General features: G+C 70.2%; 80 protein-coding genes and 2 pseudogenes. 41 read left to right on the top strand and 41 right to left on the bottom strand.

What is annotated here, in order from left to right; genetic code table 11:
• A partial coding sequence (locus tag ADL29_RS23650) for a condensation domain-containing protein (RefSeq protein ID WP_053925599.1) occupies positions 1–226 on the bottom strand: 226 nt, incomplete at its 3' end.
• A 567-nt stretch (positions 227–793) separates the two neighbouring features.
• On the opposite strand from ADL29_RS23650, the gene ADL29_RS23645 reads away from it, so the two are divergent.
• Genes ADL29_RS23645 through ADL29_RS23610 form a run of 8 tightly spaced genes read left to right on the top strand, consistent with a single transcriptional unit; the run spans position 794 to position 14,766 of the window.
• Complete coding sequence (locus ADL29_RS23645) at positions 794–2,110, top strand: MFS transporter (protein ID WP_053925598.1); 1,317 nt, start codon at positions 794–796, stop codon at positions 2,108–2,110.
• Positions 2,111–2,701 (top strand): DUF6817 domain-containing protein, encoded by a 591-nt coding sequence (locus tag ADL29_RS23640; protein ID WP_053925597.1) that lies wholly within the window; start codon positions 2,111–2,113, stop codon positions 2,699–2,701.
• On the top strand, positions 2,677–5,820 hold the full coding sequence (locus ADL29_RS23635; RefSeq protein WP_053925596.1) for a non-ribosomal peptide synthetase: 3,144 nt from the start codon (positions 2,677–2,679) through the stop codon (positions 5,818–5,820). The genes ADL29_RS23640 and ADL29_RS23635 overlap by 25 nt, the downstream gene beginning before the upstream one ends.
• Positions 5,820–6,836 (top strand): TauD/TfdA family dioxygenase, encoded by a 1,017-nt coding sequence (locus tag ADL29_RS23630; RefSeq protein ID WP_211274376.1) that lies wholly within the window; start codon positions 5,820–5,822, stop codon positions 6,834–6,836. The genes ADL29_RS23635 and ADL29_RS23630 overlap by 1 nt, the downstream gene beginning before the upstream one ends.
• Entirely contained in the window at positions 6,833–8,116 is a 1,284-nt protein-coding gene (locus tag ADL29_RS23625) for a phenylacetate--CoA ligase family protein (RefSeq protein ID WP_053925594.1), read from the top strand. The genes ADL29_RS23630 and ADL29_RS23625 overlap by 4 nt, the downstream gene beginning before the upstream one ends.
• Positions 8,116–9,345, top strand: a complete 1,230-nt coding sequence (locus ADL29_RS23620; protein WP_053925593.1) for an aminotransferase class V-fold PLP-dependent enzyme — start codon at positions 8,116–8,118, stop codon at positions 9,343–9,345. Before ADL29_RS23625 ends, ADL29_RS23620 begins: the two co-directional genes overlap by 1 nt.
• 34 nt (positions 9,346–9,379) lie before the next feature.
• A complete protein-coding gene (locus ADL29_RS23615) occupies positions 9,380–9,598 on the top strand; it encodes an MbtH family protein (RefSeq protein WP_053925592.1) in 219 nt (72 codons plus the stop codon).
• Between the two features lie 32 nt (positions 9,599–9,630).
• Positions 9,631–14,766 carry a non-ribosomal peptide synthetase gene (locus tag ADL29_RS23610; RefSeq protein ID WP_169795257.1) on the top strand — a complete coding sequence of 1,712 codons (5,136 nt, stop codon included), beginning with the start codon at positions 9,631–9,633 and terminating at the stop codon, positions 14,764–14,766.
• Between the two features lie 212 nt (positions 14,767–14,978).
• Here ADL29_RS23610 and ADL29_RS23605 read toward each other — a convergent pair whose 3' ends face one another.
• Positions 14,979–15,713 carry an alpha/beta fold hydrolase gene (locus ADL29_RS23605; RefSeq protein ID WP_063788519.1) on the bottom strand — a complete coding sequence of 245 codons (735 nt, stop codon included), beginning with the start codon at positions 15,711–15,713 and terminating at the stop codon, positions 14,979–14,981.
• Positions 15,714–15,853: 140 nt separating this feature from the next.
• The gene (locus ADL29_RS23600; protein WP_053925589.1) at positions 15,854–16,450 is read right to left on the bottom strand and encodes an ArsR/SmtB family transcription factor; all 597 of its coding nucleotides are present in this window, start codon (positions 16,448–16,450) and stop codon (positions 15,854–15,856) included.
• Positions 16,451–16,577: 127 nt separating this feature from the next.
• Between ADL29_RS23600 and def the strand changes: the two genes are divergently transcribed.
• Together def and ADL29_RS23585 are read left to right on the top strand one after the other, a co-directional pair.
• A complete protein-coding gene (gene def, locus ADL29_RS23595; protein WP_053925588.1) occupies positions 16,578–17,240 on the top strand; it encodes a peptide deformylase in 663 nt (220 codons plus the stop codon).
• Between the two features lie 767 nt (positions 17,241–18,007).
• Entirely contained in the window at positions 18,008–18,616 is a 609-nt protein-coding gene (locus tag ADL29_RS23585; RefSeq protein ID WP_053925586.1) for a hypothetical protein, read from the top strand.
• Positions 18,617–18,644: 28 nt separating this feature from the next.
• Here the strand turns inward: ADL29_RS23585 and ADL29_RS23580 are convergent, their stop codons facing one another.
• The 5 genes and pseudogenes from ADL29_RS23580 to ADL29_RS23560 all read right to left on the bottom strand — a co-directional run bounded on the left by ADL29_RS23580 (position 18,645) and on the right by ADL29_RS23560 (position 22,300).
• Positions 18,645–18,902 (bottom strand): DUF6221 family protein, encoded by a 258-nt coding sequence (locus ADL29_RS23580; RefSeq protein WP_053925585.1) that lies wholly within the window; start codon positions 18,900–18,902, stop codon positions 18,645–18,647.
• Positions 18,903–18,935: 33 nt separating this feature from the next.
• A pseudogene (locus tag ADL29_RS41410) lies at positions 18,936–19,489 on the bottom strand (IS5 family transposase); the annotation flags it as partial.
• A gap of 76 nt (positions 19,490–19,565) precedes the next feature.
• Complete coding sequence (locus tag ADL29_RS23570; RefSeq protein ID WP_053925584.1) at positions 19,566–20,402, bottom strand: alpha/beta fold hydrolase; 837 nt, start codon at positions 20,400–20,402, stop codon at positions 19,566–19,568.
• The gene (locus ADL29_RS23565; RefSeq protein WP_053925583.1) at positions 20,399–20,992 is read right to left on the bottom strand and encodes a TetR/AcrR family transcriptional regulator; all 594 of its coding nucleotides are present in this window, start codon (positions 20,990–20,992) and stop codon (positions 20,399–20,401) included. The genes ADL29_RS23570 and ADL29_RS23565 overlap by 4 nt, the downstream gene beginning before the upstream one ends.
• 429 nt (positions 20,993–21,421) lie before the next feature.
• On the bottom strand, positions 21,422–22,300 hold the full coding sequence (locus ADL29_RS23560) for a sigma-70 family RNA polymerase sigma factor (RefSeq protein WP_053925582.1): 879 nt from the start codon (positions 22,298–22,300) through the stop codon (positions 21,422–21,424).
• A gap of 85 nt (positions 22,301–22,385) precedes the next feature.
• On the opposite strand from ADL29_RS23560, the pseudogene ADL29_RS23555 reads away from it, so the two are divergent.
• The 4 genes and pseudogenes from ADL29_RS23555 to ADL29_RS23540 all read left to right on the top strand — a co-directional run.
• A pseudogene (locus tag ADL29_RS23555) lies at positions 22,386–22,667 on the top strand (carboxymuconolactone decarboxylase family protein); the annotation flags it as partial.
• Between the two features lie 143 nt (positions 22,668–22,810).
• Entirely contained in the window at positions 22,811–23,131 is a 321-nt protein-coding gene (locus ADL29_RS23550; protein WP_046929726.1) for a DMT family transporter, read from the top strand.
• Positions 23,131–23,670: a TetR/AcrR family transcriptional regulator gene (locus tag ADL29_RS23545; protein ID WP_053925580.1), complete on the top strand. Its 540-nt coding sequence runs from the start codon at positions 23,131–23,133 to the stop codon at positions 23,668–23,670. Before ADL29_RS23550 ends, ADL29_RS23545 begins: the two co-directional genes overlap by 1 nt.
• Before the next feature lie 115 nt (positions 23,671–23,785).
• A complete protein-coding gene (locus ADL29_RS23540) occupies positions 23,786–24,745 on the top strand; it encodes a serine hydrolase (RefSeq protein WP_053925579.1) in 960 nt (319 codons plus the stop codon).
• Positions 24,746–24,820: 75 nt separating this feature from the next.
• Here ADL29_RS23540 and ADL29_RS23535 read toward each other — a convergent pair whose 3' ends face one another.
• Positions 24,821–25,810, bottom strand: a complete 990-nt coding sequence (locus tag ADL29_RS23535) for an alpha/beta hydrolase family protein (RefSeq protein WP_053925578.1) — start codon at positions 25,808–25,810, stop codon at positions 24,821–24,823.
• Positions 25,807–26,727, bottom strand: a complete 921-nt coding sequence (locus tag ADL29_RS23530; protein ID WP_053925577.1) for a zinc-binding dehydrogenase — start codon at positions 26,725–26,727, stop codon at positions 25,807–25,809. Before ADL29_RS23530 ends, ADL29_RS23535 begins: the two co-directional genes overlap by 4 nt.
• Positions 26,728–26,816: 89 nt before the next feature.
• Between ADL29_RS23530 and ADL29_RS23525 the strand changes: the two genes are divergently transcribed.
• The 6 genes from ADL29_RS23525 to ADL29_RS46085 all read left to right on the top strand — a co-directional run bounded on the left by ADL29_RS23525 (position 26,817) and on the right by ADL29_RS46085 (position 33,329).
• Entirely contained in the window at positions 26,817–27,767 is a 951-nt protein-coding gene (locus ADL29_RS23525) for a LysR family transcriptional regulator (RefSeq protein ID WP_053925612.1), read from the top strand.
• 109 nt (positions 27,768–27,876) lie between these two features.
• Entirely contained in the window at positions 27,877–28,284 is a 408-nt protein-coding gene (locus ADL29_RS44610; RefSeq protein ID WP_053925576.1) for a hypothetical protein, read from the top strand.
• Between the two features lie 164 nt (positions 28,285–28,448).
• Complete coding sequence (locus tag ADL29_RS23515) at positions 28,449–28,796, top strand: hypothetical protein (RefSeq protein WP_425424269.1); 348 nt, start codon at positions 28,449–28,451, stop codon at positions 28,794–28,796.
• A 151-nt stretch (positions 28,797–28,947) separates the two neighbouring features.
• Positions 28,948–29,310 carry an ArsR/SmtB family transcription factor gene (locus ADL29_RS23510; RefSeq protein WP_053925611.1) on the top strand — a complete coding sequence of 121 codons (363 nt, stop codon included), beginning with the start codon at positions 28,948–28,950 and terminating at the stop codon, positions 29,308–29,310.
• Positions 29,303–31,975, top strand: a complete 2,673-nt coding sequence (gene mgtA / locus ADL29_RS23505) for a magnesium-translocating P-type ATPase (RefSeq protein WP_425424268.1) — start codon at positions 29,303–29,305, stop codon at positions 31,973–31,975. Before ADL29_RS23510 ends, mgtA begins: the two co-directional genes overlap by 8 nt.
• Before the next feature lie 271 nt (positions 31,976–32,246).
• Positions 32,247–33,329: a TerD family protein gene (locus tag ADL29_RS46085; protein WP_053925574.1), complete on the top strand. Its 1,083-nt coding sequence runs from the start codon at positions 32,247–32,249 to the stop codon at positions 33,327–33,329.
• Positions 33,330–33,412: 83 nt separating this feature from the next.
• On the opposite strand, the gene ADL29_RS23495 is transcribed toward ADL29_RS46085, so the two are convergent.
• Positions 33,413–34,954, bottom strand: coding sequence for an LCP family protein (locus ADL29_RS23495; RefSeq protein WP_470621679.1), 1,542 nt, complete (start codon positions 34,952–34,954; stop codon positions 33,413–33,415).
• A gap of 143 nt (positions 34,955–35,097) precedes the next feature.
• Here ADL29_RS23495 and tatA point away from each other — a divergent pair, with 143 nt between their 5' ends.
• The 3 genes from tatA (at position 35,098) to ADL29_RS23480 (ending at position 36,988) form a co-directional block, all read left to right on the top strand.
• Positions 35,098–35,412, top strand: a complete 315-nt coding sequence (gene tatA, locus ADL29_RS23490) for a Sec-independent protein translocase subunit TatA (protein WP_053925573.1) — start codon at positions 35,098–35,100, stop codon at positions 35,410–35,412.
• 99 nt (positions 35,413–35,511) lie between these two features.
• Positions 35,512–36,231 (top strand): hypothetical protein, encoded by a 720-nt coding sequence (locus ADL29_RS23485; protein ID WP_245689599.1) that lies wholly within the window; start codon positions 35,512–35,514, stop codon positions 36,229–36,231.
• 76 nt (positions 36,232–36,307) lie between these two features.
• Complete coding sequence (locus ADL29_RS23480; RefSeq protein WP_157878554.1) at positions 36,308–36,988, top strand: hypothetical protein; 681 nt, start codon at positions 36,308–36,310, stop codon at positions 36,986–36,988.
• Between the two features lie 15 nt (positions 36,989–37,003).
• On the opposite strand, the gene ADL29_RS23475 is transcribed toward ADL29_RS23480, so the two are convergent.
• Positions 37,004–37,585 carry a TerD family protein gene (locus ADL29_RS23475; protein ID WP_053925570.1) on the bottom strand — a complete coding sequence of 194 codons (582 nt, stop codon included), beginning with the start codon at positions 37,583–37,585 and terminating at the stop codon, positions 37,004–37,006.
• A 234-nt stretch (positions 37,586–37,819) separates the two neighbouring features.
• On the opposite strand from ADL29_RS23475, the gene ADL29_RS23470 reads away from it, so the two are divergent.
• Positions 37,820–38,701: an ATP-grasp domain-containing protein gene (locus ADL29_RS23470; RefSeq protein ID WP_053925569.1), complete on the top strand. Its 882-nt coding sequence runs from the start codon at positions 37,820–37,822 to the stop codon at positions 38,699–38,701.
• Positions 38,702–38,733: 32 nt separating this feature from the next.
• On the opposite strand, the gene ADL29_RS23465 is transcribed toward ADL29_RS23470, so the two are convergent.
• Entirely contained in the window at positions 38,734–41,298 is a 2,565-nt protein-coding gene (locus ADL29_RS23465; protein ID WP_078971222.1) for a nucleic acid/nucleotide deaminase domain-containing protein, read from the bottom strand.
• Positions 41,299–41,447: 149 nt separating this feature from the next.
• Positions 41,448–42,023 carry a TetR/AcrR family transcriptional regulator gene (locus ADL29_RS23460; protein ID WP_053925567.1) on the bottom strand — a complete coding sequence of 192 codons (576 nt, stop codon included), beginning with the start codon at positions 42,021–42,023 and terminating at the stop codon, positions 41,448–41,450.
• Between the two features lie 114 nt (positions 42,024–42,137).
• Between ADL29_RS23460 and ADL29_RS23455 the strand changes: the two genes are divergently transcribed.
• Positions 42,138–42,584 (top strand): anthrone oxygenase family protein, encoded by a 447-nt coding sequence (locus ADL29_RS23455; protein ID WP_053925609.1) that lies wholly within the window; start codon positions 42,138–42,140, stop codon positions 42,582–42,584.
• Positions 42,585–42,686: 102 nt separating this feature from the next.
• Here ADL29_RS23455 and ADL29_RS23450 read toward each other — a convergent pair whose 3' ends face one another.
• The 11 genes from ADL29_RS23450 to ADL29_RS23400 all read right to left on the bottom strand — a co-directional run bounded on the left by ADL29_RS23450 (position 42,687) and on the right by ADL29_RS23400 (position 54,214).
• On the bottom strand, positions 42,687–43,808 hold the full coding sequence (locus ADL29_RS23450) for an acyl-CoA dehydrogenase family protein (protein ID WP_053925566.1): 1,122 nt from the start codon (positions 43,806–43,808) through the stop codon (positions 42,687–42,689).
• Positions 43,809–43,876: 68 nt separating this feature from the next.
• A complete protein-coding gene (locus ADL29_RS23445; protein WP_245689598.1) occupies positions 43,877–45,172 on the bottom strand; it encodes an acyl-CoA dehydrogenase family protein in 1,296 nt (431 codons plus the stop codon).
• A 14-nt stretch (positions 45,173–45,186) separates the two neighbouring features.
• Positions 45,187–46,740, bottom strand: a complete 1,554-nt coding sequence (locus tag ADL29_RS23440) for an AMP-binding protein (RefSeq protein ID WP_053925565.1) — start codon at positions 46,738–46,740, stop codon at positions 45,187–45,189.
• Positions 46,733–47,263 (bottom strand): winged helix-turn-helix domain-containing protein, encoded by a 531-nt coding sequence (locus ADL29_RS23435; RefSeq protein ID WP_078971221.1) that lies wholly within the window; start codon positions 47,261–47,263, stop codon positions 46,733–46,735. Before ADL29_RS23435 ends, ADL29_RS23440 begins: the two co-directional genes overlap by 8 nt.
• 105 nt (positions 47,264–47,368) lie before the next feature.
• A complete protein-coding gene (locus ADL29_RS23430; protein WP_053925564.1) occupies positions 47,369–47,890 on the bottom strand; it encodes a gamma carbonic anhydrase family protein in 522 nt (173 codons plus the stop codon).
• Positions 47,891–48,013: 123 nt separating this feature from the next.
• Complete coding sequence (locus ADL29_RS23425) at positions 48,014–48,472, bottom strand: MaoC/PaaZ C-terminal domain-containing protein (RefSeq protein WP_053925563.1); 459 nt, start codon at positions 48,470–48,472, stop codon at positions 48,014–48,016.
• Positions 48,469–49,710, bottom strand: a complete 1,242-nt coding sequence (locus tag ADL29_RS23420) for an MFS transporter (RefSeq protein ID WP_063788518.1) — start codon at positions 49,708–49,710, stop codon at positions 48,469–48,471. Before ADL29_RS23420 ends, ADL29_RS23425 begins: the two co-directional genes overlap by 4 nt.
• 50 nt (positions 49,711–49,760) lie before the next feature.
• The gene (locus ADL29_RS23415) at positions 49,761–50,966 is read right to left on the bottom strand and encodes an amidohydrolase family protein (protein ID WP_053925562.1); all 1,206 of its coding nucleotides are present in this window, start codon (positions 50,964–50,966) and stop codon (positions 49,761–49,763) included.
• On the bottom strand, positions 50,960–52,216 hold the full coding sequence (locus ADL29_RS23410) for a MalY/PatB family protein (RefSeq protein WP_078971220.1): 1,257 nt from the start codon (positions 52,214–52,216) through the stop codon (positions 50,960–50,962). Before ADL29_RS23410 ends, ADL29_RS23415 begins: the two co-directional genes overlap by 7 nt.
• Positions 52,217–52,834: 618 nt before the next feature.
• The gene (locus ADL29_RS23405) at positions 52,835–53,545 is read right to left on the bottom strand and encodes an MOSC domain-containing protein (protein WP_053925561.1); all 711 of its coding nucleotides are present in this window, start codon (positions 53,543–53,545) and stop codon (positions 52,835–52,837) included.
• Positions 53,546–53,638: 93 nt separating this feature from the next.
• Positions 53,639–54,214, bottom strand: a complete 576-nt coding sequence (locus ADL29_RS23400; protein WP_053925606.1) for a MepB family protein — start codon at positions 54,212–54,214, stop codon at positions 53,639–53,641.
• 195 nt (positions 54,215–54,409) lie between these two features.
• Between ADL29_RS23400 and ADL29_RS23395 the strand changes: the two genes are divergently transcribed.
• Together ADL29_RS23395 and ADL29_RS23390 are read left to right on the top strand one after the other, a co-directional pair.
• Positions 54,410–55,618 (top strand): MFS transporter, encoded by a 1,209-nt coding sequence (locus ADL29_RS23395; RefSeq protein ID WP_053925560.1) that lies wholly within the window; start codon positions 54,410–54,412, stop codon positions 55,616–55,618.
• A gap of 36 nt (positions 55,619–55,654) precedes the next feature.
• Positions 55,655–56,737 carry a DUF5937 family protein gene (locus tag ADL29_RS23390; protein WP_053925559.1) on the top strand — a complete coding sequence of 361 codons (1,083 nt, stop codon included), beginning with the start codon at positions 55,655–55,657 and terminating at the stop codon, positions 56,735–56,737.
• 15 nt (positions 56,738–56,752) lie between these two features.
• On the opposite strand, the gene ADL29_RS23385 is transcribed toward ADL29_RS23390, so the two are convergent.
• Positions 56,753–57,211, bottom strand: a complete 459-nt coding sequence (locus ADL29_RS23385) for a GNAT family N-acetyltransferase (RefSeq protein ID WP_053925558.1) — start codon at positions 57,209–57,211, stop codon at positions 56,753–56,755.
• Between the two features lie 268 nt (positions 57,212–57,479).
• Here ADL29_RS23385 and ADL29_RS23380 point away from each other — a divergent pair, with 268 nt between their 5' ends.
• The gene (locus ADL29_RS23380; RefSeq protein WP_053925557.1) at positions 57,480–58,505 is read left to right on the top strand and encodes an alcohol dehydrogenase; all 1,026 of its coding nucleotides are present in this window, start codon (positions 57,480–57,482) and stop codon (positions 58,503–58,505) included.
• 34 nt (positions 58,506–58,539) lie between these two features.
• On the opposite strand, the gene ADL29_RS23375 is transcribed toward ADL29_RS23380, so the two are convergent.
• The 7 genes from ADL29_RS23375 to ADL29_RS23345 form a co-directional block, all read right to left on the bottom strand.
• Positions 58,540–59,028: an SRPBCC family protein gene (locus ADL29_RS23375; protein WP_053925556.1), complete on the bottom strand. Its 489-nt coding sequence runs from the start codon at positions 59,026–59,028 to the stop codon at positions 58,540–58,542.
• On the bottom strand, positions 59,016–59,912 hold the full coding sequence (locus ADL29_RS23370) for an RNA polymerase sigma-70 factor (protein ID WP_053925555.1): 897 nt from the start codon (positions 59,910–59,912) through the stop codon (positions 59,016–59,018). The genes ADL29_RS23375 and ADL29_RS23370 overlap by 13 nt, the downstream gene beginning before the upstream one ends.
• Positions 59,913–60,089: 177 nt before the next feature.
• Positions 60,090–60,998 carry a peptidase gene (locus ADL29_RS23365; protein WP_053925605.1) on the bottom strand — a complete coding sequence of 303 codons (909 nt, stop codon included), beginning with the start codon at positions 60,996–60,998 and terminating at the stop codon, positions 60,090–60,092.
• 104 nt (positions 60,999–61,102) lie between these two features.
• Positions 61,103–61,717: a GTP-binding protein gene (locus ADL29_RS23360; protein ID WP_053925554.1), complete on the bottom strand. Its 615-nt coding sequence runs from the start codon at positions 61,715–61,717 to the stop codon at positions 61,103–61,105.
• On the bottom strand, positions 61,665–62,108 hold the full coding sequence (locus tag ADL29_RS23355; protein WP_046929752.1) for a DUF742 domain-containing protein: 444 nt from the start codon (positions 62,106–62,108) through the stop codon (positions 61,665–61,667). Before ADL29_RS23355 ends, ADL29_RS23360 begins: the two co-directional genes overlap by 53 nt.
• 50 nt (positions 62,109–62,158) lie before the next feature.
• The gene (locus ADL29_RS23350; RefSeq protein ID WP_053925553.1) at positions 62,159–62,635 is read right to left on the bottom strand and encodes a roadblock/LC7 domain-containing protein; all 477 of its coding nucleotides are present in this window, start codon (positions 62,633–62,635) and stop codon (positions 62,159–62,161) included.
• Complete coding sequence (locus tag ADL29_RS23345) at positions 62,616–65,174, bottom strand: sensor histidine kinase (protein ID WP_169795256.1); 2,559 nt, start codon at positions 65,172–65,174, stop codon at positions 62,616–62,618. The genes ADL29_RS23350 and ADL29_RS23345 overlap by 20 nt, the downstream gene beginning before the upstream one ends.
• A gap of 381 nt (positions 65,175–65,555) precedes the next feature.
• On the opposite strand from ADL29_RS23345, the gene ADL29_RS23340 reads away from it, so the two are divergent.
• The 3 genes from ADL29_RS23340 (at position 65,556) to ADL29_RS23330 (ending at position 68,320) form a co-directional block, all read left to right on the top strand.
• Positions 65,556–66,692 (top strand): substrate-binding domain-containing protein, encoded by a 1,137-nt coding sequence (locus ADL29_RS23340; RefSeq protein ID WP_053925552.1) that lies wholly within the window; start codon positions 65,556–65,558, stop codon positions 66,690–66,692.
• A 94-nt stretch (positions 66,693–66,786) separates the two neighbouring features.
• Entirely contained in the window at positions 66,787–67,218 is a 432-nt protein-coding gene (locus ADL29_RS23335; RefSeq protein ID WP_053925551.1) for a GNAT family N-acetyltransferase, read from the top strand.
• Positions 67,219–67,282: 64 nt separating this feature from the next.
• Positions 67,283–68,320 (top strand): D-alanine--D-alanine ligase family protein, encoded by a 1,038-nt coding sequence (locus ADL29_RS23330; protein ID WP_063788517.1) that lies wholly within the window; start codon positions 67,283–67,285, stop codon positions 68,318–68,320.
• Between the two features lie 48 nt (positions 68,321–68,368).
• On the opposite strand, the gene ADL29_RS23325 is transcribed toward ADL29_RS23330, so the two are convergent.
• The 7 genes from ADL29_RS23325 to ADL29_RS23295 all read right to left on the bottom strand — a co-directional run bounded on the left by ADL29_RS23325 (position 68,369) and on the right by ADL29_RS23295 (position 77,055).
• A complete protein-coding gene (locus ADL29_RS23325) occupies positions 68,369–69,664 on the bottom strand; it encodes an MFS transporter (RefSeq protein ID WP_053925550.1) in 1,296 nt (431 codons plus the stop codon).
• Positions 69,665–69,799: 135 nt separating this feature from the next.
• On the bottom strand, positions 69,800–71,005 hold the full coding sequence (locus ADL29_RS23320) for an acyl-CoA dehydrogenase family protein (protein WP_078971218.1): 1,206 nt from the start codon (positions 71,003–71,005) through the stop codon (positions 69,800–69,802).
• Positions 71,002–71,829 (bottom strand): hypothetical protein, encoded by an 828-nt coding sequence (locus ADL29_RS23315; RefSeq protein ID WP_053925549.1) that lies wholly within the window; start codon positions 71,827–71,829, stop codon positions 71,002–71,004. Before ADL29_RS23315 ends, ADL29_RS23320 begins: the two co-directional genes overlap by 4 nt.
• The gene (locus ADL29_RS23310) at positions 71,826–73,394 is read right to left on the bottom strand and encodes a shikimate dehydrogenase family protein (protein WP_053925548.1); all 1,569 of its coding nucleotides are present in this window, start codon (positions 73,392–73,394) and stop codon (positions 71,826–71,828) included. The genes ADL29_RS23315 and ADL29_RS23310 overlap by 4 nt, the downstream gene beginning before the upstream one ends.
• The gene (locus ADL29_RS23305) at positions 73,382–74,029 is read right to left on the bottom strand and encodes a nitroreductase (protein ID WP_245689600.1); all 648 of its coding nucleotides are present in this window, start codon (positions 74,027–74,029) and stop codon (positions 73,382–73,384) included. Before ADL29_RS23305 ends, ADL29_RS23310 begins: the two co-directional genes overlap by 13 nt.
• Positions 74,030–74,054: 25 nt before the next feature.
• Positions 74,055–75,518 carry an arsenate reductase/protein-tyrosine-phosphatase family protein gene (locus tag ADL29_RS23300; RefSeq protein WP_053925546.1) on the bottom strand — a complete coding sequence of 488 codons (1,464 nt, stop codon included), beginning with the start codon at positions 75,516–75,518 and terminating at the stop codon, positions 74,055–74,057.
• 124 nt (positions 75,519–75,642) lie between these two features.
• Complete coding sequence (locus ADL29_RS23295; protein WP_053925545.1) at positions 75,643–77,055, bottom strand: MFS transporter; 1,413 nt, start codon at positions 77,053–77,055, stop codon at positions 75,643–75,645.
• Between the two features lie 540 nt (positions 77,056–77,595).
• Here ADL29_RS23295 and ADL29_RS23290 point away from each other — a divergent pair.
• The 8 genes from ADL29_RS23290 to ADL29_RS23255 all read left to right on the top strand — a co-directional run bounded on the left by ADL29_RS23290 (position 77,596) and on the right by ADL29_RS23255 (position 84,935).
• A complete protein-coding gene (locus ADL29_RS23290) occupies positions 77,596–78,582 on the top strand; it encodes an LLM class flavin-dependent oxidoreductase (RefSeq protein ID WP_053925544.1) in 987 nt (328 codons plus the stop codon).
• 402 nt (positions 78,583–78,984) lie between these two features.
• Positions 78,985–79,716, top strand: a complete 732-nt coding sequence (locus ADL29_RS23285; protein WP_053925601.1) for a class I SAM-dependent methyltransferase — start codon at positions 78,985–78,987, stop codon at positions 79,714–79,716.
• Positions 79,717–79,961: 245 nt separating this feature from the next.
• Positions 79,962–80,597 (top strand): hypothetical protein, encoded by a 636-nt coding sequence (locus tag ADL29_RS23280; RefSeq protein ID WP_107095057.1) that lies wholly within the window; start codon positions 79,962–79,964, stop codon positions 80,595–80,597.
• A 182-nt stretch (positions 80,598–80,779) separates the two neighbouring features.
• The gene (locus tag ADL29_RS23275; RefSeq protein WP_078971216.1) at positions 80,780–81,238 is read left to right on the top strand and encodes a GntR family transcriptional regulator; all 459 of its coding nucleotides are present in this window, start codon (positions 80,780–80,782) and stop codon (positions 81,236–81,238) included.
• The gene (locus ADL29_RS23270) at positions 81,235–82,335 is read left to right on the top strand and encodes a DUF1648 domain-containing protein (protein WP_053925542.1); all 1,101 of its coding nucleotides are present in this window, start codon (positions 81,235–81,237) and stop codon (positions 82,333–82,335) included. The genes ADL29_RS23275 and ADL29_RS23270 overlap by 4 nt, the downstream gene beginning before the upstream one ends.
• 70 nt (positions 82,336–82,405) lie before the next feature.
• A complete protein-coding gene (locus tag ADL29_RS23265) occupies positions 82,406–83,509 on the top strand; it encodes a serine aminopeptidase domain-containing protein (protein ID WP_245689597.1) in 1,104 nt (367 codons plus the stop codon).
• Positions 83,510–83,617: 108 nt separating this feature from the next.
• Positions 83,618–84,274, top strand: coding sequence for a maleylpyruvate isomerase N-terminal domain-containing protein (locus tag ADL29_RS23260; protein WP_053925600.1), 657 nt, complete (start codon positions 83,618–83,620; stop codon positions 84,272–84,274).
• A 112-nt stretch (positions 84,275–84,386) separates the two neighbouring features.
• On the top strand, positions 84,387–84,935 hold the full coding sequence (locus tag ADL29_RS23255; protein WP_053925540.1) for a nitrobindin family protein: 549 nt from the start codon (positions 84,387–84,389) through the stop codon (positions 84,933–84,935).
• A gap of 58 nt (positions 84,936–84,993) precedes the next feature.
• On the opposite strand, the gene ADL29_RS23250 is transcribed toward ADL29_RS23255, so the two are convergent.
• Positions 84,994–85,428, bottom strand: coding sequence for a MarR family winged helix-turn-helix transcriptional regulator (locus ADL29_RS23250; protein ID WP_078971224.1), 435 nt, complete (start codon positions 85,426–85,428; stop codon positions 84,994–84,996).
• Between the two features lie 347 nt (positions 85,429–85,775).
• On the opposite strand from ADL29_RS23250, the gene ADL29_RS23245 reads away from it, so the two are divergent.
• Positions 85,776–87,749 (top strand): MFS transporter, encoded by a 1,974-nt coding sequence (locus ADL29_RS23245; RefSeq protein ID WP_107095059.1) that lies wholly within the window; start codon positions 85,776–85,778, stop codon positions 87,747–87,749.
• 145 nt (positions 87,750–87,894) lie between these two features.
• Positions 87,895–88,133, top strand: a 239-nt coding sequence (locus ADL29_RS23240; protein WP_483855167.1) for an oxidoreductase, incomplete at its 3' end; no start/stop codon positions are given.

Below are 88,133 nucleotides of genomic sequence, written 5' to 3'. Positions count from 1 at the left end.
CCTCTTCCGGCTCCAGAACCCGCTGCCAGGGGATGCCGCCCTCGTCGACGAAGACGGTCCGCAGGCTTTCCTGCCGCATCACCGTGTCCCGCAGCGCCGAACCCAACGCATCCCGATCCACCACCCCACGCAACCGCAGGACAAACGGCAGGTTGTACGTGGCACTGGCATTTTCGAGCTGATTAAGGAACCACAACCGCTGCTGCGCTAGAGATGACTGGATCATGCAGGTTCTCCCAACCGGTGGGCCTGAAGAGATCAATACGAGGGAAACCGAACCCGGTAGCTGTTTCCGGAGATCACGTCGGATGCCGACGACGGCATCCGATTCCTCGGGCCCGAGTCGCCAATCGGCCCGGTAATCAGCCCCAATGGCCTTGACCGACTGCCCCTTGTCATTGGTTCAACGCCATGCAAGCGGGGTCACAGTAGGCGGGCCGAGTTTTGGTTCGGTTACGAAAGCCGGTCGGTGGCCGTGGATATCCAGGCGGCACCGGCGGCACCGAGGCCCCACGAAGAACGCCTCTGAGCTGCGGGAACGGGGTTCTTCGGACGTGGGGTGCAGCAGCGCGCAGGGCAACGCCGGGACCGTCGCCGGGCGCGGCGCGTACGGCTACCCGCAGGTCGCACCGGGACCGTGCAGTTCCCCCGTCGCGCGAGAAGGGCCGCATTGACGTCGCCCGTGCACATAACCGCCGTGTAACCAATACCGGCTACCTTCACGGCTGCTACGGCGCAGGAGGGTAATCACCGTGTTCGGCGAGTTCCCTCGTATTTCTACCGGCGAGGGTCAATGGACGATGTGGTGTCCGCACGGCCGAGGTGGTGGTCGTTCGCTGTCGAGCGACCGAACTTCCGTAGGCTCTGGTGCGCTCAGTCTGTTTCGGTTTTCGGCTCCCAGGTCAGCCTTATCGCGTTCCCTCTCATAGCGATCTCGCTGCTTGACGCCAGCGTGTCGGAAGTGGGTATGCTGGCGTCGTTGGAAAGGGCGCCATTTCTGCTGTTCGGCCTGATTGCCGGCGTACTGGTCGACCGCTGGCGGCCACGGCTCGTACTGCTCATCACGGACTGGATCCGTGCGGCGGTATTGGGTCTGATTCCGGCAGCGGCTTTCTTCGACGTCCTGAGCATTGAATGGCTGTTCGTCATCACCTTTGCGGTGGGGTCCTGTACCGTCTTCTTCGATATCGCCTACCAGAGCGTCCTCACCTCCGTTGTGGAGTCCGGCGACCTGTTGATGGCCAACCGCTGGCTCGAAACCAGCCGGTCGGTGGCGGAAATGTCCGGCCCAGGTGTCGCGGCAGGGCTCCTGAGGGTGGTGTCGGTACCGGTTTCCATTGCGGTGGACGCCCTTTCGTTTGCCTTCTCGGCCCTGTTCGTGCATTCGATACGTCCCGCCGGACCGGTCTCCTCGGCGCCGCGCGATCCGTCCACACGTGATGCATCGATCTGGTCAGAATTCAAGGCCGGCCTGCGCTACATTCGGGAAACCAGCTTTCTGCGCTGGAATGCCGCCATCGGCGCGTCATGGAACCTGCTGTACCAGGCACTTCTTGCGGTCTTCTTCGTCTACCTCGCGCGTGATCTGGACCTGAGCGCCACCACCATCGCCATCGTCGTGCTCGCGGGAAGCTTCGGTGCCGTCCTCGGAGTCCTGGCAATGGGCCGCATCAACAAGTGGTGCGGCCTGGGGTGGGGGATCGTGCTCTCGATGTGCATGACCAGCGCCGGCGGCATCCTCTTGGCCACGGCCGACGGGTCATCGCTCCCGGCGATCGCCATCGTCGGGTTCGGATTCCTGCTCATCAACGCCAGCCAGCCGATTTTCAACGTCAATGTCATCAGTATCCGCCAGATGATCACCCCCGATCATCTGATGGGGCGCACGACGGCCGCCATTCGCTTCCTCGTATGGGGAGCGCTGCCCATCGGGGCGCTGATCGGCGGCTTCCTGGGTGAGGCGTTCGGAACCCGGCCCACGATCGTCGTGATCGGCGCCGGGTTCCTGATTCCGGCGGTCATGACGCTGATCTCGCCCATCCGACGGATTCGGGACATCTCCGATGTCGGCATCAAGAAGAGCGAACCAACGACCAGCAAGGAGGGTTAGATGATCGACGCTCAGGAATATCGAAGCGAACTCATGCGGTTGGGCATGCATAAGGTCGCACATCAGGACGTGACCCTGATGGATCACATGTTTCGGGCCTGCGCCATCCTCCAGGACATGAAGGCGAAGGAACATATCTGCCTCGCCGGGCTGTTCCACGGCGCCTATGGGACGGAGGGGCTCCACAACGACGATGTCGAGTCCATTCCCGACTGGAAGCGGGCCAAGGTCCGGTCGGCCGTCGGGCCCGAAGTGGAACAGATCATCTTTAATTTCTCCGTCATGAGCTACGCGTCCTTGGGGAAGAGTTTCCGCAAGGTGATGCGGCCGAACGGGAAACCGGAGATCAAGGACCGCAGGACCGGCGCGGACATCCCGATGGACCGGGAGGAATTCCTGGACCTCCTGCGCATGAAGCTGGGCGATGTCCTGGCGCATCTGCCACCGCAGGTCGGTCATTCCCTGGTCGATGTGACGACGGAGTATTCGGGTTTCTGGAAGATGGCCGCCGAATACCTCGGGCCTGACGCAATCCGCACATGGAACACATTCACGGGAGGCGAACTATGTATCGACACGGAACAGAGCTGACTCCCCAGACATGGGACGGCTTTCGCCTGTCCAAGCAACAGGAGCACGTCCTCGGTCTCCTGTCCGGCGGAATGGCGAGCAGGACGGTGGCCGGGGTGCGCCTGGCGGCCTCCTTCGACCGTGCGGTGCTGGAGCACGCGGTCCGCGATGTGGCGCTCGTGCACGAAAGCCTCCGCACCGCCTACCGCAAGGTGCTCGGCGAGAACAGCACCGTGCTGATGGTGATCGAGGACGAGCCGCGGATCCGGGTGTCGGAGAGCTTCGGTGACGACGCGGCGCTGACCGCCCTCGTCCACGAGGAACTGCATGCACACCTCGATGAGGGCGAGGAGCGCGAGCTGCGCCTGACCCTCTTCACCCACGCCGACCAGCGCCGGTCACTCGTCCTTTCGGCACCGCGGATGAGCATGGACGCAGCCTCCGTCGAGGTCTTCTTCCGGGATCTGCAGCTGGCGTACGCCTCGCGGCTGAACGGCACTCCGTGGCACCGCGAGGACGTCGTCCAGTACGCCGACTACGCCCAGTGGCAGGTCGAAGAGGGGACGCCGAGCACGCCGCAGAAGGAGATCGCGGCCGCCCGCGAAGCAAAGCTGTCGAGTCTGCCTCCTCTGCACCTGCCGCTGGAGCTCCGCTCCGACGAGGCGGGTCACGACGAGGTGGAGTGGACGGTCCCGGCGCCCTTGGCGCAGGAGCTGCGGCGCCTCGGCGGCGAGTTCGACGGCGGTCTGCGCAGCGTCCTGCTGACCGGCTGGATCGCCGCCCTCTGGCACGCCACCGGACGGCCGGAGAGCCTGGCGGTCGACACGATGCTCACCCGGCGTCCGTTCGGCGAGATGGCCACGTCGATCGGGTATTTCGAAACCCCGATGCCGGTCTTCGCCGCGATATCCGACGAGACGACGCTGAGCGGCCTGCTGCGGTCGGTGGACCTGGACGTCGGCTCCTTCGAGCGCGCGGACGAGAGTTCCATGGAGCCGGCCAGGCAACACGCCGGCGGCATACCGGGCTTCAGGTTCAGCGACGCCCCGAAGATCACCTCGCCCGACGCGCCGGGCTTCCGCGACCTGTGGCTCGAACCGGCCGACGACGCCCGCAAGGTCGGCCTCTGGGTGCAGGGCACGGACGAGGGGATCCGCCTCAGGCTGCGCCACCAGGCCCTGTGCATGGCCGAGGGGGGCGCCGAGGCGCTGCTCGCCTGCCTGCGGGCCGTGCTGTCGGCACTGGGCGGCGACCTCTCGGCCGCGGTGCACTCGCCGGCCATGCTCGACGCGGACGCCGCGCGAGAGCTCGTGGCGGCCACGAACGCCGCGGAGCCGCCGGCCCACCCCGTGGCGCACTGGCACCGGCAGGTCGAACAGACCGCGCAGCGTACGCCCGACGCCGCGGCGCTCAGGTCGGACACGCGCACCTGGAGCTACCGCGAGCTCGACCGGACCGCCAACCGCCTGGCCCACGAGCTGGCCGCGCGCGGCGTGCGCACCGGGGACCTGGTCGGTCTCTGCCTCGAACGCTCCGACGTGGCCATCGTCTCGATGCTGGCGATCGCCAAGGCCGGCGCCGGCTACGTTCCCGTCGACCCGAACCTGCCCCCGAAGCGCCGGTCCGCCATCATCGACGCGGTCGGCTTCACCCACGTGGTGGCGACCGCGGAGACGGCCTCGGACCTCCCCGCGCACTGCGACGTCGTCCTCCTCGACGCGGACCTGACGGTCTGCGCACAGCGCAGCAGCGAGCGCCCTGACGTGGTGACGGCCGACGACGACCCCGCCTACGTGCTGTTCACCTCGGGCTCCACCGGCACGCCGAAGGGGGTGCTGGTCGGTCACGGGCAGCTCGCGGCCTACCTGGACGGCGTACTCGACCGGCTGGGCCTCACCGGCGAGATCGACTCGGTCGCCCTGAGCACCCTGGGCACCGACCTGGGCAACACCGCGCTGTTCCCGCCGCTGATGACCGGGGGAGAGCTCCGGGTCGTCGCCGCGGACGACTCGGCGGACGCGCAGGCACTCGCGGAGCTGCTGGCTCAGGAGAGCTACGACCTCCTGAAGATCACCCCGTCGCATCTGGAGGCCGTCTTCGCCGTGGCCGAGGCCCCGGAGGAGCTGATGCCCCGTCAGGCGCTGGTGGTGGGCGGCGAGCCGATCGGCTGGGGCACGTACGACCTGTTCCGGAACTTCCTCGGCGACTGCAGGCTCTTCAACCACTACGGCCCGTCCGAGACGACCGTCGGTGTGCTCTGCGGGCAGACCACATCCAACGCACTGGCCGATCTGGCCTCCACGGTGCCGCTCGGCAAGCCCATGCGCCACGCGCGCGCCTACGTCCTGGACCCCGAGCGCAGGCCGCTGCCCGTCGGCATCCCGGGAGAACTCTGGATCGGCGGATCCTCGGTGTCCCAGGGGTACCTGGCCGGTACGGCCGGCCAGGAGGAGCGCTTCGTCGCCGACCCCTTCAGCCCGGCCCCGTCCGCGCGGATGTACCGCTCCGGCGACAAGGCGCGCCTGCTCCCCGACCACAGCATCGAGTTCCTCGGCCGCATCGACCGGCAGATCAAGGTGCGCGGATTCCGGGTGGAGCTGGGGGAGATCGAGGCGGTCATGCGCCGGCACCCGAGGGTGACGGGCAGCGTGGCCGTGGTGGCCGGCGAGAGCACGGCCGCACACATCGTGGGCTATGTGACCGATGCCGAGGGCAGTCGCGGATCCGCGGAGTGGCTCCGCGAGTTCCTGGCGGAGCATCTTCCGGAATTCATGATTCCCGCCCACTTCGTGGCCCTGGACGCCTTCCCGCTGACCAGCACCGGGAAGATCGACGCCAAGATGCTCCCCGCGCCCGGCTCCTACAGCGAGCCCGCCACGTCGTACGTCGAGCCCCGGACCCCGACCGAGAAGAAGGTCGCCGACGTCATGGCGGAACTCCTCCTGCTGAAGACCGCGGGAGCCGACGACGACTTCTTCGAGATCGGCGGTCATTCGCTGCTCGCTACCCAGCTGATCGCCAAGCTGCGCGACGAGTTCAAGGTGAACCTCAAGCTGCGCAGTCTCTTCGAGCGGCCCGTCGTGTCGGAGCTCGCCGAGTTCATCGACGAGCTCCTCGAGAAGAAGTCGGGAGGGGAATGATGTCCCAGGAGACGCAGGCGAGCCCGAAGGGCCGCTTCGGCAGCTCGCGGAAGTCCATCTCGGTCAGCAGCGAGGCACTGGTCAGCGTGGCTCCGCTGCTCGACGGAACGCGGGCCGTGTCCTGCACCCCGGCCGTCGCCGGGCTCGACGCGCGGGAGTGGCTGGCCGGCTCGGGGAAGACACTGGCACGGCTGCGCGACGCGCACGGAGCCGTCCTGCTGCGCGGTTTCAGCCCGCTCGACGCCGACGGCCTCGGCGAGCTCGCCACGGCGCTCTCCGGAGAGCTGCGCGACTACGACAACCGCTCCACTCCGCGGACGCGCGTGAACAACAGGGTCTTCACCTCGACGGAATACCCGCCCGAGCAGACCATCCCCCTGCACAACGAGATGTCGTACACGGCCTCATGGCCGGACACGCTGTACCTCGCCTGCATGGTCCCGGCGGCCGAGGGCGGTCAGACGCCGCTGGCCGACAGCGCTCGCGTCCACGACCGGGTGCCGGCCTCGACACGCGAACGCTTCGAGCGGGACGGCGTGATGTACGTGCGCAACTTCGGCCATGGTCTGGACCTGAGCTGGCAGGAGGCGTTCCAGACCCAGGACCGCGACCAGGTCACCGCCTACTGCGAGAAGAACGGCATCCAGACGGAGTGGCTGGGAGGCGAGCGGCTCCGCACCCGGCACGTGGTGCAGGCGACCGTGGAGTCGCGGGCGTCCGGCAAGAAGGTCTGGTTCAACCAGGCGCATCTGTTCCACGTCAGCTCGCTCCCCGAGAGCGTCGAACGCGAACTGCGCGAGAGCTTCTCCGAGGACGAGTTGCCGCGCAACGCGCTGTACGGCGACGGCACCCCGCTGGAACCGGCCGACCTGGCCCACGTCCGGGCCGCCTACGCGGCGGAGGAGATCGCCTTCCCCTGGCAGACGGGCGACGTCGTGATCGTCGACAACGAGCAGTTCGCACACGGCAGAAGGCCCTATTCCGGGGCCCGTTCAGTGCTGGTGGCCATGGCATGACCGACTCGATCATGTTCGACGCCGTGCGGGAAGAGATCGCCTACGCATTCGACCGCACCGTCTTCTTCCGCGAGCACATGGAAGCCAACGGCCTCCGGCCGGACGACATCCGGGACGCGGCGGACTTCCGGCGGATTCCGCCGACCTCGAAGGTGCACTACCGGCGCAACTTCCCGGCCGGCGTGCTGGCCAAGGGGTACACCCTCAACTCGCCGAACGTCATGCGCTTCCAGAGCTCCGGCACCTCCGGAGACCGTCTCAACAGCGCCATTCTCTCCTTCGACCTGGCGCGGCGCCAGGCGACCGCGATCGGGGTCAACCGCCGCTTCGACGAGCTCTGGCGTCCCGGCAGCCGGCCCAGGATCTGCCGGTTCGCGCCGCCGAACTGCTCCGACGTGGAATGCGCGACGGGATTCTCCACCCTGGCGGACCGGACGCTTCCGGACGGCACCCTGGTGCTGACCGTCGCCCACGACCTGCTGGCGACGCCGGAGTGGCAGATCGTCAAGGCTCTCGACGAGATCGAGGTCTACCAGCCCGACATGCTGGTGGTCGACCCGACGCATTTCGCCTTCCTGACCAGGTGGGCACGCCGACTGGGACGCCGGATCACCTCACCTCGCACCCTGCACATGGTGTGCGGATACACCCTCATGACCCGCGTCGCACGGCGCCAGATCGAGGCCTTCATGGGCGCCGACCTGCCGATCGGCGACATGATCGGCATGTCCGAGCTGGGCTATCTGGGATTCGAATGCCACCACGGGCAACGCCACATCAACAACCGGGACTTCTACGTGGAGTTCGTCCGGGACGGTACACCCGTCGAGGACGGCGAGACGGGCGAGTTGTACGTCACCACCGTGGACGACGGTCTGGTCCCCCGCATCCGCTACGCCACCGGGGACTACTTCACCCCGCTGACGAGTGCGTGCGCCTGTGGCAGCGATCTGCCGCTGGTACGGATCGAGGGCCGGGCCACCCACATGATCCGGCTGGCGGACGGCCGCACCGTCACGCCGGGCGCGGTGGACGCCGTGATCGGTGACGCACCCTGGATCGATGTCTACAAGCTGGAGCAGGACCGCTCCGGTGCCTGCACCTTCCGGTACGTCGCCAACGACACGGCACAAGCCGCTGACGCCACCGCGCTCGAACTCCGCCTGACCGAAGCCCTGGCGCCGAACCGCGTTCACCTCGAGGCCGTGGACTACATCGCCACCGAACGCAGCGGGAAGTTCCAGCCGTGCATCTCCCACATCTCCGCAGAAGGCGCGTGATGACCATGCGGAACACCTGCCGGGACGACTTCCCGGCGCTGCGGCGAGAGATCGACGGACAGCCGATCTCCTACCTGGACAACGGGGCCACGACCCTGAAGCCCCGCTCGGTCATCCAGGCCGTCACCGACTACTACGAGACCAACGGCGCGAACATCCACCGCGGGAAGCACCGGCTGTCCGAAGAGGCCTCCGACGCGTACGAGGCCTCCCGGACGGTGATCGCCCGGCACATCAGCGCCGCGGCGAACGAAGTGGTCCTGCTCCGGAACACGAGCGAGGCGCTGAACCTGGTCGCCGGCGGTCTGGGCCTGGACCCGGACGCCTCCATCGTGGGCTGTCTGGACGCGCACCATTCCCAGATGCTGCCCTGGCGGAGGGTCGGACGCCTCGACCTGACGCGGGTGGACTCCCACGGCCGCCTCGACCGCGACCACTTCCGCGAGCTCCTCCGCGGCCGCCCGAAGGTGGTCGCGCTCACCCACTGCTCCAACGTCACCGGCGTCATCCACCCGGTGGCGGACCTGATAGCCGAGGTCCGCGCCGCCTGCGACGCGACGATCGTGCTCGACGCCGCGCAGTCCCTGCCGCACCAGCGCATCAACGTGCGAGAGCTCGACGTCGACTTCATGGCCTTCTCGATGCACAAGATGCTGGGCCCCACCGGCGTCGGCTGCCTCTTCGGCCGGAGCGAACTCCTCGCCGAACTGCGCCCGCTGTCGGTCGGCGGAGGCATGGTCGACTGGGTCGACCTCGACGGCAGTGTCGACCGGCGCATCCCCTTCAAGTTCGAAACGGGGACACCGGCCATCGCCTCCATCATCGGATCCGCCGCGGCGATCCGGTATCTCGAGGCGCTGGACGGCCCCCAGACCCATCAGCACGCCCAGGACCTCTGCGCGGCCCTGGTCGACGGGGCGCTCGCCCGTCCCAGGGTGAACCTGATCGGGCCCCCGGACCAGACCGACCGGATCGCCCTCGCCACCTTGCGCCTGGAGAGCGCCGTGCCCGCCGGCGAGGTCGCCCGTCTGTTGAGCGACTCCTACGGCTACATGGTGCGCAGCGGCCACATGTGCGCGCAGCCCCTGGTCACCGAGCTGGCCGGCGGCGAAACCCTCCGCGTCTCGGCGTACCTGTACAACGAGGTCTCCGAGATCGAGGGCTTCTACCAGGCGCTGGACGAACTGCTGAGCTGGATGGCCCCGGTTGCGGTCGCAGCGCGCCGCTGATGATGAGGTCCTCGACCGAGATGGGAACGGAACCATGACCACCAACCCCTTCGACGACGCCGAAGGCGAGTTCTCCGTGCTGGCCAACGACGAGGAGCAGCACTCCTTGTGGCCCGCCCGTTCCGAGGTGCCCGCCGGCTGGCGGGTCGTCTTCGGCCCCGGTGAACGAAAGGCCGCCCTGGAGTACGTAGAGGCCAACTGGACCGATCTCCGGCCGAAGAGCCTCCGCGACCTCATGGCCAACGGCTCATGAGCGTCGTCCCGTCCCAGCCCGGGACCACGTCCGTGAGCACGCCCTCCTCCCCCCGCGCCTGCCCCCGCATCCCGGAGGCATGGCAGGGCGACGTCGTGCCGGCACCGTCCGCCACCCTGCCGGAGCTGTTTGCGCGGCAGGCCGCCCGGACCCCGGACCGGGTGGCGGTGGTCGCCGGCCGGGCGGAGATCTCCTACGGGGATCTCGACGCCCGGGCCAACCGCCTCGCGCGCCTCCTGCTGGAGCGAGGCGTCCGCCCGGGAGACCGCGTCGCACTCGTCCTGCAGCGCTCCGTGGACCTGCCGGCCTGTCTGCTGGCGGTGCTCAAGTGCGGTGCGGCCTACGTTCCGGTGGATCCGGCCTATCCGGCCGAGCGCATCGCCGGGGTGATCCGCGACGCCGTTCCGGCACTGGTGGTGGCCGACACCACGACACAGGACCGGCTGCCCACGACCGAAGCCGGCTGCCTGCTGCTCGACGGCCCGGACAGCGCCCACGCGCTCGCCGGGTTCGACGGCACCGCGCTGACCGACGCCGAGCGCGGCATGCCGCTGTGCCCCGCCTCGGCCGCCTACGTGATCTACACCTCCGGTTCGACCGGCCGCCCGAAGGGGGTGGTGGTCACCCATGCGAACCTGGCCAACTTCCTGGCCGACATGAGCGTCCGCTTCCCCCTCGACGGAGACGACGGGTGGCTTGCCGTCACCACGATCGCCTTCGACATCGCCGCACTCGAGCTGTACCTGCCGCTGATCAGCGGCGCCCGGGTGATCCTCGCCGAGCGGGCCGCCGTGCTGGACCCGGCCCAACTGATCGCACTGCTCCGCCGCCAGAAGGCCACGATCATGCAGGCGACACCCTCGCTGTGGCGCGTGCTGTCGGCCGAGCTGTCGGACCGCGGTGAAGCGCTGCCGGCGCTCCGCGTACTGGTCGGCGGCGAGGCCCTGCCCCTGCGTCTCGCCGACGCCCTGCGGTCACTCGGTGAGACGACCAACCTCTACGGCCCGACCGAGACCACCATCTGGTCCACCGCCGCGCGGATCCCCGCACACCACCAGGGCGGCACGCCGCCCATCGGCCGTCCGATCGCCAACACCCGGGCCTACGTCCTCGACAGCCTGCTGCGGCCGGTGCCGCCCGGAGTCACCGCGGACCTCTACCTCGCCGGAGAGGGCGTCGCCCGCGGATACCACGGGCAACCGGGCCTCACCGCGGAGCGCTTCACGGCGGACCCCTTCGGGCAGCCGGGCAGCCGGATGTACCGCACGGGGGACCGGGTCCAGTGGTCGCAAGACGGCCAACTGACCTTCGTCGGCCGTGCGGACGGCCAGGTCAAGGTCCGGGGGTACCGGATCGAACCGAGCGATGTCGAGGCAGGACTGGCCCGCCACCCGGACGTGGACCAGGCCGTCGTGATCGCCCGCGCGGACACCGCCGGCGACCAGCGCCTGGTCGCCTATGTCACCTCACCGGCCGCGAGCCCCGACCACTTGCCCGCCTTGCCCGCCTCCGTCCGCGCCTTCGCGGCGGAGCAGCTGCCCGAGTACATGGTGCCGGCGCTGGTGGTGGTCCTGGACGCGCTGCCGCTCACCGCCAACGGAAAGGTGGACCGCAAGGCCCTGCCCGACGCCGACTTCGCCACTGCCGCCGACGTCGGCCGGTTGCCCACCACCGACCGCGAGAAGATCCTCTGCGGATTGTTCGCCGAGGTTCTCGACCTGCCACGCGTGGGGGTCGACGACGACTTCTTCGCACTCGGCGGGCATTCGCTGTCGGCATCCCGCCTGGCCGGCCGGACCCGGGCGGTGCTCGGTGCGGAGCTGCCGATCAAGATGCTCTTCGAGGCGCCGACGGCGGCCGGACTCAGCGCCCGCCTCGACGGTGCGAACGAGCCCCGGCCCCCGCTGGCCCGCAGGAACCGCCCGCAGCGGATGCCGCTCTCGTTCGCGCAGCGGCGGCTGTGGTTCATCAACAGCCTGGAAGGACCGTCAGCGGTCTATCACCTGCCCTCCGTGCACCGCCTGACGCAGACCGTGGACCTCGCGGCCTTGGAGGCGGCGCTCGGCGATGTGGTGGAGCGGCACGAGGCGCTCCGCACCGTGTATCCCGAAACCGACGGGGAGCCCTACCAGCTGGTGCTCGACGTGGCGTCCGCCCGCCCCCCGCTCCCGGTTGTCCGGACGACCCCCGAGCGGCTGGACGCCGAGCTGCGCCAGGCAGCGGCCGAGCCGTTCGACCTGACACGCGAAGTGCCGCTGCGCGCCGCACTGTTCGAGGTGAGCACCGGTGAGTCCGTCCTGCTTCTGGTGTTCCACCACATTGCGTCGGACGGATGGTCCGACGGCCCGTTCAGCCGCGATCTGGAGCACGCGTACGCAGCGCGGTGTGCCGACGCGGCACCGTACTGGACCGAGCTGCCCGTCCAGTACGCCGACTACACCCTGTGGCAGGGCGAGCTGCTCGGCGGTGCGGACGAGCCGGGGAGCCGTTTCGCGGAGCAGCTGGCGTACTGGCGTGACGCCCTGCGGGACCTGCCCGAGGAGCTGAAGCTGCCCTTCGACCGCCCGCGCCCCGTGACCGCGAGCCATCGTGGAGAGCGGATCGCGTTGCGGATCGATGCCGACCTGCACGCCCGACTGGCAGAGGCCGCCCGTACGAACGGCAGCACCCTCTTCATGGTCATGCAGGCGGCGCTGACGACGCTCTTCCACCGGCTGGGCGCCGGCGACGACATCCCCCTGGGAACGGCCGTCGCGGGACGCCCCGACGAACTTCTCGACGACCTCGTCGGATTCTTCGTCAACACCGTGGTGCTGCGTACCGACGTCTCCGGACGGGTCGGCTTCCGCGAACTGCTCGGGCGGGTGAAGGCGGCCACGCTCGCCGCGCTGGATCACCAGGACGTGCCGTTCGAGCATGTCGTGGAGGCGGTCAACCCGGTGCGTACGCAGGCCAGACACCCGCTGTTCCAGACCATGCTGGTGTTCCAGGACACAGGCGGGACTGGGCTGGTACTGCCTGGTCTGGCCAGGACATCCGAGGAACTGGGCACTCATACGGCGAAGTTCGACCTGCTGTTCACCATCTCGGCGCACCGGTCCGAGCGACGCGAGTGCGCGGGGATCACCGGAACGGTCGAGTACGCCCACGACCTCTTCGACCGTCCGACGGTGGAGCGTCTCCTGGAACGGCTCGTCCACCTCCTCGAGGCCGTGACCGAGGACCCCGACCGGCCCGTCGCCGCGATCGATCTGCTCGACGACGCCGAGCGGAGGCAGGTGCTGCTCGACTGGAACGACACTGCGGCGGAGCTGCCGTCCGCCTCCCTGAGCAGGCAGATGGAGGCGCAGGCCGCCCGGACCCCCGACGCGACCGCGGTCACAGACCCCGGGGCCACCCTCTCGTACGCCGAGTTGAACGCCCGGGCGAATCGCCTGGCCAGGCTGCTGGTCGACCGGGGAATCGGGCCCGAGGACCGCGTGTGTGTGCTGCTGCCCCGCTCCGCCGAGCTCCTGGTCGCCTTCCTGGCGATCTTCAAGGTCGGCGCCGTGTACGTCCCGGTGGACCCGCTGTTCCCCCAGGATCGGGTCGAATACATCGCCAAGGACTGCCGACCGGTGCTCACCCTGGCCAACAGCGCCACGAGCCGGCTGCTGTCCGGCACCCCGGTCCTGTCGCTCGACACGACCGAGACCACCACCGCGCTCCGGCAGAACTCGCCGGACAACCTGACGTCGGGTCAGTCCACCGAGGCCTCCCCGCAGTCCCCCTCATACGTGATCTACACCTCCGGTTCCACCGGTCGGCCCAAGGGCGTGGTCGTCACCTACCAGGTGCTGGCCAACCTGCTCGCCTGGAATCGGCACGCCATCCCGGTCGAACCCCAGGCACGTGTGGCCCAGTTCAGCTCGATCACCTTCGACGCCTCCATCCATGAGTTCCTGGCGACCCTGCTCAACGGCAAGACCTTGCTGATCCCCACGGAAGAGACCAGGCTGGACCCGGCAGAGCTGGCCACCTGGCTGGACCGGGAGCGGGTGACCGAGTTCTTCGCACCCGATCTGGTCGTCGGGCGAGTGTACGAGGCGGCGAACGAGCAGAACCTCGAGCTCGCCTCGCTCCGCCACGTACTCCAGGCAGGCGAGGCGCTCCAACTCTCCGAGAACGTACAGGCCTTCCATCGACGCCGCCCGTGGATCCGGCTCCACAACCACTACGGGCCGTCGGAAACCCATGTGGTGACCGGGTTCACGCTGCCTGCCGACGTGGACGACTGGCCCGCTGCGGCACCGATCGGTGCGCCTGTGTGGAACAGCCAGACATACGTACTGGACGCCGCCCTCAACCCGGTGCCGGTCGGTGTGGTCGGCGAGCTCTATCTGGCGGGCGACGGCGTGGCGCGCGGGTACCTCTACCGACCCGCGCTGACCAGCGAACGCTTCGTAGCAGACCCGTTCGGGCCGCCCGGTTCGCGGATGTACCGCTCCGGCGACCTCGCCCGCTGGCGGCCCGACGGCGAGCTCGACTACCTCGGTCGTGCTGACGACCAGGTGAAGATCCGAGGCGTACGCATCGAGCCGGGCGAGATCGTGAACGTCCTCTCCGGCTGCCCCGGAGTGGCCCAGGCCGCGGTGGTGGCGCAGAAGTCACCCTCCGGCGAGAAGCGGCTGGTTGCGTACGTGGTGCCGCCGACCGGAGAAAGCTGTCCGGACGCATCGGTACTGCGCAGACACGCTGCCGCGGAACTTCCGGAGTACATGGTCCCGTCGGCCTTCATCACGCTCGATGCGTTGCCCCTGACCGGCAACGGCAAGTTGGACCACAGGGCACTGCCGACGTCCCCCACGGCCGTCTCCCCGGGCGGGGCGCCACCGCGCACCGATTGGGAGCGAAAGGCGTGCCTGCTGATCGAGCACGTCCTGAACGTCACGGTGGCCAGCAGGGAGGACAACTTCTTCACCCTCGGCGGGAGTTCGATGACCGCGGCAAAGCTGGTGAACCGTGCCCGTTCGGCGCTGGGTGTGGAGCTGACGATCCGGACCGTGTTCGAGTCTCCTGTGGTTGCGGATCTCGCACAGCAGCTGGCCGGCGCCGCACCGGCACGACCACAGGGCAACTCTCTCGCGAGCCTTGCGAGCCGTCGGCGTTCCATGGCGAATGACCGCTGAGTGCCCATAGGTACATACAAGTGCCCATGACTGCCCATGACTGCTCATGACTCCACACCACCGGCTCGGGGAACGGGGCGAACGGTGTTCCCCGAGCCGGGTGGGGAGCGGGGCCGGCCATGACCATCATCTGGATCAGATCATGCTCGGCCTTCCCGGGATGACGGAGTCCACTTCCGGCATCCCGCAAAGACCGGCGGTCCGGAAGTCATCTACTGTCCCTGGAGGCTCTGGCCTTCGCCCGCTGCGGCGCGCACCAGTACGTCGGCCAGCTCCGTCGGCGTGGAGAGCATCGGGTAATGGCCGGTGGCCAGCTCGAAGAAGGTGACTCCGGGCTCGGCGAGCTTGGCGAACCTGGGGTCACCGGTGGCGTGAAGGGCCCGGGCGACTTCCAGGCTCAGGCCGTTGGCGAGGCAGAAGATGCCGGTGGTGGGCAGCTTGAGCCAGGCACCGGTCAGCGCAACGGGGTCGGTGATGGTCCGGACCGGATGCGGGGTGGCCAGGCGCTGGTAGCGCTCCCACTCCGCCTCCGGCACACCGTGGACGGCGTCGATCTCGCTCGGCACCCGGAGCACATGACCGTCGGCGGCCTCCAGGAGGTGCGGCATCTGGGTAACCACCGACTCGCCGGGCTCGGGGAAGCCGGTGTCCACGAACACCAACCGCTCGACCTTCCCGGGCTGCCGGTCGACCGCCGCGAGCGAGGGGAAGATGCCGTAACTGTGCGCCACCAGCACCGCGCCCGGCTCCTGCGCGTCGAGCACCTCGGTCACCGCGTCCGTGTGCTCGGCAAGGCCGATGGCCGCAGTATCCTCGCCGGCCCGTTCACCAAGACCGGGAAGCGTCACCGGAATCGCTCGGTGCCCCTGCGCCGTCAACTCGGCAACCACGGCATCCCAGGCCCAACCACCCATCCAGAGACCGGGAACCAGCACAAACGTCGTCATGATCGACCCCTTCGAAAGCTCGGCTGTACTGCCGCCCCGAAACGTAGGACCTCCCCCTGCGGGAGATTCCACCTCTCCCCACCCGCAGGCGAACCCAGCAGACGGCGGTGTGCGAGGGAGACCGCCGTCACCTCGGCTCCTCACTCCTCGCCTGTGACCTCCGCCGGGTGGGGAAGCAGAGGGAACAGCCGGGTGATGAGGGCAACTGGCAGAGCACCCTCAGGGCGGGCCAATGGCCGCTGGTCACGGTCCTGGTAGGGCGCAAGGGCCCCTCGGATCACCGCTGCGACCCGGCTCATCTCCTCGGGCGTCAGATAGGCGACGGCACTGAACGCTTCGTCGCGGCGCCACTCGGAGGGTGCCTGGTCTCGTTGGACGAGCCAGTGCTGCCAGCTCTCGTCCTCCAGGCCACGGGCGAGATCGCCGAAATCCTCCGTGGACGGATCGGAATCCTCCGTGGACGGATCGGACGCGGGGTCCGGCCGTCGCAGACGCCAAGGACGTGCGCGACCCCCGCTATGAGGAGCTTCTTCGATGTGTCCATGGCGTGCGAGCTGCCGCAGGTGGAACGAGCAGAGCCCGGAGCTGTAGCCCAGCCGGCCGGCCGCTTCGGTCGCCGTGACGGCGCCGACCTCGGCGAGCAAGTCAAGCAGGGCGGTGCGCACTTCATGTTCGCGCAACCCCTCGCGGGTCTTGGGTGGCGGGCCGGCCGGGAGGTTGACGTCTTCTCCAGTCACTTTGCAAAGTCTGGTACTTTGCAAAGAAGTTCGCAACTGGTCCCACCGGACCAAGCCTTCAGCCGCAGGCCTGCTCTGGGCTCACCACCCTCCCCGGCCTTAGCCCGCCAACAAGATGGGAATCGCGATGCCAGTTCCTCACGACCAACCTCGTTCCATCGACCGGCGCGTGCGCGTTCAGGGCGAGCCCGTCGACTCCTATCCGGCCCTGCCGCCGGAAGCAGGCCGAGGCTCGGTGCGCCGGATCACGGTCGTGGGCGAGGAGGTCCTCAGCCATCCATGCCGGGAGGTGGCCCAGTTCGGCACCGCCGAGCTGTCGGCACTGATCGACGACATGTTCCGGACCATGTATGTGGCGGACGGTGCCGGTCTGGCTGCCAACCAGGTCGGTGTCGATGTGCGGTTGTTCGTGTACGACTGCCCGGACGATCGCGGGATCCGGCATGTCGGCCACCTCATCAACCCCGTTCTCGACGAGCCCGATGCCGGACGCCGCCGACTCATCGACGACTTCGAAGGATGCCTGTCAGTGCCCGGTGCAGCCATGGAGGTCCCCCGGACCGATCGTGCGGTCGTGCGCGGTTTCGACAAGGACGGTGCCCCCCTCGTGATCGAGGGGACGGGTTACTTCGCCCGGTGCCTGCAACACGAGACCGATCACCTTCTCGGGCACACGTATCTCGACCGGCTCTCCAAGCGGGACCGCCGCGACGCACTGCGGCAGATGGAAGAGCGCCGTGCCGACGTCTTCGCCCAACGCGAGGCCAGGGGCGCCAGCCTGGGCCGGTGACCAACGGACAGACGGCCGAGAGTGCCGGCGCCGCACAGCCGACCGGCCCCCGACGCCGTCGACCGGCCCCCGACGCCAGGCATACGCCAACGCCCTCGACGCCGAATGCTCCCAGTCGCCGTCCCCGCACACCTACGCTGCCGACTGGGGCGCCACCGAGCTCCACTGGAACCTCCACGTGAGTCTCTCCAGAACCTGACCGAACACGAGGAGAAGAACAGCGTCGCCATCGTCTTCCCACAACCTCTTCTCCAGCTGGCGAACACCGCCCGCGCCGAACGGCAGGCTGTTGTCTGACCTCACGTCATCGGGCGGCAGGGCTTCGATCCGCCGTGCCGGACGAGTGGGGCAGGATGGCGCCATGGCAGAGGACGGCCGCCAGGAACTGAACGGTCACCCGCTGAGACCGGCCCCCATCGGGCTGCCCATGCATGGCGACGTCGATGATCCCCCACTCGCCTGTCGCGGCGTGCTGTCGGGTCCGGGCCCACGGTGAGAACGCCGCCGAGCGCCTGGCATCCATTGGCAGGCCGAGCACCCTCGGCCTGATCAAGGCCCATCCGCCGGGACGAAAGGGCAATCCTGAGCGGCTCCGGCGAGGAGCCGCGTGACGGCACCGTGTCTGCTGCCGTCATCCTTCGGTCGCATCGCTCCATCGGCCGTACGACGGAGCCGAGTTCGCCCACAGCGGGATGGCCTGCGACCCCCTGACTGGGATCTTCATTACCGAACGGGTCAGCCCCAGCCCACGAAACCGAGGACCTGACATGCAGCCGCCCCGGCACGCCAAGGAACCCACCGCCCGCCCCGGACGACTCCGCACCGCATGGCGGGCGGCCCACGATCCCGTTGCCGGAGTACCCCGGCGCATGCAACTCCTCGCCTACGCCGTGCCGTTCACCGTTCTGCCGGCCGGCATCTGGCGGCTGCCGGCCGCCTTCGACAGAGGAATCGGGCTCGGTGAACGGGCGTACGTCGTCTTCCTGTCGATCCTGTCCGAGGCCCTCGCCTTTACCGCGATCGGCCTGATCGCCCGCTGGGGCGAGGTGTTCCCGCGCTGGATCCCGTTCCTGCGCGGCCGCCGGGTCCCGACGAAGGCGGCGGTCGTCCCGGCCGCCATCGGGGCCACGATCCTCACACTCATGTTCACCCTCCTGTTCCTCGTCTCCGAGATCAGGGGCACCACGATCCAAGGCGACGACCTGCCGCCCGGCTCCCCAACCCTGGCCACCGGCTGGGAGGCTGCCTGGTACCACGTCTGTTACACGCCGCTGAGCCTGTGGGGGCCGTTGCTGGCCGTGCTGACCGTCGCGTACTGGAAGCGCCGTCGCGCGTCCGGGAACGTGCCGGGGGCTGGGTGTTGCGGTGTCACCTGAGACGGCTAGGGCCTGGCTCCTTGAAAGGCTATGGGCGCCATTCCTGGAGGTAAGCGGGATGCTCAGCGTATGACTGGGCAAGGACTCGAAGCGCGTATGCCAGGCCGGCCGAGCGGGGGTCCGAGGTAGCCATGGCCTTGTAGTCGTACGCCAGTTGCTCGGTCAGGTCGAGCATGGGGAGATGGCTGTCGAGTAGAGCCTCGCCGCCCACGGTGTCGGCCACGTACGCATAGGCGTGGTTGTCATCCATGATGCGTGCGACGAGGAACTTCACAAGATCGTCCATGTGGCCATCTTCGCGGGCAAGGCGCTCCAGCGGTCAAGCGGCTGTCGAGATGAGGACGGCTGCGATGTGGAGTGCGGCCTGGTAGGCGATGGTGAGCTTGTCCGTTCGCATGGCCAGGCCGCGCCACTGCTTGAGTCGATTGATGCATCGCTCGACGGCGTTGCGCTGCTTGTACGCCTCGGCGTCGAAAGCTGGTGGGCGACCGTCGGCGCGGCCTCGCCGCAGACGGTGGCCGACCTGGTCGGACGGCTGGGGGATGACAGCGCGGATTCCGCGTCGGCGGAGATGATTTCGGATCGCGCGGGATGAATACGCGCGGTCCGCCAACACGGCCTCCGGCCGAGTCCTCGGTCTTCCGGGTCCGCTTCGCGGAATACGGATGCCGGCCATGACGGTCTCGAAGGCTGGGGCGTCGCCCGCCTGGCCTGCGGTGACGCGAAGGGCCAGGGGCCGAGCACGGCTGTCGCTGGCAAGGTGGACTTTCGTGCTCAGGCCACCTCGGGAGCATCCGAGGGCATGGTCGTCAGGTTCGGCCCGGCCTGGCGCCCCTTTTCCCGGGCTCCGGCGGCATGCTGGTGGGCTCGATCCGGTCCCACATCGCATCAGTGATCACTAATCGGACGGACACATCCGATCAACTGAACAACCGATCAAAGAGACACGCTAGGCGCGGAGGGCCTTCCGAAGGAGTTCGCCGAATTCGACGGGGTGCGTGGTCAGGCCGGTGTGCCCGCCGGCGAAGTGCACAAGTTCCGTGCCGAGACGCTCGGCCAGGAGAGCTGCCGGACGGTAGGGCAGCTCGCCGCGTGAGTCGTGGCCGCAGGCAAGCACGAGCTGGTCCGACAGCGCTTCGAGCCGGCGGATGTCCGGGGCGTAGGACATGAAGCTGGGCACGATACGCCCGACGAAATACGGCAGGTTGGCCATCGTCCGCTCGGCCCGCGCTGCCGCTTGCGGCGGAAGCTTGAGCTCGGCCTTCGGTTCGGTGGTGTCACCGTCCTTCTTCAGACCCGCGGCGAACACGGCCATCGCCGGCATGAGCCCCTGGGTGCGGAACGTCTCCTGCACGCGCGCGAGCAGTGCGCGATGTTCGGGGGCGTCCGGCAGTACCTCCACCATCGGCGGTTCGTGCGCGACGAGGCGTTCGACGCGTTCGGGGTGGGCGGTGAGCAGGTGTACAGCGGCGATCGCGCCGGAGCTGGCGCCGAACACCCGGGCGGGCTCACCGGGCGACAGCAGTTCCAGCATCCGGAACGCGTCGTCGGCGTGCTCGGCCACGTGCTGCTCGGCCTCGGGGTCGTCCAGCGGGCTGCGGGACATGCCGCGCGGGTCGTAGGTCGCCACCGTGTATGCGGCGGCCAGGTCGTCGGCGATGCCGTCGAAGGAGGCCGCGTCGCCCGCCCCGCCAGGTATCAGCAGCAGGAGCGGGCCCTGGCCGCGTACTTCGTAGTGCAGGGTTGCGCCCTTCACCCGCAGGCTGCCGAGGGTCGGGTCGGTCATGAGGAGTCTCCTTCTCGGGACGGGGGCCAGTGCTCCAGGAGGGCGTGCAGGGCGTCGAGGGCGCGGACCCAGGAGTGCTGCGGCGAACGCGCGTGCGCGAACCCGCCCGCGGCCTCCAGGGCGACAAACCCGTGGAACGTGCTGCGCAGCAGCCGGACCGCGTCGGTCAGGTCGGGCTCGGCCAGTCCGTAGGCGCGCAGCATGCCGTAGGTCAGCTCGACCGCGCGCCGCGGCCCGGGCGCATCTGCGGCCAGCTCGGGGTCGATCTGGATCGGGGTCTGCGTCGCCATGTAGCGGCCCGGGTGCTGGTGGGCGTACTCCCGCCAGGCGTCGGCAAACGCGATCAGCGCGTCCTTGCCCGACCGCCCGGCGGTTGCCTCCGCGATACGGATGGTCTTCTCGTCCGCCGCCAGCAGTGCGATCCGTCCGCGCAGATCCTCCAGACTGCGGACGTGCGAGTAAAGGCTCGCATCCTTCACGCCGAGCCGCCGCGCCACCTGAGACATGGTCACCCGGTCGAGCCCGACCTCGTCCGCCAACTCGGCGCCCGCGATCGTTACCCGCTCCGCCGTCAGCCCGGCCCGCGCCATGCGTCCTCCCTCACGTTCCTAGTAGTCCTAGATATAACCTAGAGATCCTAGGAAAGCAAACGGAGGCGTCCGGGCGCTGCTGCTGCGAGGTATCGACTTCTCACGGCAATACGGCGTTCGCAGCATCGAAGGACACCGGATCGTCACCGATTTTCACCATCGTGAGAGTGATGACCCCCAGGCGTTCGGGGCCCGACTTTGCGATCTGTGGGAGATGCGGGGCGGCCAAGTGGTGTGCGTGGCCTGGCACGATGCGGAGGTCTAGCCGCCGACGTGAGCGGCCGGCCCACCCGGGATCCTCCGCGGCCCAACTCCTCACGGCACCCCGGGCGCAAGGCGTGTGACTTCGCGAAGGGTGGGCGCGGTCTGGGTGCTCTGATCTGCGGGTGGTTGGCCGGAGCCTCCCCGAACGGTACGCGGGTCGGCTGGTCAGTCATCGAGGACCGTCAGGTCGAGCCGGGCGAGGCGTTCGGGGTCGGTGAGGATGTCGAGGGCGACGACCTTTCCGCGTGTGACGGTGAACGCGGCGACCGACACCGGGCGGCCGTGCGACACCGCGACGGCTCCCGCGGCTCCGTTGACGAGCGCGGGCCGGGTGAACTCGGCGAGCCGGGCGAAGGTGATCGCGCCTTCGGCCACGGCCGGGGCGCCGCGCACCACGCCGCTCGGGCGCAGCGAGCCGCCGTCGGAGCGCACCACGACGTCCGGGTCGAGGACCGCGAGGAGCGCCTCCAGGTCTCCGCCCCGCGCGGCAGTGAGGAAGGCGTCGACGACTTCGCGCTGGGTGGCCGGATCGGCGTCGGGCGCCGACGTCGTGCCTTGCACCCGGCGGCGGGCGCGGCTGGCGAGCTGACGGGCGGCGGCGGGGGTGCGTCCGACGATGGGGGCTATCTCGTCGAAGGGCACGGAGAACAGATCGTGCAGGACGAAGGCGAGCCGCTCGGCCGGGGACAGGGTGTCCAGGACCACGAGCAGCGCGAGGCCGACGGAGTCTGCCAGCATCACCTCGTGCTCGGGGTCGAGACCTTCCGGGCTGCTGATGATCGGGTCGGGTACGCGCGCATCCAGCGGCTCCTCGCGCCGCTGGGTGCGTGAGCGCAGCATGTTCAGGCTGATCCGGCCGACGACGGTCGTCAGCCAGCCGCCCAGGTTCTCGACGCCGCTGGTGTCGGTTCGGCTGATGCGCATCCAGGCCTCCTGGACGGCGTCGTCCGCGTCGCTCAGGGAGCCGAGCATCCGGTACGCCACCGCCCGCAGATGGGTCCGGTGCTCCTCGAAGCGTGCAGCCAGAAATTCATGCGCGTTCATCGGTCACGTTCCTCCATCGCCAGGTGTCAGAGCAATGACTCGCGAAACCGTGCCGATGTGACGCGCATGGGCACCTGATGACATACGGCCCGGCGAGACCGAGGAGCGGCTCGCTGTGGTGGCGGCCTGGCGGGAGGCGCCGTTCTTCAGCGATGCCGAACGCGCCGCGCTGGCACTCACCGAGGCCGTCACCCGGCTCGCCGACCGGTCCGGGGACGGAGTGCCGGACGAGATCTGGGACGCGGCCGCCGCCCACTACGACGAGCAGCAGCTGTCCGCCATCGTCCTCATGATTGCCACGCCGAACTTCTTCAACCGGATCGATGTCACCGTGAAGGAGGAGGCCGGCAACCCCAGCTGGGCCTGACCGGCACCCCGCGGCGGGGCCACCTCCTACCGGTGGCCCCGCCGTTGTATGCCCTGCTCGCACAGTCGCCCCCAGAGCCCGTGAGGCCGGCGGCCGACCGGCGTTATGTACGCCCGTACGCAACGTTGTGTACGCTCGTACGCATGGCCTATGTGACGCTGGCAGCCGCGATACTCTCCGAGATTCTGGCCACCACCGCGATGAAATACAGCGAGGGCTTCAGCAGGCTGTGGCCGTCGCTGGGTACCGCGGCCGGGTATCTGCTGGCCTTTGCGCTGCTGGCGCAGACGCTGAAGTCGATGAGCGTGGGGACCGCCTATGCGATCTGGTCCGGGGCCGGGACGGCCGTGATCGCGGCGATCGGGATCGTGTTCCTGGGGGAGAGCGCCAGCACGGCGAAGATCCTGGGGGTGTTGCTGGTGATCGCCGGGGTTGTGGTGCTGAATCTGGACGGGGCGCACTGATGGCCCGGCGGTACGACCCGGACCGGCGGCAGCGGATCATCGATGCGGCGATCGCGGTGGTCGGTGAGCGAGGGATCGCGGGGCTCAGCCACCGTGCCGTGGCCGCCGCCGCGGAGGTGCCGCTGGGGTCGACGACGTACCACTTCGCGACCCTGGACGACCTGCTGGTCGCGGCGCTTCGGCAAGCCAACGGGGAATGTCTGGCCGACTTCGCGCGCTGGGTGGACGGTCTCGATCCCGCGGTGCCGCTCGCGGATCAGGTGGCCGAGCTGGTCGGGCAGACGCTGGCCGGGGACCGCTCACGGGTGGAGCTGGAGTACGAGCTGTACCTGGCGGCGCTGCGGCGCGAGGCGGTGCGGCCGATCGCCGAGGAGTGTCTGAACGAGATGGTGCGGCTGCTCGGCCGGCGGATCGGCGACGAGCAGACCGCGCGGGCCGTGGTGGCGTTCATCGACGGGCTGCTGCTCCAGCATCTGCTCACCGGCCGGCCCTTCGAATCCGCCGGGGTACGGGCCGGGCTCGCCGGGGTGCTGGGCTGAACCCGAGGGAGGGCGGCCCGGGCATGTCGGCGGCTGCCAGGGGGCTTTCAGGGGCCGTCTGCCCGATCCCGTGGTCGCGGGCGCGCTGGTCAGAGTGGCGGGGGACGGCCCGGCGATGCCGTGGACCGGCACTGCGGGGGCGGTGTCCCGCGATGCCCACTTCCGCATCGGCAGCGTGACGAAGATCTTCACCAGCACCGTCGTGCTCCAGCTGGCCGCCGAGCACCGCATCGCCCTCGACGCGCCCGTCCGCCGCTGCCTGCCCGATCTCATCCCCGCCGCATACGGCACCGTCACGGTGCGCCAGCTCCTGGACCACACCAGCGGCCTGCCCGCCCCGGCCGGCATACCCGGGCCCGCCGACGGGCCCGGGTGGTGGCGCAAGGGCATCTCGCCGCGGGACGTGGTGCGCAAGGCCTTCGCAGCCGCCAAGAGCAAGGGGGTGGGGCAGCCACCCCAGCACGCCAAGGCCCGTGTCCAGCAGTACAACGGCGTCAACACCTTCGTCCTCGGCCTGCTGGTCGAGAAGGTGACCGACCGAACCTTCACGGAGGAACTCACCCGCCGTATCATCCGGCCGCTTGGTCTGCAGCACACCAGCCTCCCCTCGCCGGACGACATGTCCCTCCCCGCACCGCACGCGCGCGTGTACGTCGGTACGGACGAGGTGACCGAGCAGAGCCCCTGGGCATGGGCCGAGGGCGGAATGATCTCCACCGCCGCGGATCTCGACCGGTTCATGACCGCCCTGTTCCGCGGCCGCCTCCTCCCGCCCGCCCAGCAGAAGCTCGCCTTCACCGTGCCCAACGTGGACAACGCGCCCACCAACACCAACTGCATCAACAAAAAGAGCTGCTTCAGCGCCCGCGGCCTGATGCGCATCACACTCGACAACGGCGTCACCGTCTGGGGCAAAACCGGCTCCCTGCCCGGCTGGACCAACGGCGTCTTCGCCACCCGCGACCTCGAACGCCGCGTGGCCTACTCCCTCAACCCCACCGGCACGGCCTCCGAACGCCCCTACGTCATGGCCGTCCTCGACTCCGCCTTCGAGACCCGCGAGAGCGCCCGCTGAACCACCAAGGACCCTGCCGGTGATGAGCGCAGCCGCAGGTGCGGTGCCGGACCGGCACCGCACCTGCACCGGGGCCTATGCGCCGTTCCCCAACGCGTGCCACAGGTGATCGCTGAGCTGGGGCAGCCAGTCGGACCGCGCATTGCCCAGGAGGTGGTCCCCGTGGGGGACGGACAGGTAGCTGCCGAGCGGCGCCAGACGGGCCAGCGGCTCGCCGTTCGTCACGCCGGGAATGACGTCCTGGCCACCGTCCACGACCAGCAGCGGGGCCGTGATACGAGGCGCCAGGGCGGCAAGGTCCACATGGCGGGCGAACTCGCGGGCGGCGTCGGCTCCTCCGGTGCGCCGGGCCATGATGTCCCGTACGGGCGGGGGCAGTTGCTCCCAGTCGAGGCGGAAGGGGCCGCTGACGGTGGCGACCGCCGCCACGCGCGGCTCCAGCGCCGCGGTCCGGGCCGCGAAATAGCCGCCCAGACTGAGGCCGACGAGCCCGATGCGGGCGACGCCCAGGGCGTCGACGACCCGGCCCACGACCCGCTCGTAGTCCGGCTGGAGGGACGTCGTGGCCGCGAGCACGCCCTGCCCGGGGCCGTCCATCGCGAACACCGCCAGCCCTCTGGCCAGCAGCGCGGACACCAGATCGAGAAACTCCTCCTTGGCCGAGTCCAGGCCGGGGACGACGACCACGGTGGCGGGAGCGTCGGCGGGGCCGCGCAGCCAGCCGGTGAATCCCTCGCCGCTCACGCGCCGCGCTCCGGGCTCCAGCACGGTGAGCGCGCTGCCCAGGGCGTGGTCCGCCTCGGCGGCCGCACGGCCGGCCTCCGCGTACGGCGCGAGCGTGGCGAGGTGGAACCACCGGGCCGCCATCAGGAGATGCTCACCCGCCGAGACGGACGAACCCGCGCCTTCCGCGCGGTCCAGGTACGCCCGTCCGGTGCTCACGAAGGACGGTCCCCAGTCGTCGACGGAGGCGAGGCCGTCGGTGACCCGCCGGTACTCGTGGGGGTCGACGCCCGCACCGGTGGCACGTGTCCACTGGGTCGCGGCGAACTCGGCAGCGCTCATCGTCCCTCTCCCGTCAGCAGGACGGCCTTGCCGCGTATCCGGCGCTCTTGCAGGTCGACCAGTGTGTCGGCGGTCTCGGCCCAGTTGGCGATCCGGCCGATCTCCGGGTGCAGTCGCCCCTGTTCCACGAGGCGTACCAGTGCCGCGAGATCGGATCCGTACGGGGCGCCGGCGTAGTGGAAGTGCCGGATCGTGACGCGCTCGGGCCCGCCCAGCAGCTGGAAGAAGTCGAGGGTCACCGGGGTGCGGCTCGCCTGGCCGAACCAGACGAGTGTGCCGCCCGGGCGCATCTTGAGAAGAGCGGTCGGCAGACCCGACCCGCCCGTGGACTCCAGCACGATGTCGAACGGCCCTTGAGCCGCCGCGACGTCGTGCACCACCTGCGCGCCCAGTTCCGCGAGCCGCTCGCCGCGCACCGGCGTGGCCGTCACCGCGGTCAGCTCGGCTCCGGCCCCGACGGCAAGCTCGGTGACGTAATGGCCGACGCCGCCCGAGGCGCCGGTCAGCAGCACCCGTCGGCCGGCCAGGGAACCGGCCGTACGCAGCAGCCGGAGGGCGGTGATCCCGGCCAGGGGCAGGGCTGCCGCCCGTACGCTGTCGATGCTGTCCGGGAGCGCCGCGAGAGAGTGCGTGGGCACGGCGGCGTACTCGGCCCAGCCGCCCTGCGCCGGATGCCCGACCACGCGGGTGCCGACGCCGGGGCCCGAGCCGTCGGCCGCGGCCTGTACGACGAGCCCGGAGATGTCCTTGCCGGGCAGGTGCCCCGGCCGGGGGTGTTCGAGGAGGAACGTCTCGCCCCGGTTCGGCGCGAACGCCTCGACCTTGATCAGTGCCTCATCGGGCTCCGGGACGGGCTGGGGGACCTCGGCGAAGGCGACGGGACGCGCCGCTTCCCCCGTGGGAATCAGTCTTTGCATGCGGAGAATGCAACCTCCGCGGCCGCCCCGCGATCCAACAACGAACGAGCACGGCCGACAACGTTCGGTTGTCGCCTATGGTGGGAGGCATGGATCTCGACGTGGCGCAGGTACGCGCCTTCGTTCGCGCCGCCGAGGAACTGCACTTCGGGCGGGCGGCCGGGACGCTCTCCATCTCCCAGCAGGCGCTGTCCAAGAGAATCGCGCGGCTGGAAACCCTGCTCGGCACCGAGCTGTTCCGGCGCAGCGGCACCGGCGTACACCTCACCGATGCCGGACAGCGCTTTCTCCCGCCGGCCCGGCACACCGTGGCCGCCGCCGACGCCGCCGTGGCGGCCGCGGTCGGGAAGGACCGTCCGCTGCGCGTAGATGTCTGGGGGCACCTCTACGAGCCGATGCGGACGCTGGCCCAGGTCGCCGGACGGGCCGGGGAGTTGGTGCTGGGCCACGGGCGCGACCTGCCGTCGGTGACGGACGCACTGATGCACGGCGACATCGACGCCGCCTTCGGCCGGGTCCACCCCCCGCTGCACGCAGGGCTGGCACACCGTCTCGTCCGCCTCGAACCGGTGGACGCCGTCCTGAGCGCGGACCACCCGCTCGCCGCCGAGCCGGCACTGCGGCCGGACCAGCTGCGCGGCAGCGTGCTGTGGTCACCCGGTGCGCTGGACCGGCTCGACTTCCTCCACCAGTTCGCCGAGCGATTCGACATCCGGAAGAGTGCCGCGGGCGTCAATCTGGGGCTCGCCCACTTCCTCACCGAGGTGGCGGACGACCCGACCCGCTTCTCCCTGCTGCCCGCGGATGTGCCCCTGCCGGAGGTCCCCGGGCTGCGCTCCGTCCCGCTGGTCGATCCCACACCGCTGTACGCCTGGTCGCTGCTGTGGCGCACCGGAAACGGACACCCCGGGCTGCACAGCCTCACCGCCGCCTGCGCCACGGAAGCAGGGCACAGCCGATGGCTGGAGTACAACCCGGCGCATGACTGGCTGCCCGAACCGCCGACAGACCATTCCCAGCACGGGGGCAAGCGGCATTGAGTGGCCTGGCGCAGGACCACCCTTGCGGCGGGGGCTGTTGCACGGCCGGGCCGGGCGCTTGGCTGTAGCCGTCTGGCGGGTTCCGAGCGGAGGCTTTTCGGTACGGGGGATGTGCCTACGACCGGTTCGCGGGCCTGGTACGCGGGCGAGATCGCCGCCGGGGGGGGAGCGGTTCCTGGAGCCGAGGCGCGAGGACTGTCCGTGGTGCGGATCGGTCGGGCTGAGGGTCCTGCTGCGCACCGGCGACCGGTTCCAGGGGAAGCCGGGCCGCTTCGTCCTCGACGAGTGTCGGGGCTGCGGGCACATCTTCCAGAATCCCCGGCTGACGCCCGCGGGCCTGGACTTCTCCTACCGGGACTTCTACGACGGCTACGGTGAGTCGCTCGGGGACTTCAACTTCCGCCAGATGACCGCCTGTTACCGAGGACGGGTCCGGCTGTGCGAAGGGCAGGGCATCGCACCGCGCCGGTGGCTGGACGTCACGTCATCAACATCGCTTTCCCGCCCGCGAAGATGAGGCCGTGGGCAAGGTGGCGTGTAGTGGCAATGTGAATACTGTGAGTGCTCGCGCGCTTGAGGGTGGATCATTTCTTCGGGATGCGGCGGCGGATCCGCTCACCGATAACCGATAAAATGTGCCATTGACCAAGATGGGGGAGGCGTGGCATGTGGTGGCTGTGGATGGTGGTACCCGCCGTAATGATCGGCGGGGGCTGGATAGGCGAGAACGTCCGGAGCGCGTTGAAGACCCGGCACAAGCGCAAACTGGAGCTGCTCAAGGCCACCGAGCGGCGTCAGCTCGCGCTGGACGCGGCGAACCGGCCGCCCGAGCCGGTCTGCGGCTGCACTCACCACCTTGCCAAGCATGACAAGGCCGGCCGGTGCCATGAGGTGGTCGAAGCGCCGACCGCCTGGGACGCCGAGCGCAAACCGCTGCACTACGAGCCCCGGCCGTGCAACTGCCAGCAGTACATCGGTCCCGAACCGCTGGGGACGGTCTTCGCGGCGGAGATCGTCGATCCACGCTGATCCGGCGGTCGGCACCAGGACCTGGCGAAGTACGTGAGGTCTCCGCGGCCCCCGCATGGACAACCGTCCGAACGGCGCGGCACGCCCCACCTAGACTGGGCGCTTCGGGGACGTGGACGACGTCCCAGGGGGACGGAGATCGGCAGTGGCGATGGGCAGCGCAGAAGACGACGGCGGCATGGTGGACCCGTCCGCCGAGGTGCTGGGCGAGGCGGCCGCCATGTTCGGGCTGCTCGCCTCCCCGCCACGGCTGCACATCGTCTGGGCGCTGGCGCAGGGCGAGTGCGATGTGACCGGGCTCGCGGAACGGGTCGGCGGCGCGCTGCCGGCCGTGAGCCAGCATCTCTCGAAGCTGAAGCTCGCCGGTCTGGTGCGCTCCCGTCGGGAGGGCCGCCGGGTCGTGTACCTCGTCGACGACCCTGATGTCGTCGCGGTGGTGCGGCTCATGGTCGTACAGCTGGACGCCCGCTCCGGGCAGGTGTCGCCGGTGCACCGCCGTGGCTTCGGTGCCTGAAACCACCGCGGCAGCCGGAACCGGTCGCACGCCTCTGGACACCAGGGAGGTGCGGGCGGGCCAGAACCCGTTGTTCGACGCCGGGGAGCCGGCCGCGCTCACCTCGCTCCAACTGATGCGGCTGCTGGACACCGGCCCGCGGGGACTGACCGAGCAGCAGGCCGAGGAGCGCCTGGTCCGGCACGGTGAGAACGTGGTCCCCGCCTGGCGGCCGGTCTCCTGGCCACGCCGCTTTCTGGGCAGCCTCCGCGATCCGTTCACCACCGTTCTGCTGTGTCTGGGGCTGGTCTCGGCGGCCGTGGCCTCCTGGGGCACCGCCTGCGTGATCATGGTCCTCGTCGTGGTGAGCTGCGTTCTGCGCTCGGGCGGCGAGCACCAGGCCAGCCGGTCGATGGCCGCCCTGCGCGAACTGGTTGCCACGACGGCGTCCGTCCAGCGGCGGGCGGACGACGAAAGCTCGCCTGCGGTCCGGGAACTGCCGGTCGATCAGCTCGTCGTCGGAGACGTGGTCCGGCTCGGCGCCGGCGACCTGGTGCCGGCCGATGTGCGCCTGCTGCGCTCGAGCGGGCTGACCGTGCACCAGGCCGCACTCACCGGCGAGTCCGAGCCCGTACCGAAGTACGCCCGCGACGCGCCCGCCGACGGCGGTGCGGAGCTGCCGGAGCCACCACACCTCTGCTTCCAGGGCAGCAGCGTGGCCTCCGGCAGCGGGACCGCCGTCGTCATTGCCACCGGCGCGGACACCAGGTTCGCCGCCGCCTACCGCGACCCGGCACGGCGGCACACGGAGACCGCCTTCGACCGCTCGGTCCATGGCATCGCCTGGACACTGATCCGCTTCATGCTCGTGACCCCGCCCCTGGTGCTGATGGCGAACGCCGCACTGCGCGGGCGGGGCCTGGAGACCCTGCCGTTCGCGATCGCCGTCGCCGTCGGCCTCACCCCGGAGATGCTGCCCGTCATCGTGACCGCGGCGCTGGCCCGGGGCGCGTCCGCGCTCGCGCGCACCAGCGGCGTGATCGTCAAACGGCTGCCCGCGCTGCACGACCTCGGGGCGATCGACGTCCTGTGCCTGGACAAGACCGGCACCCTCACCCAGGACCGCCCGGTCGTGGAACGATCCGTCGACGCCCGGGGCAACGACGATCCGGACGTGCTGCGATGGGCGGCGGTCAACAGCTTCTGGACCCTCGAACTCGCCGAACTGCCTGCCCCGGACACCCTCGACGAAGCGATCCTCGGCGCGGCCGGCGACCAGGGCACCGACCCTGCCGAGTACGACGGGATCGCCGCGCTGCCGTTCGATCCGTCCCGCCGGCTCGCCACGGCCGTCGTCCGCCGCCCCGGGCAGCACGGCACCCACACCCTCGTCGTCAAGGGCGCCACCGAGGACATCCTCGGCCGCTGCGGACGGCTGGTCGTCGACGGCGCGGCCACCGACCTCGGTGACGAGGAACGCGAGCGGCTGCTCGGCTTCGCCGCCCGGGAAGCAGCCGACGGCCTGCGCCTGCTGGCCGTCGCGCGCGCCGAACGCCCCGCCCGTCTCGGCTCGTACGGCCACCACGACCTGCGCGGCCTGACCTTCCTCGGCTTCGTCGCCCTCCGCGATGCGCTCACGCCCTCCGCCGGCGAGGCGCTGGACGACCTCGCCCGGCGCGGCGTCGCGGTCAAGATCCTCACCGGCGACCACCCCGGAACCGCCGCCCGCGCCTGCCGCGACCTCGGCCTGGACCCCGGCGAGGTGCTCACCGCCGACCGGCTCGGCACGCTCACCGGGCCGCCGCTCGCCGAAGCCGTCGGCCGGGCCACGGTCGTCGCCCGCTGTACGGCCCAGGACAAGGCCCGCATCGTGGCCGCCCTGCGCGAGAGCGGCCGTACCACCGGATATCTCGGCGACGGCGTCAACGACCTGCCCGCACTGCATGCGGCCGATGTCGGGATCTGCCCGCGGGGGGCGGTGACCGTGGCACGCGAGCGCGCCGATGTCGTCCTCGCGGAGAAGGACCTCACCGCCATCGACCGCGCGATCACCGCCGGGCGCAACAGCAGCGGCAACATCGCCGCCTACCTGCGTATCACGCTCTCCTCGAACCTCGGCAACGTCATCGCGATGCTCGCCGCCGGCCTGCTGCTGCCCTTCCTCCCCATGCTCCCCGCGCAGGTCCTGGTCCAGAACCTCTTCTTCGACGCGGCCCAGCTCGCCTTCGCCTTCGACCGGCCCGCCCACGCCGCGCTGCGCAAACCCGCGGTACTGCGGCCGCGCGCCTTCCTCCGCTACATCACCGCCTTCGGCCTGCTCAACGCCGCCGCCGACATCGCCACCTTCGCGGTCCTCGCCGTCGCCCTGCACACCACGGCGGGCCCCGGCGACCCGGCGATGTTCCACGCCGGGTGGTTCACCGAGAACCTCCTGACCCAGGCCATGGTGATGCTGCTGCTGCGCACCGGCCGCCACGCCGCTGAGACCCGGGCCGCCGGCCCCGTCCACCTGGCCGTCGCCGCCCTCGCCGTGATCGGCGTACTGCTGCCCCTGTCCCCCCTGGGCCCGACGCTGGACATGTCGCCCCCGCCGCCCCTGTATTACGCGCTGCTCGCGGCCGTCCTCACCCTTTACGGCATCGCCCTCGCGGCTGCCAGGAAGCGCCACGCGAGCCGACAGAACTGAGCCGTCGGCAGCGGTCGCCGGTTACGGGCACCGCGCACCTCCTCCTGTGATGCGCCCGGCCCGAGCGCACGCCGCCGCCTTGCCGTGCCGCCGCCTTGCCGTGCCGTCGCCACCGTGACGACGCGACAGTACGCAAGGGGCACGGCGATGCTCACCGCCCGACCCGCTCCGGCGCCATACTTTAGATATTGCGCAATCCGGGAACTATGCGGTTTCCCCCTGCGTTGAAGCCGAAGGACGCCGGACGACAGGACAGTTGTGGAGGAAGCAGATGAGTGTGGCCCTGACCAAGGGCGGCAATGTGTCGCTCAGCAAACAGGCCCCCGGTCTGACCGCCGTGAGGGTGGGGCTGGGCTGGCAGACAGGGGCCGGAGGGGCCGGCTTCGACCTCGATGCCAGTGCGCTGCTGTGCGGCCGGTCCGGCAAGGTCCTCTCCGACGTGCACTTTGTCTTCTTCAACAACCTCCGCAGCCCCGACGGTTCGGTGCGGCACTCCGGCAGCGGCCTGACCGGCGGCAGCGGCGGGGATCTCGAGCAGATCCAGGTCGACCTCGGCGTGGTTCCGGCCGCGGTGGCAAAGATCGTCTTCCCGGTCTCCCTGTACGAGGCCGAGCAGCGAGGCCAGAACTTCGGCCAGGTCCGCAGTGCCTACATCCGCATCGTCGACCAGGACAGCGGCACCGAACTGGCCCGCTACGACCTCAGAGGGGACGCCGCCACCGAAACCGCGATGGTCTTCGGCGAGCTCTACCGCCATGGCGCGGACTGGAAGTTCCGTGCCGTCGGCCAGGGCTACGCCTCCGGGTTGGCAGGCATCGCGCAGGACTACGGCGTCGACGTCCTGCGGCCGGGTCCCGCGGCCGAGGTCCCGCCGGTTCACGCCCCGTCCGCCGAGCCATCCGTTCCTCCGGTCACGGCAACCGCCGCCGGCTGGGAGACGCCCGGTCACGGCTCCACCGTCACACCACAGCAACCAGCAGGGAGTTCCGACATGACGTGCTTCTTCGACCCGCACCACGGTCCCGGTATGACGCCCGTGATGTGGTCCCCGCAGTGGGGCGTACCGCGTCAGATCCAGGCATGCGGTGCCTGCGCCCAGCGGGTGCAGGCGGCACCGCCGCCGTACTACACGGCGCCTCAGGCGGGTTGTCCGCAGCCCGCGCAGCAGGGGTACCCACAGCCGATGCAGCAGGACTACGGCCAGCAGCACGGCCAGCAGCAGGGCGGCCGCCGCTTCGGCACGGGCGCGCTCATCGGAGCCGGTGCGGCCGGCCTGGTCGGCGGCGCTCTGCTCAACGAGGCGTTCGATGATGACGAGCCCGAGGTGGTCGTCAACAACTACTACGAGGACTGACCGCCTCCCCGGCGCCCGGCTGCAGCCCCGTCTGGCCGGGCGCCGGATCACCCGCTCCGGGCTTCGCGGCGGGGCGGTCACGCCTACCCGTACGAAAGGTCGGAGCACGGGCTGTCGTCGGCGGAGCGGGCCTTGTCGGCCACGTGCGGCGGCATGTCGTCGGAGAAGGACGGGGACGAGGGGGAGGCGCCGGGCGGCTCGGGATGGTCCGCGTAGGACCGGCCGAGGGTGACGCTGATTCCGGGGGCGGTGGCCTGCTGGACCTCCGCGCCGGGGAAGAAGCGTGCCAGAGCGTGTGCCTGGTCTGCCTGGCCCGGCCCGTACGTGACCACCGTGGTGGCGTGGTCCTGGGCCGCAGCGGTGGCGGTGCCGGTGACGGTGAAGCCCGCGGTCTTCAGACCGGCGGCCGCGCGGGCGGCCAGCCCTGTGACGGTGGTGCCGTTGTAGACGGCCACGCTGATGCCGGCTCCGGACACCGACGCGTCGGGACTCGGTGCACCGGGCGCATCGCCCTTGCCGTCCCCGGCCTTCCTGGCGTGCTGGGACGTGCCGCTGGCGTCCTTGCCGTCGACGGTGCGGTCCGCCCTCAGCGCCGCCCACAAGGCGTCGGCCTGCGGGTGCACCACCGCGACCCGCGCGCCCTGGTAGCGCCACGGCAGGGTGACGAACTTGGTGTTGTGCAGGTCGATGTCCTTCAGTGACATCGCGAAGGCCATCAGCTTGTTCGCCGTGCCCAGTCCCGGATCGACGGTCATCGACTCGGTGGCGGCGTTCGCGAGCGGCAGCAGCGTCGCCGGATTGACTCCCTCCGACTTCACCTTCTTGATGAGGCCCGCGACGAAGGCCTGCTGGCGCTTGATCCGGCCTATGTCGGAACCGTCGCCGATACCGTGCCGGAGACGGACGTAGTCCAGAGCCTTCTGACCCGAGACCGTCTGCAGCCCCTTGGGGAAGATGACCTTCCCCCGTGACCCCCGGTTGGGGTCGAGATCGCCCTGATAGACGTCTTTGGGCAGGCACACGGATACGCCGCCGACCGCGGAGGTCATCTTCGAGAAGCCCTGGAAGTCCACGACCACGGTGTGGTCGACGCGCAGTCCGGTCAGCTTCTCCACCGTGTTCTGGGTGCAGGCGGGATTGCCCTTGGCGGTGTCTCCCACGCTGAACGCGGTGTTGAACATGACGTCGGTCTGCGCTGCGGTCCAGTTTCCGTCGGGCAGCTTGCAGGGCGGTATGTCCACGAGGGCGTCGCGGGGCAGGGACACGGCGACCGCGTGCCGGCTGTCCCCGTAGATGTGCAGCAGGAACGCGGTGTCCGAGCGCCCCACATCCCCTTCCCCGCCGCCCAGCCTGCTGTTCCCGCCCGAGCGCGAGTCCGAGCCGATGACCAGCACATTGCTGCCTCCGGCGCCCGCGGCGGGCCGGTCCCCGCTCACCCCGTCCGCGCCGAACGTCGTGATGTTGCCGTTGAGTTTCAGGTAGATCCACCCGGTGCAGGCGACGAGCAGCACAAGAAAGGAGACCGCTGCCACGGCAGCCATACGCGCCTTGCCGCGCTTGCTCCGCCGCCCCATGGCAGGTTCGTCGCCGCGGTGTCCGGCCCGTTCCTTGTGGCTGGCTGTCACGTGTGCACCTCATCCGTGCGGTTCCCTGCAGGAGTAGACGGCTACCGGCCACTCAGGGTTGTACAGTTGCGCAATGTAGCAAGTGAACTCTTGAGCCGGGCTCCTCGGCCCGCGACTCCGATCACAAGAGAGGACGGGCGGCAATGCTGCGCAACGGACTGGAGCCCTGGCACCTGCTGATCGTCGCACTCGTCGTCATCTTGCTGTTCGGCTCCAAGAAGCTCCCGGACACCGCACGCGCACTCGGCAAGTCGCTGCGGATCCTCAAGAGCGAGACCAAGGCCATGAGGGATGACGACAAACCGCCGGCCGCCGCATACGAGCCCGGCCCGCAGGCACCTGCGGAGCCGCGCACGATCCACGCCACGTCCGCCGGTGCCACGACCGACGGTCCGGCTGCCGCCCGTACCGGATCCGACCACCCGGCGCCGGTTCCCGGCGCCGGGCCCCTCGCCTGACGCGGTACACCGCCACCTTCTCCTTCTCCACCTCATCGGGGGAAACGCGTGTATGAACTTGACCGCTTACGAGCGGAGGACGCACCGGTCTTTGAAAGGATGCTGGATCGAGCGCTGAACTCCGAGGAAATCCGTGCGGCACTGCACGGCGCCGGCGGAACTCCCCACGCCGAGCAGCTGCGTACCCAGGCACGGGGCGCGCGAGAGGCCATCGTTTCCGCGGCGGCCGTCGAGTACCGCGCCTACCTCCAGCTCCGTGCGTCCACCGCCCGCTCCCGTCCCGCGCAGCAATCCGCCGAGACGACGGCGCGCGCCGGGGCCGGGCTGCTCCCCGCACTGGGCGTGCTCGTACCGGGCCTCTCGGCCACGGCCGCCGCCGTCTTCCTGCTCTTCGGCTGCGGCCTGCGAGCCGTCGGCATGGGCTCTCGACTCGCTGACGAGCTGATCTTCGCCGGCCTCACAGCCGGGGCGATCGCGGCGGCGGCGACGCTGATCGGACTGGTCTGGATGCTCGTCACGGCGGCGCGCAATCGCGCGGCGGCGGATGCCGGGACGCCCGGAGACATGGACTCCGCTGCCACGCGGGCCCGCGAGGCCTGGCAACAGGCTCTTCTCGAGCGCGGGGTGACGCCGTTCCTGCTCGGGCTCCTCGACGACACAGGCCCGGCCGGGAGCGACGGCCCGGCAGAGTTGGCCGACAGCCCGAGTGGCGGCAACCAGACGCAGCACCTGGGCCCAGGCTTCAGTACGCCCGACTTCACGGGTCCTGACTTCGGCAGCCCGGGGTTCACCGGCCCTGACCTGCCGGGCAGCGGGTGACGGCATAGGGTGTGCCTGGGATTCCTGGGAATCGCATGCCAGTCATTGCAGGGTCAGCTGTCGCAGGGGGATCGACGTGGGAACATCCGGGGCGTCCAGGACCGTGGAGGAAGCCGCCGGGGCCAGGCCCCGGCGCACGCTGAACACGCTGTTGTGGGCCGGGCTGATCCCTCTGGTGGCCACTGGGGCCGGGTTCCTCGCCCAGTACCCCTACGGCATGTTGTGGGTCGGCGTCATCATCGTGCTCGGCACGGCGGCAGCCGCAGCGATCGTGGCGGGCGGCGTCTGGAACCGGGCCGGTGCCGCAACCCTTGCCTCCTTCGGCACCCTGGCGCTCGCACTCTTCGCCGGGCCCAACCTGTATGAGACCTACGTGAAGCAGCTCGGCGAGCGGGTCGACGCCCTGGTGGCAGACACCGGGGAACGCACCAACGCCAAGGGGACCAAGCTGGCCGTCTGCCGTGTCGTCGATACTTCGGGGGAGATCCAGGACCTGTCCGAACAGCAGAACTGCCACGGCCAGTTCACGCCGAAGCAGCACGTCATCCTGTTCAAGGATCCTCTCGGCGGCCTCGACCCCTGGGTGGAGGCAGGGGACGACCGCAGTCTGGACGGCGTGGGACCGGGCATCACCGGCGGCCTCTTCGCCGTGACCGGTTCGGCCATGTTCTACGCCGGCCAGAGGCGGCGCTCGGACCGGGACATGGCGGCGAAACTGCGCCGTAAGTACGGACCTCCGCGTCTCTCGGAGGGGTGAACCACCGGCACCCGCTCAGAGATGGGCGGCGATCTCGGGCATGAGGTCCTGAAAGGTACGGCCGTGGGCGGGGGCGCCGAGGGCGGCCATCTGCCAGCCGGGACCCGAACGGTGGACCTTGGCCATGATCTGGGCTGTGTGGGAACCGCCGCCGGTAAGGGTGTAGCGGGCCAGCTCCTGGCCGTTGGCCTCATCGACCAGCCGGCAGAACGCGTTCTGGACTTCCTGGAAGGTCTGGCCGGTGAACGAGTTGACCGTGAAGACGATCTGGTCGATGTGCACGGGCACACGCTGCAGATCGACCAGGATGGATTCGTCGTCGCCTCCCTGGCCGCTCCCGCCCACGACGTTGTCCCCGGTGTGCCGGACCGATCCGTCGTCGCTGATCAGGTGCTGGAAGAAGACGACGTCGACCGGCTGCGTGCCGGCGAAGAGCACCGCTGAGGCATCCAGGTCGATCTCGCGGGCGGTGAGCCGGGCGAGAAATCCCTTACGGGGCGCGGCCTGCCAGCCCAGCCCCATCCGTACGACGTTCAGCGCCCCGCCGTCGGACTTGCTCAGGCTGACCTGCTGGCCCTTGCTCAGATTCACGGACATCTGATTCCTCTCTTCCTTCGGATCCGGCTGACCGTGCCTTGAATCTACAGCACTGTAGAAGTGGCCGCCCTGCCGCCTTCGCAGCGGCGGAGGCAGCCGTGGGTGTCGTGCAATCGGCCTCCGCCGGGAGCCTCTACAGGGCTGTAGAGACCACACGTAGGATCCCGGTGTCATGGTCATGGGTCTGCCGGACGGGCGGGTGACATGCGACCGGCGATTACGGGGGTTTCACCGATGAGACTGTGCTTCCTGGTGGAGGAGCAGTACCGCCACGACGGCATGCCGCTGGACGTCGTCCGCCGGCTCACCGCCTGGGGCCACCAAGTGGAGGTGATGCGGCCGGGCCGGTCGCTGATCCGGATGTCCGAGGCGATACGAGCGGGCAGCCACGACGCCTGGGTCCTCAAGACGGTCTCCGGCGGGCCGGGCCTGAGCCTCCTGGAAGCCGCCGCTGCGGTCGGGTTGACGACGGTGAACGACGTACGGGCGATCCGCGGCGTACGCGACAAGGCACTGGCCGCGGTGATCGCCCGCGCCCACGGCCTGCCGGTCCCGGTGACCTATGCGGCGTCCCGGCCCGAGGAGTTCGCGCAGCTGCCCGACGCGGACTTCCCCCTCGTGGTCAAGCCGGCGGACGGCAGCTCCGGGCGCGCCGTCCGCCTGGTCGAGAGCCCCGACAGCCTGACGGATCCTGGCGCGGAACCGGCAGGCGACGGACTGCTCATCGCCCAGCCCTACGTCCCCAACTCCGGTACGGATCTGAAGGTGTACTGCGTCGCCGGCGAGCTGTTCGCCACCGAACGGTGCTCCCCGCTGCACCCCGGCCACGCCGTACGCGAGCGCCGGGTGCCGCTCACCCCCGAAGTCGCCAGAATCGCGGAAGAGGTCGGCGCGGCCTTCGGCCTCGACCTGTACGGCGTCGACTTCCTGCTCGGACCGGACGGGCCGGTGGTCGTCGACATCAACGACTTCCCCAGCTTCCGCCAGGTGCCGGACGCGGTCGCCCGGGTCTCATCCGCCGTACTGCACCTCGCCCGTACACCGTCCGGCGGCCTCGTCGGGACGCACCCTGCCGTCGCGCCTCTCCCCGTCCCGGCCCACCCCGCGGCCCGATAGCGCTCATACCTCGGGCCGACGGGGAGGGACGACTACCTCTTGCGGGCCGCATAAAACGCCCATGCCTTCCGCCGGAGGGACCGTCCCCAGTAGTAGGTGCGCATGGGCAGGGAGAGGTGGCGCGGCCCGCTCCGCCCCGTCGGCGGCGGTCCCACTGTCGGCCGCGCAGGAGGCGATCCTTCCGTCAGCCACGTGGGCCGGCGCTGCGCAGGCCGCCACGTCGGCTGCGATGGTGCGGGCTGCGACGTGCGCTGCGGTGGTGCGGGCTGCCACGTACGCTGCGGTCGTGCAGGAGACGACGTCGACAGCGGAGCCGTGGTCACCGCGGACGGGGTCTGACGGCGCAGCCTCCACCTGGTGAAAAGAACGGCGAAGGCGACGGTGCCCAGCAGCCCCCAGCGGAACGGCACCGAATCCACGAATTCCGCCCAGGAGAAACCCTGCTCGTCCGCGGCCTGGCGCGCTGCGGCCGGTGACGGACCGCCGCTCAGCAGCAGGGTCCGCTCGCTTCCGCCGGCGCCCCGGACGGGCCTGTCCCAGGACCGGTCGACGCTCGTGGACGCGTTCGGCCACTCGGCCTTGAACCGGCCGTCGTCCACCTTGTGGAAGGGGACGTGCGACAGGTCGACACCACCGAACACATACGTCTTCTGGTAGACGACGGTGCCCTTCGTCGTGCGGCGAGTGACCTTGAACTCGCCCTTCTTGTAGGAGTCGACGTAGTCGTCGAACGTGTCGCGCGGCTTCCAGTCGCTCTTGGTGGTCCACCGGCTGACGTCGCCCTGGTCGATGAGCTTCGCGTAGGTCACGTTCTTGCGCCGGCTGACGTCGCGGTACCACTCGGCCGCGACCCGGCTCATATACACCCGTCGCAACTCGGCGTACTCCGGGGCGGTGTTCACCGCCTTTTCCACCTTCGGCAGGATCATGCTGCGGAAGAGGGACTCGTTGTGCTCCTCGGCGGATTTCTCCTGGGTGCACGCCTTGGTGCCGCCGGCGCCGACCTCCCGCAGATATTGGGTCTCCATCTTCACCTTGAGCGGCGCGTCCATGATGTACAGCTCATCCGGCGTCGCATGGACCTTGGCCTCGCCCGGCACGATCCATGTGCGCATGGACATGCACCTCCCCTGGATCCGGCCCCAGTAGTCCGCGCCGAGTGTGGTGTCCGGGTGGATCAGCTGCGCAATCGTCTTCTTCATGCGCAAGTCGGCCTGGAGCAGAATGCGTCCGGCGTCGGTGCGCCCGAATGCGGAATCGGCGATGCGGTCGGGCTCGGTGGGGTTGAGGTTCACCCAGAACGCGGACGGGCGCAGCGAGAGCCAGACGAAGAACGCGTCCGACGCCTCCGCCACTGCCTTCACCCCGTCCGACCGCCGGTTGTCACCGCCGGTCCCGACGGGGGCCGCCCCCATGGAATAGCGCAGACCGGTCTTCGCCGAGCCGGTGTCGGACAGATAGCGCAGGTTCAGTGAGGAGAAGTCGATACCGCCGGGGTCGGATTCGGGCATTCCCAGCATCTTGGCGAGCGCGGACGGCTTTCCGTCCCTGGAATTGCCGTCGGGGTCGCCTTCGCCGCAGGGGTAGGCGGCGCTGCGGACGGAACCGGCGGGCGGTGCATACGCCGCCATCAGGGCGAGTGGCTGACCGGGCTTCGGCTTCCCTAGCCCCGAGGTCTCGCACTCGCTGGCGGCGCCGGGAGTGAAGGCGGAATCCACGGCGGCCTGTGCCTTGGGATCGGGGGCGGACTTCATCTCCGCTCGGCGCTTGGCCTCGTCTCTGAGCCCCTTCGTGAGGTCTTCTTTGATCTTCTCCGCCTCCCCGCCCTCCCAGCTCTGATGGGTGAGGGAGAAGAAGATCTTGAGGTGCGGTGCGTATTTCAGGAGCTTTTCAGAGCAGCGGCTGCGGCCGGTCCTGCACGGTGAACGCTCGGACCACAATGCCAACAGCCGTTCCCAGGGGATGCCTTGCTTCCTCAGCGTTCTGAGGAGCTCCATCTCGGCGTGGAGTGTCCCGGGGTTCTCCTTGGACCTTTTGGGGTTGGAATTGTCCCTCAGAGGATTGTTGAGCCGGGGAACGACCAGCAAGGCCGTGACTTCGGGGTCCAGCCCCAAGGCGGCGAACAGGTCCGGACTGGCCGATGCCTCCCTGATCTGGAACCCGCCGTACTTCTTGCTGAGCTCCGCGAGTGCCGTCTCGGGATCGTCCGCATGCCGGGCCTTGTCGACCTCCGACGTCATGTCGACGAAGCCGACCGCGGCGTTACGGTACAAGGCCTCCGGTTTGTCAGGAGACGCCATCCCGGCCTTTTTTCGCACGTCGTAGCCGAACTGGCTGATCGGGTGGTCGTAGAGCGGTATCTCCCCCCACTCATCGGGCATCGGGGGCTTCGCCTGGGCGGCGGGCAGTGCATAAGCGGGAGGCAGCGTTTCCGTCGGCAGCGGGGCGATCACCGCCGCCAGTGCGACGACGGCCGTCACCAGCCGGCGGGCCCACCCACGAGAATGCGCGCGCTTGCCGTTCCCCTTCTTCCTCCAGGCGATGCGCTGCCGGCCGGCGGTGACCGGGGAAGGGAGCGGGGTGCCGGGCATGGGCATGGTAACTCCGGTCGGCTGTCTCGGTGTTGACCGTCAATTCTTACCGGAGGCGCTGAAATGCCGATGAAATTTCGCAGAGGTGCGGGAGCGGAGGCGTGGGGAGGTGCCGGGCTTTTCTCGGCTGCCGCGGCTGCGCTCGTCGTCAGACGCTAGCGGGGCACGAAGCGGTTGACCAGGAGCGTGAGACGGTCGGGCACGCGGTCGGCGGGCAGGCGTCCGGCGCGGGTGAGGGTGACCAGTCCGTGCAGTGCGGCCCAGAACGTCTCGACGAACAATCCCGGCTCGTCGGGATGTGTGTGGTCGGCCAGCGGGTCCAGCAGGGACTGGAACGCCTCGCGCAGGGGGGCGGGGGTGGCCTCGTCGGCGAAGGGGAGGCCGTTGTCGAGGCTGAACATCGCGTCGTACAGGGCGGGGTTGTGCGCGGCGAAGTCGGTGTAGGCGCGGGCCAGCGCCGCCATTGCCTCCCGGCCTGCGGTTCCTTCCTGCACCGCGGCGCGCAGCGAGGCCGTCAGCTCGGCGAACCCCTCCAGCGCGACCGCTCCCACGATCTCGTCCTTGCCCCGGAAGTGGCTGTAGAGCACGGGCTGGCTGTACTCGATCTGCTCGGCGAGCCGGCGCGTGGTGACCGCGTCCCACCCGTGGGTTTCGGCGAGTTCGCGGGCCGTTGAGACGATCAGCTGGTGGCGGTTGGCCCGCTCGCGTTCCTTGCGTTCACGTACCGACATGCCTGAATGCTAGCACCGCTAGACAGTCGAGCGATGACATGTCTAGCATCGAATGTGAACCTAGCGGCGCTAGAACCGCTGGGGCGCTTGCCCTTGGGAGGGGACATGCAGAACATGCGGGACGCACTGGCCGTCGTCACGGTGGTCGTCGTCGGGGTGATGGTGGGCGTGGAGTTCGCGGTGGCGGTGTTCGTCAACCCGATCCTCGATCGGCTCCCGAACGACGGCGGACTCGACGCTCGCAGCGACGGGGCGCGCGTGCTCGGCCGGGTCATGCCGTTCTGGTACATCGGCTCGGTCGTCCTCGGCGCGTTGTGGGCCGCACTGGCCTGGGGCGCTGCGGGAGCGACGTTCGTCGCCGCGGGCACGGTGCTGCTCGTGCTGAGCGTGGTGATGTCGATCCTGCTGCTGGTGCCGATCAACTCGCGTGTCGCGACCTGGTCGCGGGAGGGCGTGCCCGCGGACTGGAAGCAGCAGGTGAGGCGGTGGGACCGGTTCCACTACGTCCGCGTCGGCGTCATCGTGCTCGCCTTTGCGCTGTTCGTCGTCGCGCTGGTCTAGAAGCTCCCCCGTCCTCGGTGGGATGGAGGAGCACAGCGTGCTGCAGACCCGCCCGACGCAACCAGGTGCCGGAGCCTCGTCCGGCCCGGAGCTGGCGAGCCGTCAGAGCCCCAGCGCCTCGGCCACGCGTCCCGTGTGGTGGTCGGCGTCGCCGAAGGACAGGGCCGCCGCCGTAGCGTGGCGGGTGAAGAAGGGGAGGTCGTGTTCGGCCGTGAAGCCGATGGCGCCGTGGACTTGGTGGGCCAGTGCGCAGACCCGCTCGTACCGCTCGCTCACCCATGCCTTGGCCCCTGACACCGCCAGCTCGGCAGGGAGATCCCGGGTGAGCCGCCAAGCGGCCTCGTACGTGCTCACGCGGGCACCGAGGACGTCCACGGCCATGTCCGCGCAGTGCTGCTGGACCGCCTGGAAGCTGCCGATGGGGCGGCCGAACTGCTCGCGTGTCGTGGCGTACGCCACCGTCATGTCGAGCACGCCCTGCGCGCCGCCGACCATCTCGGCGCAGGTGGCGGCGGTGCCCAGAGCGGCGGCTGTCGCGGCCACGGCGCCGCCGCCTCCCACCGTGCCGACCACTCGGGAAGCGGGGACGGGGGCATCGGTGAAGGCCACGCGGTATTCGGGCGTGTTGCCGACGACGTCGAGGCGGTGCCGGTGCAGGCCCGGGGTGCCCGCCTCCACCAGCAGTGCCGTCAGTTCCGTCCGGTCGCCGACCTGGGCCATGACGAGCATCGCATCGGCGGTCCCGGCGTACGGGACGAACAGGGCCGTCCCGTCGAGGCGGAACCCTCCGCGGCCCGACGGGGTCGCCGTCAGGGTCGAGCCGGCCGTGCCCCAGTGGCCGTGCGGTGCCGCGCGGACGTACGTCAGCGTGCGGCCCTCCGCCACCGCGCCCAGCCACTGCGCGCACAGTTGCGCGCTGCCGTGCCGCGCGAGCGGGAGGGCCGCGCAGGCCACGGTGGCCAGGAGGGGGCTCGGTATCTGGTGGCGGCCGAGCTCCTCGCAGAGCAGGCAGAGGTCGGTGAAGCCGGCGCCCAGGCCGCCGTGTTCCTCGGGCAGCACGAGCGCGGGCCAGCCGAGTGCGGTCATCTCCTTCCACAGTTCCGGCGAGTGGCCCTCGGGCTCCTCGCGTACCGCCCGTGCGCCGGCCGTCATACGCCGGGCCGCCAGCAGCTCGGCTGCCGCAGCCTGGATGTGCCGCTGGTCCTCGGTGGAGGTCAGGTTCATCGCTTCTCCGATGTCGGGGGTGTCAGGGGCGCGCGGGTGCCCTGGGCCCGGCGCCGGTGCGGGGCGGGTCAGGACCGGGGCAGGCCCAGTCCGCGGGTCGCGATCACGCTGCGCTGGATCTCCGTCGTGCCGCCGAGAAGCGTGGCGGCCACCGCGTCGAAGCGCATATGCGCGAATGCGGCGTCCATCGGCGCGCCGTCCCGCTGCCACAGCTGGGCGTACGGACCGAAGGCCTTCGCGCCGGTGCGGGCGAGGCGTTGGTGCAGTTCGGCGCCCAGCAGCTGACTGACCGACGCCTCGTAGCCGGGTACGGCGCCGGCGGTCTGCCGGGAGGCGGTCAGACGCGCCATCGCGTACTGGACGCGCAGCTCGATATGGCGCTGGGCGATTTCATGCCGCAGGACGGCGGTGTCCGCGCGGCGGAAGTCCTGCCCCTGCGCCGAGCGCAGAGAGGTGATCAGTCGCTCCAGCACCCGCTCGAACTTGATGGTGGCGCCGATACCCGCGCGTTCGAAGCCGAGCGCCGCCATGGCCACGTACCAGCCCCGGTTCTCCTCGCCGACCCGGTTGGCGACCGGCACCCGCACATCGTCGAAGTGGATCTCGGCGAACGGATCGGCGCCACGCATGTCGCGGAGGGGGCGGATGGTGATGCCGGGGCTGGTCGCGTCGATGAGCAGGAAGCTGATGCCCTTGTGCTTCGGCGCCCGCGGGTCGGTCCGCACCAGGACGAACAGCCAGTCGGCATGCTGGGCCGACGACGTCCACACCTTCTGCCCGTTGACGCGGTACACCTCGGCATCGGCTGCGTCGGATGCCTCGGCCGGCTCGCGAACTGCCGTGGTCCGCAGCGAAGCCAGGTCGGAGCCGGCGTCCGGCTCCGAGAAGCCCTGGGCCCACACCGTCTCGCCGCGCGCGATGCCGGGCAGATGCGCCGCGCGCTGCTCGTCGTTCCCGTACTCCACGAGCGTCGGGCCGAGCAGCATCGCACCGATGCCGTTCACGGTGGGGACTTCGGCGCGCATCATCTCCTCGCGGAGGATGAACTCCCGCATGGGCGACAACCCTGCACCGCCGTAGGCGACGGGGAGGTGCGGGGCGATCCAGCCCCGTTCGGCCAGGGCGGCCGCCCAGGCGCGGGCTGCGGCGCGTCGCTCCGGGTCCGCGGAGCGCCGGTCGGCCGGCCAGTCGTAACCCCAGACATCCTCGGGCTCCAGGCTGTGTTCGGCCTCCGGATCCGGCCGGTAGCAGGCGGGAAACCGGTCCCGGACGAAGGCGCGCACCTCCTGCCGGAATTCCCGCTCCTGCGCGGTCTCTTCCCAGTCCATCGCCTCTTCCCGGTCCATCGCCTCTTCCCGGTTCACGTTCTCTTCCCGGTTCACTGCGCGACGCCCTGCCGGAGCAGGTGCTTGGCGACCTTGTCGGTCGCCGTACGCGGCAGTTCGTCGAGGAACTCCACATAGCGGGGCACCATGTGCCGGGGGAGCTGCTTCCGGCAGAACTCCACGATTTCGGCGGCATCCAGGCCGGAGCCGGGGCGTCCGACGACGAACAGCTTCACGTCCTCTTCCTCCAGCTCTGACGGCACCCCGACGGCGGCGCACTCAAGCACGGCCGGATGCAGATTGACCTCGCACTCCAGGTCGAAGGCGGAGATGTTCTCGCCCCGCCGGCGTATGGCGTCCTTCATGCGGTCCAGGAAGTAGAAATAGCCGTCGCCGTCGCGCCACACCCGGTCACCGGTGTGGAACCACATATTGCGGAAGCAGTGGGCGGTGGCGTCCGGAGCGCCGTAGTACCCGCTGGTGATGATGGACGGCTGCTTGGGGCGCAGGACCAGCTCGCCCGGCTCTCCCGGGCCGACCTGCCGGTCGAGTGCGTCCACGACGCCGGCCTCGAAGCGCTCGTGGTGCACCTGCCCGCAGGAGCCGAGCCGCCATTCGCCGTACGGGCTGCCGGTCGCGATGCCTGCCTCGGTGCTGGTGTAGCACTCCGCGGAACGGACTCCGAACCTGTCGTAGAGCGGTTTGTCGAGGGCCGATTTGCCCATGTAGAAGACTTCCAGGGGGTGGTCCTTGTCGCGCTCGGTCGGCTTCTGGTTGAGCAGCATGGGGATCATCGAGAAGACGCTCAGCGCGACCTGGGCGCCGAAGTGCCGTACGTCGTCCCAGAACCGCGAGACATGGAACCGGTCGGCGATGGCGAGGGGGCTGCCGGAGAGCAGTGCGGACAGGGCCCCGTCCCACAGACCCGCGGCATGGAAGAGGGGAAGCGGGCAGTAGGCCGTCTTGCCCCACCGGTCGAGAAAGTCCAGCGAGTCCAGGGCGCAGGTCAGGGCGAGCGAATGGGAGACCATGGCGCCCTTGGACGGGCCCGTGGTCCCGGAGGTGTACATGATCGCCTGGAGGTCGCAGAACGCCACATCGGCGCGGGGGGTGTCGGCACCGTAGGACAGCAGACTGGACAGGGCGACCGCCGGCTTGCCCAGCGCGCCGAACGGTGCCCGAGCGGCGTCGTGGGTCCGTACGACGACGTGTGCCAGGCCGGGCAGGCAGGGCGTGAGGGCGGGCAGTTCCTCGGCGTACGGGGCGTCGATGACGAGGTAGCGGGAGTGGGAGTTGGCCAGGGCGCGGCGCAGGAGGTTGCCGCACAGGGCCGTGTTGACGGGGACGGCCACGGCGCCGAGTCGGCTCAACGCAAAGACGGTGTAAAGGAGTTCGGGGCAGTTGGGCAGCATCACCGCGACATGGTCGCCGCGGCTGACGCCGAGCGCCGCGAGTCCCTGGGCCACTCGGTTGGTCATGTGGTGCACATGTCCGAAGCTGAGGTCGCCCTGGCGGAACTTCAGGAAGGTCTCGTCGCGGTGGCTCTCCGCCCGCGTGCCGAGAACGTCCCCGATGGTGGTCATCGAATCCAGTGCGATGTCATGCATCCGTGCCTCCGTCGTGCCCGCAGGTGGTGAGGGTGTAGCCGCGGCCCCAGGCAGTGCGGATCTCGAGCCGCAAGGGGGTGATCCGGCGGCGGATTCTCATGATGTGGAGATCGAGGGCGTTGCGGCTGGCGTGGGGGTTGCCTTGGCACAGCCGCTTCCTGAGGGATTCGCGCGGCACCACCTCGCCGAAGTTGACGGTCAGCAGCCGGACCAGTTCGGCCTCGGTCGGTGAGACGGTCACGGTGCGGGAGCCATGACGGATGGTGCCGTTGGGGTCGACCTGTGGAGCGCAGTCACCGAGGTTGCGGGCCTGGAGCGCGGCGATCCGGGCCTGGACGTCCTCGTTCCTGGTGGGCAGCCGTATCCAGTCCTCACGGACGTCGTCGCATACGGGTGCGTCGGTGCCGTCGTCGATGATCAGCAGCCTCAGGTGCCCGGATTCCCGGCACCACTCCCGTTTGTGTGCTTCCCGTGGCCAGCGGATGATCTTCACGCAGGGCTGACAGCCCGCATTGTTCAACATCGTTCTCCCTCGGGCGCCGAGGTGCGAAGTCCGGTGTGGAGCCCGGTACGGAGTGTCGTCGTCGGCCTGTCTGCCGCCGTCATGCGACTGGTCGGATTCATGCGGCTACACCACCCTGCGCAAGGAAGTACGGAACCGCTGCGCCGACTTGACGTAGTCCTCGACGATGTCGGCGACGGCTTCCATGGGGAACATCGTGTTCTCGCGGTTCTTCGCCGGCACCCCGAGGGCGATGCAGCCCGTCGGCACATGTCCGTCGAAGGTGATGACCGCACCCGCCGCGACCATCGCGCCCGATTCGATCACGGAGGAGTTGAGGACGACCGAGCCCGAGGCGACGAGACAGCCGTCACCGACCCACGCGCCCTCGATGTGCACACAGTGCCCGATGACCGTGCCCGCGCCGATGACGGCGGGCGTCTCCGGGGCGGCGTGGATGACGCTGCCGTCCTGGATGTTGGTCCGCGCACCCACTTCGACGCGACCGTCGTCACCCCGCAGTACCACTTGCGGCCATACGGACGCGTGCGCGGCCACGCGCACATCGCCGATCACCGTCGCGTCGGGGTGGACATAGGCATCGGGGTGGATCTGGGGCTCGACGTCGCCCAAGGCATAAATGGGCATGCCTGAACGCTCCTTTCTGTCCGGAGACGGGAGGGAGGAACGGAGAGAGGGATGGAAGGAGGGAGGGAGTGGGGGGAGGGGCGGGGGGAGGCCGGGCAGGTGGGCGGAAGGGCGGGCGGTGCGTCAGCCGTAGATCCGGTACACGACCTCCGCGACACACGCCGGTTTGGGCTCGCCCTCGACCTCGACGGTGGCGTTCACCAGCATTTCCATGGCTCCGACGCGGACTTCGGTCACCGTGCCGACACCCGCGTGCAGCCGCACCCGCGCGCCGCGCGGCACCGGGCTCGGCAGCCGGACCCGGTTCACGCCGTAGATCACATTCATCCGGATCTCCTGGAACTCCAGCAGCCGGTCGACGAGCGTGCCCACCAGCCCCAGGGTGTGGAACCCGTCCGCGACGGGCCCGCCCAGCGGGGACTCGGCGCCCTCCTCGTCGGCATGGTGGGCGTGGGTGTCTGCGTGGGTGGCGTGGGCGAAGGCCGCCACATGCTCCTGGTGGACCGGCACCCACCGCGTGCGGCCGAGGTCCGTTCCCGCGAGCTCGGCAAGCCCGGCGAGACCGTGCACCGTCGTCGTCATCGGCTCTCCTGCGCTTGGTCGGATTGGGGTGACATCACGTCAGGTCGATTGCTGTGTCCGCCTGTCGGCTGTCCTTCGGCGGCGCGGGGCTCGGGCAGGCGCCAGGCGAGCGCGGCCGGTACGAGCAGGATGCCGATCAGGGTGGCGAGCACGGCGCGTACCCCCCAGGCATCGGCCAGCATGCCGAAGAGAGGCGACAGGAGGCCGCCCGCCGAGAGGGTGACGCCCAGCGTCAGTCCGCTCGCCGTGCCGATGCGGGTGGGCAGGTAGTCCTGCGCCAGGGTGACCTGCGCGGCGAACGGCACGAACAGGACCGTGCCGTAGAGGAACGCGCAGACGAGCACCCCGGCGATCTCCGGCATGAGGACGACTCCGGCGACGGCCAGGGCGGACACGAGGTAGCCGTAGCGCAGGGCGGCCAGGCGGCCCCAGCGCTCGGCGCTCCACCCGCCCGCCAGCGTGCCGACGACGCCGCCCGCGGTGAACGCGGTCAGGGTCGCCGACCCCGTGGCCGCCGAGACGCCGAACCGGCTGATGACATACAGCGCGGCCAGCGACCCCATGACGACGTACGGAATCGACCAGAACACCGAGATGACGGAGAGCGTGCCGAAGGCCCGCCAGTCATCCGAGTGGCCGGCCTGCCCGGCATGGCGCTCAACGCCCGCTGTTCCAGGGTGAGTTGTGGTGGTGACCCGCCAGGAACGCCGGGTCACCAGGCAGACCGCGCCCATCACGACGGCGGGCAGGGCGAGCAGCCAGGTGCCGGACACACCGGCACCGTTGATCACCACGGACACATAGAGCGGGGCGAGCGCGACGCCGATGTTGCCGCCGACGGCGAAGACGCTCATCGACCGTGCGTCGCCGCCGCCGAGGGTGCGCGCCGCCATCGCGCCCGCCGGGTGGTACGCGGCCAGCCCGATGCCGGCGAGCGCGACGGCAAACCAGGTCCACACATACGCGTCGCCCAGGCCGGACAGTCCCACGCCGACTCCCGCGGTGACCATGCCGGCCGGTATCAGCCAGCTCAACGGCCGACGGTCGGCCAGCAGTCCGACCAATGGTTGTATCAGGCTGGACAGCCCGGTCGCGGCCAGTGTGATCCCGGTGATCAGGGTGTAGCTGTAACCGCGTCCGGCCTGAAGGAACGGCAGCAACGCGGGGATCGCACCCTGGTACATGTCGTTGACCCCATGGGTCACGGTGAGCAGGCCGAGGTCTCTCTTGTTCTTCACACGTCCCCCGTTGGTTGGTGGATGGTCTCCGGTCCCGGCGCAACGCCGCGTCAGGCCCGGCCCCCGGGGCCCCGCACGGCATACGGCTCGCCTCTGGTCACGACGAGGCGTACGGCGCGCAGGGCCGAGGGATCGGCGCGCGGATCACCGTCGACGACCACAAGGTCGGCGTCGAGCCCCGGGGCGATGCGCCCGGTGACGCCGGACAGGCCCAGGGCCCGCGCGGAACCGACGGTGGCCAGCTCGATGACGCGCTCGGCGGGGAAGCCGAGCCAGACGTAGAGCTCCAGCATGCTGAGGTAGTCGTCGAACGCGGCCTGCGGGATGCCCGCGTCGGTGCCGGTGATCAGGGGCACGCCGAGGCCGTCGAGCCAGCTGAGCCGGTCGTAGAAGGCACGGGTGGCGGCCTCCCCGTCCCGTTCCAGTTTGGTCCGCCAGTCATACCCGCACAGGGAGCCGCAGACCGCGATCCCCTGTTCGGCCATCGACTTGGCGACACCGGTGCGGCGGTCGACACCCTCGGGGCCGTCCAGCCACAGGCAGTGTTCGACGGTATGCACACCGGCGGCGACGGCCGAGGCGATGGACGCCGCACCGTGCGCATGGGCGGCGACCGGGAGTCCGTAGCGGCGCGCCTCGTCGACGGCCGCGGCGAGCTGTCCGGTGGAGAACTGCGACTCCCACATCGCCGCGCCGCCTTCGGTGATGTGCCCGCCGCTGGCCATCACCTTGATCACATCGGCGCCGGCCTCGGCGTTGCGCCGTACCGTCGCCCGCAGTTGGGCCTCGTCCGCCACCTCGCCCCCGAGGAACCAGCAGTGGCCGCCCGGTGGGGTCAGCGGGGCCCCCGCGGCGAGAATGCGCGGGCCGCGTACCCGGCCCGCCGTGATGGCCTCGCGCAGCCGCAGCACCGCGCCCCCACGGTCCCCGAGGTCCCGGACCGTGGTCACACCGCAGTCCAGCAGCTGCCCGGCACGCTGGGCCATGGCGTCCAGCAGCGTCGGGCCGTCGCTGTTCAGCAGTGCCGTGAACGGTTCGGGGCCGGCGTCGAAGCTCAGGTGCACATGGCCGTCGATCATGCCTGGCAGCAGCGTCGCACCGGGGAAGTCCCGGCGCGCCACGGAGGGCGGGGCCTGCGCCGCGACCGCTTCACGGGGACCGGCTGCGGCGATCTTCCCGTCCCTGACCAGCACGGCCGCGTCCGTGGTGCGTTCCCCCACCGGGCCGTGCAGCAACTGCCCCACCGTGATCAGCATGCGGGCTCCTCGGCTGCCACACAGTGCACCAGGCGATCGAGCAGCTCGTCGAGCACGGCGGCGGACGTGGCGAAGTTGAGGCGTACGAAGCCGTGGCCACCGGGGCCGAAACCGGGCCCGGAGCCGAGCTCGACGGCACCGCGCTCCCGGAAACGGGCCGCCGGGTCCTCGCCCCACCCCAGCGCACGGCAGTCGAGCCAGGCGAGGTAGGAGCCCTCGGGCGGGTGGTGGGCGATCCCGGGCAGCCGGTCGGCCAGCGTGGCGGTGAGCCGGTCGCGGACGCCGGCCAGATGCCGCCGCACGGCTGCCAGCCAGGCATCTCCCTCCGTCCAGGCGAGCAACGAGGCATGGATGCCCAGGGCGTTGACGGCGCCGTACAACTCGACGGGCTGTTCGTCCACCGCCGCGCGCAGCCGGGCCGGGCCCAGGTGACCCACCGCGCAGCGGATCCCGGCGAGGTTGAACGCCTTGGTCGCCGAGGTGAGGGTGACGGTGCGCTGCTCGATCTCGGGGCCCAGGGAGGCGAACGGGATGTGGTGGTGCGGGGCGTGGGCCAGATCGGCGTGGATCTCGTCGGAGATGACGAGCAGATCGTGGCGCTCGGCGAGTTCGGCCAGTTGCAGCAGCTCAGCCCGGTGGAACACCCGGCCCGTGGGGTTGTGCGGGTTGACCAGCACGAGGGCACGGCAGCCGCTGTCCGCCACGGCCTTGGCGAGCAGGCCCGGGTCCCAGACCCAGCCTTGGGGGGTGTCATGTAAGGGAATCGGGACGAGCCGCCGGCCCATCCGGGCGAGGCCGTCGCGGAACGGCCCGTAGACGGGAGTGTGCACGGCCACCGCGTCACCGGGCTCGGTGCCCAGGTGAAGCGCGAGGTGGACGCCCTGCGTCACGGTCGCGAACTCCCTGACCGGTCCGGGCTGCGGGCGCCAGTCATAACGCTTCGCCATACGCTCGGCGAAGACCTCCCGCAACGGGCTGCCGTCCGGCCAGTACGGATAGCCGAGCAGGCCCTCGCCGAGAAGCCGTCGCAACCCTTCACGCACCGGCTCCGCCACAGGGAAGTCCATCTCGGCCAGCCCGGCCGGCAGGACACCGGCGGCCGTCTGCCGCCACTTCTTCAGCCCGGCACCGGAGCGGAGCACCCCGGGGTCCACCTCGTCGAAGTCAACTAACCGGGGTAACCCGGGCTCCGGCGAGTCCTCCGCCGACTCGTCCGCCTTCTCGGACACGCCGAACTCGCTCGCGCTCATGGCTTTCCTCCCCCGTCCGTACCCGTGCGCACGGCCCTGCCCTACGGCACGCGACCGCTGAATATGCGGATGGCCCCTTCAGGCCTTTGGTTGAATTCTGTATATATGAATTGAACTTCAGGGATTTCGTGTACGCCGGTCGTCGTCGCGTACCTCGGTCGCCGCAGACGCTAATCGAATGCCGAGGGTCAACACTGGGAATCTTGCAGGGATCTGTCAAGAGCAAACAGGACTTTAACTACTGACACCCCTGGCGGGGGTGCGGGTATCTGGCCAGGTCCGGGTGGCATATCGACGCCCGCCTCGTCGTCGCGTGCGGTCGTCGGTCATTCCGGACGGGCGAATCTCGGTGAATCGGCGAAGGTGCCCTGCGGAATTCCGGGTGGTGATAGGAAGCCGGTCGAAGGCGGCCCAGTTCAGGGAACTCCCGAAATGGGGGAGGTGGCTGAAACATGACGATGACTGGCGGTGGCCGACGACGGCCGAGGCGAAGCGCGGGGCGCTCATGCCTCACTTTCCGCTCTATGGGCGGATATCCATGGTGAGGCATTGATGAATGTCTCACATCGGTTTTGTCGTGTGTACGCGGAAAATCCCCTCATGGGGAAGGGGGATGTGTCAGACGAGGGCGACAGCCTGGCCCAGGCTCACCGGGCCGGGCGACACCACTGTGGCCAGGGCGTCCAGCCGGGTGTCATGTCCCTTCGCGAGGGCACGCAGTACGAGCGGGGAACGAGGCAGATCCTGCTGGGCCTCATTGGTCATCACGCACCGCTCGCTGGACCGGACGAACTCCACGCACAAGGCGTCCCCGATCCATGCCTTGGACCCGAACCACTCGTCCTCGACGAAGGGGCGGGTGCCGGGCGGGGTCCGCACCAGGAGATTCGGCCGGAAGCGCCGTTCATCGACCGGAACACCGGGGACGGCCGCGCGCACCCAGTCAAGAGTGGCGGTGGTGAGGATGCTGAGGGGGAGTTGGTCGAAGTGGGATATCCCGCCCTCCCGGGCCAGTTCGACGTCGCCCCGGCCAAGGTACCCACGAAGGAAGGCAGTTGGTTCCGCGACGGGCGCGCCGTGCGCATCCAGCAACTCCGGTTGTTCTGTCCCGTCCGGATAGCGAGAGCGCAACTGCAGCAGTCCCGGCATCCGGCGAAATCGTCGGGTGTTCTTCCCCGAGCCGAACTTGCCCTCCCCGTCCCGCACCGCGAACAGGCGGTCGCCCACGAGACCGCGGGCGTCAACATCCGCTCGCTGCAGCTGTTCGCCGCCCGTCGACTTGATCGGATACCGCCATATGCGCTCGACCGTGCCCACGATGCCCGCCATCCAGAAGACGTTACATGAGCCCTGTGCCCGAATTCGGGCAGGAAACAGGAAGTTGACGACTCCGGCAAGGGCGGCGGCCGTTCACATGCGATGTCACAGGCGGCCGCAGGCGTGATACAGCGCGCGGGCGCGGGCGGTGTCAACCGGCCCGTCCTCAGGCAGATGCAGGAAGTGGTCCACCTGCCATGCCTGGGTGTGGCGGGCCTGGCGGTTGGTGGTGGTCACCCATGGCGGGTAGACGCGGAATGCCCGCTTCCCGCCGGAGCCGTTCCTTGACACGATGTCCCGCTCGCAGAGCACGTCCCGTGGGAAGACGAACTGTCCGAACCGCCGGCCTTCGCGAGTACTGATGACGAACAGGTCGACGGGATCCGCCGCGTCGAAGGGCTGGATCGGCCCGCTCGGGGACCTCTTCCACACGGTGACGAACTGACCGACCTTCGTCGGGGTCGTCTTGGCCACGCGGTACCTGACCGAGAAGCCGTCCAGCGTGAACGCGCACGCCCCGTACTCGGCGCTCTCAGCTTCGGGCGCCGGCCGGGAGCATGTGAACCCACTCGGGTCGTACACCAGCGCCTTCGCCGCCAACAGGTCACCGGGGATCCCGGCCTCGCCCGACCAGGCCCCGGGATTACGGGAGCCGAGCCCCGAAGAGAGGTCATGTTCCATCGCCATGCCCTGCATCCTGCCACCACCAGACATCGAACACATAATCGAATCAAGCGTGACTCGAGGTCCCGATGCGACCACGTCCGGCCCCACCGCCCGGCCCCACTACCAGGTCGAATACCTGCCAGACCCAGGTCGGCGTCCCTGCTGGACTGGTGAGCGGCACTGAAACCCACCACCGTTCAGGACGTATCCATGTCTGCCGCACCCGCGCTCGCCGCACCCACCACGCCCGCCCCGGCTCGCTCGCCGTTCCTCGGTTGGCTTGCTGTCCTCGCTGTCACGCTGGGCATCTTCTGCATCGTCACCACCGAGATCCTGCCCATCGGCCTCCTGACGGACATCGGGGCCGGCTTCCACATCTCGGAGGGCACGGCCGGACTGATGATGACTCTCCCCGGATTACTGGCCGCCGTCGCCGCCCCTGCCGTCACTCTGACCACCGCCCGCCTCGACCGCCGCCTGATGCTCGGCGCCCTCACCCTCCTTCTGGCCCTGGCGAACGTCCTTGCCGCGGTCGCACCGGTCTACTGGCCCGTCCTGGTCTCCCGCGTCCTGGTCGGCATCACCATCGGCGGCTTCTGGTCCATCGGGGCCGGTCTCGCCGATCGCCTGGTCCGACCGGAATCGGCCGGTCGCGCCACCGCGGTGATCTTCTCCGCGGTGCCCCTGGGATCCGTCTTCGGGGTCCCTGCCGGAACATTCCTCGGCGAACTCGCGGGCTGGCGGGCGGCGTTCCTCGCCATGGGCGTCCTGACCACGGTGGCGTTCGCCATGCTGCTGGTCCTGCTGCCCCCGCTCCCCGCCGTCCGGATCACCCGACCTGCCGTCCTGCGCGCGATGCTCCGCAACCTCCACACCCGTTTCGCACTGCTGACGACCTTTCTGATCGTCCTCGCGCACTTCGGCGCCTACACGTATGTCACACCGTTCCTGGAGCAGGTCACTCGGGCCGACCAGCGGACGGTGACCCTCTTCCTGCTGGCGTACGGAGCCGCCGGTGTCCTGGGGAATTTCCTCGGCGGCGCGGCCGTCACCCGCTGTCCGCACGCCGCGTTCGGCGCGGCCGCGTGCCTGCTTGCCGCCGCGACCCTGCTGCTTCCCGTCCTCGGACACCGGCCCCTCGGCGCGCTGGCGCTGCTGCTCGTGTGGGGAGTCGCGTACGGCGCGGTCCCTGTCTCGTCCCAGACCTGGTTCCACCGGTCCGCCCCGCACGCCCCGGAGGCCGCTTCGGTGCTGTTCACCGCGTCCTTCCAGGCAACCTTTTCGCTCGGTGCGCTGGTCGGGGGAGTGGTGGTGGACCGTACGTCCGCATCGACGGTCATGACGCTGGGCGGAGCGACCGCGGTGGTCATGGCGCTGGCGGCGTGGGTGCATTTCGCCAGGCGGGTGGAGTGGCCTTAGGACTTGTACGGTCCGGGGGCGGGGGACACTGAGGAGATGAGTGTGGTGATCGACGTCGCAGACGTTCCCCTGGAGCGCATCTCCTTCGGGGTTTCGCCGCTTGCCGAGCTGGGCGCGGCCCTCCACGTCCTGGCCGAGCCTTCGCACCACCCCGGCCTTCTCGAATGGGCCGCGGACACCAGGGCCGGCCTGCCGCCGGACCTGGCCGACAGGCTGTACGAGGCGGACATCCTCTGGCGCTCGACGCGATCGGATCTGTTCCTGCCCGGTATCGCGGCGACGGATCTCAAGGAAGAGCTGGACACATGGGAGCGACTGGACGACGACGCCTTCGTTGTCGCCGTGGTGGAGCTCTCCTGTGCCACCTCGTTCCCGCACTCCCAGCCGTCTCCCCTCCACCGAGCGGAGGACCGGCGGCGGGCCCGGGAGCTTGCCGCCGGGCGTGGAGTGCGTCAGGCGGCGTTCGTCGACCGGCTGCTGGCGGACCCGCAGAAGGTACGAGCCTGGCTGCGCCGGTTGCTGCAGGACTGCGAGGAGACCTTCTTCGGGGAGGTCTGGCAGCGGGTGCGGCCTCAACTCGTGGCCGACGCCCGCCACAAGAACGAGATCCTCAGGCACCGTGGGTTGAAGGAGGCCGCCACGGCGATGTCCCCTGCCGTCACCTTCGACGCCGAGCGCGGCCGCCTCGTCGTCGACAAGCTGCAGGACGGCTGGGTGCGGGCGTCCGACACCGGATTGCTCTTCCTGCCCACGGCCTTCGGATGGCCACATCTCGTCGTCCGGGACGCCCACGGTGACCGGCCGGTCCTCCAGTACCCGGTCGCCGTGCCCGATATGCCACCGACCCTGTCCCTGGCCACCGTCCAGCAGCGCCTCGAAGCCGTGGCCCACCCCCTTCGCCTGCGGCTTTGCCGGACGCTGGCCCGCGGGCCCCACTCGACGACGGAGCTGGCGGATGCCCAGGGCCTCACCCCGCCTGAGGTGTCCCGGCATCTCGGCGTGTTGAAGAAGGCGGGCCTCACCCGCACCCGACGCGAAGGGCGTTACGTGCTCCACGAGCTCGACATCGAGCTGGTCGGCCGCCTTGGCGCCGACCTGTTGGGGAACGCCCTGCGTTAGGTGCCGCGCATCCCGCTACGTGCCCGACCGGTAGCTGACCTGCTCGAACGGCCAGACCGACGACAGCCACCCAGTCACCGTATCGTGCACCGGCCCGTCCAGGTTGCTGTGGTCGGCGCGAACCCACGAACGTACCCGCGCAATGTGCGCGTCCGCACGCGACGGGTAGATGTACACACAGCCGATGACCTCATCGCGGCGGTCGAGGACCGAGTAGGTGAAGCCCACCCGCTTCTCGAAGTCGTCCGCATGACGCTCCAGGTCCCGGAGGTTCGCCGCCAAGCTCATGCCGGCCAACGGCGGCCAGCCACGTTCCTGGAAGCCCGGGGTGGCGCGAATATGCTCGATGCTCGACATCCAGGCAGCGTGATCGGCTGCATTGTGCCGCGGCTGCAGAGGCTCCAGGCGGAACCCCTCGCCGGACAACCCCTGAGGAACGGCAAAGTCATGGGGGACGAAGAGGCGGGCAGACATGCTGCGGAGGCTACCCGAGGCGCCCCACACTCCACGCCGAGAAGCCGAGAAGCCGAGAAGCCGAGAAGCCGAGAGGGCGCATTCCCGCCGACGGAGGTGTGCTGCGCAGGACAGGCACCCCGCCTTCGGATACCCACCCGCGGTGGACGGTCGGTTACCCAAAGTTCCCGGTTGCTCAACCGACCGGTTTCGGCGCGCGTGATCGGGCCGTAACTGCTGTGCTGGGTGGAGGGGAGGGGCCGTCGTACCCCTACCCGGAGAGATCGAGATGAGCACTTACCGAGTCGCGCAGGTCCCCGCCACCGGCAGTCGGTTCGAGATCGTCGAGCGTGCGGTGCCGCAGCCGGGTCCCGGACACGTACGGGTGGCCGTGGACGCCTGCGGGATCTGCCACAGCGACGTCTACTTCGTGAACGATGCGTTCCCCGGTGTGCGGTTTCCGCTGGTTCCGGGGCATGAGATCGCCGGTCGGATCGAGGCGCTCGGCGAGGGAGAGCAGGGCCACGGCCGGCAGGTGGGTGACCGGGTGGCGGTGGGCTGGTTCGGCGGCAGCTGCCACCACTGCACGCCGTGCAGACAGGGTGACTTCATGGTGTGCGACAACCTCAAGGTCCCCGGATGGGCCTACGACGGCGGGTACGCCGAGTCCGTGATCGCGCCGGCGGATGCCCTGGCCCGGATCCCCGACGGGCTGACGGCGACCGATGCGGCTCCCCTGGCATGCGCGGGCGTGACCACGTACAACGGGCTGCGGTGCAGCTCGGCACGTTCGGGCGACCTGGTCGCCGTGCTCGGCATCGGCGGCCTCGGCCACCTCGGGGTGCAGTATGCGGCCGCGATGGGCTTCGAGACCGTGGCCATCGCCCGCGGGGCCGCCAAGGCCGATTTCGCCCAGCAGCTCGGTGCGCACCACTACATCGACAGCACGGCGGACACCCCGCTCGCCGACGCGCTGCAGGCACTCGGCGGCGCCAAGGTCGTCCTGGCCACCGCCGCCAACTCCGACGCCATCACGGCGACCGTGGACGGGCTCTCCCACCGCGGCGAACTGGTGGTCGTCGGAGTGGACCTCGCCCCGCTGGGAATCAGCCCGGCCCAGCTGATCATGGGCGGCAGGACCGTCCGTGGCCACCCGTCCGGCACCGCGCAGGACGTGCAGGACACCCTGGCGTTCAGCGCCCTGCACGGGATCCGCCCGATGACCGAGGTCGTTCCGCTCGACCAGGCCGACGACGCCTATCAGAAGATGCTGTCCGGCGCCGCGCGCTTCCGGATGGTGCTCACCACCGGCTGACATACACGGCCATACCCGGCCCCGGCAGCGCCGGTCAGGGCTGGGCGGGGCCTGCGGCGGGGCTCCGTCCTGACTTGGGGCGTTGAGCCAGTGCGGTGTCGGCGGCGTTGAGGATGTTGCCGAAGGTGCGGGTAATGACCGGTCGCGCGAAGCGCCGGGTGAGGAGGCCGCCGAGCAACGGGAGGGGGATCTCGGCACGGGTGGTCCAGCGTACGAGGGTGCCGCCGTCGACCTCGGTGAACGTCATACGGCCCAGTTCGTGCCGGGACGGCGGCAGGCTGCGCTCGACGACGTACTCGGTGGCGTGCGGCGCGTCGTAGTGGGTGATGCGCTCCCGGAACCAGCCGATCAGCCAGAGGTGACTGCGCACCGCGCCGACGCCGTAGGGCGCGGTCTTGCCGTGCCGGGTCAGGCGGCAGCGCAGCACCAGGGGCGACCTGGTGTAGTTGGTGGTGGTGGTGAGCCAGGCGAACACCTCGTCGATCGGGGCGTCGACCAGGCGTTCCACGGTCATCGTTTCCACGGCTGGGGTTCTCCTCTGTCGAGTGGGTGCACCGTGTCGGCGAGGTGCAGTTTTTCGGGGTTGCGGATGCCGTAGAGGCCGGTGATCCGTCCGTCGTGGATCTCGAACGCGACCAGCCAGTCGAGTTCACCGTCGGTCAGGAACCGAGCCGCAGGCATGCCGTTGTAGGTGGCGTGCTCGACGCGGGTCGTCGCGGCGGTGCTGCGGATCACGCCGAGGACGAAGCGGGCGACGTCGTCGCGGCCGATGATCGGGCGGCGGGCGGCGACCACCTTCCCGCCGCCGTCGGAGATCTGTACGATCTCGGGCGCCAACAGGTCCATCAGCGCCTGGACTTCGCCGGTCGCCGCCGCGAGCAGAAACCGCTCGACGATCGCCCGGGCGGCATCGGAGTCGGAATCGAAGCGACGGCGCCGCGCGTGGACGTGACGGCGTGCGCGATGGGCGATCTGCCGGACGGTGACCTCGGTCCTGCCGATCGAGGCGGCGATCTCGCGGTGGGTGTAGCCGAACACGTCGTGCAGCACGAACACCGCGCGCTCGGTCGGGTTCAGCGTCTCCAGGACCAGCATCATGGCCATCGACACCGACTCGGCAAGGATCGCGTCGTCGCTCACCTCGGGTGCGGTGCGGATGGGTTCGGGCAGCCACGTACCGACGTATTCCTCACGCCGTGCCTTGGCCGCGCGCAGGTGGTTGAGGCCCTGCCGGGTCACTATGCGGACGAGGTAGGCGCGCGGATGCCGGACCGTGGCCGGATCGACCGTGCGCCACCGCAGATAGCTTTCCTGGAGCACGTCCTCGGCGTCGGTGGCGCTGCCCAGCATCTCGTAGGCGATGGTGAACAGCAGTGGACGGTGCTCGGTGAAGGCGTCCTCAGCCATGGCCTGCCCCCACCACCAGTCCTCGTCGTCGGCACCCCGGCATCACACCCGGCTCCTTTCTTCGGATGCCCATCGAGACACCCCGCACCGGCACACAGTGACAGTCCGGCACTGTGATTCGCTTCACAAGCCGGAGTCTGAAGAGCGCCGGGGTGCCGACCCGCACGTGTCAGCCCGTCACCCCGCCGTCGGCATGCCGGGTTGGCTCTGGCGAGCCCGCGGGTAGTGGCGTGCCATGAATTCCGCGGTGATCTCCATCTGGCGGAGCATGTCCTCGGTCTGCTGCGGTGTCACTCTGGTGCTGTGACCGGCAAGCGCGCTGCTGCCCGTCTTGAGGTAGACCGGAGAGGCCACCCGCACGAAGTCCGGCGCCTCGTAGGTGCGGATGAAACCGCCGGACGTCTTCGTGTTGTCCACATGGACATCCAGCGGGATCTCCACCGCCTGCCGCAGCGCCGCGATCATAGGAAGCGTCAGATCGCGTACCGGGTTGAGGCTGTCGGCGCCGAGCCCCTCCAGCACCTGGGCGGCCGCGCCGTTCCCCAGCCCGCAATGCGCGGAGATCTTCAGGTGCGTGTCCTCGGGGATCTTCCCGGCGGCCCGCAAGCGGCCCAGCACCGACAGAAGGCCCTCGTCGTGAAGGATGAACCCGCGCACTCCGACGTCGACCGCCCGCCGGACATCCTCAAGGGCGCGGACGAGCTGCTCCTGCCCGCGCAGCCGGTATCCGACCCGGACACCTTCCTGGGTCCGGACCGTCGCGCCGATGTCATAGATGGCACGCGGACCCACCGACATGAGGATCTGCGCACCGTACTCCCGCCCGAGGGCGACATAGTCGCGGATCTCGCCGAGCGTGTGCCGGCTCAGCCCGAACGTCTCGGTGACGCGGTTGATCGTGAACCCGCGCCGGGCGCTCTGTGACAGCAGCGTCTCCACGGCTTCCACGGTGTTGACCGTGGGCGCCTCGAACCGCCAATGACAGCCGTCCGAGAAGGTCCGCCCGGAAACCAGGGTGTTCGTGTCCGGATCGGTGCCGGGAACTCCCAGCTCGGTCAGCCATGTACGGGTTTCCGCAAAGAACATCTTCACTCCCGGGTTGCTCCTCGTGCGGGGATTGCCCAACGGCAAGGGAGCAACTGCGCCGGACCGCAGACGTTACGGCCCAGCGCACGGTGACCGGCAGGGAGTCAGCCCGCTGCGGTGCCTTCCGCGCGGGACAGGGCGACTTCGAGCACGACCAGCAGTGCATCGCGGACCGAGCCCGTGTTGCGTGCGTCGAAGACGACCAGCGGTACGTGTTCGGAGACGTCCAGCGCCCACCGCACCTCGTCGAGGTTGTGGTGGATCTCGCCGTCGAACGCGTTGACGGCGACGGCGAACGGGATGTCCTTGTGCTCGAAGTAATCCACCGCCGCGTAACAGTCGTCCAGGCGGCGGGTGTCCACGATCACCAGACCGCCGAGAGCGCCTTGGACCACGTCGTCCCACATGAACCCGAACCGGTCCTGGCCCGGCGTGCCGAACAGGTAGAGCTTCAGCGTCGGGTCGATGGTGAGGCAGCCGAAGTCCATGGCGACCGTGGTGGTGGTCTTGCCGGGGGTGTGGGTGAGATCGTCCACGCCCGCCGCGACCTCGGTGATGGCGGCCTCCGTGGTCAGGGGCCGGATCTCGGAGATCGAGCCCACGGCCGTGGTCTTGCCGACGCCGAAGCCGCCGGCAATGACCAACTTGACCGGTAGCGGCGGCTGTTCAACCGCTGTCACGGAGTGTGCCCCGTGAGTCGGGGACGGCACGGAGACCATCGATAACCCTTCGCAGTACGGAGATGTCCTGGGTTGTCCTGGCGTTCGGGACGTGTACCGCCAGATGTCCGGCGGTGCACAGGTCCTGAGCCAGCACCCGGACCACGTTCAGGTGGAGGCGCAGCTCCGCGGCCAGTTCCGCCACCGACTGCGGACGTCGGCTGGCAGCGACCAGGTCGTGTTGTTCGAAGGCGAGCGAGTCCAGGGCACCGAGCCCGGACGAGGTCGCCACGACCTGGGTTTCGACCGGGAGCGGTGGGCCGGCGCCGCCCCCCGCCACCCGGCCGGCGGTCAGGAGGAAAGGCCGGATCGCGGGAGCGCGGCCGGCCGGCTCCGACGGACCCGGGGCGCTGCGCCCTGCCTCGTTCGGTCCTGGTTCACCGGCGGCCATCTGATCCTCTTCTCAGCGCCTGCACCCTTGCCTCCGAGATGTGGGACGGGTCAGCGGGCCGGTGCGGCGCCGGCGTTGTTCTTGAGCTCCAGCACCAGCTGGGGGGTGAGCGCGCTCCCGGCCCGGTTGGCGAAGAGGGTCATCTCGTAGGCGATGTTGCCGAGCTTCGCCTCCTTCGAGGTCACCACGCCGAGGACGGCACCGCAGCCGATGGCCGACACCAGCACATGGCCGCCCTCCAGGTCGATGATGACCTTGTTGAGGGCGCCCAGACCGTAGTTGCCGGACGCACCGGCGGCCAGACTCGTGACGCCCGACACGATCGCGGCGAGCCGCTCGGAGTCGGCCTGCTCGCGCAGTTGGGAGACGGCGATCAGCAGACCGTCGGAGGACACCGCGATGGCATCGACGACGCCGGCGGTCTGGGTGGCGAACCGGTCGAGCAGCCAGGTGAAGTCGGCGGCCGCGGCTGTCAGATCGGTGGGTTCCGTTCGTTCGGAACTGCTCTTACCTGTCGGCGTCGTCACTGCCCGACTCCTTCCGGGATTCCTGGTGTTGCTGGTGTTGCGAGGGCGCTGGATCCTGCGGGGCAGCGGCACTGTCCTGCTCTGCCCTGCGTACGGCGGCCTCGAATTCGTCGAGTTCCGAACGGACCGCGTCGGCGTCGGCAGGTCGGCGCACGGCCTGGGCCTCCCGGTCGGCCATGGGGGTGGTCATCTCGAGCGTGGCACCCCGTACCCGCCGTCGAAGCGGCCGGGCGGACGGTGCCTGCCGCGGGGTGAACGCGGGGGCGGTCCGCTCCGCGTCCGTGCGGCGCGGGAGGCGCCGGGGGAGCTCGTCCTCCTGCGGGGAGGAGGCGGCCGGCCGCGGTTCGGGCGCGGCGGCGGGAGCCCGCACCGGCAGGGGAGTGGGGGAGGCCGGTCCGGGTTCGGGTCCGGGTTCGGGCGCGAGCGCGAGGGGCTCCGGCCCGGGCGTTGCCGGGTGCGCGGACGCCGCCTCGGCGTCGGCGTCGGCCTCGGCGTCGGGCCCGACAGCGACGGCGGCCACATCCGCTGCCGGAGCCGGCGGGGCGGCGGGGCCCACGGCCAGCAGCAGCGCGGAGGGAAGCCAGACCGTGCCGGTGACCCCGCCGCCCGGCGTACGGCTCAGGGCGACCCGAATGCCGGAGCGCCGGGCGAGGTTCCCGACCACGAACAGTCCGAGGACCTTGGTCGGGACGAGGTCGAGCCGTTCCCGGCGGACCAGCCGGGAGTTCTCCTCGGCGAGGCGCTCCGTGCTCATGCCCAGGCCGTGGTCGATGACCTCGATCAGGGCACCACCGTCCGACGTGACGTCGGTGCCGGGCCGCACGACCACCTCGACGGGTGTGTCGGACGGGGAGAACGACACCGCGTTCTCCAGCAGTTCGGCGAGCATCAGCGTCAGATCGTCGACGATGTCGGGCGCGACGGTGACCTCGGTCTCGGACCGCAGGGACACCCGCTGGTATCCCTCGATCTGGCCGAGCCCCGCCCGAATGACGTTGACCAGGGTGGTCGGCCGGTCCTCCACCTCGGGGTCCCGGATTCCGGCGAGCAGCATCAGACTGTCGGCGTTGCGCTGGAGGCGTACGGCGATGTGGTCGATGCGGTACATCCGCTCCAGGACGTCGGGGTCGGTCTCCTCGCGTTCCACGGCGTCGATCAGCAGGAGCTGGCGTGAGGTGAGGTTGCTGACGCGGCGTCCGACGTTGCCGAACATCTCGGCGACGTTGCGGCGGCTGAGCACCTGTCGTTCCAGCAGCGCCGCGGCGGTGACCTGCACCTGGTTGAACGCCTCGGCCAGGTGGCCGATCTCGTCGCGGACCGGAACGGGAATCGGCCGCGGCCGCAGCGGGGTGCCGTCCGGCGACTCGTCGTCCTCGACCCTGGCGAGCTCCTCGCCGGCCACGTCGACGACCTGCTGGGCGGCGCCGGTCAGAACTGCCAGGGGGCGTACGACCGAGCGCCGGACCAGGACGGAGAAGGTCAGCCAGGCGGCGAAACCGAGCAGGGCGAGGCCCAGCATGGCCAGCGCGTTGTGCAGGGCGCTCTGGGAGAGGCCGTCGGCCCGGGCGGCGATCTGCTGGATGAGCGACCGGGTGATGCCGAGCCGGGCCTCGGCCTGCCGGGTTCCGGCGGCGATCGCCTTGCGCAGCTGCTGCGGGGTCTGGCCCTGGAGGGAGCCCGGATCGATCTGGAGCTCCGCGAACTGGGCCTCGATGCCGTTCTCCTCGGCATCCCGGTCGATTCCGCCCAGGCGCAGGACCTGGTCCGGGTCGGCGATCCTGCCGAAGCGTTCCGTCTGCTCCTCGTAGAGCTTGTGGGCACCGACCGCGCGCGTGTACTCGGTGAGCGCGTTGGCATCCCGTGTCTGGGCGGAGAAGACCCCGCTTTCGAAGGCGGCGTGGGCGGCGTCGGCGCGCAGTACCGTGTCGAGGAGGTTGACGACCGAGGACGACGAGGTGCCGACGAAGCGGTCGAGGCCGATACCGTCGATCAGGTAGCCGACCGCGGCGGCGTACGCGGGATCGATGCCGGCGGCCGGAACCGAGCCCCGTTCGACCTTGTCGCGCAGCACCGCAAGGCCACGGATGTACTCGAGGGCCTGCGCTTCCTTCCTCGGCAGGCCTGCCCCGAACGCGGAGTGCACGGCGGTGACCTGCTCGTCGGTGTCCTCCTGCGTCCGGCGGTAGGCGGCGGTGGAGGGCAGGGCGACGCCGGGACGGGTCGCCTCCTGCTCCACGGACAACAGGAGCGCCTGCCGGTGTTCGGCCTGGACGTCGTTGATCAGCTTGGTGACCTGTTCGCTGTCGCGCACCAGCTCCGCGGTCCGGGCGGCGTCCATCGCCTTGTCGATCTGAGCGTTGACACCGACGCCCAGGAGGACGCCGACGACCGCGACGGGCGCGATCACCAGAACGTTGAGCTTCCGCCGGAACGGCCACCGGTCCAGGAGGGCGCCCGCCTGCCGACCGAACCGCGGCCTCGACGGCGACCTCCGGGACGGGTCCGGTCCGTGTGGCGGGTCCACTGTGTCCACAGACACCCAGGCCTCCTTACGACGTGCTTCTGAGCGGTGACCCAGGTGTTGTTGTTGCCGACCGCCGACGGCGGGGGAACGTGACGCATGCGAAGTTTGCCCCCGCACGAGAGCGAAACGAGAGCGAAAGGATTGCGCCACATGCCCGACCGGCCGTGAACACTACCGCTTGTGCACGCGCATGCAACACACGAACATCAATGGCCAATCGGTATTCAAATCTTTGTCACTTTTGGCCGGTTATCCCGTTGCGGAGCGCCCCACAGGCTCGGAGCCGACGACGTACGTCGTCCCTCCCGAAGGCGGATGACCGTCGGAATCTCGCCACCCGTAACCTGTCTCCCCCCACCCCAACCCGCATCCGCATCACGCCCTGCGAGGAGACCCGTGCACCCCACCCGCAAAACGGTCGCGACCGCCGCCGCACTCCTGGTCATGGCCACCGCCGGCTGCGATGCCGGCGCCACCGCCACCGCATCCCACAGGAACTCCTCCAAGCCCGGATGCCCCACCGCCCTCGCCAGGGCCAGGCAAGCCGTCAAGAAGGCCGAGGAGGTCAACGCCCCTTGGCGGGGTCCCACCGACGGACCCAAGGCCGCCCACGGCAAGACCGTCGTCTACATCGCCCAAACCCTGACCAACCCAGGCGTCGCCGGAGTCGCCCAAGGGGTCCAGGAAGCCGCCAAGATCGTCGGATGGCACGCCCGCACCCTCAACGGTCAGGGCACACCCGACGGCCAGCGCGCGGCCTTCAAGCAGGCCCTCCGCCTCAACCCGGACGGGATCGTCATCAGCGGGTTCGACCCCGGGATCGCCGCGGCGGACGTCAAGAAGGCCCATGCGGCCGGAATTTCGCTGATCGGCTGGCATGCCACCGCGGCTCCCGGCCCGAGTAAGGATCCGCAGCTCTTCAGCAACATCACCTCCCGGGTCGAGGATGTCGCGAAGATCAGCGCCGACTGGATCATCGCCCGGTCCAACGGCCGCGCGGGTGTCGTCCTGTTCACCGACGCCTCCATACCCTTCGCGAAGCACAAGTCCGACCTGATCAAGAAGGAACTCGCCACCTGCTCCGGCACCAAGCTGCTGAGCTACACCGACATCCCCATTCCCCAGGCCGGCAGCCGCTCTCTTGGTGAAGTCCGCTCCCTGCTGTCCCGTTTCGGCCGTAAGTGGACCTATTCCGCCGCCATCAACGACCTGTACTTCCGCCACGCCACCCCCGCCCTGCGCGCCGCGGGCAAGGACGGTGCGGGGGCCCCGTTCAACATCGGTGCCGGTGACGGCGACCCGTCGGCCTTCGAGCGGGTCAACGGCAAGGAGTTCCAGGCCGCCACCGTGCCCGAGCCGCTCTCCGAGCAGGGCTGGCAGATCGTCGACGAGTTCAACCGCGCCTTCGCCGGTGCGCCGGACAGCGGGTATGTCGCCCCCGTCCACATCGCCACCGCCGCCAACAGCGGCGGCGCACTGTCCTGGGACTCCGAGGGCTATCGCCAGGCCTACCGCAAGATCTGGGGCCAGTGACGGGGCCTGCGTCAGGACGTGAGCCGGAGCCGAAACTTGGGTTTTCCAAGTTGACACTTGGAAAACCCAATTCCCGCCGCTACGCTGCCTCAGCATGATCACGAGCAGGGAAGACGGCTACGAGCTTTCCACGGACCCCGGCAGTCTCGACGTCGGCCTGGTCCACCACTGGCTGTCGACCGATGCGTTCTGGGCGCTGGGCCGCAGCCGGGAAACGGTCGAGCAGTCGATGCGCGGCTCTCTCAACTTCGCGATCCATGACGCAGCCGGTTCCCAGGTCGCTTACGCGCGTGTCGTCACCGACCGGGCAACCTTCGCCTGGCTGTGTGACGTCTATGTCGCCCCTGCGCACCGCGGCAAAGGTCTCGGGACATGGTTGGCCGGTGCCGTTCGCGACCGCCTGGCTCCCTACAGGCTCAAGCGCGTCCTGCTGTCCACGCTCGACGCCCATGAGGTCTACGCGAAGGCCGGCTTCGTGCCCTTCCCGAACCCTGAGAACTTGATGATCTTGAATCCGGCGCAATGAAGCCCGAAGAAGCCGGCGCGCCATAGAGTTGACTGACCGTCAGGAAGGGCGAGGGGATCCTGAAATGCGTACGGTGATCTTGTGTGGAGGAGAGAGCCCGGAGCGGGACGTCTCCCTGGCCTCGGGTTGGTCGGTTGCCCGGGCCCTGCTCGAGCGGGGGCACGAGGTGGTCCTGGTCGATCCGGCCGCCGCGGTGCCGCTCCTGGCCGGGCCGCTGCAACCCGGCGACGGTGTCGCCGGGGTCGCGGTCGGGAAGGAGCCGCCGTCCCTCTCCCACCGGCGCCAGTTGCGGTGGCGTATGTACGCCGCCCTGACCGGCGGTCCGGTCCTGGAGCTGCTGCGCGGCGCGGAGCTGGTGTTCCTGGCGCTGCACGGCGGGTGGGGCGAGGACGGGCATGTGCAGGCGTTGCTGGAGATGGCCGGTGTGCGGTTCACGGGTGCGGGCAGCGCGGCATGTGCGGCGGCGTGGCACAAGGGGCGGGCCCAGGCGGTGCTGGGTGCGGCGGGTGTGCCGGTGGCCGAGCGGGTGCTGTGGCGGCCCGGGGCGGGTGAGGTGCCGCAGGACGTGAAGCGGCTGCTGGCGGCTGGGCCGGTGGTGGCCAAGCCGGTCGCGGACGGTTCGAGTGTGTCGGTCCACCGGGTCGAATCGCTCGCGCAGCTGGCACAGGTTGCCGCCGAAGCGGGCTCCGCTGAGGGAGAGCTGCTGGTGGAGCCGTTCCTTTCGGGGCGGGAGTTCACCGTGGCCGTGGTGGGCGACCAGGTGCTCCCGGTGGTGGAGATCGAGCTGACGACGCCGGTGTTTGACTACCAGGCCAAGTACCAGCCCGGTGCGGTCAGCGAGGTGTGTCCGGCGCAGATCCCGGCCGGCTTCGCCTCCCGGCTGCAGGAGTTGGCCCTGCGCGCCCACCATGCCCTGGGATTCGGCCGCGACGTGTACTCCCGCACCGACTTCCGCTGCGATGCCAGTGGCGAGCCGATGTGCCTCGAGGTCAACGCGCTCCCGGGCCTGACGGCGACGAGCCTGCTGCCGCAGGCGGCGACCGGTGCCGACTGGACCTACCCCGACCTGATCCAGCGCATCGTGGACCTTGCGACGCGCTGACTGGCCCACTCGCCAGGCCTCGGGCGAATTCCGCCTCCAGCGGGATGGTCAGTCCAGCGTCCTGCCCCGGGTCTCCGGGAGCAACAGGAGGTAGACCACGGCGGCAATGGCCTCCAGGCACAGGATGTAGAAGCCGAGTGCGCGTGCGTGGTCGTGGGCGATGGTCCAGGCCGCGATGATCGGCGTGCTGCCACCGAAGAGTGTGGTGGCCAGTTGGTAGGGGACGCCTATGCCCGAGGAGCGGACTCCGGTCGGGAAGAGCTCGCAGAACAGGGCGGCCATGTTCCCGTATCCGAGGGCGAGGAGCGCGTTGCCGACCACCGCCACCAGCAGATATCCGGCGGGGGTCGGGTGTTGGAGCAGGGCGAGCATCGGGTAGCCGAGGACCGCGAAGCCCAGGGCTTCGGCGATGATCAGGGGACGGCGCCCGGTCACCCGGTCGGACAGCGCGCCGACCAGCGGGAGCAGCAGGATGAAGGCGGCCAGCGCGACCGCATTCAGCGCCAGGCCCGTCCGCAACGGGAATGCGGCGACGAGGTTGGCGTACGTGGGCAGGAACACCTGCCAGGTGTAGTAGGTGACCTGGCTGAACTGAAGCACCACCACCAGCAGCAGGCTCCGCCGATGCCGCCGTACGGCGGTGCGCAGCGGCCGGCGTTCGACCTCACCGGAGGTTCGCAGCCTGGTGAAGGACGGACTCTCCGGCACGGCCCGGCGCAGCCGGACGCCGTACAGGCACAGCAGGGCGCCCAGTATGAAGGGCACCCGCCAACCCCAGTCGGCCATGAGCGACTTGGGCAGGGCTGCGGTGAGCGTGCCCGAGACCAGGGTGGCCGCGAGAAGCCCGGCCCCGGCGGTCATGTACTGGACGGCGCCGACGGAGGCCCGGCGGTCGTGCGGGGCGTGTTCGACGATGAAGGCGGTGGCCGCCTGGTACTCGCCGGAGTTGGAGACGTTCTGGATCACCCGGCCGAGGACGAGGAGGGCGGGGGCGAGCGGGCCGATGGAGCGGTAGGCGGGGGTCAGGCCGATCACGAGCAGGCCGGCTCCCATGATGAACAAGGTGAGCGAGAGCAGCTGCCGACGCCCGTGGCGGTCGCCGTAGGGCGAGAGCACCATCGTGGCGAGAGGTCGCACGACGAACGCGACGCCGACCACGATCCCGTAGGTGTAGAGCAGCGCGAGCGCCTCGTTGCCGACAGGGAAGAACTGCTGGGAGAAGACGGGCGCGAGCAGTGTGTAGACGGCGGCGTCGTAGAACTCGATGAAGTTGCCGATCGCGGCTGCCGTGACCGCTTGCCGGGAGAGGCGGGCGGCCGGGCCGGTCGCGGGCACGGCAGGCACGTGCGCCGGCTCCGTCGACTTCACCAGGACACCGGCAGTGTGGCCAGGCTCTGCAGACACGGGGGACCGTTCCGGACCGCGTCGGCGAAGGCGAGCGGGAAGGGAGGGGCGGACATCCGGCGCTCCTTTCGGGCCTCAGGGTTTGTGGAACGACGGGTCGTGCCGCTCGCCCAGGGCCGCCCGGCCGATGGTGGCCAAGATGTGGTCGTCGTCATCATGCCGCTGATAGACCGTCAGATCACGCAGGATCCGCTCCACCGGCGCGGGCCGGACCAGACTGCGGGCGCCACAGGCACGGATGCAGTGCTGCACGGTCTCCTCGGCCAGATGCTCGATCGCATGACGGGCGCGGCTTCCGGCGATCCTCGCCTCGTCGAGCCGGCCCTCGTCCCAGAGGCCGGCGACATGACGCAGCCACAGGCGGGCGCTGTCGGTGTTGACGGCCATCCGGCCGACCCGCTGCTGGACATACGGGTCGCCGGTCCTGCCCTGGTGCTTCAGATACCTCAGCGCGTACGCGTAGGCGGCCTCGGCCGCGCCGAGGAAGCTGGCGGCGTAGTGCGGGACGAACGCGGTCTGCCACTGCCCGGACAGGTAGCTGCCGGGCTCGCCGAGCAGGCGGCCGGACGGGAGGAAGGTGTGGTCGAAGCGGACGACGTGACTGGCGGTGGCGCGCATGCCGAGCGGATCCCACCAGGTGGTGTCCACGGTCACCGTGGGATCGGTCAGATCACAGACCAGCATCAGCAGTTCGTCGCAGGCACCGGCGGCGGCATGCCGGGCGCCACCCGGCCCGGCGGGGTTCACCAGCAGGATCGCCCATCGGGCACCGGTGGCGCTGGTGGCGAAGGCCTTGGTGCCGTTCACCACCCAGCCGCCCGCGACCGACTCGACCGTGGTACCGAACCTTCGGGCCTCACCGGGCTTGGGCGCCTGGGGCTCACCGCTCCAGGCCACCCAGATCTCACCGCGCTCGACGACCCCCGCGAACCAGCACCGCTTCTGCTCGGCGGTGCCCAAAGCGTCAATCAGCACCAGCGAGTTGGTGTGGCCCTCCCAGCAGCGGGCCAGGGAGAGGTCGGCGGCGGCCAGGTGGGTGGTCATCTCCCACAGGGGCAGGGTGACCCGCTGCTGCGGGCCCAGTCCCAGGCCGCCGTACGCCCGGGGCGCGGCGGCGGCCAGCAGACCGGCGGCGGACAGGTCGGCGAAGTCCTCGGCGGGGAAGGCCGCGCTGCGGTCGTATCCGTCGGCGCGCTCGGCGAAGCGGGCGCGGGCCAGCGCGGCCAGACGGCCGACGGCCGTCTGCGGGCAGGAGGCCAGCTCCTCGACGCTCGCCGTCACGCGGCGCTCTGTTCGTCCGGGCGGTGGAAGTGGGCGCGGTACATCACGTTCGCGGACGGATCGCCGGGCGTCGCGGCATGGACGTCGATGGTGAGCAGCCCTCGGTTGAGGTAGCTGCAGAGGTAGACCTGACGGGAGCCGTGCTCGGGGCCGAGTTCCGGCTCCGCCCGGAAGCCGATCGCCCTGCCGCCCGCCGTATCGGCGGCCAGCGGGATGACGGGGAGCGCTCCCCAGTCGCTGCCGTCGGCCTCCCGGAGCCGCACCGTGAGCCGGCCCTGCTGCTCGGCGACCTCGGCGTGCACGATGCCGGTGGTGGCGCGGTCGAAGTTGATCCACGAGCCGACCAGCGGCGCGGCATCGAGCGCTGTGACGGGACGGGTCGCCTTCGGCCGGTCGTCCGCGCGGCCGGTGCCCGCTCCGTTGAGGCCCGACGGGCCGAAGCGGCCGTGGCTGCGGTGGAAGAACTCGCGGGTCCAGTAATCGGCACGGGTCCGCTCATCCGTTTCGCTGAACACGTTGGAGGTGGTCACCACGAGGATCCCGCCCTTGTGATGGGCCGAGACGACGGTGCGCAGAAAGCCCAGGTCGAAGGCGGCCGTGAGCGCCGACCGGGCCACGCCCAGCGTGGTGTGGAGCACCGCCGGGGCATCGCCCCAGTCCCGGGGAGCCGGGTCACCGCCCACGAACGCCCGTACCCGTACGCTGCCGCCGTGCCCGCCCACGGTCAGCCGGGCGAAGCCGCTCGAGGTGGGCCCGTCCGTGCTGAGCCAGTCACCCAGCAGCGGGGTGAGACCGACCCCCGCATCTGCGGTGTCTGTCGTCATGATGCCTCGCTCTCCTGGAAGTCGTCTCCGACGCTGATGTCTTTGATGCCGATGTCTTCGTCTCCGACGCTGATGTCTGCACGGGGCCCGCCACGCGCCAGGGCCGCCTGGGCCGTGCCGAGCGGCATGTGGCGGCCGGTGAGCAGCCGGAACTGCTCCCGTACCTGGGTGAGCAGCACCTCGCGCCCGTCGATGACCCGTAGTCCGCGCGCCCGTGCGGCGGCGGCCAGGGCGGTGGGGCCGTCCCGGTAGACCAGCTCCAGGACGACCGTGTCCGGGTCGGCGTCCGCGGGCGGGAACGGTGCCCGGTCGGCCAGTGGTGTGGCATGGACCAGCACCTGGTGGCCGCGCACGGCGAACTCGGTCCAAGGGACGTAGGGCAGGCCCGTCAGCGCGGCGGCCTGCCGGCCGCGTTCCGGACCGCGGTTGACCATCGTCACCGAGGCACCCGCCCGGTGCAGCGCCAGCCCCGCAGCCCGTCCGGCGGGACCACACCCCAGGACGGCGACACGCTGCCCCGCCGGATCGACGCCGGATCGCTGCAGGGTGTGGAGTGCGCCCGCCAAGTCCGTGGTGTCGGCCTGCCAGCAGCCGTTCCGGTGGAACAGGGCGGTGGCGGCCCGGACCGCTCGGGCCTGTGGGCTCACCATGTCGGCCAGTGCCACGCCGGCCTCCTTGTGCGGAGGCTTCAAGGTCAGGCCGCGCAGGCGCAGCCCGCTCGCCCGGCCGAGGGCGGCCGTGCGTCTCAGCAGCCCGGCCAACGAGTCGGTGGCGAACGGCAGGTAGCGCGCGGGCAGGCCGTACTCGCGCAGCACGGCATTGTGCACCCGCGGCGAGAGCGAGAGGGCGACCGAGCCGCCGGCGATGCCATAGAGATCCGTCAACCGGGGGAGTGCCGGCAGCCCGTAGTCCTCGACGAGCTGTCGCAGGCCAGGCATCCCGTCGTCTCCCGGGCCGCCGAGCCGCCCGAAGGCCGTCGGGGCGCCCAGCCAGGGGGCGAGGATCCGCGTCCACGTCCCGCCCTCGCCGGTCTCGAAGGCGGTGACATCGGACCGTCCGAGGGCGGCGAGCAGTTCGGGAGCGGACGCGCTCTCCCCGTCCGCCGGTGGGTCGAGCACCAGCAGGTAGAGCGCGGCGGGCACGGCTGCCATCGCCGCGAACCGTGTGTGCAGCCCGAGCCGGTCACCCTCCGCGCCCTGCCAGGAGATCCGGCGCTGCCGCGGCGGGATACCGGCGGTCAGTTCCGGCACCAGATCCTCCGGCCATTCCAGATCCACCAGGTCGTAGTGGGCGGCGGCACGCAGCAGCCGCGCCCGCCGCTCCACCGCTCCCCCCTGGTACCGCCCGCCCTGGCGGCACGAACGCAACGTGTAGGTCAGCGGCCCGGGGGCCTGGCGCCGCAGCCGGTACGGGTCCGGATCGCCCACCAGGTCGGCGCGGACCTCCAGCCCTGTGGGGCCCGCGGGCGTCCGGCAGGCGCCGCGGACACGGCCGGGGCCGAGGTCGTCGGGGGCGGCGGCCACGGCCACGAGATCCGCCCGGCGCCCGCCGTTCAGTGATGCCATCGGATGTATTCCTCCAGGTGGGCCCGGCGCGGGACGAACCGGTTGACGGGAGCCTTCTCGTCCGGGTATCCGACGGCGAGAGTGCAGACGATCAGCCGGCCGCGGTCGATGTCCAGCGTCCGGTGCAGCACGTGCGCGTAGCGGGCCACGCTGAACTGCGGGCAGCTGCCCAGACCGTGGGCGACCAGACCGAGCATCACGTTCTGTACGAAGAGACCGAGCTCCAGGAAGGTGCCCGCCACCGCGTTCCCCGGCAGGTGGCAGACCAGCGCGGCAGGGGCCCCGTAGAAGCCGAGGTTGTCGCGGAGCAGTGCGCGCCCGGTGCGGGAATCCGGCTCCGTCCCCCGGATCCGCTGCAGGCCGTCCGCGGCATCCCTGGCGCGTTCCTCGGCCACCGGGTCGAGGCGCGGTACCCGGTCGACGACGTCGGGACGCGCGGGCTCGCCCCGGTCGAGCGCCTCGCGCAGCGCCCGCACCACCACCTCCAGGGTTCCGCCCGACACCACGCTGACCCGCCATGGCTGGATGTTCCGGCCGGACGGGGCATGACCGGCCGCCAGCAGCACATCGGCCAGTACACCGCGTGGGACGGCGCGGTCCAGGTAGGCGCGCTTGCAGTGCCGGGCTGTGATCACCGACAAGGAGGCAGCCGACGGGGGGTCAACCGGCGGCACGGCGGCTCCCCGGGACGGCCCCGGCCGGGCCGAGGTGTTCGCGGAGCCTGGTACGGACGGATGCCTGGATCCTGCGCGCACATGCGCGGTATTCCTCGGGCGGTTGGCCCGCCGGGTTCGGGATGTCCCCGGCCGGGTCCAGGCAGACCACCCGTCCGTCGAGCCCGGGGACCAGCGCGGCCACCTGGTCGCACTGTGCCCGGGTCATGCAGTAGACCACGGCACTGCCACGGCAGAGCCCGGGTGTCACCGGTCGGGCCCGGTGACGCCGGTACGCCGCTCGGGGGATGTCCAGCCCCGCGAGCGCGGCCCGCGCGCCGTCGCTCATCGTCGCGCCCGGCCGCTTCACCTCCAGCCCGGCGCTGGCCACCCGCAGCGGCCTCACCCGGGTGCGTGGCGTCCGCACGGCCAGCTCGGCCCTGGCCATCGACTCCGCCATGGCGGAGCGGCTGGTGTTGCCGCCGCAGATGAACAGCAGTCGGCAACGGCGTCTGGCCGCCAGGGCCGGAGAGGACAGTGCCAGCACCGCGCACAGCGCGAAGACCAGAGCGACCAGCTGGGCGCTGCCGGGCGCCGCGAGCCCGGCGAGCCAGACCAGGGCGTACGAGGCGACCAGGCCGGAGAGCAGGCTGGCACACCGGTTGGCCGGGACGCACCAGCTGTACTCACGGCGGTCGAGGTAGATCAGGGTGCCGAAGACGAAGAGCGCCTCGTAGGCAACCCCGATCGCGGCCGCGCCCAGGGCCGTGGGGGTGGTGAGGAACGTGGTGAAGCCCTCCCGCAACTGTGCTTGGCCAAGAGCCGCCCCGAGTACGAGCAGCAGCAGCTGCCAGGCAGGGGCGGCGGCGTGCTCCTCGACGAAGTAGCGCCGGTCGGTCGCCACGGTCCCCGTCTTGGCCACCCGGCTCATGACCTCGAACCGGCCCACGTATCCCGCCAGGTAGACCGCCAGGCTCAGGACGGCGCCGAAGGTCATGCGGTAGCCCGTCACATCGCCGAGCCCCACGCCGACCGCGACCAGGCTGAATGCCACGGCCACCCAGGCGGAGGCCCGGACGTGCCGTCGTCGGAGGGTGTCCATCACGGGCGCGATGATCAGCACTCCGCCGCGCATCAGCAGCAGCATGAGCAGGATCGAGACACCGGCGAAGGTGTAGTTGAGTGTGGTCGTGCCGATGATCAGCGCCGCGAACAGGCCCGACACCGCCGCATCCCGTCCGGGAAAAGGGAATTGACGTTCCATCAGTTCACGTCGGCCGGCGTACCGCCACCATCCGGAAGCGGCCAGGAACACCGGCATGGCGACCAACTGGCCCATCGCTGCCGCGGGTAGCAGAACCAGCCCCCCGACCGGGCCGTGGGTGCCTGGCAGCACACCACTGGAGAGGGCCTTCACCAACATCGCGTAGGGAATGTAGGAGACGAAATATCCGAATGCGAGCCATCCCATGTGCCCACCCTGAAATCGGGAATCGTGTGCAGTGTGACGGACCGCTATGAGGATGACAAGAAGACAATTCCCTGACTTCATCAACGGGATGGAAGGGAATTCCGGCAACCCGGGAGGCCAGAATTCAGCCCGAGTTCCGAACCGCCTCCCGAGACGATTCGGTCACCACCCGGCTCAGAATTCCCACCAGTACGAGTCCGCAGCCCGCCGCACTCGCGGCGAAGGCCGTACGGTAGCCCGCGTCACCGGGCAGGCTGCCGGGGGCGGTGTGCGCGGCCAGCACCGCGCCGGTCGTGGCACTGCCCAGAGTGGAACCGGCGACCCGCAGCACATGGTTGAAACTCAGCACGCCGCCCAGCTCGCCGGCGGGGACCGCACCGTGGACGAGCCTCGGCACCGACGTCCAGGTCAGGCCGGTACCCAGACCGAGGAGCGCCATGGCGAGCAGCAGATGCCACAGCCGGTAGTGACAGGCGCTCAGGCCGAGTTGGGCGACGGCCACCAGGGCTCCGCCCACCGCGAGGGTCACCCGTGGCCCGACCCTTGCGGTCAGCCGGCGGCTCAGCCGTCCCGCCGCCTGACTCCCGGCCGACATCGGCAGCATCAGGCACCCCACCGCGAAGGCCGACAGCCCGAGGCCGTACCCGGTCGACGCGGGGGCCTGCGCCATCGTGCCGACAGCGGACAGACCGACGAAGGCGGCCGCGCTGAGCGCGAAGGCGGCGGCATTGGCCAGCGCGACGTCGGAGTGGCCGAGCAGGGCGGGGCGTACCAGCGGCCGGCCGGTGTGCCGCTCCCACCGCGTCCAAGCGGCCGCGGGCAGCACGGTGCCCAGGAGCAGCCCCAGGACGGCCGGCGAGCGCCAGCCCCACTGCGCGCCCTGCCCGGCCAGCAGGATCAGGCACACCAGCCCGGCGGCGAGCAGGGCGACGCCCACCGGGTCGGCGGCGGGACGCGGTTCCCGGTCCGTACGGTCGGGCGGCAGGATCAGCAGGACCCCCGCGAAGGCCGGGGTGACGAACGCGAGCGCCAGCCAGAACGCCCAGTGGTAGTCGAGGTGTTGGGCGAGGAAGCCGGTCACCGGACAGCTCAGGCCGGCACCGGTCGCGGCCGTGACGGCCAGCGTCGCGATGGCCTGCTCCACCCTGTCCGACGGCAGATGGCGGCGCGCCAGGGCCATCGTCACCGGGACCATCCCGCAGGTCGGCCCCTGAAGCGCCCGCCCGGCCAGCAGTTGCGGGAAGGTCCCGGCGGTGGCCGCGAGCGCCGAGCCCAGGGCCACCGCGGCGAGCGCCAGCAGGAGCATCCGCCGGCTGCGCGGACCGTCGGCCAGCCGGCCCAGGACCGGGGTGGTGACGGCGCCGACCAGCAGGTTCCCGGTCAGCATCCACTGGGCCGTACTCACCGGAACCCGTTGGTCGGCCGCCACCGCGGGCACGAGCAGCGCCCCGAGCGAACTGATCACCGTGGTGCACAGCCCGCAGTACACCAGCAGCGGCAGAACGGCTCCGGCCCGCCGCACCTTCCAGGCGTCCATGGAGCACAAGCCCTTCGCGAGCCCCCTGTGGCCCCCGCCGCAGGTTGGCACGCCCGGTCCGCCCCGGCCGCCCCTTCCTCCGCCCGGGAGCGTGTCCCTCACCCGAACGGTGCCGCACCGTCCTCCCGTACGGCCTACCGCCCCCGCGCGAAAGGTCCCGGCCGATACGGACCCACGCCGTCCAGCTGCTCCCGTATCCCCGCCGATATTCCCCGCAATATGTGGAAGGCATCACCGAATCCCCGCACGGAATCCTCGCGTCCCTCACCCCGCTCCCGGATCGGGAAGAGGTTGGGCATCCTCTTCTTCCGGTTCTTCCGGCACAGCGAGAAATCGACGAGGTGGCCGGGCCGAGCGCTCGGGGAAATCCCTCCCTCACAAAATCCGGTGCGTATGCGCCGCAGGCCACCGTCGTGCCGTTGGGCTTTGGCGACTGCCCCAATGTCCGGCGGCGGCAACGAGCCGAACGATCCGAAGCGTCCGGATGCGCGGCACGGATCACCACGCCCCCGTCGAACACTCGATCTCTATGCTGACGGAATGATTGATGTACCTCTTTCAGCGCTGGAAGTCGCGATGGTCCAAACAGGCACCCGGGCCGTGGAGACCCTGCGCGACACCGCCGCCTTCGCGCAGGGACTGGAACGGCTGGGCTACCACCGGATCTGGTACGCCGAGCACCACCACTCGCCCGCCATCGGCGCGTTCCCGCCGGTCGTGTTGACCGCGCACTCCGCCGCCTCGACCTCCGTCATCCGTCTCGGTTCAGGCGGAGTACTGGCACCCAACCACGCACCCCTCACGCTGGCGGAGCAGTTCGGAACCCTGGCTGCCCTGCACCCGGACCGCATCGACCTGGGCATCGGCCGCGGCCCCGGCACCTTCGACGAGGCCACCGCACGGGCACTGCGCCGGGGAGCCGGACCGACGACGGATGCGGAGTACCACGACGACGTGGCCGCGATCCTGTCCTTCCTGGTCGACGAGGTCGCACTCGGCCCGCTGCCGGAGCCGTGGCTGCTGTCCTCCAGCACCGCAGGTGCCGCGCTCGCCGCAGCACTCGGCCTGCCGATCGCCATGGCGCACCACATCCGGCCGGGCAACACCCAGGCGGCGCTGGAACGTTACCGGGCCGAGTTCACCCCGTCCCGTTGGTGCGAGGAGCCTCGGGTGCTGGTGTGCGTGGAGACGGTGTGCGCCGAGACGGAGGAGGAAGCCGCGTGGCGGGTCGGACCGATGAACGTCGTCAAAGCCGGGCTCCTCAAGGGCATGAGCGAGATCCCCTTCCCCACACCCGAGAAGGCGGCCACCCACCCCTTCACGGCACAGGAGCGACAGGCACTGGCCGGCTTCCGCGCACAGCAGGCCGTCGGGACACCCGAGGCTGTCGTCCAGCGGCTCGCCCAACTGGCGGGTGAGACCGGAGCAGACGAACTGATGCTGACCACACCCGTCTACGACCTCGGCGACCGCATTCGGTCCTTCGAACTCATCAAGAAGTACTCCGAGGCCATGACAGCACCGTAGGAACATGAGGAACATGCTGGGAGGGGCCCGCGCTCACCGGGGGCGGGCTGCCTCCGGCCCTCCGCGCCCGCGATGGTCTCCCGCAGCACCTGGCGGATGACGCGGGTGGGCAGCCGATCGGGCGGCGCACGACCACGCCAACCTCCCGGTGGTCGTCCACGGTTACGCCCCCCCACCGCGGCGGACCTGCGCACCCTGGCCGCCCTGGCGGCCCGCCATCCGACGGTTCCCCTGGTGATGGGCCGACTGGCGGGAGACAACTGGATGGACGCGATCGACCTGGCCCGGTCCACGCCCAGGAACTCCCACCCGCACCCTCTTCGGCTCGGACGCCCCCTACGGGAATCTGGCGGAGCTGCTGGGCCTGGGATGACGCAGGACGGTGGGCCTATGCTGAGTGCGATGTTCGCACCCCAGGGCCCCACGTTCCGTGAACTCGCCGTCCAGGCACTGTCCTCCGTCGAGCGCGGCTATGACCTGCTCGCCCCCACATTCGACGTCACTCCGTTCCGGACCCCGGAGTCGGTGCTGGCTCCCGTCTCCCGCGCACTGCGCACGCTCGGCCCGTTCGACAGCGGCCTCGACCTGTGCTGCGGTACCGGCGCCGGTATGGACGTACTGCGCCAGGTGTGCCGGAGGCGGGTCACCGGGGTCGACATCAGTGCGGGGATGCTTGCGGTGGGCCGCTCCCGTGTCCGGACGACGGCCGCCGCACCGCGTGTGGAGTGGGTACGGGCGGATGCGCGGGCCCTCCCCTTCGGGCCGGTCTTCGATCTTGCGGTGAGCTTCGGCGCGTTCGGGCACTTCCTGCCCCGGGAGCGGCCGGGGCTGTTCGCGCAGGTGCACTCCGCGCTGCGCCCCGGCGGCCGGTTCGTGTTCCCCATCGTTGCGCCGGCCCGTCCGGGGTCGTCCGGTTACTGGACGCTGCTCGCCTTCGATGCGGCGATGCGGGTCCGTAACGCGGTGTGGCGCCCACGCTTCGTCATGTACTACCGGACGTTCCGCCTTGCGGACGTGCGAGCGGAGCTGGCCCGGACCGGGTTCGACGTGCGGCTGCACGCGCTTCCGGAGCTCGGCCGACGCCCCGACGGCAGCCCGCGGTGCCGGTTGGTGGTCGCCACCCGGGCGGGCTGACGGACCTGACGCTGCCTCCGTTTCGATGGCTATAAAGGGTCTGTTTCGTCATCAACTACAACTTTACTAATTCTTGGTGTAGTTGAATCAAATTTCACTCCAGTCTCAGACGCAACAGCGACGACCACCCCCCACCGGACTCGTCGCTTCCACGAAGCTGGGCGAGAGGCAGCAGCACAATGACGAACAGCACGACACGCACAACGAGCAGAGCAGGCAGGGCGATCCGCGGCGGAAGCCGGCTGATGGCGCTGTCTGCGGCGGCGCTGGGCCTGGTCGCGGCGATGGCCTCACCGGCCGCCGCGGACGACCAGCCCACCCGCGAGCAGCTGATAGCCGACTGCACTTCCGGCGAGGGCAAGTGCAGCTTCAACGAGCCGAAGCTCGGCACGGCGTACCTCGGCGACTTCCGCCAGGTGTCCAACTCCCTCTACAACTGCAGCACTTCGGATGCCACGCAGTCGATGGGCTGGGCGGACACGGTGGGTTCCACGGACTCCGTGGGCGTCTCCGTCACCGTCGGCGGAAAGATCGCCGAACTCATCGACCTGAGTGTCACCGCGACGTACAGCCACACCTGGTCGAGCTCGCACACCGAGAACAGCTCCATGAACATGACGGTGAAGCCCGGTGAGGTGGGCTGGATCTCCCGTGCTCAGGTGATGCAGACCGTCTCGGGCACCTGGCAGACCCACTACGACAGCCCGAAGTGGGGGCACTACTACTGGTACGTGCCGGACACGGTCACCGGTCCCGCGCCCAACGGCACGGACGGACAGAGCAATGCCGTGATCGTCAAGACCCGCAAGATGACCGACGAGGAGAAGAACTCCTGCTCGTCGGACTCGAAGCAGGGCCGGGCGTTCGTCGTGAAGCGCTGACGAGTGCGCTGACGAACTGCAGTGCACTGACAAGTTTCTGACGTCACGTCATGTCACGTGTCGCGTCACGTCATCGAATCGACTGTCGGCTTCTTGTCAGGTTCTTGACGCCGTCCCCATAGCCCCGCACTGTCGCTCTGTTCTATAAAGGCTATAACAGAGCGACAGTGCGGGAGCGGAACATGATCCTCAGCCTCGACCTGGACAGCGACGCACCCATCTACCAGCAGATCCGGGACCGGATCGTCGAGGCCATCGCCTCCGGTCACCTCGTCGAGGGCAGTTCGCTGCCCTCGACCCGGCAGCTCGCCGTCGATCTGGGCATCAACTTCCACACCGTGAACAAGGCGTACGACCTGCTGCGGCGGGAAGGCATGCTGCGGATCAACCGCAAGAGCGGCGCCCTGGTGCAGCGCGATGCCCGCAGCGGTCCGCCCGAACCGGGCTTCACCGCCGAGTGGGAGACCCGGCTGCGGACCCTGCTCGCCGAAGCGGTCGCGCACGGGGCCGGCGACCCGGCGGTACTGGACAGCTGTCGCTCCGTCCTCACCTCGTTCACGTCACCCGCGTCCGATTCACCCGCGCCCGCTTCACGAAAACGCGCGGAACTCGGCGCAGAGCAAGGGGATTCGACGCGATGAACAACGCAGAAATACTGGTCGACGTGGTCCTGTCCACAGCGCTTGTGGCGGTGGCCTGGCTGATGCCTTCGCTGACCGGCCCTTCCCTGCCCTTCGGGGTACGGACCCCTGTCGCACGGGCGGACGCCCCGGTGATCGCCGTGCGGCGCAGGCGCTACCGCTGGCAAGTCGCCATGTCCGGCGCCCTGTTGATCGCGGCCGATGTCCTGCTCGCAGCCGTGGCTCATGTCCGCCTGCCAGGCAGTGTTCCCTTGCTGACCGCTGCCGCGGGCCTGATGGCGTACAGCAGGGCCCGGGCGGCGATCATGGCGGTCAAGCAGCGAGAGGACTGGTACCGCGGGCTGCGGCAGGGTGTGGTGGCGGACACGTCGCTGCGGACCGCCCCGGAGCGCTTTCCCTGGCTGTGGGCCGTCCCCGCACTGCTGGTCTTCGCGGGTACGGCAACCCTGGGCATCCTGCGCTATCCGTCGCTGCCGGACCGCATTCCCCTGCACTTCAACGGCTCCGGTGGCGCCGACCACTTCGCTGCCAAGTCGATCGCCACCGCATTCTTCCCGGTGTTCGAACAGGCCGGCTCCACCGCGCTGATCCTCGTGCTGACCTGGCTGTCCTTCCGGGCGCGGGCGGATCTCGACCCGGAACGGCCGACCGACTCCGCCCGCAGGCACCGCCGCTTCGCGGTTCGTACGGCCCTCTCTCTTCTCCTGCTGGCAGCGTTCGTCAACCTGACGATGCTTGGCGGGGCCTGGGCGACCTGGCACGGGGACCAGCGGGTGTCACCGCTCCTGCTCCTGCTGCCCACAGCGGCCGGACTGGCCGTGGTCATCGGCATCGCGGTCCGTACCGGGCAGGGCGGCAGTCGACTGCCTGCGCAGGAGGGCGCGGCACCGGAGACGAAAACCGGCGTCGTACGGCGCGACGACGACCGGCACTGGCGTCTGCTCGGCTCGATCTACATCAACCGGGCCGATCCCGCGGTGCTCGTGCAGAAGCGCTTCGGCATCGGCTGGACCATCAACTTCGGCAACCCTCGAGGCGTGCTGCTGCTCGTGGTCATCCTGGCCGCCGCGCTTGTCGTACCGGTCGTCGTCCACTGACGGCACGACGAATCATCCGCCGACGTCCGACCACCAGTCGGCTTGCCCCCTCAACTCATCTGGAGATCCCATGCGTTCACGCACTCACCGGCGCAGCAGAATGCTCGCCGTGCTCGTGGCGACGGCCGCCATCGCCACGACCGGTCCGGTGTTGGGCACGGCCGGAGCGTCCACGTCCGCGGCTCACCGGGCCGTCCTCGTACCCGCCGTGGACCGTGAGGTCCGCTTCACCGCGGACGGCACCACCGCATACGGCACGGTGCACATACCCGCCCACCGTGCGGGCCGGGGACTGGCCGCGGCCCTGCTGCTGCCCGGCAGCGGCCCGACCGACCGCAACGGCGACGAGCCGCCCGGCCTCACCCCGCGCACCCTGGCCCTCATCTCGGACGTCCTCGGCGAGGACGGCGTCATGAGCCTGCGGTTCGACAAGTACGGCACCGGGCGGACGGGCCTGGGTGGCCGGCACAGCGCTCCCGACATGGCCGCCTACACCCGCCAGGCCGCTGCCGCATACCGCACTCTGCGCGCCCAGCCGGAAGCCGATCCCCAGGCGCTGCTCGTGGTCGGACACAGCGAGGGCGGCCTCCAAGCCCTGCTCGTCGACCGCGCCGTAACGGCGAAGCCCGCCGGGCTTGCCCTCATCGCCCCGCAGGACATGCGGCTGCTGGACATGCTCGACCACCAGCTGGCGGCCCAACTCGACCAGGCGGTTGCGGCAGGGCAGCTCACCGCGCAGCAAGCCCGGCGGAACAAGGACGGTGTGGCCAAGGCCATCGCGGACTTCCGCGCCAGGCGCCCGGTGGACACCTCGGGGCTGCTGCCCTCCGTCTCCGCCCTCCTCCAGGGCATGTTCGGCCCGGTCAACGCGCGCTTCGTGCGCAGCGACGACGCCCTGTACCCGCCGTCCGTCGCCCGGGGCGTCGCGCACGGCACGCGTACGCTCGTCACCTGCGGTACAGCCGACACCAATGTGCCCTGCCGGACCACGCCGCCGCTGCTGACGGCCCTCGCTGCCGCCCGGACCACGGGCCCCGGGCTACGGGTCCTGCCCGGACTCGACCATCTGCTCCACCCCGCCGGGACCCCGGCCAACGACCAGGTGGTCGCCCCGGCCGCGCAGCGGGCCCTGCACGCCTTCGTCCGGCCCTGGCGCCAGGCCACCGCGAGCTGAGGAGCACGCCCGGGCCGACTGCTGTTCACCGGCCGGTGGAAATCCCCTGGCTGAGCCCCCGTCCAAATGCGCTTGTTCGCCATTGCGGCACCGCACTACCTTGCCGGTGTGGACCTCTTCTCGCGCTCTTGGACTGCGTTGCGTACGGCGGTCGCCGAACTCTCCGACGAGGACTTTGCACGGCCGTCCGGCTGCGCCGGCTGGCTCGTGCGGGACCTGGTGTGCCATCTGGTCATCGACGCCCAGGACGTCCTGATCACCCTCGTGACCCCCGCCGAGACGGAACCGACCCGCGACGCGGTGACCTACTGGCATGTCGCCGAAACGCCGCCGACCGGCGACGACCCCCTCGACGCGCTGACCGTGCGGCTGGCCGCCGCATACGAGGAGCCCCGGCTGCTCACGTTCCACCTCGACGACGTCGGCTCCGCCGCCGGCCGCGCCGCCGAACTCGCCGACCCGGCCCTCCGGGTCGGCACCCAGGGCGAGGTCCTCACCGCGGGCGACTACCTTTCCGCGTACGTCCTGGAGTGGACGCTGCACCACCTCGACCTGATCGCACACCTCCCTGACGCGGCGTCACCGCCCGCAGAGGGGCTCGCCCGGACCCGCGAGATGCTGGAGAAGATCGCCGGGACCGCGTTCCCCGCGTCCTTCTCCGACAAGGACGCGCTGCTGGTCGGCACCGGACGGCGCGCCCCGACCGACGCGGAGAAGGCCGAACTGGGCGAGCTGGCCGCGAAACTCCCGTTCGTTCTCGGGTGATCGGTCCGTCGGGTCGTCCGGCTGAACGGGGCCTTGGGCGCGGGCAAGACGACTGAGGCGCGGGCACGGCCTAGGCTGCCACCCGGAACCGGCCTCGACCCAGGAGCACACCGTGATCGACCCCGCCCAGCAGCCCCCGTATCCCGATGCCCTTGGACCGGACGAAGCGCCTGCGCCGCATGCACTGCTCGCACCGTTGCTCGGGTTCCTGGGGACCTGGGTCGGCCGGGGCCGCGGCAGGTATCCGACGCTCACCGAGGAGTTCGCGTATGCGCAGGAGGTCGCCTTCAGCCACGACGGGCGCCCCTTCCTCCGTTACGAGGCGCGTGCCTGGCTGATCGACGCGGACGGTACCCCGCTGCGGCCGGCGGCGCGGGAGAGCGGCTGGTGGCGGCTGCAGCCCGAGGGGCGCGTGGAGGCATTGATCACCCAGCCCACCGGTATCGCGGAGATCTCGGTCGGCCGGGCGGTGGACGGCACGGTCGACCTCACCACCCATCAGGTGGCTCTCACCCCCACCGCCAAGGAGGTCAGCGCCACCCGCCGCCGCTACACCCTGACCGACGACGGCACCCTCGACTTCGTCCACGACCTCGCGGCGGTCGGTCAGCCGCTGCAGCATCACCTTGCGGCGCAGCTTCGACGCGGGGGTGGAAGTTAGGCAAGCGCCATCGACGGTGCGGTTTGGGCAGGGGCCCCGCGCATCTCGTCCGAGAGCGTCACCGCCGGCCGGTGTCGTCCTCCGCGCGCGGCCAGTGCCGTCCCTCGAGCGCCTCGGCGCTGCGGTTGAGCCGGACCAGAATGTCCTCCAGCTCCCGCACCTCGTCCGCCGACCAGTGAGCGACCACCTGAGCCAGGCAGGATCGGTTGACGTCGCGGTGGGCGGCGAGCCTGCGCCCGCCTTCCTCGGTGATCCGCAGCTTGCGGGCCATACCGCCTTCCGGGTCCGCGACGCGTTCGGCCAGACCGCAGCGCAGCAGCGCCGCCGTCTGCCGGTTCACGGTCGAGGTGTCGAGCCCGAATGCCTCCGCCAGCTGCCCGATGGACATGGGGCCCTGGGTGTCGATCCGGCTGAGCAGCAGATAAGCCGAACGTTCCAGGCGCTGGGGGTCCCGTTCCCGGTGGGTCATCACCTGGTGCCGCGAGAGCAGCATCAGCTCCCGCTCCAGTCTCTCCAGCACCGCGTCTCCCGCTCCTTCCCGGCACTGCACCCTCTCGGAGCCCTTCCGGATCCCGGGACAGTGCAGGCTTCCTGCTCCGCCAAGCAATGTGCATGATACACATCATGGTGTACGGTGTGCATCGTGCACATCATATGTATCGTGCATATCTCTGTCGGCCCCAGGCCGTACCCCGCGGCCCCGGGCCTGAAGCGAGCCCGAGCCTGAACCTCTAGGCGGTAGGCGTGTCATCCCCCCATCACCGAGCCACCCCCGCGCGCTCGCGCACCGGAGGCCCGGTCGTCGCGGTGCTCGCGTTCGCGGGCATCGTCGTCGCCGTGATGCAGACCCTTGTGGTGCCGCTCGTCGTCGAGCTGCCACGGCTGCTGCACACCACGACCTCCAACGCGTCCTGGGTGATCACCGCCACCCTGCTCGCCGGAGCGGTCGCCACCCCCGTCATGGGGCGGCTCGGCGACATGTTCGGCAAGCGGCGGATCCTGTTCGCCAGCCTCGGTCTGCTCATAGCCGGCTCGCTGATCTGCGCGTTCACCTCGGATCTGGTGCCGATGGTGGTCGGCCGCACCCTGCAGGGCGGGGCGATGGGGGTGATCCCGCTCGGCATCAGCATCATGCGCGACGAGGTGCCCGCCGAACGGATGGGCTCGGCCATGGCGCTGATGAGCTCCTCGCTGGGCGTCGGCAGCGCGCTCGGCATGCCGGCCGCCGCCTTCGTGGCCGAGCACGCCGACTGGCACGTGCTGTTCATGGGGTCGGCCGGGCTGGCCGCGGTCGCGCTGCTGCTCATCGCGCTGTTCGTACCGGAGTCGCCGGTCCGCACCCCGGGGCGCTTTGACGTGATCGGGGCGGTCGGGCTCTCCGCGGGCCTGGTCTGTCTGCTGCTCGGGATCTCCAAGGGCGGTGACTGGGGCTGGGGGAGCGGCACCACGCTCGGATGCTTCGCGGCCTCGGTGGTGATCCTGCTCGCCTGGGGCGCCGTCGAGCTGCGCGTGGAGCAGCCGCTGGTGGACCTGCGGACCACCGCGCGCCGCCAGGTGCTGCTGACCAACCTGGCCGCGATCGCCATCGGCTTCGCGATGTACGCGATGTCGCTGGTGCTTCCGCAGCTCCTGCAGCTGCCGGAGGCCACCGGATACGGGCTGGGGCAGTCCATGGTGGTCGCGGGGCTGTGCGTGGTGCCCGGCGGCGTGGTGATGATCCTCCTGAGCCCGGTCTCCGCCAGGATCTCGGCGGCTCGCGGACCCAAGGTCTCCCTGATGCTGGGCAGCGTCGTCATCGCCATCGGCTATGCGTCGGCGCTCGGCCTGGTGCACGCGGTCTGGCAGACGCTGATCGTCTCCGCCCTCATCGGCGGCGGCATCGCACTGGCCTACGCGGCCATGCCCGCCCTGATCATGGGCGCGGTACCGCCCTCGGAGACGGCCGCCGCCAACGGCCTCAACACGCTCATGCGGTCCATCGGCACCTCAACCGCCAGCGCGGTCCTGGGAGTTGTGCTCTCCCATATGACCCAGCCGCTGGGCGGAGTGCCGCTGCCGTCCATGAACGGATTCCGCACCTCGTTCATCATCGCGTGCGCGGCATGCGTGGTGGCGCTGCTGATCGCCGCGTTCCTTCCGGGGCGGGGCGTGGGCTCGCGGGCCACGTCAACTCCGGCCGTGGAGACGGTTGTCGGCGAACCGGTGGCGGAGTCAGGAGCGGCGTCGGAGGCGGAGCCGGAGCCTGCGGACCCGGCCGAGGCACTCCCGTCCGGGGCCGGCTTCCACGGTCTGGTGCGGGAGGCCGACGGCGAGGTGCTGGGAGGCGCCACCCTCACCCTCGTCTCGCCCGACGGACGACAGGTGGGCCGCACGCTCTCCCGTCCCGACGGCCGGTACGCGCTGGCCGCCCCGGCCCCCGGCCCGTACGTCCTGATCGCGGCCGCCGACGGCCGTCAGCCGCAGGCCGTCACGGTCATGGCGGCGGCCACCCCGGTCTCGTACGGCGTCCGGCTGCCCCGCGCCGCAGGAGCGGCCGGCGTGCAGGTGCGGGGCACCGTACGCGCCGGGGAGGGCGGCCATCCGCTGTCCGATGCCCGGCTGACGCTGGTGGACGCCGCCGGGAACGTGGTGCGCACCACCGTCACGGACCACGACGGCACCTATGTCTTCACCGACCTGACCGCGGGTGAGTACTCGCTCATCGCCAGCGGCTACCCGCCCGTGACATCGGCGCTGGCCGTCGAGGGCCGCGGTACGGACGCCTTCGACCTGGAGCTGGCGCACCCCGAGGCGAAGCAGGCAGCGGTGTCCTGAACCAGAGGCACCTCGTCGGCCCGGCGGCCGCCACCTGCACCCCCATCACCACATCCCCGATGCACCTACTGACCGGCTTCCACACTGACCGGCTTCCACACTGACCGGCTTCCACACTGACCGGCTTCCACAAGGAGAATCCCTCATGACCGTCACCACTTCTCCCGCCTCCCGTGCGGCCGAGCTGTTGTCCCGGCCCGTCGCGTTGAACGGCCTGACCGTCCCGAACCGGATTGTGATGGCGCCGATGACGCGGATGTTCTCGCCGGGTGGTGTGCCTGGTGAGGATGTGCGGTCGTATTACGCGCGTCGGGCGGCTGCGGGTGTGGGGCTGATCGTCACCGAGGGGACCTATGTGGGTCATGAGTCGGCGGGGCAGAGTGA

Source organism: Streptomyces chattanoogensis, from assembly GCF_001294335.1.
GTDB lineage: Bacteria > Actinomycetota > Actinomycetes > Streptomycetales > Streptomycetaceae > Streptomyces > Streptomyces chattanoogensis.
The sequence above is the reverse complement of the archived record's forward strand: the minus strand, read 5'-3'. Positions and strand labels throughout refer to the sequence as shown.

Excerpts from the sequence above, each read along its gene's own strand:
- ADL29_RS23645 (WP_053925598.1), top strand. The coding sequence starts at position 794 with ATGGACGATGTGGTGTCCGCACGGCCGAGGTGGTGGTCGTTCGCTGTC.
- ADL29_RS23640 (WP_053925597.1), top strand. The coding sequence starts at position 2,111 with ATGATCGACGCTCAGGAATATCGAAGCGAACTCATGCGGTTGGGCATG.
- ADL29_RS23635 (WP_053925596.1), top strand. The coding sequence starts at position 2,677 with ATGTATCGACACGGAACAGAGCTGACTCCCCAGACATGGGACGGCTTT.
- ADL29_RS23630 (WP_211274376.1), top strand. The coding sequence starts at position 5,820 with ATGTCCCAGGAGACGCAGGCGAGCCCGAAGGGCCGCTTCGGCAGCTCG.
- ADL29_RS23625 (WP_053925594.1), top strand. The coding sequence starts at position 6,833 with ATGACCGACTCGATCATGTTCGACGCCGTGCGGGAAGAGATCGCCTAC.
- ADL29_RS23620 (WP_053925593.1), top strand. The coding sequence starts at position 8,116 with ATGACCATGCGGAACACCTGCCGGGACGACTTCCCGGCGCTGCGGCGA.
- ADL29_RS23615 (WP_053925592.1), top strand. The coding sequence starts at position 9,380 with ATGACCACCAACCCCTTCGACGACGCCGAAGGCGAGTTCTCCGTGCTG.
- ADL29_RS23605 (WP_063788519.1), bottom strand. The coding sequence starts at position 15,713 with ATGACGACGTTTGTGCTGGTTCCCGGTCTCTGGATGGGTGGTTGGGCC.
- def (WP_053925588.1), top strand. The coding sequence starts at position 16,578 with ATGCCAGTTCCTCACGACCAACCTCGTTCCATCGACCGGCGCGTGCGC.
- ADL29_RS23585 (WP_053925586.1), top strand. The coding sequence starts at position 18,008 with ATGCAGCCGCCCCGGCACGCCAAGGAACCCACCGCCCGCCCCGGACGA.
- ADL29_RS23580 (WP_053925585.1), bottom strand. The coding sequence starts at position 18,902 with ATGGACGATCTTGTGAAGTTCCTCGTCGCACGCATCATGGATGACAAC.
- ADL29_RS23570 (WP_053925584.1), bottom strand. The coding sequence starts at position 20,402 with ATGACCGACCCGACCCTCGGCAGCCTGCGGGTGAAGGGCGCAACCCTG.
- ADL29_RS23565 (WP_053925583.1), bottom strand. The coding sequence starts at position 20,992 with ATGGCGCGGGCCGGGCTGACGGCGGAGCGGGTAACGATCGCGGGCGCC.
- ADL29_RS23560 (WP_053925582.1), bottom strand. The coding sequence starts at position 22,300 with ATGAACGCGCATGAATTTCTGGCTGCACGCTTCGAGGAGCACCGGACC.
- ADL29_RS23550 (WP_046929726.1), top strand. The coding sequence starts at position 22,811 with ATGGCCTATGTGACGCTGGCAGCCGCGATACTCTCCGAGATTCTGGCC.
- ADL29_RS23545 (WP_053925580.1), top strand. The coding sequence starts at position 23,131 with ATGGCCCGGCGGTACGACCCGGACCGGCGGCAGCGGATCATCGATGCG.
- ADL29_RS23540 (WP_053925579.1), top strand. The coding sequence starts at position 23,786 with ATGCCGTGGACCGGCACTGCGGGGGCGGTGTCCCGCGATGCCCACTTC.
- ADL29_RS23535 (WP_053925578.1), bottom strand. The coding sequence starts at position 25,810 with ATGAGCGCTGCCGAGTTCGCCGCGACCCAGTGGACACGTGCCACCGGT.
- ADL29_RS23530 (WP_053925577.1), bottom strand. The coding sequence starts at position 26,727 with ATGCAAAGACTGATTCCCACGGGGGAAGCGGCGCGTCCCGTCGCCTTC.
- ADL29_RS23525 (WP_053925612.1), top strand. The coding sequence starts at position 26,817 with ATGGATCTCGACGTGGCGCAGGTACGCGCCTTCGTTCGCGCCGCCGAG.
- ADL29_RS44610 (WP_053925576.1), top strand. The coding sequence starts at position 27,877 with ATGTGCCTACGACCGGTTCGCGGGCCTGGTACGCGGGCGAGATCGCCG.
- ADL29_RS23515 (WP_425424269.1), top strand. The coding sequence starts at position 28,449 with ATGGTGGTACCCGCCGTAATGATCGGCGGGGGCTGGATAGGCGAGAAC.
- ADL29_RS23510 (WP_053925611.1), top strand. The coding sequence starts at position 28,948 with ATGGGCAGCGCAGAAGACGACGGCGGCATGGTGGACCCGTCCGCCGAG.
- ADL29_RS46085 (WP_053925574.1), top strand. The coding sequence starts at position 32,247 with ATGAGTGTGGCCCTGACCAAGGGCGGCAATGTGTCGCTCAGCAAACAG.
- tatA (WP_053925573.1), top strand. The coding sequence starts at position 35,098 with ATGCTGCGCAACGGACTGGAGCCCTGGCACCTGCTGATCGTCGCACTC.
- ADL29_RS23485 (WP_245689599.1), top strand. The coding sequence starts at position 35,512 with ATGCTGGATCGAGCGCTGAACTCCGAGGAAATCCGTGCGGCACTGCAC.
- ADL29_RS23475 (WP_053925570.1), bottom strand. The coding sequence starts at position 37,585 with ATGTCCGTGAATCTGAGCAAGGGCCAGCAGGTCAGCCTGAGCAAGTCC.
- ADL29_RS23470 (WP_053925569.1), top strand. The coding sequence starts at position 37,820 with ATGAGACTGTGCTTCCTGGTGGAGGAGCAGTACCGCCACGACGGCATG.
- ADL29_RS23465 (WP_078971222.1), bottom strand. The coding sequence starts at position 41,298 with ATGCCCATGCCCGGCACCCCGCTCCCTTCCCCGGTCACCGCCGGCCGG.
- ADL29_RS23460 (WP_053925567.1), bottom strand. The coding sequence starts at position 42,023 with ATGTCGGTACGTGAACGCAAGGAACGCGAGCGGGCCAACCGCCACCAG.
- ADL29_RS23455 (WP_053925609.1), top strand. The coding sequence starts at position 42,138 with ATGCGGGACGCACTGGCCGTCGTCACGGTGGTCGTCGTCGGGGTGATG.
- ADL29_RS23450 (WP_053925566.1), bottom strand. The coding sequence starts at position 43,808 with ATGAACCTGACCTCCACCGAGGACCAGCGGCACATCCAGGCTGCGGCA.
- ADL29_RS23440 (WP_053925565.1), bottom strand. The coding sequence starts at position 46,740 with ATGCATGACATCGCACTGGATTCGATGACCACCATCGGGGACGTTCTC.
- ADL29_RS23435 (WP_078971221.1), bottom strand. The coding sequence starts at position 47,263 with ATGTTGAACAATGCGGGCTGTCAGCCCTGCGTGAAGATCATCCGCTGG.
- ADL29_RS23430 (WP_053925564.1), bottom strand. The coding sequence starts at position 47,890 with ATGCCCATTTATGCCTTGGGCGACGTCGAGCCCCAGATCCACCCCGAT.
- ADL29_RS23425 (WP_053925563.1), bottom strand. The coding sequence starts at position 48,472 with ATGACGACGACGGTGCACGGTCTCGCCGGGCTTGCCGAGCTCGCGGGA.
- ADL29_RS23415 (WP_053925562.1), bottom strand. The coding sequence starts at position 50,966 with ATGCTGATCACGGTGGGGCAGTTGCTGCACGGCCCGGTGGGGGAACGC.
- ADL29_RS23410 (WP_078971220.1), bottom strand. The coding sequence starts at position 52,216 with ATGAGCGCGAGCGAGTTCGGCGTGTCCGAGAAGGCGGACGAGTCGGCG.
- ADL29_RS23405 (WP_053925561.1), bottom strand. The coding sequence starts at position 53,545 with ATGGCGGGCATCGTGGGCACGGTCGAGCGCATATGGCGGTATCCGATC.
- ADL29_RS23400 (WP_053925606.1), bottom strand. The coding sequence starts at position 54,214 with ATGGAACATGACCTCTCTTCGGGGCTCGGCTCCCGTAATCCCGGGGCC.
- ADL29_RS23395 (WP_053925560.1), top strand. The coding sequence starts at position 54,410 with ATGTCTGCCGCACCCGCGCTCGCCGCACCCACCACGCCCGCCCCGGCT.
- ADL29_RS23390 (WP_053925559.1), top strand. The coding sequence starts at position 55,655 with ATGAGTGTGGTGATCGACGTCGCAGACGTTCCCCTGGAGCGCATCTCC.
- ADL29_RS23385 (WP_053925558.1), bottom strand. The coding sequence starts at position 57,211 with ATGTCTGCCCGCCTCTTCGTCCCCCATGACTTTGCCGTTCCTCAGGGG.
- ADL29_RS23380 (WP_053925557.1), top strand. The coding sequence starts at position 57,480 with ATGAGCACTTACCGAGTCGCGCAGGTCCCCGCCACCGGCAGTCGGTTC.
- ADL29_RS23370 (WP_053925555.1), bottom strand. The coding sequence starts at position 59,912 with ATGGCTGAGGACGCCTTCACCGAGCACCGTCCACTGCTGTTCACCATC.
- ADL29_RS23365 (WP_053925605.1), bottom strand. The coding sequence starts at position 60,998 with ATGTTCTTTGCGGAAACCCGTACATGGCTGACCGAGCTGGGAGTTCCC.
- ADL29_RS23360 (WP_053925554.1), bottom strand. The coding sequence starts at position 61,717 with ATGGTCTCCGTGCCGTCCCCGACTCACGGGGCACACTCCGTGACAGCG.
- ADL29_RS23355 (WP_046929752.1), bottom strand. The coding sequence starts at position 62,108 with ATGGCCGCCGGTGAACCAGGACCGAACGAGGCAGGGCGCAGCGCCCCG.
- ADL29_RS23335 (WP_053925551.1), top strand. The coding sequence starts at position 66,787 with ATGATCACGAGCAGGGAAGACGGCTACGAGCTTTCCACGGACCCCGGC.
- ADL29_RS23330 (WP_063788517.1), top strand. The coding sequence starts at position 67,283 with ATGCGTACGGTGATCTTGTGTGGAGGAGAGAGCCCGGAGCGGGACGTC.
- ADL29_RS23315 (WP_053925549.1), bottom strand. The coding sequence starts at position 71,829 with ATGACGACAGACACCGCAGATGCGGGGGTCGGTCTCACCCCGCTGCTG.
- ADL29_RS23310 (WP_053925548.1), bottom strand. The coding sequence starts at position 73,394 with ATGGCATCACTGAACGGCGGGCGCCGGGCGGATCTCGTGGCCGTGGCC.
- ADL29_RS23300 (WP_053925546.1), bottom strand. The coding sequence starts at position 75,518 with ATGGGATGGCTCGCATTCGGATATTTCGTCTCCTACATTCCCTACGCG.
- ADL29_RS23295 (WP_053925545.1), bottom strand. The coding sequence starts at position 77,055 with ATGGACGCCTGGAAGGTGCGGCGGGCCGGAGCCGTTCTGCCGCTGCTG.
- ADL29_RS23290 (WP_053925544.1), top strand. The coding sequence starts at position 77,596 with ATGATTGATGTACCTCTTTCAGCGCTGGAAGTCGCGATGGTCCAAACA.
- ADL29_RS23285 (WP_053925601.1), top strand. The coding sequence starts at position 78,985 with ATGTTCGCACCCCAGGGCCCCACGTTCCGTGAACTCGCCGTCCAGGCA.
- ADL29_RS23280 (WP_107095057.1), top strand. The coding sequence starts at position 79,962 with ATGGCGCTGTCTGCGGCGGCGCTGGGCCTGGTCGCGGCGATGGCCTCA.
- ADL29_RS23275 (WP_078971216.1), top strand. The coding sequence starts at position 80,780 with ATGATCCTCAGCCTCGACCTGGACAGCGACGCACCCATCTACCAGCAG.
- ADL29_RS23270 (WP_053925542.1), top strand. The coding sequence starts at position 81,235 with ATGAACAACGCAGAAATACTGGTCGACGTGGTCCTGTCCACAGCGCTT.
- ADL29_RS23265 (WP_245689597.1), top strand. The coding sequence starts at position 82,406 with ATGCGTTCACGCACTCACCGGCGCAGCAGAATGCTCGCCGTGCTCGTG.
- ADL29_RS23250 (WP_078971224.1), bottom strand. The coding sequence starts at position 85,428 with ATGCTGCTCTCGCGGCACCAGGTGATGACCCACCGGGAACGGGACCCC.
- ADL29_RS23245 (WP_107095059.1), top strand. The coding sequence starts at position 85,776 with ATGCAGACCCTTGTGGTGCCGCTCGTCGTCGAGCTGCCACGGCTGCTG.